Source organism: Pseudactinotalea sp. Z1732, assembly GCF_049724975.1.
GTDB lineage: Bacteria > Actinomycetota > Actinomycetes > Actinomycetales > Beutenbergiaceae > CALKWS01.
On the sequence record NZ_JBMPQC010000005.1, the window covers coordinates 1 to 114,169 of the forward strand.

Genomic DNA, 114,169 nt, shown 5'->3' on the forward strand with positions numbered 1-114,169 from the left:
CGACCGAGATCGGCCGCGCACAGGTCACCGCCGGGGCTTCTGACACCAACGCGTCCGGTGTCAGCATCAGCACCGCGCAGCGGCCGGTGGCGAGGCTGGCGGGCACCCCGGAGACCACCACGAGGGAAGTGTTCACCGGCCCGGCAGCGTTGGCGCCGGCGGGCGGGTCCACCATTGTCTCGGCCGAGTTGGTCCGCGACACCGGCCCTGACGGCACCGCCACGTTCACCTTCCGCGCCACCATCCGAGGAGTGTCTTTCGCCGAGGGTCCGCTTAACCAGACGATCGCCACCATCCCTACCGCGCACCGCCCCACCACCCAAGGCGCCGCCATCGGCTCCAACGGCGGCACCACGCAGACCTACCAGGTCCTCGCCGGTGGCGGCCTGCGTCTGGCGCACTCCTCCCACTCCCGCACCACCACCGATGACCTGCTGGTTTCCGGGTCGTGGATCCGGATGCCCGAATGACCGGCTGCCCCCTCGAGAAGCGCGGCCAGGTGCTCGTCGTTTTCGCGTGGATCGCGCTCACGCTGGGCGCCCTTACGTGGCTGCGGCTCCCGACCGTGCCGGTGGAGGGTGTCGTCCACACGCACCTGCCGCCGGTGGTCGAGGTCGGCAAATGGGTGGTCGCCGCTGCCATCGCCGCCACCGCCGCGTTCACCCGCCGCTACCGGCTGGGTTTCGCCGCCCTGGTCGGGGTGGTCGCTTTCCGGGGCGCGTCCCTCGCGGCCGGGTGGGTGGTGTGGGTGATGTCCGAAGGCGCGGCCGGGACCCCCACCGGGTGGGCGCAGGCGCTGCAGTACGCGGGGTTCGCGGTCTTGTTGATCATCCTGGCTGGCCCGGACGACGGGACGGTGAGAGCGGTCGAGCACCCAACGCCCGGAGGTGTCGCCGATGCTGCGTGATATCCCCGGCCCCGTGTGGGGTGCGCTGGCGACGATCCTCGCCGGGACCCTGACTTTCCTTGGTGTGTGGCTGTCCACCAAACAAACCGACCGCGCCACCCGCGTGGAGCGGCGCGCCAAGGCCGCCGAGAACGAGGTGGACCGTGACCGCCTCCGCCTGCACCAGTACGAGGGCCTGGTGGACCGCATGGAGAAGCGCTTGGAGGCCGTTGAGAGCCGCGTGACCCACCTGGAGGCCGAACTCGCAAAGGAGCGGCGGGAGCGCCGGCAAGAGCGCGAAGCCTTCGAGGTCCGCCACCGGTCCACGGTCCGCTACCTGCGGGACGTCCTGGCATGGGCAGGCAGGCATCTGCCGGGGGTCCCACCGCCCACGCCACCGACCGACGTGGCAGCCGACCTCACCTGACCACAAGGAGCCCACCATGACCGAACCCATCGACCTGCCCGAACTGGACGAACCGCCGAAGGTGTGGCGCGACGGTGAGGAACTGCTAGCCGAAGAGGCAGCGAACCCCGACCCCGCAACCATCGCCGCCAGCGAGACCGCCGGTGCCGACCTGACCGACTGGGTGGAGAAGTGAGCAACCCCTGGGACCCCGCACTACGCGAGGCCCGCAAGATCCAGACCGCCATGGCCGACTACGGCGTCAACTGCGTCATCCAACTACGCCAGGGCGCCTCGTCCTCGGGCTGGCTCACCCCCATGTCCACCCGCGCCGGGGTGATGTCCCACCACATCGTGTCCGCCCGCACCCACGGCACCACCCCGTTCTACAACCTCGTGCGCAACGGTCGCCCCGGCATCCCCGGCCCGCTCGCCAACGGCTACGGCGGCTGGGACAAGGTCTACCGGGTCATCACCATGGGCTGGGCCAACCACCCCGGCGCTGGCGGGCCCATCACCCTGGCCGGTCGCCGCATCCCCCGCGACAACGGCCGCCCGTACTTCTGGGGCACTGAGTACGAGGGTGGGCTGCGGGCATCGGACTGGGCTCAAGACGACTACCACGATTGGATGGCCCGGTGCAACGCCGCGCTCCTGGACGTGTTCAACCTGCCCACCAGCGCGCACCTGGAGCACTCCACCTGGACCACCCGCAAAGTAGACCGCCTCGGCTACACCACCGCCACCGGGCGCACCCGCATCGCAGCCGTTCTCGGCCGCACCAAGAACACCACCACCTCACAGAAAGATTGGTTCACCATGGCCACCGAAGCAGACCTACGCCGCGTCGTCGGTGAAGCACTCGACGCCCGCGCCGGTGCCGCCGTGCACCGATTCGACCTGGCACCCACCACCGGCGGCGGTGTCACCCTGCCCGCCGAGAATCACGCCGCCCGGCAGAACCGCATGGCGCGGAGCGTGCACGCCATGTCCAGCGAACTCACCGCGCTGCACGGTGAACTCGCCTCCCTGCGCGCCGCCGTGGCATCCCTGGCAGCCAACCAAGGCGCCGACCCCGAACAGATCATCGGCGCCGTGCGTGAGGCCGCGGACAAGGGCGTGGCCGAAGCGCTCGCCGACCTGCGTATCACCCTGACAGCCGCACCCGAGGAGGACTGAACCATGCAAGAGATCGTCCAAGGCAACCCCAAACTGCGCCGCGTCCTGTACGCCGCCTACGCCATCGTGGGCCTGGGACTGGGCTCCACCCAGGTCGGGTTCAGTGCCGCCGAGACCGGGCAGCCCATGTGGCTTACCGTGGCCCTGGCGGTGTTCGCCTATGTCGGTGTCGCGTTCGGGTTCGCCGCACAGTCAAAGGTGGACGCCACCCCCGCCCCGCACGTCACCGTCGTGAACCCGCCACCGGGCGCACCGGATGAGATGGGCGGGTAGTGTGCCATGCGCCGCCCGCTGGACCCCCGCATCCAGGTAGACGACCGGGAGGTGGTGGCCGTGTGCCCCGAGTGTGGGTATGAGTACACCGGCCAGGGTGCACGCCTGGCGGCGTCGGAGTGCTGCTGGTGGGAATGATGCACCCCCTGGCGGACTGTGACCGGGACCGGGATGACCTCTTGGCCCTGATGTGGGGCCTGGTTCTTGACCTGGCCCGTCACACCGGCCAAGACCCCGTGGTGGTGGCATTGAGTCGCGGGCTCATCCCCACCGCAAGGAAGCCGTGATGTACCCCTGCCCGCAGTGTGACCGTGAGCAGCCCACGCGGGCAGGCGCGCTGACCTGCTGCACGGGGGACGACCTGGACTGACCCGGCCTCCGAGACGAACGCCCCCACCTAGCCCACCACGGGCCGGGTGGGGGCGGTTTAGTGCGTTCAGGGGCTAGTCGTCCAAGTCGTCGAAGTCCAGAGGCAACTGCCTGCCACCGTCGATGTGCCTAACCACGCGCTCGATCGCATGCTCAGCCTTCAGCCGTCCGGCCCGGTCCCGGAACTGCCGCGTCCGCAGCATCACTTGCAGCAAGTCATTCTACCGGGGGCGCGATCAAGGCCGGCATCTTTACCCACCAGAATCAAGGGTGAACACTGGCACCATTCATCAACGTGATGAGCACCCACCCGGGCACGTCGCCCCGCTCGGGGTCATCCTGGCGGCTGCGCCACCACCTTTGCCATGACGTCATCGTCACACTCCTTTCCTCGTTGACCTCTCAGAGTCCGACCCGAAGCACGGAGAGCCCCGGGAAGATCGCGAACAGCACCGTCACCGGAAGCATCAGGAACACCACCGGGATCATCATGTAGACCTCTTTGCGCCCGCCGGCCTCCATCAATGCCCGGTGGCCTACCTCGCGGGCGTCCTCGGCTTGGGCCCGCAGCACTTCCGAGAGCGGGGTGCCGCGCTCGATGGCCACCGCCACGCCTTCGGTGAAACGGGCGATGCTGGACAGTTCGGTACGTCCGGCCATCCGCTCCAAGGCTTGGGTCAAGGGGACTCCAGAGCGGATGTCACCCAGGGTCGTGCGGATCTCAGCGGCCAGTTCTCCGTGCATGCTGGAGGCCACCCGGTCCAGTGCCGCCAGTGGCGTCTCGCCCGCGCCGACCGCGAGCGCCAGCAACTCGGCCACCGTCGGGAACTCGGCGATCATCGTCTCCTCGCGCCGCTTGATCTGACGGCTCAGCCACTGATCCCGCGCTAGCGCGGCTCCGATGGTCGAGAGCAGCACGAGCGCGGCCAGGACCAGGATGGAACTGCCGCGGGTGGCCGCCAACAGCAACGCCAGCAGCAGTCCCCCGACCAACCCCAACGTGGCCCAGATCAGTTGTTCGATGTGGAACTGCTCCACGCTGAGTCGCGAACCGGCCCGCGCGAGGCGGCGACGGGTACCCGCAGCGGGGGAGCCGATCCGTTCGAACAGGCCCGCGGCGTCGGCCACCAACGGCCGCAGCATCCGCTCCAGCGTCGGAAACGGCGTCAGTGTGGTGTCCTGGGCGAGTAGCCGGGAGGTGACGGGCCGCTCCCGCAGATACGGAGCCACCCGGTCCACCAACCGCACCCGCCTGGCCGCCAACCGCCACAGCACCAAGCACATACCCAGGCCCGCGAGCAGGCCCAGGGCCCCGCCGACCAGCCCCGGCTGGTTCATGGCTGTCATCGCAGCACCCGCACTTCCTCCGGAAGGCGAGCGATGCGCACCATGACGAGGTAGGCGCCCGCCGAAGCGCCGGCTCCGAGCAGCAGCACCACCGCACCGAGCACGGTGTTGAAGGCGGCTGCTGTTTCGGGCCGGCTGCTCAGCATGGCCAGCACCACCCACGGCGCGGCCGCGGCGAGACGCGCACCGTTGACCGTCCAGGACTGGCGCGCTTCGAGTTCACCCCGGGTGCGCAAGTCCTGGCGCAGGAACTGGGAGAGAGTGCGCAGCAGACGGACCAGGTCGGTGCCGCCCACCTGGCGCGTCAGGCGCAGCGCCTCGATCAAACGGTCCGCCACCGGGTCGGCCAGCCGGGCCTTGAGGTGATCCAGAGCCTCGGTGAACCTCCCGGTGGCACGGTAGTCCTCGGCGAACACGCCGAACGCCGGCCGCATCGGCTCGGGTCCGCGCTCAGCGAGAGCGGTCAACGACTCGGGTAAGGCGAGTCCGGCCCGGACCCCCGAGATGAGGTCGTCGATGACTTCTGGCCACAACTCACGCAGTTCGGCGCGGCGCTTACGGGCTCGGGAGCGCACGTAGGCGCTCGGCACCAAGCCGGCAATCGTCCCGAATGCCGCCCCGATGGTGGGCGAGGCGCTCAGTGCGCCCACGATGAGGCCCACCCCGGCACCGGCTCCGACCGATGTGGTCCGGAACGCCCACGGTCTCACCCCTGCCATCCCGGCCTGGATGAGCCGATCCTGAGTTCTGGCCGTCCGCGGCCTGGCGGCGGGCCGGCCTGGCGTCCTGGGCCAGCAGGACCACCAGATGCACAGTAGTCCCGCTCCCAGGAGCAGCCCGGCCAGTGTTCCCATCGATCACCCATGCACCGATGCGGCCAGCAGTGCACGCAGGTCGAAGCCGGCGCGCGCGAAGCGCTCCTCATGCGGCGGGTACCCCGAGGCCCGGATCAGTCCGTTCGGACCGCGGGTGAAGATCGCGGCGGTCTCGATGACCTCCCCCTCCACGCGGCCGGTCAACGCCACGATCTCCTCGGTACGCCGGCGCCCGAGCCGGTCCAGGCTCAGATGCACCACGAGGTCCACGGCGGAGGCCACGGTGGGGATCACGAAGTTCGCCGAGACGTTCTCCCCGGCTAGCAGCGGCAGGGTACACAGTTTCATCACCGCCTCCCGGGCGGAGTTGGCGTGCACTGTGCACATGCCCGGGTTGCCTGCGTTGAGTGCGATCAGCATGTCCAGGGCCTCGGCCTCGCGAACCTCCCCGATGATCAGGCGGTCCGGACGCATCCGGAGGGCCTCCTTGACCAGGCGGCGTAGCAGGATCTCCCCGGTGCCCTCCAGGTTCGGTTGACGGCACTGCATCGCCACCACGTCCCTGGCGGCCAGCTGCAACTCGAAGACCTCCTCACACGTGATGATGTGCTCGTGCGATGGAATCGAGCCGGCCAACGCGTTGACCATGGTCGTCTTGCCCGATTGAGTGGCGCCTGAGACCACCACGTTGAGACCGCTGGCCACACCGGCGTCCAGGAACGCCGCGGCCCCCGCGGGTAGGGAACCCATCGCTACCAGGTCCGACAGCCGCCGGGCCCGCGCGATGTACTTGCGGATGTTGACCGCCCAGTGCTTGCGGGTGACATCGGGGATCACGGCGTGCACACGCTCCCCGGTGGGCAGGGCCGCGTCGACGAACGGGGTCGAGAGGTCGAGGCGCCGCCCGGAACTACGCAGCATCCGCTCCACCAGGTCCTGGACCTGGTCAGCCTCCAGAATCGTGGTGGTGAGTTCGGCTCGCCCACTACGGGCGATGAACACCTTGCCCGGTTCATTGATCCAGATCTCCTCGATCTCCGGATCGTCCAGGTAACTTTGCAGGGGTCCCAGGCCCACCACCGCGTCGTGGACCAGTTTGGCCGTGTGCGTCGGATCGCTCAGCCTGGGGACCAGGCCGACCAGCGCCCGGTCGTCGTAGTCGGCGACCACCTCGGCGATCAGGGCATGCACTCCTCCGGCATCTCGCACCGGATCCAGTCCGCGACGACGGATGAGTTCACGCACCTCATCCTCAACCAGCCCCACGCCGTCGGTCATGCTCGCCCACCTCATTCCGCAGTGACCGTGCGGCCAACCTAGCCCAGCGGCCGTGCGCCTGCCCAGCATTCGCAATCAAATTGGGGATAACTACGCCAGGCCGTGCTCGTGCACGCTGCCACTGCTACCCGCCGCCGGTAGGCATCCAAGAAGCCGCCGCTCACAGCATCAGTTCTGAGGCAAAGGCATGGAAGGTCACCGCCTCATCACGAACCACCAGTCCGGAGACAACCATCACGCCCCTGGCGATGGGTCGGCCCCGTTCACACTGCCCAGGCAACTGCCTGTGGACAACTTCCCACACTGTGCACAATGCCTGTGGATAACCTAGCACCCTCGCGACGCCGGTTCAGGCGTCGTCGGAACTCTCCGCCCGGAACAGGTAGGTGATCGTGCCGTCCTCCCCGGTGACGTTGACCAGCACGTGTCCATCGTGAATCTCGACCCCGGCCGGGTCCTGCCGGTGCCGTACCGGTTCGGTCAGCGGCTCCCCGGTAGCGGCGTCGAAGGCGTGCAGGACCATCGAGGGCTCGGTCTTCTCCGTGAGCGAGTCCTCCAGCAGCCATCCCGGCACCGGGACCTGCACGGTCACCACCCCGTCGGCAGCGATCACCACCGGGCGGCCCAGGTCCACCTCGTCGTCGGTCTCGTCCATGGCGTCGGCGCCGGCTTCCAGCGTCGCCCGCCACAGCGAGTTTCCAGTCAGCGGGTGCAGGGCCCGCACCCGGTCGCCCTCCACCACGGTGAGCACGCGCGCCCCGGCGGTCCAGTTGCCGTCGCTGCGCCCGGTGTGCACCCGGTGATCGACACTGTGCACCTGCGCACCGGTCAGGCCGATCACGTGCGAGCGCCCGGACCCGGGCAGCCAGAGCAGGTCACCGTCGAGGAAGGAGTTCTGGGTGGGAAAGTCCTCCAGCGCCCGCGCCACGTCGCAATCCACCGGGGTGAAGAGGTCCTCGGCGTCCTCCTCATCCTCGGCCGGGGCGTCGGTGCGCAGCACCTCGACGCTGCACTCCTCCTCGATGGTGGCCACCGCCGCGGCGGCGCCGGCTACGGCAACGGGCCGGTCGGCCGCCAGGGTGTGCGCTACGGACCCGGTCGCCGGGTCACGCAACTCGGTGGCGTCGTCATCGTTCGTCGTGGCCACCCAGAACCGGTGCACGCCGGTGATGTCACCGGCCGCGCTCATGCCCAGGTAACCCAAGCCCACATTCGGCACCGGCTCCGCGGACACGCTCCACTCCTCCTCGCCGGTCTCGGCGTCGCGGCCGGTCCAGGTGCAGTCCTCCGGGTCCTGGCACCACTGGTTCACCACGATGCCGGGGGCGGTGGCCACCACCCCGCCGTCCCACCAGGTGCCACTACGCTCCTCGGGCAGGTCATAGTGCCACCGGGCGACCTCGGCACCGGTGCGATCCAGGGTCCGCACGGTGGCCCGCTGGCCCGGGGCGTGGTGCAGCAGCACTCCCCCACCGGGCATCGCCACGATGCGGGTGTGCTCGGTCACGCTGCCGTCCCACCAGGGACGCATTTCGCCGTCGGGATCGACGATCATGAGGTGGTCGTTCCGGTGCAGCAGCAACCGCCGGTCCACATCGGCAGGCTCACCCCAGCTGACCTCATGCAGCAGTGCCCCGCCATGTCCGTAAGCCACAGCCACTTCCCGCCACGGCCCGCCGAGACCGAGCCCCAGCACCAGCACCGCCACCGCCACCACGGCGGCGGCCATCAGCGCGGGCCTGCGCCACAGCAGCACCCAGGCCACACCGGCCACACCGAGCGCGGTCAGTAGGATCCCGGCCAGGTACCAGCCGTCCCGGCCGGCGGACCAGCCCACCGCCAGGGCGATCAGCCCGGCCAGCGCCATCGCGGCGAAGACGTGGATCCGCCAGCGCAGCACCATCTCGGCAACGGGGGCCCGGGACGCCGGCGCGGGCTCGGATGACGCCGGGACCGCGGGGACCTCATCGGCCGCCGAGCCGGTAGTGCTCATCCATCCTCCGCCTGATCCCCTGGGCCTTCAACAGCCCCATGATCCTAGCCGAGGCCGGAGCCGGCAGCCCTCCGGATGCAACCCGAATCAACCAGCCCGGAAAAGGTTGCTGACAAGAACAAATCTCTGGGCTCGCCTCGGGCGGAAACGTTTCCAAACCTGCGATTCCCCCGCATGCGCGGGCGACCGAAACCGAGGATCGGACCGGTTCCCATCGCGGCGGCGAGCACTTCGCGCACCACGGGAACCGCCGCCGACTGTCGCGATTGAAAGGGTTCTGGGGATCGACAACTGGGAGGGTCTCAATGATCCCGATGCGGCCGAGATCATCAGGGACGACCGCGGGCTGCAGTTCACCCCGAGATGCTCGCAGTGGTCCAGCCGCAGCTGGACCCGGTCACGCCGAAGCGGCCACCTACATCCTGGACGTGCTGGAGCAGGGCGTGCTCGCACCGCCGCAGCCGGCCGGTGGTGCGGAGATGAACAACGTCTCCCAGCGGATGGAGACCGACATCCTGTTCGGCAACCGCACCGTGGAGGAAGCGGGGAGTATTGGATCGAGTATATGGAGGACCACCTCAGCTGATTCCGGCCCGGCGCGCCCCCTCGCTGCACCGCACGGCGCGCGCCGGGCACCACCACCGACCGGAAGAATCCCATCGTGACGATAGAGCAGTCGCTCATGCGGCTCCGCGCCGCCGATCCCGCGCCGCAACGTGCCGGCCTCCAGGGCCCCCTGGCCGAGCAGATCGAGGCCGCCGGCGTCAACTTCGCCGCCGTGGGCGGGCCGGTCCAGGACCGCTGGGTGCAGGCGCTGGGCGAACTCAACCAGTGCGTGCGCCCCCTGGCCGGCGGTCCGGCGGTGCTGCATGAAGGGGGCACGTACGACGGGTGCTGGCTCGAGTCCACCGGCACCATCAGTGCCGAGGTCCTGTCCCGGTTCGCCCCCGGCGTCGCCGAGGACACCTTCACCCTGTTCGCCCACCATCAACGCGACGACGGCCTGCTGCCCTACAAGGTCAGCCCGGAGGGGCCGGCATACCGTCAGATCCAGATCGTCACCCCGTTCGCCCGGTCCGTGTGGCGCCACTACCGCCTGCATCACGGTGCGGAGCCATCCGCTGCCCGGGGCTGGCTGGCCACCATGTACGCGGCGATGTCCCGCAACGACGCCTGGCTTGCCCGGCACCGCGACACCCGTGGCAGCGGTGCGGTGGAGGCCTTCTGCACCTACGACACCGGGCACGACCTGTCCCCCCGCCACTGGTTCACCCCCGAGCACTGCCACGAGGGCGAGGCGAGCCGATACGACCCGGAGTCGGCCACCATCCCGTATCTGGCCCCGGACCTGACCGCGAACGTGACGTGCCAACGCACCTACCTGGGCCGCATCGCCACCGAACTCGGCGCCGAGGACGCCCCGTGGCTCCGCGCCGCGCAGGCCTCGACGGCGGCGCTGTTCGAGCACTGCTTCGACGCCGCCGAGGGCACCTTCTTCGACCGGGACGCCACCGGGGCGCTGGTACGGGTGAAGTCGGACGTGCTGATGCGGGTGCTGGCCTGCGAGATCGGCGACGGCGACTTCTTCACCGCCGCGCTGCGCCGATACCTGATGAACACCACCGCGTTCCTGTCCCATTACGGGTTCACCTCGGTGGCCATGGACGACCCCCGCTTCAACGGCGACCACACCCGCAACACCTGGGCCGGGCCGGTGAACTTCCTCACCCAGATCCGCGCCCCGCACGCCTTCGACCACCACGGCCATGGCGCCGAACTGGCACTGGCCACCAGGCCCGTGCTCGCCGCGCTCCTGCGCGCTGACCGGTTCCCCCAGTGCCTCGACCCCTGGAGCGGGGAGGCCGGCTACACCAGTTCCTACTCCCCCGCGCTGCTGTGGCTGCTGGACGCCGTGGAGCGCAACTTCGGGATCCTGCCCACCCCGGCCGGCCGGATCTGGTTCACCTCGATGGCCCCCACCCGTCTCGGTGGTGGCAGCGCCGCCACGGCCACCGCCTACGCGCGCACCGTCGCCGGCGTCCACTACGAACTGGGTAGCGACGACGCCGCCTCGAGATCCTTCCGCGCGGGCAGCCCGCACCTGTCCTTCCCCCGGGGATGGCGGGTGGAGACCGACCTACGCGGCGTGCCCCTCGCCGTCGTCGGCCTGTCCCCGCGCCCGGTGACCGGGGTGCTGACCCACGGGGACCAGCGGTGGGAACTCACCCTGGCCGCGAACCGGCGCGCTGAACTGGACGGCGGCGAGTTCACCGTCGCCTCCGGGCCCGGTTTCGTGGCGCCACGCTCGGGAAGGGCGGCCTGATACGTCGCGGCACGCAGGTGCTCATCGCCCGGGACCCGGCCGAGCCGTTCCTGCCGCAGCGCCGGCGCCGTGGCCCCGAGCGACTCGGAGTGTCCGGACGGCACCCTGCATGTGGCCGACGACGGCGAACCGTGGCTGGTTTTGTGCCACGAGTGGGTGCAGGTCGGCGATAGCAGGATCTGTGCCGCTCTCGGCGGCTGATCCCGCTGTGCCGGCCCGCCCGGCCGGAGGGTGAGACCGATTCGGCCCTTCGCGCCCCGATGCGGCAGGCTCGGTGTCCGGTAGTACGGCGTGCGGAGTATGGATCGGAGGAGCGCGATGACCGGCCTGGAGTTCAGTGTGCTCGGCTGGATCGTGCTGGGCGTCGCGGCTCTGGCGGTCGGGATCGCCAAGACCTCCATCGGTGGTCTGGGGGCGCTGGCGGTGGCCGGGTTCGCGGTGTTCATCCCGGCCCGGGAGTCCACCGCGGCGGTGCTGCTGGTGCTGATCATCGGGGACCTGGTGGCCGTGGCCCTGTACCGGCGCAGTGCGGACTGGGCGATGCTTCGGCGGTTGCTCCCGGCGGTCCTGCCCGGCATCGGGGCCGGCGCGCTGATCATGGCTTTCATCGACGACCGCACCATGACGCTGCTGATCGCCGCCTGCATCCTGGTCGCGCTGGCCATCCAGATCGTGATGCGCAGACGGCAGGCTCATGTCCCGGCGCAGGCACCACATCCCGAGGCCGCACCGCTCCTGGGGACCACACCGAACCTGGGGGCCACCCTCGGTACCGGGTTCGCGGCCGGCTTCACCACGATGGTGGCCAACGCCGCCGGCCCGGTGATGGCGCTGTACCTACTGGCGGTCCGGGCGGACAAGATGCGTTTCGTGGGCACCATGGCCTGGTACTTCCTGATCGTGAACGTGGCCAAGGTGCCGTTCTCGATCGGGCTCGGGCTGATGACCACCACCACGTTGTGGCTCACCCTCGCGCTGGCGCCGGCAGTGCTGGTCGGCACCTGGATGGGCCGCACGTTCCTGCGCCGCCTGCCCCAGCACCGGTTCGAGACCCTGACCCTGGGCGCCTCCCTGCTGGCCGGAGTAGTGCTCATGGTGCGCGGGCTGATCTGACCCCGGCAGTGGCACAGTAGGAACATGTGCGGACGCTACGCCTCCTTCCGGAGCGCCCAGGACCTCGCCGATACCTTCGACGTGGAGCAGATCAGCGACGCCGCGGCCCGGGTCGCCGCCGGGTACAACATCGCCCCCACCGATCCGGTGCGGGTAGTGCTGGAGCGCCGCGACGGCGGCGAGTCCTCCTCCCGGGACGGTGCCGGGCAGGCGACCCGGGCGATGCACGTGGCCCGCTGGGGCCTGATCCCGCACTGGGCCAAGGACCCCACCATGGGCGCACGGATGATCAACGCCCGCAGTGAGTCGGTCGCCGAGAAGCCGGCCTTCTCCAAGTCCCTGGCCCAGCGCCGCTGTCTGGTGGTGGCCGACGGGTACTACGAGTGGCACACCGCCCCGGATCCGGCCGGGGGGAAGAAGCCGGTCAAGACCCCGTACTACATCCATCCCACCGACGGCGCCCCGATCGCGTTCGCCGGGCTGTACTCCTGGTGGCCGGACCCGACCAAGGCCCCCGACGACCCCAGCCGGTGGGTGCTGTCCGCCACGATCATCACCCAGGCAGCCCGGGACGGCCTGGAGCAGATCCACGACCGGGAGCCGGCCGTGCTGGACCACGATCTGGTCGGTGCCTGGATCGACCGGGACGCCGGCACCGAGACGGCCCTGGACATCCTCTCCCGCCCCTGCCCGCCGCTGACCTGGCACGAGGTGGACCGTGCCGTGGGTTCGGTGCGCAACCAGGCCGCCCACCTGATCGAACCGGTCTGAGCCTGCACCCACGTGTTGACCCCGGGTCCGACCGCGGGTGGACGCTGCGCCGGGGTGGTCGGGCCTATCGTGGCGCCATGACGCATGCGGACCACCAGCGCCGGGGCCTGCCGCACCCCGGCGCCGTGGCGTTGATCCGCCCCACCAGGCCGCGGTCGAGCGACGTCATCCTGGCCATCGGCGCGTTCCTTCTGCTCGGCCCGCTGACGTACGGCCTGGCCGGGGGCGTGGGCCCCACCACCGTCGCAGCGGGCCTCGGGGCGGTCGTCGCCTCGGTGGCGATGCCGGGCGCGCTGGCCTGGCGCCGCTCCCACCCGGCGATATCGGCCATCGTGGTTTACAGCGGCGCGCTGCTGCACTTCGCCACCGGGACCCCGCTGCTCCCGGCCGATGTGCTCATCTTCGCCGCGCTGTACTCCGTCACCGTCTACGGGCCGCGGTGGGCGCGCCTTGCCGGGCTCGGCGGCGCGCTGCTGGGTTGCCTGCTTCTGGCAGTGGCGAGCATGACCTTCTACGGATCAATGAGCCTGGCCGAACTGGACACGGAGAGCATCCTCACCGGCGGCATATCCTTCGCGCTGCCCGCCGCACTCGTGCTGGCCGTCTGGGCCCTGGCCCTGGTGCGCAAGGCCCGGGTGCAACAGCTGGAGTCCTTCGCCGAACGTGCCCTGCGGCTGGAGATCGAACGCGACCAGCAGGCCCAGATCGCCACCGCAGCCGAGCGGGCCCGGATCGCCCGGGAGATGCACGACGTGGTCGCCCACTCCTTGGCCGTGGTGATCTCGCAGGCCGACGGCGGCCGGTACGCCGCGGCCGGCGACCCCAGGGCCGCCGAGGCCGCCCTGAGCACCATCGCCGAGTCCGGCCGCACCGCGCTGGCCGACCTGCGCCGCATCCTGGGCGTCCTGCGCGAGGGCGGCGCCGGACCCGAGTTCGTGCCCCAACCGGGCACCGATGACCTGGACACGCTGCTCACCCCGGTGCGCCAGGCCGGCTTACAGGTGTCACTGGGACGCTCCGGCACCCCGCGCCCCGTTCCGGCCAGCACCGGGCTGAGCGTGTACCGGATCGTGCAGGAGTCCCTGACCAACGTGCTCAAGCACGCCGGGCCCGGCGCCCAGGTCCGGGTGCACCTGGGCTGGCACCCCACCCACCTGGAGGTGTGGGTCATCGACGACGGCTACGGCGCGGCGGCTCCGCCCGGCGCAGGCCACGGCCTGTCCGGGATGCGCGAACGTGCCACGATGGCGGGTGGCGACCTCACCGCCGGCCCCGGACCCACCGGCGGCTGGCAGGTGCATGCCCGCCTCCCGGCACCCGCCTCCGGGCAACCACCCGGCGCCGGGCCCGCAGCACAGAAAGAACAGGAGCGCAGATGAGCGAGAGCGCGCAGACCATCCGGGTCGGGCTGGTCGACGATCAGCATCTGGTCCGCGCGGGCCTGGCGATGGTGATCAACTCCCAGCCGGACATGGAGGTGTCGGTCGAGGCCGGCGACGGCGCGCAGGCCCTACGACTGCTGGGGTCCCACCCCGTGGATGTAGTGATGATGGACGTCCGGATGCCGGCGATGGACGGCATCGCCGCCACCGCCGAACTCACCGGCGGGGGCACCGCCGGCGACGACAGCGGTCCCAAGGTCATCATCCTGACCACCTTCGACCTCGATGAGTACGTGCTGCGAGCGATCAAGGCCGGTGCCAGTGGGTTCCTGCTCAAGGACACCCCGCCGGAGCAGATGCTCGCGGCCGTCCGCACGGTGCACTCCGGTGACGCGGTGATCGCTCCCTCGGCCACCCGCCGGCTACTCGGACAGTTGGCCACCATGGCCCCGGCGCAGGAGCGGGCGCCGGCGCAGGTGCTCGAGGTGCTGACCAGCCGGGAGCGGGAGGTGCTGGAACTAATCGCACGCGGTCACACCAACACCGAGATCGCCGCCCGGCTCTATGTCGCCGAGGCAACCGTGAAGACCCACGTGGGCCGGGTGCTGGCCAAACTCGGCGCGCGCGACCGGGTCCAGGCCGTGGTGATCGCCTACGAGACCGGGTTGGTCCACGCCGGCAATTGAGCCGGCAAGCGCACGGCCACATCGCGCAGTACGGTCGCAGCATGGCCACCTTCAGCGAGCGCCCGCACCGCCCCACCGACCCGGTGGTGGCCGCGATGAGGGCGATCGAGCGCGCCGACTTCCTGCCGGAGGCACTGCGCGATCAGGCCCACCAGGACCACCCGTTACCGCTGGCCGACGGTTCCACCAATTCCCAACCCAGCACCGTACGACGGATGCTGCAGGCCCTGGACGTCCGCCCCGGTCACCGGGTGCTGGACATCGGTTCCGGGTCGGGCTGGACCAGCGCCCTGCTGGGCCAGTTGACCGGGCCCGGGGGCGAGGTCCTGGGCCTGGACCTCACCGATTTCCTGGTCGGTTTCGCCCGCACGGCACTGAGTGGGTACGACCTTCCCTGGGTGCGCGTCGACTTGGCCACACCCGACGTGCTGGGCACGCCCGGACGTACCTGGGACCGGATCCTGGTCTCGGCCGACGGCGGCCAGATCCCGACCGAACTGGTCAGCCAGCTCGACGACGGCGGTCGCATGGTCATTCCCGCGGCCGGACGGATGGCTGTGGTCACCCGGGCCGGTCAGGAGGTCCGCACCGAGCATCTGCCCGGGCAGTGGGCCTTCGTCAGGCTGCGTTGACCTCCCCCGTGGGTCGGTGACCCGCCCCGGCGTCATCCCGGGGGATGAGAGACGAACCCGTCCACGGCCCGATGTGACCGAGGCGGCGCAGATCTAACGTCTCCAACATGAGAACCGATGAGACCACCGCGGTACGCGCGGCCGACCTGACCAAGATCTATGGTCGCGGGGAGGTGTCCGTGCGCGCCCTGGACGCCGTGAACATCTCCTTCGCCGCCGGCAGATTCTCCGCCATCATGGGCCCCTCCGGATCCGGTAAGTCCACCTTGATGCACTTGCTGGCCGGGTTGGACTCGGCCACCTCCGGTCAGGCTTTCCTCGGCGACACCGACCTGACGGCCCTGTCCGATGCGGCACTGACCAAGGTACGCAGGGACCGGATCGGGTTCGTCTTCCAGAGCTTCAACCTGCTTCCGATGTTCACCGCAGCACAGAACATCGCCCTGCCGAGCCAACTCGCCGGGCGCACGGTGGACCCGGACTGGCTGGACCTGCTGACCGCATCCTTCGGCCTGGACGAGCGGCTGCATCACAAGCCCCACGAACTCTCCGGCGGACAGCAGCAACGGGTCGCGATCGCCCGGGCCCTGTCCACCCGGCCCGAGGTGATCTTCGCCGACGAACCCACCGGCAACCTGGACTCCCGCTCCGGCACCGAGGTGCTGGCGTTCCTGCGCCGCAGTGTGCGCGAACTCACCCAGACGGTGGTGATGGTCACCCACGACCCCACCGCCGCCGCCTACGCCGACGAGGTGGTGCTGCTGGCCGATGGGCGCATCGCGGGCGCCATCACCGACCCCACCGCGGATTCGGTGATCGCCGGGCTGGAGTCGCTGCGTCCCACCGTGGGGGCCCGCTGATGTGGCGCGTCGCGCTGCACCAGATGCGCTCCTCCGCCGGGCGGCTGGGCGCAGCCGCGCTGGCGATCGTGCTCGGTTCGGCATTCGTGGCGACCACCCTGCTGGCCGGGGCCACGGTCGAGGCCACCACGCACAACACCATGGCAGCCGGCTACGCCGAGGCGGACCTGGTGATCGGCTCGGGCGGGATGAGCCTGGACCAGGTGCACGAACTGGGTCAGGTGGACGGGGTCACCGCGGTGAACCCGGTCTCCCGAGCCTTCATCGACCTGCACGCCGGTGAGCGTAGCGAGTGGGCGATGATGGGTCCGGTCCCCTCCGATGCCCGGCTGTCCGTGCCCACCCTGACCGACGGTGCGCTCCCCGAGGCTGAGGGCCAGGTGGCCGTGGTGGCCGACCTCGCCCAACGGCTGGGTGCCGGGCTCGGCGACGAGATCACCCTGACCTGGGAGGATCCGGCAGGTCTCGACGACGGCGCGGAGCCCACCGAACACGAACGCACGGTGCAGGTCGTGGGACTCCTCGAGGCACCGTCGTCCTTCTTCGCGATGGCCCAGCAGGTCCTGACCGATGCGGTCACATTCGAGGCGTGGGACCGCACGGGTGGCGCAGCGGACCGGCTGCACTTCACCGAGGCGGTCGTGCTGATGTCAGGCGACGCCGACCTGGCCCAGGTGCGCACCGGTCTCGAGGAGAGCCTCCCGGGCGTCACGGTGCAGACCGTCACCGAGCGGGCTGAGGACATGGCCGCGGATTTCACCGGGGATGGCATGCTGACCGCTCTGGGCCTCGCATTCGCCGCGGTGGCTCTCGCCGTGGCTGCGCTGGTGATCGCCAACACCTTCACCGTGCTGATCGCCCAGCGCACCCGCACCCTGGCCCTGCTGCGTTGTGTCGGTGCCTCCAGAGCGCAGATCCGCCGCTCCGTGCTCCTCGAGGCCGCGGTGCTGGGCCTGCTCGCCGCCGCGGTGGCACTGGGGTTGGCCGTGGCCGTGGTCGCCGGCGGGCTCAACCTGCTCGCGGGGGCGAACGACGAGGTGCCCCTGGACACCACGGTGCACCTGAGCCCGGGCATCGTGGCGGCCACCTTGCTCACCGGCCTGATCGTCACCGTGGGAGCCTGCGCGATCCCGGCTCGGCTGGCCACCCGGGTGGCACCACTGGCGGCCCTGCAGCCGGTGGAGGGAAAGCCCGAGCGCCGCGCCGGACGAGCACGCATCGCACTGGCGATCGGTTCCCTGGTGACCGGCGCGGCGCTGCTCGCCGGCGCCCTCGTCCTGTCGGTCGGGGCTGGTGAGGGTTCCGACGCGGTGTTCCTGGCCCTGGGGATCGGCGTGCTCGGGGGGCTGTTGTCGCTGCTGGGGCTACTGATCGGGGCGATGTTCATCGTGCCCGCGCTGATCCGTCTCAACGGCCGCCTCCTGGGCCGATCGGTGCCGGCACGGCTCGCTACCGCCAACGCTGTGCGCAACCCGCGGCGCACCGGCGCCACCGCATCGGCCCTGATGATCAGCGTGGCGCTGGTGGCCATGATGTCCACTGGTGCGCTGACCGCACAGGAGTCCCTGTCGCGGAACCTGGACGAGCGCTTCGGCGTCGACCTGACCATGTCGGTTGGTCACAACGGCGCGGAACCTTCTCGCGGGCAGGTGCAGGTCCTCGCCGACCATCCCGACATCAGCGAGACAGTCCTGATCGAGCAGGCCGTCGTCGAACTCCGCTCGGCGCGCACCGGCACCGAGACCACCCAGTTCGTCGGCGCTGTGGCCGAGGGCAGCCTCGAGCAGGTGGTGCGCGATCCCGACCTCGCCGGGGGCATCCCCGAGGGGACCGTCGTGCTGCCGCACAGTCACCACGACTGGTACGACCTGGAGGACGAGGACGAGGTCACCATCACCGCCCAGGACGGCACCGAGGTGTCCTTGCGTGTCCACCTGTCCGGCATCCCGGGCACCGCCCTGGTCTCACCCGAGGTGCTGGCCGAACTCGACGAGTCGGCACAGATCACCACGGCCTGGGCACGCTTTGCCGACGGCGCCGACGAAATGGATGTGGTCCGTGAGGTGCAGACGGCCCTGACCGATCTGCAGGCCGCCTCACCCGGGAACCCCACCGCGTGGCTGGGCGGCAGCGGTGTGGAGCGGGCCGGGTACCAAGAGGTGATCAGCACGTTGCTGGCCATCGTCGTCGCCCTGCTCGGGGTGTCGGTGGTGATCGCCCTGGTCGGGGTGGCCAACACACTGTCGTTGTCCGTGCTGGAACGACGGCGGGAGTCAGCCACGCTGCGGGCCATGGGACTGTCCCGGGGTCGGCTGCGCGGCATGCTCGCGGCCGAGGCGGTGCTGATCTCCTTCGCCGGCGCCGTGATCGGGATCGTCGCCGGTGTGGCGTACGGCTGGGCCGGTTCCACGGTGATGCTCTCCGGACTCGGGGACGTCACGCTGATGGTGCCCTGGCGCGACCTGGGCCTGGTCCTGGCCGGTGCCCTGGCCGCTGGTCTGGCGGCCTCGGTGCTGCCGGCCCGGTCAGCGGTGCGTGATGCCCCCGTGGTGGCTCTGGCCGGCCCCTAGCACCGGGACGCGGTTGTGGATCACCGATCCCGGTGTCCACAACGCCCCGGCCGGTCCCGTGTACCGGCCGGGGCACCCGCGCAGGCTGAGGGATATGGCCGACGACGACGCAGCCCGGGTCCGTGGGGCGATGCGCACCCACGTGCACATCGCCGTGATCGCCGGGCCCGATGCCGGCTGGGTCGCCGGTCTGGACAGTCGGGGAATCATCGTGGGCCGCGGTGCGGATGCGGGTCTGCGACTGTGTGATGCGCACCTGTCCCGGAACCACCTGCACCTGCGGCACCGAAGCGGGCGGATACAGGTCCGGGACCTGGATAGCGCCAACGGCTCACGGTGGCGCCCGGCCCGTGGGCGTTCGCGGGCACAGTCGGCCCCGGGTGCTGGGGGCTCGGGCCTGCGATGGCGGCGGCGCAGCCGGCGCGTCACCGGCCGCTGGCGGCGGATACGGGCCGGGGACCTGCTGCACGTGGGCACCAGCACCCTGCAGGTCCGTCCGCACCCGTCGTTACGCGCAGCCGAACCCGCACGTGCGCGGGCCGGCAGCGTGGATCCGGCCATGCCGGGAATGGTGCTGCCTTTACTGATGAGCGTAGGGATGGTGCCGGCGCTGTTGGCCGGTGGTGCCGGCCTCTGGCGGCTGCTGCCGTTGTTGCTGATCCCGATGGGGCTCGCCCTTGCCTGGCCGGCCCTGAACCGGCGACGACGGCGCCATCGGCCGCAGGGACCGGAGGCGCCCACCGGTTCCGGCCCGACCGGCCCGCTTGGCCCGAGCAGCCCGGACGCCCCGACCGGGTGTCCGCGCGTTGATGACCCGGCCGCGCTGATCGTGGCCGCCCAGCGCGGGAGCCTCGTCCCCGCACCGGGGCAGTGCCCGGCCGAGGAGGCGGGATGGGACGTCGGCACCGCGGACGCGGGTCTGCCGGCGGTGCCCGCCCACGGGGGCCGGTCGGGAACCCGCCGGGCTGGTTGCCTGCCGGTCCCGGCCGATGGTGCCGGCGTGGCCCTGGTGGGCGGCCGAGCGGAGAGTGAGTCCCTAGCGCGCTACCTGCTCTGCCAACTCGTGGTGCGCTCCCCACCCGGGCACTGGCGGACCGAGGTGCCCGACGGGTGGGCCTGGGCGACGGCGCTGCCGGACAGCGGTGATGGACCTGCCCGCGTGCTCCGGGTGCTGGAGGCCGAGGACGCCGCAGACGGAGCCGACGTCGCGGCGGCGCACCTGGTGCTGGCCCGCCACCTGGGGCAGGTGCCGCCGTGGTGCGCCCGGATCATCCAGGTGCGGCCCGGTCACGACCGCCGGGTCTCCTCCCGGTGGGCGGGTGCCGTGTGCTCGGTGCTGGCCACCGGCGCACACGCGGTGGTGGCCATCCCCCGGGTGGCACCGCTTGCCGAACTGATCGGCCCGCATACCGCCACCGACATCGGGCAGCGGTGGCGCAGCGCCGACACCGGTCTGGCCGCCCACATCGGCCACGACGGCAGCGGCCCGGTGTGCCTCGACCTGGTCCGCGAGGGTCCGCATGCCGTGGTGGCCGGCACCACCGGGTCGGGCAAGTCCGAACTGCTGCTCTCCTGGGTGCTGGCACTGGCCGCGCGGTACCCACCGGGGAACCTGGCGTTCCTGCTGGTGGACTACAAGGGCGGTGCCACGTTCGCCCCGATCAGCCCGTTGCCACAGGTGCTGGGGGTCCTCACCGACCTGGACGGGTCGGCCACCTCACGAGCGCTGGCCAGTCTGCGCGCCGAACTGCTCCGGCGCGAGCAGATCCTGGCCCGGGCGGGCGCGACGAACCTGGCCGAGTACCAGCGCGGCCGTCCCGACGGCGAGGGCGGCGGCGGGCGGCTGCCACGGCTGATGGTGATCGTCGATGAGTTCCGCGCGATGTCCGATGACCACCCCGAGCATCTGGACGACCTGGTCCGCCTGGCTGCTCAGGGGCGGTCCCTGGGGATCCACCTGGTGCTGGCCACCCAGCGCCCAGCCGGAGCGATCAGCGCCGACATGCGCGCGAACCTGACCACCCGGCTTTGCCTGCGCGTCCTGGAGGAGGCCGACTCCACCGACACGATCGGCATGACGGCCGCGGCCCGGCTGCCGGCGGTACCGGGTCGGGCGATCCTGCGCACCGAGACCACCACCACCTTCCAGTCGGCCTGGGGCGGGGATACCGCTGCGGTAGGGGAACTGGTGGACGCCATCCGATCCGCCGCCGAGGACCTGATCAGGACCGAGCCGTGGCGAGCGGATCTTCCCCCGCCCTGGGCGCCGCCGTTGCCGGAGTCCCTCACGGTTACCGAGTTGCCGGCTGGCCCGGCGCAGGGCTGGCTGCGCACCGACCTGCCCGAGGAGCAACGTCTGGGCGTGGGCACCCTGGACCTGCCGGCCAGCATCGTGATCAGCGGGCCACCCGGTTCGGGCCGGTCCACGGCCGCGGCGACGTTGGCCGGCCTCGCGCTGCGCCGGGGCGTGGCAGTCCATGTGCTCGCCGAGGACCCCCTCATCCCCGAGACCGCGCCCGCAGCAGGAACCTGGTGCGCCAGTGCCGATGTGCGCCGGGCCGGGCGGCTGCTGCACCTGCTGGCCGGCCGCCGCGGCGCTGAGATGCTGGTGATCGACGACGTCGACGCCTGGGCCGGCGCACTCGATGAGGTCGCCGGTGCCGGCGCGGGCACCGACCTGATCGCCACGCTGCTGCGCCGGGCGCGCCGCAGGGGTCTGTCGGCGGTGCTCACCGCCCCGGTACCGGCGCACCGCTGGGCCGCCCAGGTGGACCAGCACCTGGTGCTGGCTCCCCGCGATCCCGCCGACGCCGCGCTGGCCGGGGTGCCCAAGGAACTCACCGGCAGCGGCTGGCCACCGGGGCGTGGGGTACTGCTGACCCCCCGCACCTCGGTGGTGTGCCAGGTGGCACTACCGGAGGATGCCGGCGCCGAGACGTGGCCCCCACCGGACGGGCCGGTCCTGCGCCTGCGCCCGCTGCCGCAGGAGGTGGCGCTGACCGATCGTCCTGCCACCCCGGAACAGCCACAACGCATCTGGCTGGGCATCGGCGATGACGACGCCACCTGGGTGGGTGCTCACCTGCCGCCCGGCGCCACCTGGCTGATCGCCGGTATGCCCGGAAGGGGCCGCAGCACCACGCTGGCCACGATCGGTGCCCAAGTACGTCAGCGCACTGACGTGCTGATGATCGACGACGTCGACCGGCTCACGCCCGCCCAGGTCACCCGGACCCTCACTCTCCTGGCCGACCGGACCCGCGTCGTCGTAGGGGCAGCACACCCGGACCGGTTGCTGAACACCTACCACGACCTGGCGGCTCGCCTGCGTGAAGCCGACGTCGTGGTGGCGCTCGGTGCGGTCAGCCCGCACCTGACCGGCGTGGACATCCGGAGCCGGCTGGACCCCGACCCGGAACCGGGGCGCGGCGTGTTGGTGGAAGGCCCACGGGTGGTTCCGGTGCAGGTGGCCCGCCCCGATGGGGTCGAGGCGACCTAGAGCACCGCGTCGGGACGGCCACCGCGATCGGTCGCCGCACGGGAGGACGGCGCGAGCACCCCGGCAATGATCACCAGCGACATCACGATCGGTACCACGGTGGCCCACCACTCCTGGCCGCCCAGACCGCTGACGCCCACCGCCAGCAGCAGCAACTGCCAGGTGACCACGGGCCCGCGGCCCCACCGCTTGCCCTGCCACAACCCCCAGCCGGCGGCACCGACCAACAGGGCCAGCCCCAACAGCACCACCGCGAGTGTGACGATCGTGACCTGCTCAAGGCTGGCGGCACGGAGCAGTCCGCCCAGACCGCCGATCGCCAGGACGATCAGACCGAGCACCTGCAGCCCGACCAGGACCAGGGCCACCGTCAGCAGGATCGGGCGCGGAGACGGTGACTTCTCGGGCATGGCCCTACCCTAATGGGGGTATTCCGGGGCAGGGCCTGCGCTCGGATTCGGCACCTTCTCATTCCATGGAATGTGAGGGATGTCTCACGACGGTGCAGTGGAAAGCTACCGGCTACCCCTTGTGAAACAGCACGTGTCGTGTGAACCTAAAGAAGGACTTTTTACCGAGCCGATCAACGCGTCCCGCACACCCGCTCAGCGGTCGTCGAGCACAGCCTCAGGCTGTCACCGCGTTGATCGTCATGCCTACCAAGGAGTGCACCACAGATGGATTGGCGTAATCAGGCTGCCTGTCTGAACGAGGACCCCGAACTCTTCTTCCCGATCGGGAACACCGGGCCCGCCCTCGTTCAGATCGAGGAAGCCAAAGGCGTCTGCCGGCGCTGCGACGTTATCGACACCTGCTTGAAGTGGGCGATGGAATCCGGCCAGGACGCTGGTGTCTGGGGCGGGATGTCCGAGGACGAGCGCCGGGCGCTGAAGCGTCGCACCGCTCGTGCACGGCGCGCGGGTTGAGCCGACTCCACACCTGACAGAACGAGCCGGCCGGATCTCGACAGGGATCCGGCCGGCTTTTTCTTACGTCTCTGCCAACCGGCTTTTCCAACCATGGTTGTTTTTCTTCACCGGCACGTCTGCTTCTTGATCAGCCGGCATCGCGGACGTCGGCCAAGGTGGCCCTCAACGTCACCGAGGTGCCCCCGCCCTCGAGGGGTTCCCACTCGATCGAGCCGTCGAGTTCGGTGGCCACCAGGGTCCGCACGATCTGCGTTCCCAGCCCGTCGGCTGCCTGCTCCGCGTCCATGCCCACGCCGTCGTCGCTGACCCGCACCCGCAACTGGTTGCCCGCACGCCTGGCGTCGATCCGAACCGTCCCGTTCTGGCCCGCCAGCCCGTGCTCGACGGCGTTGGTGACCAGTTCGGTCAGCACCACCGCCAGCGCGCTGGCGTCGGTGGCCGGCACCCGGCCGAACTCCCCGGTGCGTTCGGTGACCACCCGGGCCTCACCGGAGGCCACATCGGCGGCCATCCGCAACGTGCGTCCGAACACCGCGTCGAAGTCGACCGCCTCATCGATGGTCTGTGACAGCGCCTCATGCACCGTCGCGATCGTCGCGACGCGGCGCATGGCCTCCTCCAGCGCGGTGCGCGCCTCGCTCGAACCGGTGCGGCGTGCCTGGAGTCGCAGCAGAGCCGCCACTGTCTGGAGATTGTTCTTCACCCGGTGGTGAATCTCGCGGATGGTGGCGTCCTTGGTCAGCAGTTCGCGTTCCTGGCGCCGCAATTCCGAGACGTCCCGGATCAGCAGCACCGCCCCGGTCCGTTCCCCGTGTTCGGTGATCGGCAACGCGCGAAGGGACAGCGACACCCCGCGCGCCTCGACCTCGGTGCGCCAGGCGGCCCGGCCCATCACTACCAGCGGCAGCGACTCATCCACCGGGGAGGAGTCCTCGATCAGCGGGGTGATGACCTCCGCCATCGACACGCCCACGATCTCATCGGTCACGCCGAGCCGGTGCAGCGCGCTGACCGCGTTCGGGCTCGCGTACAGCGTCTCGCCCTCGGCGTTCAGGCGGACCAGGCCATCGCCAACCCGTGGCGCGCCCCGGCGCGGACCGGTAGCGGCATGGGCGAGCGGGAACTCGCCACGGGCGATCATGGCGCACAACTCATCGGCGGACTCGACGTAGTTCAACTCCAGCCGCGACGGGGTGCGGTTGCCACCCAGGTAGGTCTGCCGGGCGACGACGGCCAGAGTGCGCCCACCGCGCACCACCGGGATCGCCTCCTCCCGGATCGCGAAGGAACCCTCCCAGCGTGCCTCCCGCAACCGGGACTGCGTCTTGGACTGTGCGGCGGCCAGGAGCATCGTGCGCAGGCCGGGCGGGGCCGACTGGCCGACCACGTCGTCGTGATGGACCGTAGCCCCGGTGGACGGGCGGGCGTGGGCGATCGCGACCACGTCGTCGTCCTTGGTGGGAAGCCAGAGCACCAGATCGGCAAAGCCCAGATCGGAGATCACCTGCCAGTCGGCGACCAACAGGTGCAGCCACTCGACGTCCTGCGCTCCGAGGTCACTCATGCGGGCGATCAATGCACTCATCGTGGACACCGGACCACCCTACTTCCAGCACGGGCTCCGGCCGTGCGCACCTGGTGACCGGACGGGCGGGGGTATCGTGGCCCTATGCGCTTCGAGGTCACGCACGACTACCCCGCCGATCCGGCCCGTGTGGCCCGGATGCTCGGTGACGAGGACTACCTGCGTGACAGCGCCCGCGCCTCCGGTTCGGTGTCCGCGCGGCATGAGGTGGCCCACGGTGAGGACGGCGCCTTCATCGTCTCGGCTACGCGACGGATGCCCACCGACACCATCCCGCACTCCATGCGCTCACTGGTCGGCTCAACGATCGAACTGAAGATGGTGCAGGCCTGGGGCCCGGCAGATGCCGAGGCCGGGCGCACCGCCACCGTGAGCATGGACATCACCGGGGCGCCGGCGCGGTGCACGGCCCGCACGAGGCTGTCCGGCGACGCCGAGACGACCCGGGTCCGGTACGAGGGTGAGGTCAGCGCGCCGATCCCCCTGGTGGGTCCGGCGGTGGAGAAGGCGGTGGTGCAGGCCGTCCAGCGCGTGCTGGAGGCCGAGTACAAGGTGGGACTGGAGCGCCTTGGCGGGTCGTGACCTGTGAGCCCACATCCGGCTCGGGACGGTCTGGCGCACCTGAACCGCCAGAACCTGGCACGCCGGTTTCCGCCCTGGCCGGGACCGCACCGGTTCGATCCCGAGAGTGCCCGCGGGTTCCGACGGGCCGCGGTGCTGGTCCTGCTGGCACCGGCGCAGGAGTCCGACGAGGCACCGGGGGCTGAGGAGTCGGTGCCCGCGGCCGATCTGTTCCTGGTCCAGCGCTCCACCGTACTGCGTGACCACCCCGGGCAGATCTCCCTGCCGGGTGGGCGGATCGAGCCCGGGGAGGACGTCGTCACCGCCGCCCTGCGGGAGACCCACGAGGAGATCGGTCTGCATCCGGACCGGGCAGAGGTGATCGGTGAGTTGCCGCCGGCGCTGGTACCGGTCAGTTCGTTCGTGGTGCATCCGGTGCTGGCCTGGACCGAGGCGTCCGGGTTCGAGCGGGCCCAACCCGGTGAGGTCCTGCATGCGCTGCGCGTCCCGGTAGCCGGTCTGCTGGACCCGCAGCTGCGCCGTTCGGTCCAGGTAGCCGGGTTGACCAGATTCACCTCGGTGGGGTTCCGGCTCCCGGTGGGATGGGTGTGGGGGTTCACCGGGAATCTGCTCGACCACCTCTTCACCCAGTTGGGCTGGACCCGGCCGTGGGATCCGGGCAACCGGTACCTGATGCCGGTAGCGGAGGCGCGTGGACGCGGCGCCGAGCCCATCCCGCGGGACGGCAGCGACGACCTCTCCGGCGCTCGGGAACCGGCCTGAACATCGGGGACGGGCAGGGCCGGCGTCCGGGACGCGAACCCGCGGCCCCGGCCACCGGACTCTCCCGGCCTCAGAGCCGGGTCACCAGGTGCGCGGCGATCAATCCCGCCGCGCCGGGGATCTTCGTGGCCGAGGGGAAGGCGTTCACGTCGATCACCACGGGTCCGTCTGCGGTGATCATCAGGTCCACCCCGCACAGTTCCACACCGACCGCCCCGGCTGCGGCACGGGCAAGGTCGGCGTGGTCGGCCGCAGGGGTGTAGACCTCACCGCCGGACTGCCGGCCGCCGGGCCGGCGGGCGGACCGTACCTGTGCGCCGAAGACGTACATCTTGGCCTCCCAGCCCTCCAGGTGCTCCTGCAGGAGGTAGGGGCCCGGAAACGGGGGCTCGGCCGGAGCGGTGCCGGGCAGGAGCACCCCCGCCCCACGGCCGGCTCGGGCATCGGCGGCTTTGATCACGGCGCCGGCGGCGCGCGCGTCTTGGTAATCAGGCTCCAGGCTCGTGCGGGGCACGGCCAGCCCGGCCCGGGCCAGCACGTCGAGGAGCACGGCGCGACGATGGGTCAGCGCCGTGGCTACGGGATCGTTACAGCACCGCCGGGCCCAGGGCGTCAACAGGTCCAGCACCTCGGGGGCCAGGCCACGCTGGGCGATCAACCGCGCCCCCGTCAGGTCCTGCCGCACCAGCCGCATCTTGCCGTCCACCCGCCACGCACCGTCGTCGGGCCCTGCTTCCCCGCCAGAGCCCGTCGCACCGGAGCTCCCCGCACCGGCGCTCGCCGCCTCGGGCACGAGCGTGCGCACGTCGATCCCGCGCCCGCGAAGGTCCTGGATCGCAGCGGCGATCGTCGGGGACCGCTCGGCCGGCTTGCCGAGAACGAAAACACATGTCACGACCCCAGTCTGGCGTAACGACCCGGTGAGTACGCTTGCCGCCATGACGCTGAAGGAGGAGCGTGCCGCGTGTGAGCGCACGTTCCGTCGCTACGGGCTGCCGTTGCTGGTGCACGATCACTCGGCTCGCCGTGACGTGTTCGGCCGCGCCGCCCCGGTGCTGGTCGCGGTGCTGCTGTTCGAGATATCGGTCGCAGCACGGTTCGATTGGCCGTGGTGGCTCAACACCACTGCGATCCTGCTGGTGCTGCTCGGCCTCTTCCTGGGCTATGCCGGGCTGAACGTGGCCCGGGGGCGCCACTGGTCGACACTGCCGCAGAGCGTGGGTAAGTCCGAGTTGGCGTTCTTCGTGCTGGCGCCGGCGCTGCTGGTGTTCCTCTCCGGTGGGCAATGGCGGGCGGGATTGATGATCGCCGGGTCCAATCTGCTCCTGCTCGGCCTGATCAGACTGGTGGTGCGGTACGGGCTGGCCGCAACCCTGTGGTGGGGCGCCAGCCGGGTGGGCAACGAACTCGGATCCTCGCTGCTGCGCCTGGTGCGCTTCCTGCCGTTGCTGCTGATCTTCTCGATGGCCCTGTTCTACTCAGCGGAGGTCTGGCAGCTCTTCCACCACACCCCCGGTGCCTCGGATGTGGCGCTCGTGGTCTTCTTCGCCGTGCTGATCCTGCTCATCCTTCGGATCCGGCTGCGCACCGAGACCGCACAGATCCTGCGCCAGGCGAAGCGGAACACCCCGCAGGCCGATCGGTTGCCCAGACTGTCCCGGGCCCAGTTGGTGAACGTGGCGGTGATGGTCGCCTCGAACCAGTTGCTCCAGGTGGTGGTGATCAGCCTGGGAGTCGGGCTGTTCTTCTTCGCCCTCGGCGTACTGACCATCACCCCGACGCTGCAGGAGTTGTGGCGGATCGAGGACGGCGGCTGGCAATACCAGATCGTCTTCGGCGACGAGCGGCTCGTGATCACCCAGACGCACCTGCGGGTCTCGGTGGCGATGGCGATGTTCACCGGCCTGTACTACGCGGTCTCGGTACTGACCGATTCGATCTACCGGGAGGACTTCATCTCCGACATCGCCACCAAGATGACGGATGTGAACGCCCACCGGGTGCGATACCTGCAGATCCTGGCCGAGTTGGGCGAGCCGGTTCCGGGTGGGCCAAGTCCCACGGATCGTGTCACCATCGGCACATGAACACTTCGCAGAGCGCGCTATGGGCTGAGCGCACCGGCACCAACACCTACACCGGGCGCAGTTCCACCGGAGCCGAGGTGAAGATCGGTCCGCGGGGAGCCGACGGCACCTTCACCCCCTCGGACCTGTTCGCGATGGGGTTGGCCGCGTGCAACCTGATGAGCGCCGACCGGGCCCTGGCCCGCGCCCTCGGTGACGATTTCGACGCCTACGTCGGCGTGCAGACCACGGCCGTGGCGGGCCAGAACCGGTACAGCCGCGGTGAGGTGGAGATCGTGGTGAACATGGAGGCTCTGGATGAGGACGAGCGCGCCACATTGATCGACCTGGTGCACAAGGCCGTCGACCGCGGTTGCACGGTGGGGCGCACCCTGGACAAGGGCATGCCCCAGACCCTGCGGGTCACCTCCGAGGGGTGAGATCGATGCCGAGCCGGCTGGATGATCTCCTGAACACCGCGGTCACGATCCCCTCGGCGCGGGTGCACTCCTACGTCGATGACATCCGCACGAAACACCCCCAGGCGTCTCCGGAGCAGATCCTGGCCATCCTGCACAGGCGATACCTGCTGGCGGTCGGCGGGTCCGGCGGCGCGGTCGGTGCGGTGGCTGCGGTGCCCGCGCTGGGTACCGGCGCGGCCCTATTGATCACCTCCGGGCAGGTGGCGGCGTTCCTGGGCGCCTCGGGCGTGCTCGCGCTGGGGGTGGCGGATGTGCACGGGATCGACGTCGAGGACGTCCCGCGCCGCAAAGCCGTGCTGCTGACCGCCCTGCTCGGCCCGAAGGGTCCCGAACTGCTCCAGGAGCAGATCGGAGTCACCAGTGTGACCTGGGGCAGGGCACTGATGACGCGGGTTCCGCTGGGCACCGTCAAGGCCGTGAACCGCACGCTCCGCAAACGGGTGATCGCCACCAGCACGGCCAAGGCCGGTTCGATCATGCTCGGCCGGTTGCTGCCCTTCGGTGTCGGCGCGGTGGTGGGGTACACCGGCGGTCGGGTGATGGGCAGGTCGATGATCCGGGGGATCGACTCCGCGTTCGGACCGCCACCCATGGAGTTCACCCGCGAGATCGGCGCCACCCCCAAGTTGATCACCCAACCAGCGCCGCGCGCGCTCGGCACCGCCGGGGCGCCTGGGCCGGGAGCGGACGAGCCCGGCCTACGATGAGTCCCATGGCGGACAGACAGTACGAGGACCTGCTCGACCTGGTGTTGCGAGAGGGTACGGTCAAGTCCGACCGCACCGGCACCGGGACGTTGTCCCGGTTCGGGCACCAGTTGCGCTACGACCTCGCGCAGGCGTTCCCGCTGATCACCACCAAGCGAGTGCACCTGAAGTCGATCGTGCACGAGTTGCTGTGGTTCCTGCGGGGGGACTCCAACATCGCCTACCTGCGCGAGAACGGGGTGCGGATCTGGGACGAGTGGGCCGACGACGACGGCGAACTCGGCCCCGTCTACGGTGTCCAGTGGCGTTCGTGGCCCACGCCCGACGGCGGTCATATCGATCAGATCACCGGTGTCCTGGAACAACTCCGCTCCGACCCGGACTCGCGCCGGATCATCGTCTCGGCCTGGAACGTGGCCGACTTGGATGCCATGGCGCTGGCGCCGTGCCACGCGTTCTTCCAGTTCTATGTGGCCGACGGGAAGTTGTCGTGCCAGTTGTACCAGCGCAGCGCCGACCTGTTCCTGGGCGTGCCGTTCAACATCGCCTCCTACGCCCTGCTCACCCAGATGGTGGCCCAACAGGTGGATCTGGAGTTGGGCGAGTTCATCTGGACCGGTGGCGACTGCCACATCTATGCCAACCACACCGAGCAGGTACGCGAACAGTTGACGCGCGAGCCGTTCGAGTTCCCGCAGTTGGAGCTGCGCAAGGCCGACGACCTCTTCTCCTACCGCTTCGAGGACGTCGAGGTGACCGGCTACCAGCATCACCCCGGCATCAAGGCGCCGATCGCGGTCTGAGTCGACCCGCAGGGACGATGCGCTGGGAGGGGACGTTGCCATGCTGGGAATGATCTGGGCGCAGGCCCATGACCGGGTGATCGGGCGCGCCAACGATCTGCCGTGGCACCTGCCGGAGGACATGGCGCACTTCAAGGCAACCACGCACGGACACCCGGTGATCATGGGTCGGCGGCAGTGGGAATCGCTCCCCCTGCGGTTCCGGCCGCTGCCGGGCCGGCGCAATATCGTGCTGACCCGCCAGGAGGACTACCGCGCACCGGGCGCCGAGGTGGTCCGGGACCTTCCCACAGCGGCGGCGCTGGTGCACGAGAGCGAGGCATGGATCTGTGGAGGCGGCCAGGTCTACGCCCAGGGGATGGACCTGGCTGATGTGCTGGTCGTCACCGAGATCGACCTGGAGGTCGACGGCGACGTCTTCGCCCCACCGATCACTCCGCCCTGGCAGGTGGTCGAGACCGGCGCGTGGCGAGAGAGCGAGTCCGGAATCCGGTTCCGGATCCTGCGGTTCGAGCGGGCTGTACCCGGGGAGTAGGGCGGGGCGCACCGGGGGTGCGGCCGAGCCGCACCGCTCGAGATCCTGGCCGAGTGAGGTGGCCCCGGCAAACGGTTAGAGTGCTCCGGGGAGGAATCCTCCGGGGAGGAAGTCAATGGTGAACGAGCGCGAACGGCAACACCGTGTACCGCCGCTGGTGCCCACTGCCCTGGTGGCCCTGCTCCTGGGTCTGGCGATCCTGGTCGCTCCTTCCATCGGAACCTGGGAGATGGATGCGCGCGAGTTCGAGGTCTCCGCACCGGAGCCGGACCAGGAAGGCCCCCCACCCGAGGAGCAGTCCTACGAGGAGTCCGGGGACGAGACGTTCGAGCCCCCCACAGACGCCGAGCCCATCGAGATCAGCCCGATCTGGGGCCAGCTGCTCCTGGGGCTGGTGATCCTCATGGCGGTGGCCGCTGCCGCGATCGCCATCTGGTTGTTCGTGCGCTATCGCAGGTCGCTCACGCCCGACGTGGGGCGCAGCGACCTGCAGGTGGACGCCGAGGTCGCGCCCGAGGACCAGATCCCCATCCTGACCGAGGCGGCCACCAGTGCGCGGGAGGAGGTGCGCCGGGCAACCGACCCCACCGATGCGATCATCCGTGCCTGGTTGGCCCTGGAGGACGCTGCGGCCCAGTCCGGGATGAGCCGCCGGCCCGCGGACACCCCGACCGACCTGACCGTGGCGGTTCTGACCCGCACCGAGGCCGACCCGGAGGCCACTACCGGCCTGCTCAGCCTGTACCACCGAGCCCGGTTCGGCACCGAGCCGATGAGTCCGGCCGAGCAGAACGAGGCAGTCACCCACCTCGAGGCGCTGGCCCGCAGTTGGGACCGGGTACGGCTATGAGCATCGCGACGTCCGAACCGGTCCGGACCCCGACCCAGCAGTCCCGGCGGTGGATGATCATCACCGCATCGATCGCGGTGGCACTGTCCGGCCTGCTGTACTGGATCGGCCTCAGCGGGCGGCACTCCGTCCTGCTCGGCGTGAGCCTGCTCCTGATCTCCGCCGCCATCCCGATCAGCGGGGTCCCCGCCGTCGTGCGCTTCCGTCGGTTGCCCTACCAGAGCCGCGACGGCGCCCGGCGGGAGGTCTCCACCCTGAGTTGGGCGATCTACGGCAACCGCACCACGCTGCGCGAACCCGCCGTGCGTCGCCTGCACTCAGCGGGAGTGCGAGCCTGCCGCCACGCCGGTGTGGATCTCGAGTCCGGACCGGGGCGCGAGCGGGCCCGCCAGGTGCTGGGTGAGGAGGTCGTGGCATTCCTGGACGACCCGCGCGCCACCCCCGTGGACGCCGGCCGGATGCGCCACTACCTGACCGCTTTCGAACGACTCGACCTCAGAAAGGGCCTGGCATGACCACACCCGTTCCCACCCCGCTCCCCGTGCCGGAGGTATCCCGGCTGGGCAATGACGTCCTGGATCAGGTGGCCGGCGTCGTCGTCGGTATGACCCAGCCGCTGCGCACCGCACTGGCGGCGATCCTGGCCGGTGGGCACGTGTTGTTCGAGGACGTACCCGGGCTGGGCAAGACGCTCGCGGCCCGTGCCCTGGCCGGAGCGCTCGGTCTGGACTTCCGGCGGCTGCAGTGCACCCCGGACCTGCTCCCGGCCGATATCACCGGCTCCTACGTGTTCGATCCGGCGGCCACCGAGTTCACCTTCCGTCCCGGGCCGGTGTTCACCGGGCTGTTCCTGGCCGATGAGATCAACCGCACCGCGCCCAAGACCCAGTCGGCACTGCTGGAGGCGATGGCCGAGCGCCAGGTCAGTGTGGAGGGCACCTCGCACAAGCTCCCCGCGCCCTTCCACGTGCTGGCCACGGCCAACCCGGTGGAGTACGAGGGGACCTATCCCCTGCCCGAGGCCCAGTTGGACCGGTTCATGGTCCGACTGTCCGTCGGCTACCCCGATGCGACCCAGGAGGCCGATGTGCTGGCCCGCCGGATCGCCCGGCGCACCGAGTGGGCCGAGGTGGACCAGGTCGTCGACGACACGACGCTGCTGGCCATGCAGGCCGGGGTGGAGGCGGTGGACGTGGACGCCGACATCCTGGACTACTGCGTGCGGCTGGCCGGGGCGACCCGGGAGCTGAGCACTGTGGAGGTCGGGGCCTCCCCGCGCGGCTCCCAGGCGCTGGTGCTGCTGGCCCGGGCCCGGGCGGTCCTGGACGGACGCGAGTTCGTCACCCCGGAGGACGTCAAGGACGTGGCCGTACCGGCGCTGGCGCACCGGTTGGTGCTCACCCCCGCGGCGTGGGCTGCGGGGGCCTCGGCCGACCAGATCGTGGCGCGTCTGCTCGAGGAGGTCCCCACCCCGGCCACAGCGCGCGCCGAGGCCCCGGTCGGCGCTTCGTCGTGAGTTCCGCGCACTCACCGGGTGCGGGGCCGACGACTGCGCAACCCACCTCTGCCGAGCCGGCCCGGTCCCGCTCTGATGGGCCGGGCACCCCGGGCGGCTCGAGCGGGGCGGCCCGCTCGGGTGAGGCAGGCACCCCGGGCGGCTCGAGCGGGGCGGCTGGCTCAGCCGGGCCGGGCGGTGCGGCGACCGTCTGGGTGCCGGGCACCTCGGCGGTGCTGACCGGGGGTCTGGGGATGGTGCTACTCGTGCTGGGCGTCACGACGTCCCGGCCCGACCTCGCCGCGCTCGCCCTGCCGATGGTGCTCGGGACGGCGTGGGCGTGGTTCTCCCAACCCCGCCAGGACGTGCAGGCGCAGTTGCGGCCGGGCCTGTCCCCGGGCGCCGGCACGGCTCCCGGCGCGCCCGGCACCGCCGAACCGGGCACGGTCGGCGCCACCCTGACCCTGCGCACCCCGCCGGGCACCTCGGTGGTCCGGATGCGGGTGGCCACCAATGGCTATCGCACCACCGAGGCGGTGGTCGTGGCCGAGCCGGACCGCTCCATCGGCATGTCCCTGGAGACCGCTCGCACCGGGGTCCTGGAGTGCTTCCGGGTGGACTACATCGCCACCAGCCACGACGAACTGCTCGCCTCGCACTGCCCCCCTGCCGGCCCGGTGCCGATGATGGTGCGCCCGCCGGCGCGTCCGCTGCGGCGCATGCCGCTGCCGTTCCGGCTGCAAGGGCTGGTGGGACCGCACACCTCACGCCGCGTGGGCGAGGGCATGGAACTGCACGACATCCACGAGTTCACCCCCGGGGACCGGCTGCGCCGGATCGACTGGCGCACCACCGTGCGTCGCTCGTTGGACCCGCGCACCCAGAAGCTGGGCGCGCTGTACGTGCGGCGCACGCTGGCCAGCGCCGACGCCACGGTGATGCTGGTGGTGGACTCCCGCGACGACGTCGGCCCGGACGTGGACACGTGGTCCGGCGGCACCCCGGCCAGGATGACGCACGCGACCTCGGTGGACCTGGCGCGGGAGGCCGCGACGTCGGTGGCCCAGTTCTACCTGAAGGGCGGGGACCGGGTGGGGCTGGACGACCTGGGCAGGCGACGACGCCCGGTGGCCCCGGCCGCGGGCGGCAAGCACCTCGAACGGATCACCCAGCGCCTGGCCCGGATCGCACCGGAGGGCAGCCCGCAGCCACGCCAGCGCTCCCCGAGACTGCCCTCCGGTGCGCTGGCGGTGATCTTCTCCACCTTCCTGGACGACGAGGCCAGTGCCGTGGCCACTCTGTGGCGCTCCCAGGGGCACCGGGTGATCGCCGTGGACGTGCTCCCCGCGCTCAACACCGCACGGTTGGATCCCTACGCTGCCACATCGTTCCAACTGATCCGGCTGGAGCGCGGGTTGCGGCTGGCCGAGCTGCGCCGGCAGGGCATCGACGTGGTCCACTGGGTCGGCGACCCGGACGGGCACGGCACCGCCATGAACCCCGAGGAGGCCCTCATGGTCGCCTCGACGGTGCAGCGGGGTGGTCGCTGATGGGGCGGGTGTCGAACTGGGCGCGCCGGGCCGAGGCGAGCCTGCCCGAGCAGCGGCCGCCGGCGATGCGGCTGCACCTGGGGCCGGTCGTGGCGGCCTGGGTGCTGCGCCTCGCCGCCCTGCTGCTGGCGGTGAGCGCGAGCGTGCTGGTCGCGAGCTCGGTCGTGACGATGGTGCTGATGATCCTGTTCTCGCTGACCGTGGCGTTCTGGCCGGGCTACGGGTTGCCGGTGGGGGTGGCCGCGTTCCTCGGCTGGGGGCTGATGGTCGGGGAGCCCACGGTGGCCGAATCGACCGTCGTGGTGTTCTGCGTGCACGGGTTCCTGGTGCTCTCGCGTGTGGTCGGCGGGGTGAGCTGGGACGCGGTGGTGGAGCTGCGGGTGTTGGCGCGGGTGGGATGGCCGTTCCTGGTACTACAGGTCATCGCGCAGACGTTCATGCACCTGGCCCTGGCGCTGCCGCGGGTCGGGGACTCGGTGGTCTGGATCGCCGTCGTGGTCCTGGCGGTGCTGGTAGGTCTCACTGCGGTGATGGTGCGCGCACTGCGCAGCCTGACATGAGCGCGCACACCGGCCCGGGGATCAACTGGGCGGGCAGCCACGTGTTCGGCGCCCGCACCCTGCACCGCCCGACCAGCCTCGACCAGGCCCGGCGGATCATCGCCGCAGCGCCGAGGATCCGCGCCCTGGGCACGCGGCACTCCTTCAACGCCCTGCCCGACTCCCCCGGTGACCTGATCAGCCTGGCCGGGCTGGAGCCGCAGATCGAGATCGACGAGCGAGCAGGGACTGTCACGGTGAGCGCAGCGGTCACCTACGGCGATCTCGCCGAGGCGCTGGACCGGGCCGGTTTCGCGCTGCACGCGATGGCCTCACTGCCACACATCTCGGTAGCCGGGGCGATCGCCACCGGCACCCATGGCTCCGGCGACGGGGTCAGGAGCCTGGCAGCCGCCGTCGTCGGGCTGGAATTCATCGACGCCCAGGGGCAGGTGCACCGGATCGCCCGGGGCGAGCCGGACTTCGAGGGCGCGGTGGTGAGCCTGGGCGCATTGGGGGTGACCACGCGCGTGACGATGCGGATCGAGCCGGCGTACCGGGTGCGCCAGTGGGTCTTCAACGACGTGCCCTGGGACCTGGTGCTGGAGGACTTCGACGCCCTCACCGCGCTGGGCACCTCGGTCAGCCTGTTCCCCTCCTGGCGGGCCGACTCGGTCGATTCGGTCTGGGTGAAGCGCCGTACCGATGGGCCCGACGGCGGCGCCTCCCCCGGCGTGCTGGGCGCCTATGCGGCGCCGGCCGACCAGCACCCGGTTCGCTCGGCCGACGCGCGCGTGTGCACCCCGCAGCAGGGGGTGGCCGGGCCGTGGCACGAGCGGCTGCCGCACTTCCGGATGGGGTTCACCCCCTCCTCCGGCGCGGAGATCCAGGTCGAGTACGCGCTCCCGCGCGACCTGGCGATCCCGGCGCTGGATGCCTTACGTGGGTCGAGCACCCTGCGCGAGCGGGTCGGTCCGCTGCTGCACATCAGTGAGGTGCGCACGATCGCCGCCGATGACTTGTGGCTCTCCCCCGCCTACCGGCGCCGGAGCATCAGTGTGCACTTCACGATGGGCATGGACCCGGAGCCGGTGGCGGCGGTACTGCCGGTGATCGACGAGGTGCTGGCCCCCTTCGAGGCCCGTCCGCACTGGGCCAAGTGGTTCCGCACCGATCCGCTGCGCCTGGCCCGCCGCTACCCGATGCTGGGGCGTTTTCGCGACCTGGCGGCCCGGTGCGATCCCCACGGGTGCTTCCGCAACGAGTTCCTGGACACCTGGGTCTTCGGGGGCACCGGCGCCGGGCGCTAGTCTCGACGGGGTCCCGTACCGGGGCCGCCCGCACGTGTCCGCAGGAGGGTTCCGATGACCGATCAGAACACCAGTCCCAACCCGGCCGTCCCTGGCGACGGTCCTGGCGCGCCCGCCGACGCCGGCTCCGCGGGGACGATGACCCGCGCCCAGCGCTTGGATCGTCTCCCGTTCGGACGGGCCCACGGGCGCCTCCTGGTCGGTTCGGGGATCGGCTGGGCGCTGGATGCGATGGACGTGGCGCTGATCTCGTTCATCATGGCCGCCCTGGGCATCGCCTGGAACCTGACCAGCACCGAACTCTCGGTGGTGGCCTCGATCGGGTTCGTCGGGATGGCGGTGGGCGCCAGCCTGGGCGGGTTGCTCGCGGACCGGATCGGGCGCCGGCAGGTGTTCGCCCTGACGCTGTTGATCTACGGGCTGGCCACCGGGGCGGCGGCGCTGTCCACCGGCCTGGTGATGCTCATCGTGCTGCGCTTCATCATCGGTCTGGGCCTGGGGGCCGAACTTCCGGTGGCCTCCACCTTGGTGAGTGAGTACGCACCCAAGCGGATCCGGGGCCGGATGATCGTGATCCTGGAGGCGTTCTGGGCGGTGGGATGGCTGGCCGCCGCGGTGATCGGCTACTTCGTGGTCAACCCCGGCACCGGGTGGCGTTGGGCGTTCGTGATCGGGATGGTCCCGGCGGCCTACGCCCTGGTGGTGCGCTACGCGCTGCCGGAGTCGGTGCGCTTCCTGGAACAACGTGGCCGGGAGGAGGAGGCGGAGAGGTCGGTGCGCTACTTCGAGGCCTCCACTGCTACCCCGGCGGCCCCCTCCCCACCGGTGGGAGATCCCGCGCCGCCGCCGAACTGGCGGGAGTTGTGGTCCCCGCGCCTGCGCCGGCGCACCATCGCGATCTGGCTGGCCTGGTTCGGGGTGAACTTCTCCTACTACGGGGCGTTCATCTGGCTGCCCACGCTGCTGCTACAGCAGGGGTATGACCTGGTCCAGTCCTTCGAGTACACCCTGATCATCACCCTGGCCCAGCTGCCCGGGTACGCGGTGGCGGCGATCCTGATCGAGAAGTGGGGACGGCGAGCCACGCTGGCCTCGTTCCTGGGTCTGTCGGCGGTCGCCGCGGTGCTCTTCGGCCAAGCGGATACGGTGGCGACCATCATCGCCGCCGGGATGGCGATGTCGGCGTTCAACCTGGGTGCCTGGGGTGCGCTGTATGCGGTGACGCCGGAGATCTACCCGACCCGGTTGCGGGGCACCGGGTCCGGGAGCGCCGCGGCGTTCGGGCGGGTCGCAGCGATCCTTGCGCCGCTGTCCACCCCCGTGTTCATCTCGATCGGTGGTGCCCCGCTGGCGTTCGGGGTGTTCGCCTTCTTCTTCGTGCTGGCCGGGGTAGCGGCCCTGTTCCTGCCGGAGTGGACGGGCAAGGAGCTGCAGGAGCGCTAAGGCGCCGGACCGTCCCGGACCTCTCCTGCGGCGCGGGTCATAGGCTTTCCTCATGGCAGCAGCGCAGACGGGGTCCGTACCGGAAGGCGACACCTACGGCCGTCAGGGTTTCGGCTCGATGAGGTTGAGCGAGGACGACGCCGGCACTGCTGACCGGGATCCGGTGGCTGTTCTCAACGCCGCCCTCGATCTCGGTGTCACGATGATCGACACCGCGGACGCCTACCAGAACGAGGAGTTGGTCGGCCGCGCGATCAGGACGCGACGCGATGACGTGGTGCTGGCGAGCAAGTTCGGCCTGGTGCGGCGCGATGATCTGGCAGCAGGCTTCGAGGCCCGGGCCGACCCTGCCTACGTGCGGTCGGCGAGCGAGGCGAGTCTTCAGCGGCTGGGAGTCGAGGCGATCGATCTGTACTACCTGCACCTGCGCAGTGAGACGGTACCGATCGAGGACACCGTCGGAGCGATGGCGGAACTGGTCGATCAGGGCAAGATCCGCGCCATCGGGCTGTCCAACGTCACCGCTGAGGATCTGCGGCGTGCCCACGCGGTACACCCTGTTGCGGCCCTGCAGGAGCAATGGTCGTTGGTCCAGCGCGGTATCGAGGATGAATTGCTGCCCACCGCGGCGGAGTTGGGCGTGGTGGTGGTGGCGCACTCCCCGACCGGCCAGGGCCTCCTGCACGCACAGCCGCAGCGCCGCACCGACGGTCCCGTAACCGCCGGGCTCCGGGCAGCGCTGGGTGAGATCGCCACCGGCCACGACGCCACAATCGGTCAGGTCGCGCTGGCCTGGGTGCACCACCGACAGCAGGAACACGGCGTCCGAGTCGTTCCCTTGCCCGGGACCGCGAGCATGCGCCACCTGCACGCGAACGTCGCCGCAGCCGACCTCCGGCTCTCCGCCACCGACCTGCGCCGGCTCGAGACCGTCACCACGGCCGCGAAGGCATGACCGGCCCCGACGGCGGCCCGGACCGGGACACGGCATTGCCTGGGCTGAGGCCGGACCAGCGGCTCCTGGTGCAGCGGTGGCTGCCCGGCGCGCATGTCGTGGCGGACCTGAGTTGGGGGTTGATCGATTCCACGGTGCTGCGGGTCCGCACCCCGGGCATCGCCGAGGACGTCATCGTCAAGGCATGCGGTCCGGGCAACCACCATTTCTCCCGGGAGTTGGACGCCTACCGGCACTGGGTGGGGCCACTGCGCCACCTGGGTGCGGCGCCGGTGCTGCATCACGTGGACGACGACGCACGCGTCCTCGTGGCCGAGTTCCTGCCCGGGGAACTCGTGCAAGGCAACGACTCCGAGCAGCAACCGCAGACCTACCGGCAGGCCGGCGCACTCCTGGCGGCGTTCCATGGTCAGGATCGGCGCATGGACTCCGACCTGGGGATCGAATTCAACACTGCCCGCAAGCAGCGGGCGCTGCGGTGGCTGGCCGGGGAGCATCGCATCCCGTCGGCCACGGTGAGGCGATTGCGTGCCCTGCTCGCCGACCACCCCACCAAAGCGGTGCGGCTCGTGCCCACCCACGGCGACTACCAACCCCGCAATTGGATGGTGCACGCCGGGAAACTCGCCGTCATCGACTTCGGTCGCGCCGGGTGGCGGCCGGCGCAGACCGACCTGGCCCGGCTCGCCGTGCAGCAGTTCCGTACCCGTGGGGACCTGGAACGCGCTTTCATCGAGGGGTACGGGTCCGACCCACGTGGACCGGACTGGCGCTTCATCCTGCTCACCGAGGCGATCGCAACGGCAGCGTGGGCCTATTCGGTGGGCGACGAGGCGTTTGAGGCGCAGGGGCACCGGATGATCGACGACGCGCTGGCACTGTTTCCAAGGCGCTGATCCTGCGCCCGTGCGGGTGCCCTCCGGGGCAGGAGGGCACCAGCGGGCCAACGATCCCGCGCCAGCAGGGCGTCGGCGAACTGGTCTCGGGTGTACCAGCGGTCCCAGGATCCACGTCCCGCTCGGGGCGTCGTGGACAACCGACCGCATCACCTGCTCGTGCGGGCTGGCGCTCGTCACGGCCGGCGGGGATGCTAGATCAATGACTGAGCACGCGAGAGCAATGCTGACCGACCACTTCGGCAGGATCGACGAACTGGTCGAGGACCTCACCGATGGGCTGAGCCCGGAGACTTCCCGGTGGCGTCCTGCCGCGGACGCCAACACGATCGCCTGGCTGCTCTGGCACCAGAGCCGGGTCCAGGACGATCACGTCAGCGACCTCGCCGGCACCGAGCAGGTGTGGCCGCAGTGGCATGAGCGCCTGGACCTGCCCTTGGACGTCAGCGACACCGGGTTCGGCCACTCTCCGGACGACGTGGCAGCCGTCCGCATCTCCGCTGCGGATCTGCGTGACTACCACGCTCAGGTGCACGCCCGTACGTTGGAGTACGTCGGGAGGCTGGACGGCGACGAACTGGAGCGCGTGGTCAACTCCGACTGGGACCCACCGGTGACCGTCGCGATCCGCCTGGTCAGTGTGATCGGGGACTGCCTGCAGCACCTTGGCCAGGCGGCCTATATCCGCGGGATCGCCCCCGCGGGGTAACACCAGTCTCCAGCCTCCGGGCTAGGGCGAAGGCCTGCTTCCGTCGTGCTCGGGCGGTCTCCTCACCAGCCCGGGTAGCGGTCGGTCCACCTCGTGAGTGGCCCGACGTCACCATGGAGGGTGTTGCCGGCGGTGAACTCGTAGATGAAGTCGTCAGCCAGCGTGAGGATCGTGCTTCGTCCCTCGACCTCGAACGTGAGTTCGGGGGGCAGTGCTGCTTCACCGTGGAACGCACCGAGGATGTTGCCGCACATCGCACCGGTCGAGTCGCTGTCACCGGAGTGGGTTGCCGCGAGTGACAGCGCGTCGAGCACCTCATCGGGACCGGAGTGGGCGAGAGCGGCGTAGAGGTCCATCGCGAGCGCCTTTTCTGCGACCCACTCTCCGCCCAGTGATTCGATGACGTCGGCACTGGCACTCCCCCGGGCGGCCTGGATGGCTTGCTCCAAGGCGTGAACAGTCTCCTCGTGATCATCTTGCCGGCGTAGCAACCGCAACGTGGTGTCGACGGCCTCAGTCAGACTCTGGCCACGAACAATCGCCCCGATCAGGACGGCGAACGCACCTGATGCCACCTTCCCTGTGGGATGGCCGTGGGTGTAACCGGCGGCCTCAGCGGCAGCGGCGAATTCAGTCCCAGCCGGATTCCTCCGGGATGCCGAACGGCGCGACCCCAACTTGGACAGCCATGCGGTCGGATGTCAGTCGCAGGTGGCCTCAGGCGACGCAGTCGAGGGCGTTGGGTAGTTGGCCAGGAGTACGCCTGGTGCTTCGCTGGTGGCCCTGCGGCTCGCCATTGCGGTCGGGGGTGGCTGCGACCATGCTGGGCGAACCATGGATGGGAGCAGTCGGTATGAATCTCAGCAAGCCGATCGGCCCGGAGTTCCGGGCATTCGACTTCACGCACGACCGGCGCACGTATGAGGTCTTTCGAGGTGGTTCGGGGTCAGCGGTTCTCGTGCTCCATGAGATCCCCGGCCTGCATCCAGGCGTCATCGATTTCGCCCGTCGGCTGATCGCCGTTGGGTACACCGTGTACCTCCCGTCCCTGTACGGGCGCCCCGCAGCCCCGGCGAATGGCCGCGAGATCCTGCGATCGATCGTGCAGGTCTGCGTGACGCGGGAGTTCACCAAACTCGCCGACCGTACGAGCCCCGTCGTCGGGTGGCTGCGAGCACTCGCCGCGTCGGCCCACCGTGAGTGTGGCGGTCCCGGGGTCGGCGTGGTCGGGATGTGCTTCACCGGAGGTTTCGCGCTGGCAACAGCTCTCGAACCCTCAGTCGTCGCGTCCGTCATGAGCCAGCCGGTCATGCCTGCGCCAATCGGGAAGCGTGGCCGTGCCGCCCTCGGCATGGATGCTCAGGATCTCTCGACCATCACGGAACGAGCCGGCGACGGCCTGCGCGTGCTCGGGCTCCGCTTCACCAACGACCGGGGTTGCCCTGCGGAGCGGTTCGAGACCCTCCGGGCGAGGCTCGGGACATCCTTTGAGGGGATCGAGATCGACTCTTCGCCGGGCAACGCGGCTGGTATCGCGCCGTCGGCGCACGCGGTGCTCACGGTCTCCCTCGTCGACGAGCCGGGGCATCCGACCCGGGTTGCCCTCGACCGGGTAGTGGCGTTTCTGGCCGAGCAACTGCGCCATTGACCGCCGTCGCGGCGTGAGAGCGAATCCCGGCCGGGGCGGGATCCAGCGACCGATCGACGTCGGGTGTCTGCCTGCCGGGACCTCACGTTGCATAGGCCGGGCCTCAGCGCCCGCCACCAGAGGGTTCCTGGACCGGGTTGCTGGACACCAAGTGGACACTCGATCAAGTCTCTAAATGCTTTCAGGCTCGGAATCCGCAGATTCCGAGCCTGAAATTAGTGGCGGGGGGAGGATTTGAACCTCCGACCTCCGGGTTATGAGCCCGGCGAGCTACCGAACTGCTCCACCCCGCGTCGGTAACCCCAGACTACGGCGGCACCGGCCCGGGAAGCAAATCGTGGCCGTGCCTATCAGCGTGACGTCAGCCACGTCGGCGATCGCCTCCCGGGCCAGGGTTCAGCCTGGATCCGCCGGTCGGGGCGGTGTGGGCGGCGGGTCGTGACAGCCGAATGCTCCTGTGACCAGCGAAAATGGACTTGTTGAGAGTTCCAAACCGCTGAGCAACAGGAGCACCGGTAGTGCGAGTTTCCCATAACTTCTCCGCTGAGTTCGACGATGACAACTTGATCGCCACCGCGGGTCTGGTCCCGGTGATGCTGCTGGCGGAGTCCGCCGGGCTTTCGGGGCTGGTCGATGAGTACGTCACCGTGGCCGGCAGTGCCGGGGCCAACGCCGATGTGAAGGTGGGCGCGCTGGTGGCTGGGATGGTGGCTGGGGCGGACAGCATCAGCGACATGGATCTGCTGCGCCACGGCGGCATGGACCGGGCGTTCACTGAGCACCGGGCGCCCACGACTCTGGGCACCCATCTGCGCGGCTACAAGTTTGGCCATGTGCGCCAGTTGGACGCGATCGCCTCGCGGTTGCTGGTCGCCCTGGCCGCCCGGGTGCCGGGCCTGCTGCGCGGCGGTGATGAGGTGACCTACCTGGACATCGACGACACCATCCGCCAGACCCACGGGTATGCCAAGCAGGGCACCGGGTACGGCTACAGCGGCATCAAGGGCCTCAACGCGCTGGTCGCAACCCTGTCCACGCCGGCGGCGCCGCCGGTGATCGCCGGGATGCGACTGCGTAAGGGCTCGGTGAAGTCCGACCGGGGCGCGGGGCAGATGATCGCTGAGGCTTTGGCCACCGCACGCCGGGCCGGGACAGGCGGGCTGGTCACCGGGCGGGCTGACAGCGCGTTCTACCTGCACCACGTGGTGGCCGCCATCCGCCGTGGTGGGGCGCGCTTTTCGATCACCGCCCGGATGGACAAGGCCGTGGTCGCCGCCATCTCCCGCATCGGCGAGGAGGACTGGGTGGGCATCAAGTACCCCGAGGCGATCTGGGACCAGGACGAACAGCGGTGGATCTCCGATGCTGAAGTTGCCGAGATCCCCTACACCGCCTTCACCTCCCGCAAGAAGGCCGACCACGTGGCTGCACGGCTGATCGTGCGCCGGGTCAAGCGCCTGAATCCGGCCTCGGCCACCGCCGAGCAGGGCGACCTACTCACCGCCTACCGGCACCATGCGGTGTTCACCGACTCCCCACTGTCGATGCTGGCCGCCGAGGCCGCCCACCGCGACCATGCGATCATCGAACAGGTCATCGCCGACCTGAAGACCGGGCCGTTGGCCCACTGCCCCTCGGGCGCCTTCAGCGCCAACAGTGCCTGGGCCGTGCTTGCGGCGATCTCGTTCAACCTCACCCGCGCCGCCGGAGTACTGGCCTCCAAGTTCCACGCTCGGGCACGCACCGCCACGATCCGCGCCCAACTCATCAACACCCCAGCCCGGATCGCCAACCGCGCCCGCTCCTGGCTGCTGCACCTACCCAGGAACTGGCCCTGGCAGCACGCCTGGGACGCGCTATTCGACGCCGCAGGCAGCCCGCTACCAGCGCCGGCTTGACCTTCAGCCCCTGCACCGACGAGAAGGAACCGAAAGTGGAAAGGCCGGGCAGACCGGCAACTCACTCACGCCCTTCGGCAGGACCGACCGAAAACCCCTCCTCACTTCACCGCTCAAGACGCTCCAAAAGCAGCTCAGCGGATCCAGGTTCAGCCGTTGAGTTCCTCGTCCGCCTCCAGGGCCCGCTCCAGCGCATCGGCCAACCGCTCCTGGGCCTCGCCGTAGGCGGTCCAGTCACTGTCGACGAGTGCCTCGTTGGAGTCTTCCATCGCCTCCCGGGCATCAGCCAGGGCGCGGTTCAGCCGCGTCTGGGCATCGCCGTCACCGGGGTCGGCCGCCGGCGGGTCGGCGGTCTCGGTCTCGGTGGGCTCATCGTCCGGGTCCGTTGCGTCCGGGTCGACCGGCTCACCGTCGGGATCGATGTCCTCGGCGTCCAGGTCGACCTCGTCATCGGGCACCGGCACCACGTCGGCGTCACCCGCTGCCGCACCGGCGTCGCCCTCGAAGACCTGGTCCAGCGCCTCATCGAGCGTGTGCGCGAACCCGACCGAGTCCCCGAAGGCCACCAGCACCCGCCGCAGCAACGGGAACTGGGTGCCGCTCTCGGACTGCACGTAGACCGGCTGCACATACAGCAGCCCGCCGCCGACCGGCAGCGTGAGCAGGTTGCCGGACAGCACCTGGGAGCCACCGGAACTGAGGATGTTCAGTTCCGTGGCCGCGGTGGTGTCGGTGTTGAAGTCGTTCTGCACCTGCCCGGGTCCGGGGACGGTCAGGTCACGAGGCAACTCCAGCAGACGGATCGTGCCGTAGTCCTCATGGACCTCACCGTCCTGGTCCCCCGTCTCGGAGTTCACCGCCATGAAACCGGTCAGCACGTTGCGCTGATCATCGTTCAGGATGAACGAGGTGGTCAGGGAGAAGGTCGCCTCCTCCTGCTCGGGCATCCGCAGGCTCAGGTAGAACGGTGGCTGGTTGAACTGCGGCTCAGCCGGGTCCGGTGGGGTGCGCCAGAAGTCACCACCGGAGAAGAAGTTCCGGGCATCGGTCACGTGATACCGGTTCAGCAGTTCACGCTGCACCTTGAACAGGTCCTCGGGGTAGCGCAGGTGACTCATCAGGTCCCCACTGATGTCCGACATGGGTTGGATCATGTCCGGGAAGATCTCCATCCAGGTCTGCAGGATGGGATCCTCCATGTCCCACGCGTACAACGTGACCGACCCGTCGTAGGCGCTGACCACCGCTTTGACGGAGTTGCGGATGTAGTTGACCAACTCGGGCAACTGGGCCTGGATCGCCTGGCCGTCCGGACCGGTCAACGCGTCGATGGTGGCGTCCTCGAGTTGCTGTCGTTCGGAGTAGGGGTAGTCGTCCGAGGTGGTGTAGGCGTCGACGACCCAGACCACCTCCTTCATGCCGTCCCCGTCGGTGTCAGCCACAGCCGGGTAGGTCCGACCGTCCAGGGTGAGGAACGGTGCCACCCGGGCCACCCGTTCGCGGGGGTCGCGGTGGTAGAGGATCTGGGACTCGGAGTTCACCCGGTCGGAGAAGATGATCTGTTCGCTGCCGAACCGGGCGGCGTAGAGCAACTGGCGCCACACGTTCCCGATACCCGGGCCACCGTCACCTTCGTAGGTGTTGTTGACCTGACCGCCCTCGGCGTCGTCGTCGGGGTAGTCCAACTCCCACGGGTCTGCGCCCTCGGGCGCCCCGACGATGGAGTAGTCCGGGGAGTTCTCCGAGAAGTAGATCCGCGGTTCGTAGTCGCCCAACGCCCCAATGCTGGGGATACCGCCCTCGAAGAACTGCGGCCGCCCGTCGTTGGTGGTGGTGTTGCCGTAGGCGGCCACCACGCCGAACCCGTGGGTGAAGACGGTGTGGTCGTTGGTCCAGTTCCGCTGCGCCACGGCATCCAGGTTGATGTCGCGGACGGCGATCACGGTGTCGTTGAGTTCACCGTCGATCTGGTACCGGTCCACATTCAGGGTCTCCGGGAAGGTGTAGTAGTGCCGGTTCTGCTGGTCCTGCCGGAATGTGGGCGAGACGATATTGGGGTCCAGCAACCGGATCTGGGCGGTCGACTCCTCATCGTCGGCCAGAGCACCGGCCACCCCCTCCAGTTCGGCCTCGTACACCTCGGTCTCAACGTCCTCCAGGCCGTACGCGGCCAGGGTGGCGTCGATATTGCGCTGGATGAACTCGGCCTCGTTGTCCTGCTCGTTCGGGCTCACCACCACGGCCTGGGTGATCGCCGGGATCGCCATCCCGGCCACCAGTCCGGTCACCACGGCCAGACCGAGCCCGACCACCGGCAGCCGCCACCGGCCCCGGGCGCCGAAGGCGAAGATGAGCACCGCCACGAAGACGCAGGCGAAGGCCAGGATCCACCGGGCCGGAAGCACAGCGTTGACCTCGGTGTAGGTGGCGCCGTCGAACCGTTCCCCGGGTGAGTTCAGCAGTGTGTACCGGTCCAGCCAGTAGTTCACGCCGACCAGCAGCACCACCAGACCACCCAGGATGCTCAACTGGATCCGTGCGGGCTTCTCCGCCCGCCGCTGCCCGGTCACCTGGATGCCGCCGTAGAGGTAGTGCACGAAGGCGGCCGCGGCCAGCCCGAAGATCGTGGTCCACAGCAGGAAGGAGATCACGAACCGCAGGAACGGCAAGATGAAGACGTAGAAGCCGACGTCCAGCCCGAACTGCGGGTCCACCTGCCCGAACGGCTGGCCGTTGAAAGCCTCCAGCATGGGTTGCCACTGCGTGGCCGCCGCCGAACCTGCGAAGAAGCCCACCACGATCGGGGCCGCGATGAAGGCCAGTCTGCGCAGCGGCTCGAACGCCTCCCGGTACCGGTCCAGGTCGCGCTGCTGGGGAGTGGTCGGGACATACATGGGCCGGTTCTTGTACGCCAGGCGCAGGTTGAACCAGACGACGCCGCCCATCAACAGCAGACCGACGACGAACAGCCCACCCCGGGTGGACCACTGGGTGAGCAACACGTTGGAGTAGCCCACCTGGTCGAACCAGAGCCACTCGGTCCAGAACCGGGACATCACCAGGAAAGCGATGACCACCCCGGCCAGCACACCGATCGTGGGTAGCAGCGGACCGCGGCGCCCGCGCGCCGGTCGCGGAGAGGAGGCAGCGGGACGGGAGGAAGCAAAGGACACTAGAGCTCAACCTCGAGAACGATCAGAGCGGGCAGATGGATCCAGAGGCACGGCACCCCTGGGCCCTCCCAGTTTCCCATACATTCGGTGTGCTGGAACGATGTCTATGTGAACGACGAATCCCGCTCCCACGCACTGGCCGCCGCCGTCATTGAACTGGAACGCCATGCCGCTGCCGGCGGCTGGGACGCACCGGTGGGCATCTACGCCCTGGTCCGCACCGCTGACGCCCTCGCGGAGAATCCCGCCGTTGCCACCCAACTCGGCGCCGAGGTGGTCGCAGCCGCCGAAGCGGACCCCGAGCACCTGACCTCGATCGAGCAGGACGGGCTCCCGGAGTCTGCGAACCTGGAGGAGCTGCTGGCCCAGTTGGCGTGGCCGGAGACGGTGCATGGGGCCGCGATCGTGGTGGAGCGGATCGTGGTACCGCCCGAGGCGGAGCAGGGCATGCCCAGCGACCCCGAGGAAGCGGTCGCCTACCTGATGGGCCACCCGGACCGTCAGGACGTGCGGGTGGCGGCCGGGGTGCTGCGCTCGGGCGAGTCCTGGTGCGTCCTGCGCTCACGCGCCAACGACTCCGACGACGCCGTCGCGGGTGCCCCCGACGCGGTGCCGGGGTTGGTGCACGCCCTGGCCGCCACGTTCAGCTGAGCCGACCCGAGCGCGGCCCTGCCCTGGCGCCGGCTCAGGTCGGCTCGAGGTGCTCCCAGTCGGCGCAGCCGGGCAGATCGTCGGTGTCGCCCGCGGCGATCGACTCCACGGCGCTGCGAGCCTGCTCCAGCGTGTCCACCGCGATCACCTGCAGGCCGGTGGGGATGTGACCCACCACCTCGGAGCAGTTGAGCGCGGGGGTCAGGAAGTAGTCGGCGCCGTCGTCCACGGCCCCGATCATCTTCAGACCCACGCCGCCGATCGGGCCGACCCGCCCGTCCAGGCTGATCGTGCCGGTGCCGGCGATGGAGTGCCCGCCGGTCAGGTCCTCTGGGGTGAGCACGTCGATGATGCCCAGGGCGAACATCAGGCCGGCGCTGGGTCCGCCGACGTTGTCGATCGCGATGCTCACCTCGACTGGCATGTCGAAATCGGCATTCAGGAAGATGCCCAGCTGGCTGCGGCCCCGACCGTCGTCGGTGGTGATGATCGGTAGCGTGACCTCCTGCCCATCGCGTTCCACCAGCAGTCGCATCTCCTCCCCCGGCGGGGTGGCCAGCAACGGCACGGACAGATCGGCGTAGGTCTCCACCTGCGCCACCTGCTCCCCGGGGGCCTGGATGCCCAGGATCAGGTCGCCCTCGGCCACCACACCCTCGGCGCCGGTCCCCGGGGCAGCATCGACGACCTCCAGGACCGCGGGCACCTCGAAGCCCACATCCGTCAGTGCCGCTACGGTGGCATGCTCCTGGGAGGTGATCATCTGCTGGGCCGCCAGTTGGTCCCGTTGCTCCTGCGTCAGGTCGGGATCGATCGCGGCCTCCAACGGCTGCACCATCTGGTTCGAACTCCAGTACCCCACGATCACGTTCGCTGCCCGCACCGGGTAGCCCGGCCCCCCGGAGGTGACCACCGTGGTGAGGCGCAACTCCCCCGCGGCCGGGTGCGCCCGGCCGCCCTCGATACTGATCAGGGTCGGCTCGCCGTCGCCCACCTCATCGGAGTCACCCTGGTCCGCCGGCCGATGCCCGGCCAGGGTGTTGAACGTGGGACCTGCCCCCTGCACCGCGTAGGGCAGCGGCAGCACCAGCATCGTCCCGAGCAGCCCGAAGGTGGCCACGCCGGAGATCAGCATGGTGACGAACCGCGGGGTGAAACTGACCCATCTCAGGCGTCGGCGGCGCCGGCGGGGCTCGTGCTCGGCGCGGAAACTCAGGTCCGTCATGCCCACTATCTTCCCTCGAGTCTGGATCGCACCGCGCCACCGACTGCGCCCAGAGCGAAAGGGTGGCCCGGTGATTCGGTGATCGGGCGTACCTGTGATTACCGTTGACCATGAGCGAACAGCCCTCAGGCGCAGAGCAGTGGCGACGCATGCTGGAGTCCATGCTCGGACCGGACGCCGCCGCGGAGGCGATGCGCGCCCTGGAGTCCAGCGGGATGGACCTGTCCCGGCTGGAGTCGATGCCGGGCATGCCCTCGGACCCGAGCCAGTTCGCCGCCGCCATGGCGCAGATGCGCCAGGTCCTGTCCGCCGACGACGACGGCGGTAGTTCGGACTGGAAGGTCGCCCACGACGTGGCCCGCCAGGTCGCCCACCTGGGCGGGGATCCGGCGGTCTCGGCGGCGCAGGCCGTAAGTGCCCGCCGGGCGCTGCAGGCGGCGGACCTGTGGCTGGACGTGGCCACCGACCTACCGCCCTCCGGTGGGCCGCAACAGGCGGTCTCCAGGGCCGAGTGGGTCGAGCGCACCCTGCCGGTGTGGCGTCAGGTGGCAGACCCCGTGGGTGTCTCGGTGGCTCAGGCGCTGGCCACCACCATGGGCACCGATGGCCCCGGTCTGCCCGAGGGTCTGGATCCGGCGGCCGCCGGACTGCTCGGTGGTGTGGACATGGGCGCGATGGTCCGCAAACTCGGCCGGCTCTCCTTCGCGATGCAGGTGGGCCAGGGGGCGGGCACCCTGGCGCGCGAGGTCTTCGGTGCCACGGACACCGGGTTGCCGCTGTTGACCGACCCGGCGGTGCTGCTGGTGCCGGCGAACCTGGACGCCTTCGCCGAGGACCTGGACGTGCCCACCGATGAGGTGTGGCACTTCCTGGCTGTGCGCGAGGCCGCACATGCCCGTCTGTTCACCCACGTGCCGTGGTTGCGCTCGCAACTGCTCAACGCGGTGGAGCAGTACGCGCGCGGGATCGAGATCGACCTGCGCCAACTCGAGGACGCCGTGCGCGACATCGACCCCACCGACATGGAGCAGTTACGCTCGGCCCTGGCCGGCGGGATCTTCTCCCCCGAGCGCACCGAGAGTCAGGAGCGGGCGCTGAGCCGGCTGGAGACCATCCTGGCCCTGATCGAGGGCTGGGTGGAGGAGGTCACGGCCGCCGCGGTGGCCCCGCACCTGCCGCACGCGGTCCCGCTGCGGGAGATGCTGCGTCGTCGGCGGGCGGCCGGTGGACCGGCCGAGGACACCTTCCGCACCCTGGTGGGGTTGGAGTTGCGGCCGCGCCGCGCTCGGGACGCGGCGCTGCTGTGGGCGGCGGTGACACGGGAACTGGGCGCCGCCGAGCGCGATGAGTTGTGGTCCCATCCCGACGTGTTCCCCACTGCCGAGGACCTGGACGATCCGGGTACCTACCTGAGCCGGCGCGAGAGTTCCCGGGCTGAGGGAGCCGACGTCGACGAGGCCCTGGCCATGATGCTGGAAGGCAACCTGGGCTACTCCGAGGGTGCGCGTGAGCACGATGCCGCCCGCGCTGCCGGCTCTGCCGCTGCCGAGAGCGCCGGGAGCCCGGAGCAGGCCGAACCGGAGGACGATGAGAACCCCGAGCGCGGCTGAACAGCCCCGACCCTGAGGGTTCCATCCACAGGGTTCATCCACAGATCGACCGGTGGCCCGGCAATAGATGGGTGGGTGTGCGAACCTCGGCGAACGAGTCGTTCGAGAGGTGGCCATGATGTGGATCAGACCGGGTTTCGAGGTGTATTGGCGCGCTCCCGGCTCCAGCCAGATCGGGTTGGATCCGCGCTGCGCGCTCTTGCTGGACGGGCTGTCCGGCGGTGAGCAGCGTCTCCTGGAGCGCCTCCCCGAGTGCGCCGGCCCCGAGGAGCTGCGGGCTCATGCTCGGGACCTGGGCGTGCCCGCACGACAGGTGAAGTCCCTGCTCGATCGGTTGCGGACGGCCGGGTACGTGCTCGAGGGCCCGGCCCCGGATCTCCACCCGAGCCTGGTCACCGGTCCGGACCAGGGCTACTGGCACCGGGCGGCGATGGCTGGTCACACCCGGCCGTCCGACCGCTCCGATGCGGTGGTGGCCGTGCACGGGCTGGACCCGCTCGGGCTGCGGCTGGCCTGCGTGCTCACGCACGCCGGTGTGGGCGCGGTCCTCCTGCATGACGAACGACGGGTGCGTCACAACGACGTCGGCGGCGGGCTCTACCGGGCCGGCGACGTCGGCCGGATGCGCCAGGACAGCGCCACCGCCGTGCTGCGCGGCATCGACCCGAAGGTCCGGACCCGCCGCGGGCCGGGCACCGACGCCGATGTGGTGGTGCTGGTCCGCGCCGGAGTGGCCGATCCGGTCGACTATCGCGACCTGATGCGTCAGGATGTCTGCCACCTGCCGGTCCTGGCGCGGGAACTGGATGTGGTGATCGGCCCGCTGGTGCGCCCCGGCGAGGGCGTCTGCCTGCGGTGCCTGGATCTGCACCGTTGCGATCGGGATCCGCGCTGGCCGGCGGTGGCCACCCAAGCCACCACCCGTGCCGCACCGGCCGCGGAGACGTCGTTGGCCTGGCTGGGTGCCGCACTGGCCGCCCATCAACTGCTGGCGCTGGTGGACGGCCGCGACACCCTGACCGACACCTCCCTGGAGGTGTCGGCCTGGGACCCGGTACCGGTGCAGCGCCGGTGGCGAGTGCACCCGCAGTGCGGGTGTTCGGCAAGCGCGCTGCTCCCAGCCGTTGCCGGCTGAGGGTCCCGGCTACCTCACGCCGCGGGCGTGGACCGGTGCCGGGCGGCGGCGGGCCGGTCGGTCTTGCGAGGACGGCCACGGCCGCGCTTGCGGGCCACGATGACGCCGTCGACGAAGACCTCTCCGCCCCAGACGCCCCACGGCTCCCGGCGGGACACCGCCCCCGCCAGGCACTCGGCCTTGATCGGGCAGGTCTGGCACATGGCCTTGGCCTTCTCGACCTGCGCCGTGCCCTCGGCGAACCACAGGTCCGCGGTCTCCAGGTCCTGGCAGGGCAGGGTCAGGTCAGCCTCGGTGGGCAACGGCAGGCTGTCGAGGGGCCAGGTGGTGGACGATCCCGACCGGTGGTCGAGAATCGATGTGTACTGCACGAGATGCTCCTGAGCGATTGTGATGGTCAGCCGGGTCGGCAACCGCACTTGTCACGACTGACAAAGGGCCGCGAACCCATCGGGGCTTCGCGGCGAGAGAGCGCTCTGCTCGGAGAGTTACCCGATGGCCGCGAGGCCGGTGAAGTTGGGGTCGGTATCCGTGGTGCCGGGAGTGGCGAGGCCGGAGCCGGCGTAGCCGGACGTGGCACCCGGGGCAAGATCGGCACGGAGACGCACGAACGCGCTTACCGGTGCAACGTGCACGGTCCGGGAGATGCCGGTCGCCGTAGTCATGGTCTTCATCTGGGTGCTCACCTCCTCGGTGCTCAGGAACCGGGTGTGCTGGCTAGGCGCGGTTCGGCGAATCAGGAACGTGTTACAGAGTAGAGGTGCCCGGGATGCCTGCCCAGTCTTTTTCCGAACTTCCTGACAGTTGTCATCTCCGCCTACTGCCGGCTGTCAGGACCGGGCAGGTCGATCACCACGGACCAGGGCCAGGATGGTGGCCCCGTAGGCCTCGATCTTGGTGGGGCCGATCCCGCGCAGAATGGCCAGTTGCCGCAGATCCTTGGGGCATGCGGCGGCGATCGCCACCAGGGCCGCGTCGTGCAGGATGGTGAAGGCGGGTTTGTCGGTCTCGGTGGCGACCTCGGCCCGCCACGTGCGCAGGCGTTCGAAGACCTCCGGATCCGCCTCGGCCGCCGAAACCTGCTCGGCGACCTGACGCCGTCGTCCCGCCCTGGATAGGGTGTGCTTGCCGCGGGCGCGCTGCGCCGGTTCGGCCGCCGGCCAGATGCCGTCCAGGAACCGGGAGGCCTTGCGGCTCGACCCACCCCCGGCGTTGCGGGCCAGGGCATAGGACAACTGCAGGTGCTCCCGGGCACGGGTGATGCCCACGTAGAGCAGACGGCGTTCCTCGTTGATCGCCTCGATGCCCTCGGCCAGTGAGATCGGCATCAGCCCCTCGCACATGCCGACCAGGAACACCGCGTCCCACTCCAGGCCCTTCGCGGCGTGCAGGGAGGCCAGGGTGACCCCCTCCACGGTGGGGGCGTGTTGCGCGCTGGCACGCTCTGCCAGTTCGGCCACATATTCGACCATGTCCGCCTGCCGGGTGCGAGCCAGTTCGTCGGCGAGTGCGACCAGGGAGTTGAGCGACTCCCACTTCTCCCGTACCGCGCCCCGGGCGGCCGGCGGCTCCGGGGTCCAGCCGGCACTGGCCAGCACATCACGCACGGTCTCGGGCATCGTGGCTTCCCCGGGTGCCCGGGCCGCCCCGCGCAGCAGCACGATCGCCTCGCGGACCTCGGTGCGGGAGAAGAACCGTTCCCCGCCCTGGACCAGATACCCGATCCCGGCCTGGCTCAGCGCCTGCTCGTAGGCCGGTGCCTGGGCGTTGGTGCGGTACAGCACCGCGATCTGACTCGCCTTGACGCCGGTGCGGATGAGTTCGGCGGTGCGGGCTGCCACCCCAGCGGCCTCGGCGTCGTCGTCGAGATAGGTCTCGAACCGCACGGCCGGCCCGCTGGGCCGTTGTGCGATGAGTTCCACCGCCGCACTGGAGCGAGCCTTTCCGGCCCGGGCCAGCACGTTGTTGGCCAGGGACACCACCTGCGGGGTGGACCGGTAGTCGCGGGCCAGGGTGATCACCCTGGCCTCGGGGTAACGCCGGGAGAAGTCGGTCAGGTAGGCGGGGGTCGCGCCCGTGAAGGAGTAGATGGTCTGGGAGACATCACCCACCACACACAGTTCGGCGCGATCACCGAGCCAGAGTTCCAGCAGCCGCTGCTGCAGCGGGGAGACGTCCTGGTACTCATCGACCACGAAGTGCCGGTACTGCCGGCGCACGGTGGCGGCGATCTCGGGTTGCTCGGCCAGGATGCCCACGGTCAGCAGTAGCACGTCCTCGAAGTCGATCACCCCGCGTTCGGTCTTGACCTGCTCGTACACGCTGAGCAGCCGGGCGATCGTGGTGGGATCCTGACCGGCGATGTCCTGGCGGCCCTGGGCTGCGGCGACACGGGCGTAGTTCTCCGCCGTGATCATGGTGACCTTGGCCCACTCCACCTCCCCGGCCAGGTCCCGGATCATGAGCCGGTCCACCTCCAGGCCGAGCCGGCCGGCTGCCTCCCCGATCATGGAGGCCTTGTGCTCGGCGATCCTGGGCACCGACCCACCGATCGCCCGGGGCCAGAAGTAGGACAGTTGCCGCAGCGCCGCGGCGTGGAAGGTGCGGGCCTGCACGCCGCCCACGCCCAGGTCACGCAGCCGTGAGCGCATCTCACCCGCCGCCCGGGCGGTGAAGGTCACCGCCAGTACCGCGGTCGGGTTGTAGGTGCTGGTGAGCACGCCGTGTGCGATCCGGTAGGTCACCGCGCGGGTCTTGCCGGTGCCGGCGCCGGCGAGCACGCACACCGGGCCGGTCAGTTGCTCGGCAACGGCGCGCTGGTCGGGGTCGAGGGCGTCGAGCAAGGCCTCGACGTCGGTACGGGTGCTCATCGTCATCGATTGTCCCAGGCGCAACCGACACGGGGATCCGCATCCGCCGACGCAGGTCGGGGCCGGGCTCCGGCGGCGGCCCCTTGCCACACCCACGTGGGTCGGCGACTTCGACCCTCGCGCCGCGCCGACCACGTGCGGCAGACTGCCTCTCATGGCCGTGCCCCGGGCTCTGACCCCGCTGACCAGTGCCGCGACACTGCGCTGCGGGGTCTACCTCGTCATCGGGGGCCTGGTCGCGGCCGCGTACGGTCTCCTGGCTGCCGGGTTCGTGCAGATGTTCCGCGACCCAACGCTGGGACGTCCGGTCATCGTCACGCTCGCCGCGGTCACGGCGGTGATCGTGCTGGTCCCGCCGTTCCTCCATCCCGTACGCGTCCTCCAGGTGAACGCCGCGCGCACCCTGCTCGACACCGACATCGCCGACACCCCCGGCCGGGGGCGAGGCGCGGTGGCGCGCGGGTTCGTGTGGTTCCTGCTACACCTCGCCACCGGAGCCCTCGCAGCGCTGTCGCTGCTCACCGCGATCCCGTTCGCCGTGAGTCTGATCGCCTGGCACCTCGGCTCGAGCGCACTGCAGGGTGCGCTCGGGCCGCTCGCCGACCTCCCCGCGCTACTCGCCGTCGTCCTGGCGGTCGTGTTCCTCCTCGTGCCGCCCTACCTCATCTGGACCCTGCGGGCGCTGCTGCGCACGTCCGCGCCGGTGTTGCTCGGACCATCGGCGCAGGACCGGATTGCCCGCCTGGAGGCCGACAAGCGCGAACTCGCCGCCCGCAACGCCCTGGCCCGCGACCTGCACGACAGCGTCGGCCACGCGTTGACCGTGACGACGTTGCAGGCGGCCGCGGCCGAGCGTGCCCTCGGCCGCGACCCGGAGTTCGTCCGCTCGGCGCTCGGGGCAATCGGCGCGACGGGCCGCGAGGCCGTCGCCGAGCTCGACCGGGTCCTCGGCGTGCTGAGAACGGGTGCACCGCCGCCTGCCGATGAGGCCGCCGCTCACGACCGCGGGCTTTCCCAGGTCCCCGCTCTCGCCGAGGAGGCACGCGCGACCGGGGCGCGCGTCGCGCTCGTCCTTCCGCCGGATGCCGACGGTGCGGTCTCTCGCACCGTCTCGCGCGAGGCCTACGCGATCGTGCGCGAGGCGCTCACCAACGCGCTGCGCCACGGCGACGGAACCATCGAGGTGCACGTCGAACTCGCCGAGCGCCACCTCATCCTCACCATCCGCAACGGGCTGCGCGACCTCACCCGGGGATCGGGCCGGGGCCTGATGGGCATGCAGGAGCGCGCCGAAGCCCTGGGTGGCGTGCTGACTTCGGGCCGCCGGGACCGCGAGTGGCACGTCGACGCGGCGCTCCCCCGGGAGGTGCCATGACCGTGCGAGTGCTGCTCGTCGACGACGAGGCCCTCGTCCGCAGCGGACTGCGGGTGATCATCGACGGCGAACCGGACCTTGAGGTGGTCGGCGAGGTCGCCGACGGCGCCGACGTGCCTGCCGCCGTCGCCGGGTCGGGCCCCGATGTCGTCCTCATGGACGTGCGGATGCCTGGGCTCGACGGGATCTCGGCCACCCGTGCGCTGCGGGCGCACGGCGACCGGACGAGCGCCCGCCAGCCCCGTGTCCTGGTGGTCACCACCTTCGAGAACGACGACTACGTGCTTGAGGCCCTGCGAGCCGGCGCCGCAGGCTTCATCCTCAAACGGGCGCACCCCGACCAGGTCCTGGAGGCGATCCGGGTCGTCGCCCGAGGCGACGCACTGCTGTTCCCCGACGCCTTGCGCCGCCTCGTCGCCACCACGTCCCCGGCCACGGGTGGCGACCGGTTGGCGCGGGCCGGGCTCACCGCACGGGAGTCCGACGTGCTCCGGCTGATGGCGGCGGGCCGGTCCAACGCCGAGATCGGCGCCGAACTGTTCCTCGGGGTGGAGACGGTCAAAACGCACGTCGGCAACCTGCTCGCCAAGCTCGGGGTACGCGACCGCACCCAGGCGGTGGTCCTCGCCTACGAGTCCGGGTTCGTCCGACCGGGCGGCTGAACGATCCCTCCTGCGAGGGAAGCGGTCCGGCCACGTCCACTCCGACGGGGGATCCGTACGAGCAGTCGTCGCAGCGATCGTTGGCGCATGCGCACCATCACTGCCACCGCCCTGTACTGGCTTCTGCTCGCCCTCGGCGCCCTGGTCGCCGTCGTCACCGGCGCCGAACTCGCCATCGGAGACCACCACCCCGTACCCGAGTACGCCCTCGCCGGGCTGCTGCCCCGGTCGGTGCTGCTCGTCGTCGTCGCCGTCCTGGCCCTGGTGCTCGCCGCGACCACCGCGACGACGGCAGCCGCGGCGCGGTCCGCCGCGCCACGGGCCGCCGCCGTGCCGGCCGCGCTGATGGCAGGAGCCGTCTCGACGGCGCTCCTGGTCGTACTCACGATGAGCGCCGACCTCCTCGCCCTGGCCGGCTACCTCCCGTTCGCCCTGGTCATGGCCGTGTTCGACGAGGGCTGGCGGGTGGACCTGCTGAACGTGCTCAACCACAGCCTGTTACTCCAGTTGATGATCCTGGTCGGGGTGTTCCTGTGGGGCGCTGCCGCGAGGCAGTACCTGCGCAGCCGGCCCCGTGCCCTCCCGGGCTGGGCGCGTCCCGAAGTCGCTGCCAGGTGGGGGCGGGCGGCTACCGTCGTCGCGGTCATCCCGCCGCTCGTCTACGCGGCCACGCGCGTCGCCTGGATCGCCTACCCGCTCGGCTTCGACCGTGCGCAGTGGGAGGCGGCGCGGGCCACCGGCGACCTGTGGTCCGGTGTCTGGCTCGGCGTGTTCGCCGCGCTCGGTGCGGTGCTCACGCTGGGCCTGGTGCAGCGCTGGGGTGAGGTTGTCCCCCGTTGGGTGCCGGGTCTGGCCGGGCGGCCGGTTCCGGTGGCCCTGGCCGTCGTGCCCGCGAGCCTCGTCGCGCTGATCATCCTGCCGGCCGGCATCTCGATGATCCGCAGGTTCGGCGGCGGGGCCCCGATCGACTTCATCGCCGGCTGGGCGGCCTACGGCCCCATGGTCCTGTGGCCGTTGTGGGGGGTGGCGCTCGGGGTAGCCACCCTCGGCTATGCGCTGCGCCGCCGCGGCAAGGATACCGCTGAGGTGCCCGCCAGGGGCGGTGTCTGACTACGCCTGGGGCGGTGCCGGCAGGTCCATCGCTGCCAGGCGGACGGGATCGACCAGCGCCACGACGTCCACGATCCGCCCGTCGGCCACGGTGCAGGACATCACGCTGAGCGGCTTGCCGCTGCGTCCCCAGAAGAGGACGCCCGGCTCCCCGTTGACCAGGACCCGGCGCGGGACGACCGCTGCGCGCCGGCCACGCCCGGCCGCAGCCATGACCTCGGTGGCGCCGAGATGCACGATCGTGCCCCGCGGCGTGTACGAGCGCCAGGTCACGTCGGGGTCGAGCACCTTCAGAAGCCCCTCGAAGTCCCCCTCTCGCGCCGCGGCGACGAAGGCGTCGACCACCTCCCGCTGCTCCTGGCGCTTCGTTGTGGTCCGAGGTGCGCCCCGGACCTTCCGGCGCGCACGGCTGGCGAGCATCTTGGCCGCGTCGGTGGACTTGCCGAGGATCTCGCCGATCTCGGCGAACGAGACGTCGAAGACGTCGTGCAGCACGAAGGCCAGACGTTCCTCGGGCCGCAGAGTCTCCAGAACCACGAGCAGCGCCAAGCCGACCGAGTCCGCCAGGACCGCACTGTCCTCGGGTGTGTCGTCGTCATCCTCGGTGACGACGAAATCCGGGAGTCGGGCGTCGTAGGACGCCTCCGGCCTGGCCCGGCGCGAGCGCAACACGTCCAGACAGACCCGGCCCACCACCGTGGTCAACCACCCGGCGAGGTTCTCGATGGCGTCGGCCTCCTGGCGCGCCAGGCGCAGCCAGGCCTCCTGCACGGCGTCCTCGGCGTCTGCCCGGGAACCGAGCATCCGGTGGGCCATCGCGATGAGGCGCTCGCGCTCGCGCTCGAACGCCTCGGTCCAGGCAGCGTCTGGGCTCATCGGGGTTACCTTCCGTGGTCGAGATCCGTCATAGGTATGACGAGCCCGCAGGGGCTGAGGTAACACGAGGGAGGATATATGGACACCGCTCCATCCCGGTTGGAACCGGAAGCCGCGGCCGGCGCGCACCAGCGCCGCCTGATCCGGACGGCGCATCAGGGCCGCCAGGGTCTCGCCGCAGGCAGGCAGAGCACCGGGCCCGCCGGCCGGCTGAGCGTCCGTGAGCTCGAGGTCCTTCGCCTCGTGGCCGAGGGCCGTGCGAACCGGGAGATCGCCGGCGACCTCTTCCTCTCAACCCACACCATCAAGAGGCACGTCGCTCACATCCTCGACAAGCTTAACGCCGGCAACCGCACCGAAGCGGTCGCCCGCGGCCGTGACCTCGGACTACTCGACTGACCCGCACCCGGGACTGCCGGGATTCCGTCCTGACTGAACTGGTACCCCGATGGCTCTATCGGGCGATGCCGCACCCTACGCCGCCGCCGGAAGATCGGTTGCAGGTCGGACCCGGCGGGGGCTGGTAACACCAAGGAGAGAACATGCACATCACCCTGTGGATCATCGCCGGATTGCTGTCGGCCGCCTACCTGATCGGAGGTGCCAGCCAGTTGCTGATGTCGAAGGAGAAGTACCGCTCCTACGCGGAGAGCCAGCACTGGGTCGATGACTTCACCCCTGGACACATCAAGGCCATCGGCGTTATCAAGATCGTGGGCGCTGTGGGCCTGGTCCTGCCGGCCGCGGTGAACGTCGCACCGGTGCTGGTCCCGGTGGCCGCGTGCGGACTGATGCTGGTGATGGCCGGCGCCGCCACGACCCGGTTCCGCCGCAGCGAATGGAAGTTCCTGATCGGCGACCTCGTGTTCTTGTCCCTCTTCGCCCTCGTGGCGTGGGGGCGCTTCAGCCTCGAGCCCTTCGGCTCGTGAGCCGTGCGAGGCGATCGCTCCGATCCGACGCCATCACCCGACCGGCCCACGCCGGCATGAGGGTCGTCATCGGCTCCCGCGACCTCTCCCAGCCGGTTCGGCGCCTCCCGTCCTGGCAGAAGTGGTACCCGAATGGCTCTTTCGGGCGATGCCGCGCGGTCGACCGACACCGGAGGATTGCCATCACATCCAGCCCCCTGCGTCTTGTTGCAGACGTGCCGCCGTCCATCCGAACTCGAAAGAAGACCAATGTCTGGTGCCATTGCCACGTCCACGAAGTCCGACCGCCGCTCCAGGAGTCCCGCACTCGTGATTATCGCCTGCATCCTCATTGCCACCGCAGCGAACCTGGGCCTTTATGCCATCGGACGGGCCACCGACGCGGCGCTGCGAATCGATCCCGGTGCTGGTGAGGCCAACCACCTGATCATCCCCGGCGACGTGGCGTGGAAGACAGCCGTACCGCTCGCGCTCGGCGCGCTCGTGCTGGCCCTGCTCGCACGGCGCTCCCGTCGCTGGACGACCATCGCGATCATCGCCGGCGCCGTCGCCGTCCTGATCACCATCCCGTTCGTCCTCACCGGCGCACACGACCTCACCACCGGTCTCCTGCTCGCGGGCATGCACACGATCGGTGGACTCGCGTACATCCTGATCGGAACAACCGTCCGGCCGAACGCGGCGCCGTGAGCAGCACCGGGCCGGACGGGCATGGGCGAGTCGGCCGGCGGTCACGCTGATTCCTCGACCACTTCCGGCCCGCATTGCCCACGTCACCGAGGAGGAAACATGCGAGTGCTCATCGCCGGAGCCAGCGGCGTCATCGGAAGCCAACTCACTCCCATGCTCCAGGAGGAAGGACACGACGTCGTCGGGCTCGCCAGGGCCGCCTTCCCGTCATCGGCGCGCGTGGTCCAGGCGGACGCGCTGGACCTCGACGCCGTCGTCGGCATCGTCAGCGAGACCCGGCCCGACGTCATCGTCAACATGCTCACCGCAATCCCGGGACAGTTGGATCCGAAGCGGTTCGCCGAGCAGTTCGAATTGACCAACCGTCTGCGCATCCAGGGCACGAGCAACCTCATCACCGCCGCAGCGGAGGTCGGCGTCCGCCAGTTCCTGTCCCAGGGCCTGGCCTTCGCCTACGATCCGGGCGGCGAGGGGCCAGCGAGCGAGGACGCCCCGTTGTGGCAGAACCCGCCCACTCCCTTCGCGCCCGCACTGGAGGCGCTGAAACAACTGGAGGCGAACACGCTCGCGGTCGGGGGCACGGTGCTGCGCCTCGGCCACCTCTATGGTCCGGGTACCGGCTTCGCAATCGATGGCTCCGTCGTGCGACAGGTGCGGGACCGCCAGGTGCCTCTCGTCGGGGGTGGGGCCGCGACGTTCTCCTTCACCCACACGCGGGATGCCGCAGCCGCCGTCCTCTCGGTGATCGACACCGGACACCCGGGGGTGTTCAATGTGGTGGACGATGAGCCGGCGCAGATGCGGCACTGGCTCCCCTACCTCGCCCGCGAACTGGACGCGCCGCAGCCCCGGCGGGTACCGACGTTCCTCGCCCGGTGGGCCATCGGACCGTGGGGTGTGGCCTTCATGACCGCGCTCCGCGGAGCGGCCAACGACCGCGCCAGGCGCATCCTCGGGTGGCAGCCAGCGTTCGCCTCGTGGCGTACGGGCTTCACCGCCGAACTACGCAGCACAGCGAGATAGGAGACCCGCAGTTGAGTTTCGAGGCACGCACGATCCAGCAACTCAGCGTCCACGACGTGCCGGAGTGGCTACAGGTTGGCGGCCACCGGGCCTACGTCGGCTACATCGCGGACGAACCAGAGGGGTCAAACCTGGGGCTGGCCTACATCCGCTTCCGGCGAGGGGTGAGATTCGAGTTCCTCTGGGCCTACGACGAGGTTGCCGTGGTGACCATGGGCAGTCTGACCGTGCGAATCGGCGAGGAGGCCCTCACCGCCACCGTCGGGGAGTCGCTCTACATGCCCGCTGGCGTGCGTGGCACCTTCGACGTCGACGAGGACGTGGAGGCGTTCTGCGTCCACTACCCCACCGACGCCCAGGCCGGCCGTGAGTGGCAAGGCGATCAGCGACTCCCGGCCGAAGACGAGATCAGACTGGTGTCGATCGAGTAGGTGTGGGGGCGGTGACCTGCGGTTTCAGCGGTGCGTCGATGTGTCGATGAGACGCGCTGGTTCGGCTGTCACAACTTCCCATCGCGCGGCGTCTGGTGGTCAAAGCCAATGGAACGAAGGAGAGACCATGACGCACAGCATCCATGTCATCGTGGTCGGCGGTGGGTACGCCGGCGTGATGGCAGCCAACCGCCTCACCCAGCGCGACGACGTGGCGGTGACGCTGATCGCTCGCAGTCCGGCGTTCGTCGAACGCCTCCGACTGCATCAGTTCGGCGCTGGTTCCGACGAAACGGTCGTCGACTACCGGGTGGTGCTGGCTCCAAGCGTCCGACTGGTGGTCGACACCGTCACCCATATCGACGCCCCGGGACGCAGCCTCGCGGTGGGTAGCGGCGGGGCAGTCGACTACGACCACCTGGTGTACGCCGTGGGGAGCACCAGTGCTGCCTCGCCCGTACCCGGGGCGGCGGAGCACGCCCACCCGCTGGCGACCCTAGAGGAGGCGAGTCGGCTCCGGGCAGCACTCGACGCGAGGGCCACAACGGCTCCGGTCGTGGTCGTCGGCGGTGGATCGACTGGGATCGAGACCGCGGCAGAGTTGGGCGAAGCCGGTCGTCATGTGACGCTGGTCTGCGGAACAGAACTCGGTCCGTACCTGCATCCGCGGGCTCGCCGATCGGTCAAACACCGCTTGGCGAGACTAGGAGTCGCGGTGCGGGAGGGATCCAACGTGGCTGCCGTCAGCCCGGAGTCCTTAGGGCTCAGCAACGGCAGCCAGATCCCGAGCATGGTCACCGTCTGGACGGCAGGGTTCGGGGTCCCCGACCTCGCCACCGGCAGCGGTCTGAGCACAGACGGATCAGGCCGCCTGCTGACGGATGAGACGCTGACTAGCGTGGACGACGCGCGTATCGTCGCCGCCGGTGACGCGGCGGCACCGTCGGACCTACCGTTCAGGATGAGTGCCCAGACGGCCCTCCCACTCGGTGCACATGCCGCCGACACGGTGCTCAGCCGGATCGCCGGAGTGACGCCCGCTTGCATCGACGTCGGATTCTTCGGCCAGTGCATCAGTCTGGGTCGTCGCGACGCCGTCCTCCAGGTCGCCCACCGGGACGACACCGCCAGAGGCCTTTACCTCGCGGGACGCCTCACGGCGATGATCAAAGAGAAGGCGGTGCAGGGATCTATCAAGTTCCTCACGGAGGAGGCGCGCAGGCCCGGCTCGTTCACCTGGCGCTTCCGCGACCCCAAGCGCCAGGAGGTCCTCCAAACCGCGCGCGAGGCAGTGAGCGCCGGGGAACGTCGAATGAGAAGGGGTGGGCCGTGACCGACCACGCCACGGACGCGGCGACCGAGACATTCATCCGTCACCGGAACCTGCTCTTCACCGTCGCCTACGAGATGCTCGGGTCGGCCGCCGACGCGGAGGACGTCCTCCAGGAGACATGGTTACGGTGGGCTACGGTCGACCTGGGCCAGGTGCGCGACCAGCGCGCCTACCTGGTCCAGGTCGCGACCCGGCAGGCACTTGACCGGCTGCGGACAGTGAAGCGCCGTCGAGAGACCTACGTCGGCCCGTGGCTGCCTGAACCCTTGCTCACCACACCGGACGTGGCAGAGGACGTAGAACTCGCCGAAAGCGTCTCGATGGCGATGCTGCTGGTCCTCGAGGCACTGTCGCCGACGGAACGCGCCGTCTTCGTCCTGCGCGAGGTCTTCGACGTCGGCTATGACGAGATCGCGGTCGCCGTCGACAAGAGCGCGGCGGCCGTCCGGCAGATAGCCCACCGAGCGCGACGACGTGTCGAGGCAGGCCGCCCCCGCCAGGTGGTGTCCCAAAGAGACACCCGCGCGGCCCTGGAGTCCTTCCGACGTGCAGTCGAAACCGGTGACCTCCAGGGTCTGCTGGACTTGCTTGCCCCCGACGTCGTCCTCGTGGGCGATGGGGGTGGGGTGGAGAAGGCGCCGGTCCGCTCGATCCTCGGCGCTGACAACGTGGCACGCATCATCCTCGCCCTCTTCGGGAAGTTCGACGGTGAGTTCGCCGCGCAGGCCATCGTGACCAACGGTAGCCCTGCGCTCCTCGTGCGCCTCGACGGTGCCATCGACGGAGTCCTCACCGCTCGCGTCACCGACGGCCGATTCCATGGCCTGTACTACGTGCGCAACCCTCACAAACTGTCCCGCATCAGGTCCGAGACCCGCCTCACCCTAGGATGAGGCCGATGGCGTACCGGTCGGACCGCCTGTCACGGTCCTCGACGACGCAGCAACCGGAGGGAGGCGAAATGGTCGGCGTCGTGATCCGTGACGCTCGCCCTGAGGATGCCGATCCGTTGTCCCGGTTGCTCAACAGCATCGTCGACGAAGGAGACAAGACCGCTATCGAGCAGCACCTGAGTCCGGAGGCCTTCACCGAGTGGTTCATTGCCGGGGAGCACTGTCTCGGCTGCGTGGTTGCCACCGAGTCGGAGCAGTTCCTGGGATTCCAAGCCGTTGAGGGATACCACGACGACCTGCCTCCTGGGTGGGTCGACGTCGCGACCTTCGTCTCCGAGCCTGCGCGGGGCAAAGGCATCGGAATGCTGCTGATGGACACGACTTTGCGGAACTGCCTCGAACGGCACCTGCAGGTGCTGCGGGCCGTCGTTCGACGTAGCAACGAGGGGGCCGTGGACTACTACCGCCGGCTGGGCTTCAGCGAACTGCCTCCTGCGGACCACTCCCCGCCCTCGCCGAGCATCGTGATGGTTCGTCATACGACGCCGGCCCGAACGTCCGCCGCGCTGACGGATCGTTGAGTTCGTGCGACTGCGCCGGCGCCCGGTGGGGCGTGCCAGAAGGTGCGACCCATGGTGTGTGCTACCCCACCGGGGCACCGCGCGGGTGCGGGGTAGCATCGAATCCAGTTCAGTCACCGGTTTGTCGACGGGAGCACTTCGTGAGCAGCACCACCCCACCCCAAGCAGGCAGCACCACCATGTTCAGCACCACCTGGTGCGGCTACTGCAGGCGACTGAAGTCGCAGATGGACCGGGAGGGGATCCCCTACACCGAGGTCAACATCGAGAACGACGAGGACGCGGCCGCGTTCGTGATGACGGCCAACGAGGGCAACCAGACCGTACCCACGTTGCTGTTCCCGGACGGATCCACGGCCACCAACCCCTCCCTGGCCGAGGTCAAGGAACGGATCGCCTGAGCCCGGCACAACCGGCGCCGGCGCCGGGCGTTAGCGCCGTAGGTCCAATCGCATCAGCACGCGCGGGAAGCCACTCAGCACCGAATCGGTGCCGGCGGCTCTGGTGAACCCGGCGGCCTCGAACGCAGCCCGGGTGCCCGCGTAGGCCATGGACTGGTCGACTTTGGCGCCCTTGTTGTCCAGCGGGTAGGCCTCGATCACCGGGGCATCGTTCGCGCGGGCGAAGTCCACCGCGCCGGCGATCAGGTGGTGGACGATCCCCTGCTTACGGTGACCGGGACGCACCCGCAGGCACCACAGGGACCACACATCCACCGCATCGACCGCATCGAGGTGCGGGATCTTGCGGCTGCGGGCGAAACTCGTGTTCCGGCGCGGAGCCACTGCGGCCCAGCCCACCACGTCCGCGCCGTCGTAGGCGAGGACGCCGGGCGGCGGATCCTGGGCGACGAGGTCTCGGACCAGGTCGACGCGGTCCTGGCCCCGTAGCGCCCGCTCTGCGGCGGTGAGTCTGCGATGACTCAGGCACCAGCACACCTCGGCGCCGGGACGTCTGGGGCCCACCATCGTGGCCACGTCCTCGAAACGGGTGGCGGCTCGCACCTCGACAGCCATTGCCCGACTCTATCGCCCAGGGCCCAGCGACAGCCAGGCCGAACCCGAGCGCGCGAACCCGCTCGCACCGGCGCCGAGCGATGCGTGTATCGCCCGGCTCCGAATCCGCAAGGGACGCCCAGAGCCGCCTACGTCGGCAGTGGCCCGCCGTACCACTGGGCGATGAGGTGGTGGGCGATGGAGGTGGCCCGCGGCAGCACCACGTCGCCATCGGTCACGGCCCGGGCGAGTGCGGTTCGGCTTAGGAACATGGCCTCGGTGACCTCCACGCCGTCGGGCGTCACCTCGGTGGTCCGGGCCCGCCCGCTCATACCCACCATCAGCGAGGCCGGGAAGGGCCACGGTTGCGAAGCCTGATAGGTCACCTCACCGACGAGCACACCCGTCTCCTCAGCGACCTCGCGGCGCACGGCGGCTTCCAGGGACTCCCCCGGCTCGACGAACCCGGCCGGTACTGAGAACCGTGTGGGCGGCCACGCGGCACCGTGGGCCAGGAGCAACCGGTCGTCGTCATCGGTGATCGCCATGATCACCGCCGGGTCGGTGCGGGGGAAGTGCTGGGATCCGTCCACGCTGCACCGGCGCACCCACCCGGCCTCGCCCACCGCGGTGGGCCCGCCGCAACGAGGGCAGTACCGGTGGGTGCTGTGCCAGTTCGCCAGCGCCACCGCCTCGGTGGCGAGTCCGGCATCGCGGGCGGGGAGTCGCCAACCCACGTCCCGCAGGTGGGAGCGGCGGGCGCCCGGCGCGCCCTGCGGGTCATCGGTGCGGCGGGAGATCTCCTCGGCCCAGTCGCTCACGCCGGTGGCTTCGGGGTGGACCTGGGCCAGGTAGGCGTGCTCGGTGTCGCGCCCCAGGTAGAGGAGCACATCCTCGGTGCCGACGCCGGTGGTGGGCACCGGGGTTGCACCACCCGGGGCGGCCGGGCCCCCACCGGCCGCGCCGCCGGCACCATCGGGTGCCTCAGGTGCGTCAGCGCCACCGGTGCCGAGCGGGGCGGTGAACATCAGCGCGTCATCGGATCCGGTGAGCACATCACCACCGATGAGGTGCAGGACCCGGGTGGAGGGCAGGTCCAACAGGCGGGCGATCAACCCCTCCCGGACGCGGCCGAGGCCGTCGCGGTCCACTCCGGAGCGAGAGAGGGGCAGGTCGTCTGAGCGCACCCCTCCACGGTAGACGGCCCCGCCGGCTCGCGCCGCCATAGCGGGACACACCGGGCGCCTCACAGGGCCGGCGCCCGCCGGTGGGCATACCGTGGGGAGGGTGTCGACCAGTCCCCGTTCGCCGCTCGCGTTGGCGGCCCTGGCCACCGTAGCCATCCCCGGCCTGGACGTGGTGGCCACCCGGCCCCCGCACCACACCGGGGCCGGCTTCGACGTCGCCTCCCTGATGGACGCCCAGGGCCGGCGCTGGACGGTGCGCGCGCCCCGGAGCACGGTCGCCGGTGCCGCGCTGGAGGGCGAGGTCGACCTCCTGGCCGTGCTGGCCCAGGCAGTGGACAACGAGTTGCTGCCCTTCGAGGTGCCCCGCCCGGCAGGGTTCGCGGCCCTGCCGGAGGGGGGCCGTGCGATGGTCTACCGGGAACTGCGCGGCCGCCCGCTGCAGGTACAGGCGGTCTCGGCGGCCCTGGCCCGGCGGCTCGGGCAGACCCTCGCCCGGATCCACGACCTGGACACTGCTGTGGTGGCCGACGCCGGTCTGCCGGTCTACGACGCCGAGTCCTACCGCACCCGGAGGCTGGCCGAACTCGATGAGGCCGCGCGCACCGGGCACGTCCCGACCGATCTGCTGCGCCGGTGGGAGCGCGCGCTGGAGGATGTCCGGTTGTGGAAGTTCATCGCCACACCGGTGCACGGGGACCTCGCCGGGGAGCACATCCTGGTAGACGATGACGAGGTGACGGCGATCCTGGACTGGGCCGACGCCCGGGTAGCCGACCCGGCCGACGACCTGTCCTGGTTGATCGCGGCCGCGGCGCCGGAGACCGGCGATGCGATCCTGGCCGCCTACACCCAGGCACGCGGGGACCGGACCGATGAGTTCCTGGCGGCGCGGACGCTGCTGGCCAGCGAACTGGCACTGCCCCGTTGGCTGATGCACGGGGTGCGCACCCGGGACAACTCCGTCATCGACGACGCCATCGACATGCTCACCGATCTGGACCGTGCGGTCGCCGACGCCGACCCGATCGGTCAGGTGCCGGTGGTCAGCACCGACTGGGTGACCGGACCGGTGCCGCTGCGCACCGACGGCGCCGGTGCCGAGGATGACCTCGACGGCGGCACGGACGGTACGGGCGGCGACCTCGATGACACCCGCGACACCGCGGAGGCCGCGGAGGCCGCGGGTGCCGCGGGTGCCGCTGCAGAAGCCGGTGCCGACGATCCGCGGTTCGCCGCCTATGCGCACGCGGAGGACATGGACTACGGGACCGCCGGGATCGACGAGCCGACGGTTGAAGGTGGCATCCCGGTCAGGAACGACGACGGCGGTCACGACCGCAGCAGGCGCGACGACGGCACCGGGGTCCTCGCAGACGCGCCGGAGACCGCCGACGTCCCCGCGCCGGACCCGATCGAGCCGGACTATGATCGCACCGATCCCGGCCGCGGCGGCGACGACGCCCCCACGGGCCAGTTCCCCTCGCGCTGAGGACCCTGTGCTGCCCTCGGGCTGAGCACGGCCCGGCCGCGCCCATCAGGTGGGGGGCTGGAGCAGATCCTCCAGTTCGGCCTCGGTGAGTTCGGCGGCGTGGACGGTACGGTTCTGGGCGACGTAGTGCAGCGATGCCTGCACGGTCTCGATCGGAACCTGGTGCAGGCGCGCCCACGCGAGGCGGTACAGGCCCAACTGCACCTGGGTGGCGTGGCGCGCGGCGTCATCGTGCGGTGGGGTGCCTGTCTTCCAGTCCACCACGTGCACCCCGTCGGTGGTGGGGAAGACGGCGTCGATGCGGCAGCGCACCGCCACCTCCCGGATCAGGATCTCGATGTCGACCTCTACCGCCACCGGTGTCCGGGTGGACCAGTCGGAGTCCAGGAACGCCTGCCGCAGTGCTGCCAGTTCCTGATCGGGCCCTTCCTCCTCCGCCCCTGGCAGCAACTCCCAGTCCAGCAGTGTGCGCGCCCCGAAGTACTGCTCCACCCAGGCGTGGAACTGGGTGCCGCGCCGGGCGGACCCCCTGGGGCGGCGCGGCACCGGGCGGCGGCGGTGGCGCCAGAACTGCGGCGCGTCCCGGGCCAGTTCCACCATCGCCGAGGCCGACAGGTGCTCGGGCATCGTGACCTGGGCCGGGTCGACGGCGTCCCGCTCGGCGAGCAGCAGTTCGGCATCGGCCCACCATCGGCCGGCCTGGGAGGTGGTGGGCACGGACTGCTCCCGCTGATCGGCGCCGTCCCAGATCTGTTCCCACGCGGTGGCCACCGCGTGGGCGGGTCGGGGCCAGGTCGCGACCTGGTCGGCGTCGGTGCGCGGGTTCTCTGGGTGCGCGCTTGCCGTGGGCCAGTTCGGGCCGGGATCGGCGAGACCGTCCTGGACCAGTGGCTTCAGGAACGGCGAGGGGACCGAGACCCTCTTGCGGGTGCCCCAGAAGCAGGAGGTCAGGATCAGCACGTGTCTGGCCCTGGTCATCGCGACGTAGGCCAGCCGCCTTTCCTCGTCGAGCAGCCGCTCGCCCTCCTCGTGGCAGAACTGCGTGCGCGCCTGCCGTACCTCTTCGATGGTGCCGGCGCCCTGGATCGGTAGGTCCGGCAACCAGTCGTGGTCCCCGCGCAAGCCGTAGGGCAGGGCGCGCACGTTGGTCAGCCACCCGGGGTTCAGGTAGTGACCGTCCTTGTTCGGGGCCAGCGTGGGGAAGTCACCGGTGTTCAGGCCCGCCACCACCACGGTGTCCCACTCCAAGCCCTTGGAGGCGTGCACGGTCATGATCTGGATGGCCGTGGGGTCGGGTTCGGCGACCATGAGGTCCAGTCCCCGTTCCTCCTCCTCCACCGCATCCAGGTAGGACAGGAAGGCGCCCAGGCCGGGTTCCTCCGTGCCCCCGGTGAAGGAGGCCGCCGCGGTGGTGAAGGCGTCGAGGTTGCGCCGGGCGTGTGCGACGGAACCGGGTACGTGCGCGATCACCTCGATGTCCAGGCCCAGGATCTGCTCGGTGGTGGTGACCAGTTCGGCCATGTCCAGGTGGGTGAGCGCCCGGATCCGCCGGATCTGCCCGGACAACCGGCGCAGCCGCTCCCGAGCCTTCCCGCTCAGGGTACGGCCGTGGCGATCGGTCCAGGTGCCCCGGGGCAACCGGTCGACCGCCTCGACCAGACTCGAGCGCTCGTCGGCTTCCAGAACTTGATCGGCCTGCGGCTGCGCCGCCTGCCCGGACTCCTCGGGCCGGCCCCGGGTCTGGGCGGCGGCCCACTCCCACAGCACGGCCAGGTCCGCCGCACCCAACTGCACACTGGGGCCGGTGAGCAGGCGCATCATCGCATCGCCGCGGGAGGGGTCGTGCGCCACAGTGAGGGCCGCACGGATGTCGGCTACCTCCGCAGTGGCCAGCAGCCCACCCAGGCCCACCACCTGGCAGGGCAGCCCGGCGGCCAGCAGCGCCTCCTCGATCAGGGGGAACTGGGAGCGCTTCCGGCACAGCACGGCCGCCGTCGCCGGGGCCTCGGGGTCATCGGACCAGTGCCGGGTGAGGACCCGCGCGATCTGGGCGGCCTCCTCCTCCACCGTCTCGGCGCAGTGGGCCAGCACGGTGCCGCGACCCGCTGCCGGGGAGGGGCGCAACGGCGGCACCATGGTGGCCGCGACACCGCTGCGCAGTGGTTCGGCGATCCGGTTGGCCACCGACAGGATCGCGGTGTCGTTGCGCCATGCGGTGCTCAACGGGGTGACCGCGGCCGGTTGCCCGTCGGCGACCCGGAAGTGCTCGGGAAAGGACAGCAGGGTTCCGGCCGCTGCCCCGCGCCACCCGTAGATCGCCTGGTTCGGATCCCCCACCGCGGTGACCGGGTGGCCGCCACCGAACAGGGCGGTGAGCAACTGCACCTGTGCCACCGAGGTGTCCTGGTACTCATCCAGGAGCACCACGGGATACCGAGTGCGCTCCAGGGCCCCGACCTTGGGGACGGCCCGGGCGATCCGGGCCGCCATCCGCACCTGGTCGCCGAAGTCCACGACGCCCTCGCGCTCCTTGCGTGCGCCGAACTCGGCCACGAGTTCCATCAGTCGGGCGCGCAGATCCAACGATGCGGCGATGTCGCTGACCTCCTTGACCATCTTGCCCGAGACCGCGAGCAGGTCCTGGGCCTGGGCTCGCAGGTCCTTCGCCGTCTCCGCCGGCTCCAACCCGTGCTCGGCCAGCTCGGCAGCCAAGGAGGTGACGGCGTCCACCACCGTGCTTCCCGCGTAGCCGGTCTCCAGGTCCTGCGGCCAGGCGCGCACGATCTGTTCGGCCAGTTGGAACCGTCCGGCGTCGCTGATCAGCCGGGCGTCGGGGTCCAGTCCCATGCGCAGGGCGTGGTCGGTGAGCAGGCTGGCCGCGTAGGAGTTGTACGTGGCGATCCGTGGCTGATCCTCCAGGCTCACACCCGGGCCTACACCTGCCTCTGATAGTTCGTGCAGCCGGGTGCGGATCCGCTGCGATAGTTCCGCGGCGGCCTTGCGGGTGAACGTCAGCCCGAGCACCGAGCCCGGTGGCACCAGCCGGTTGGCGACCAGGTAGACCACCCGGGCAGCCATGGTCTCGGTCTTGCCGGAGCCGGCTCCGGCGACTACCAGCAGGGGTTTCAAGGGTGCCTCGATGATGCGGGCCTGCTCGGCGGTGGGCGGATGGTGGCCCAGCAGTCGGGCGACCCGGGCAGCACTGTGCGTCACCGGCACCGCACCGGCCGAGGCGACCTGCGCCGTCGTCATCGGACCGGCTCCACCCGGGCGCCGGAGGGGAAGGCGGGGCAGGAGGAGCGCACCGGGCAGCGCGGGCAGTGTTCGTTCGGCCGGGCCTCGAACGTGCCCGAACGCAAGATCCTGCCCGCATCGGCCAGCAGGTGATGCGCCCACCGGGGGTCCTCGGCCTCGGCCAGTGGGGGCTGGTAGCGGATGGTGGCGGCCGTGGCCTTGGTCCCGGGATAGACCAGCGCTGCACCCGCGCTGCCCACATCGCCGAACGCGCCCGCCTCGGTGGCGACCTGGTAGGCGCCCAGTTGGGGGTTCGTGCGGGCCTTCGCCACCGACTCCGCGGTGGCGCCGGTCTTCAGGTCCACGATTCTGACCTGGCCCTGGCCCACATGCTCCACCCGGTCCGCCCGGCCGCGGAGCCGTACCTGGTCGAGTTCTGCGGTGAAGGCCACTTCGACGTCCACCGGGCCGGGCCGGGTGGCCATGTACTCGGACAGCCGGGTGATCATCGACTCCGCACGGGCACGCTGCGCCGTGGCCATCCAACCCTCCGCCAGGCCGAGGTCGGGCCAGCGACGCTCCAGCATCTGCCGCATGCCGGCCTCATCGCCGTCGGGGTGGGCGGCCGCGATCTCGTGGATGAGGTTGCCGAGTTGCTGAGCGTCGGAGACTCCGGGTTCACCGCCGTTACGGGTCAGCACCCACCGCAGCGGGCAGGTGGTGATCTGCTCCACTGCCGAAGGTCCGATGGTGGGCACCTGGTCCTGCGCCAGCAGGGGGGCTTCGGTGGTGGGGGCGAACAGGGCTCCCCACCGGCTCGGGTCGGCTTCGGTGACACCGTGCTCGGCCAGATAGGACAGTACGGCGGCGGCCTCGGAGGCCTGCGCAACCTCGGCGGGTGTCGGGGCCGGATTCGCGGAGCCGACCCCTGAGGTGCCGGCGAGCACCGGGCGCAGCGCGGCCCGCAGTTGCCCCACCAATCCGCGCAGGTCCAGCGGGGGCGGCACCGCCGTCGTCTCGTGATCGGTGCCCGGTGTGAGCAGGTCCAGGAACATCGAGGGCCGCTCGTCCTCGTCCAGGATCGCCGTGACGTACAACAGCCGCCGGGCGCGCGAACAGGCCGAGATGAACGCACGCAACTCGCCATCGGCGACATCGCGGCGGGCCCGGCGCATCCGGGTGGCCTCATCCTCCCCGCGCACTTCACGTGCTGCGGCCAGGTCGGCCAAGTCCGCCGAGCCGAGCAGGGTGTCGCGGATCCGCAGATCCGGCCAGACGTCCTCCTGCACACCGACCACCGCCACCACCTCCCACTGCCCGCCGGCGGCCCCGGCGGCGGTGTGCACCGCCACCGCCTCGGCCTGGTGGCCGCGGGCGGCGAGGGTGTCCGCGGGGAAGTCCTGGGCCATCAGATGCTCCACGAACGAGCCCGGGGAGGAGTAGGCGGTGCGGTCCATGAACTGCTCAGCCGCTCGGAACAGTGCCAGCACCGCGTCCAGGTCCGCGTCGGCCCGGTCCGCGCCGACGCCACCGGACAGCGCCTGCTGCTGCCAGATGCCCGCCAGCCCGGTGGCCTCCCATGCCGCCCAGAGCACCGTCTCCGCGGTTGCCTCGGGATCGGTCACGGCATCCCGGGCAGCACTCAGCACCCGGGCCACCCCGGCGGGACCGCGACGGTACCGGGCGGGCAGTTCGCCCGCGGAGTCAGGATCGGACAGCACATCCAGAAGCGCCTCGGCGGAACTGCGGGTTCCCCCCTCCTGGCGTTCCCGGGCGCGCAGGTACCGCCGCAACCCCCGCAGCGTCACCGGGTCCAGGCCCCCGATCGGGCTGCTCAGCAAGTCGATGGCGGTAGGCAGGTCCAGTTCCCCGGCCAGGGCGGTGCGGAGGACCGCCAACAGCGGGCGGACCGCGGGTTCCTCACGCAGCGGCCGGTCCGCGGGCGCCGCCGCCAGCGGCACTCCTGCGGCACGCAAACCCCGCCGGACCGACCCCAGTTGGGCACTGGAGCGTGCCACCACCGCCATCTGTGACCACGGCACCTGGTGATGCAGCCGCGCGATCCGCAACTGGCGGGCCACGAATGCGACCTCCTGCGCCGGACTGCCCAACACGGCTGTGCGCAACCCGCGCGGTGGGTGGTCTGCGTGATCGTCCTGCCCCGGAGCCTCCCGGCGGGCGCCGGCCGCTAGTACCGGTAGCGCGCGGGTGAGTCGGCGCACGGGGTCCCGCACCGACTGACCGTGGCGCCACACCCGGTCGAGCACATGCTCGGTCGCACCCCAGGCCGCGTCCGCGGCGAATGCGGCCGAGTCCGCGCCGCCGGGTCGGGGCGGCGGTGCGGCCGCGGTGGACAGGAGCGCCGGCACGCCACCGCGGAAGGACTGCACCGCGGCATCGGCGTCACCGAGGACGACCAGGCCGGCGCCGTCGTCACCCAGCGCCCCCAGAAGTCGGGCCGTGGCCAGGGTCGCGTCCTGGTAGTCGTCGTGGACCACCAGGGACCACCTCGGCCGGTCCACCCCGGGCAGGTCCCGATCCCAGGTGAGCAGGGCACTGACGGCTTCGTCGACGATCCCGGCCGCGTCATACCGCGCGCCACGGTCCGGGGTGATCTGACCCAGGGCCATCACCTGGGTGTACTCGGTGAGGACCTGTCCGGCGCCCACCCATTCCAGCCGGTCGCGGGAGCGGCCCAGCTCACTCAGTTCGGCGCCACTGAGGCCCGCCTCGGCGGCGCGCATCAGCACGTCGCGCAGTTCGTTACGGAAGGCCTGCAGTCCCCAGGTCTGCGGGCCCACACCCTCGGGCCAGGTCGCCGGGCGGCCCTCCCCCTGGGCGTGCCCGGCGAGCAGTTCGGCGAGCACCTGGTCCTGTTCCGGTCCGGAGATCAGCGTGGGTGCCGGCTCGCCCAGGTGACTGGCGCGCAGCCGCAGGATCGCGAACGCCAGGGCCGCCGGAGTGCGTACCACCGCCTCATCGAGCGTGCGGCCGATCCGGCGGGTGACCTCGGTGCGAAGGTCCGCGGCGCCGGTGCGGGTGGGCACCAGCAGGATGGGTCGCTCCCCCGCCAACGCCGCGGTGACCGTCAGAGCCACCGCCAGGTGCGTCTTGCCCGAGCCCGGCGCACCGTGCACGACGTGCCGCCCGCCGTCGGCCACCGCCCGGGCGACACGGCGCTGGGAGACGTCCAGGCTCGGCACGCCGGAGCCGACGGCGGCACGAGTGAACACCGGGGAGGACATGGCCCCATCCCATCATCTCGATCCGACATCGCCGGACCGGCCGCGGGCAGATCAGTCCGGGACGATCCACCCGTTGGGTTCGCACCCGTCCAGGGTGATCGACTGCTGCACCATCACCGGCGCCGGCTCACCCGGCGCGGGGCACTGCGCGTGACCGTGACCGAGTAGGTGCCCCACCTCGTGGTTGACCAGGTAGTGCCGGTACTCGGTCCGGTTTCCCCCGGCTTCGCTGAAGGTCTCGGCACCCTCGGCCCAGCGCAACGCGTTCAGCACCGCCCCGTCCGGGGTTGCGCAGGAGTACTCGCCGCCGGTGGGCAACGGGTCGCACAGGTCATCGACCGTGTCCGGGGTGGCGAGCCGCACGAGTAGGTCCGCCTCGGTCCCGGCGCCGGCGTGGGCGAAGGCGACGTCCATCTGCGCCGACCAGCCGCGCTCGTCGTTCAGGGTGGTCACCACGAAGTCGGCGAACCGCTCGAGGTCGATGGCCAGGTCACGCTCCACCTCGATGTCGACCGTCAGCACATCGACGGACTCCTCGACGGCGTCCTCCGGAATCTCCTCGGCGATCCGGGCGGCATCGAACTCGCCGGATCCGGACTGGGGTACCACCCGGCTGAGCAGCCCGGCCGAGGCGTCGCCGGGACGCAGCCGATCCTCGAGGGCGGGCAACCTGGGCCCGTACACCCCATCGGGTCCCCCCGGATCGCCGCTCGGGGTCGGCCAGGGGTCGGGTTCGTCGACCAGTGCGGCCCCGATCGACTGCGACTGGGCACCGAGCAGCACTGCGCCCAGCAGGGCGCAGAGGACGATGATCGCTCGACGCATGACCTCCATACTGGCAAACCTTCGTCGAAGTCTCGACCCCGGGGTGTGCTCGGACACCTTCGGCGCACCCCCTCCCGTGGTCGCCACCGTCACCGTGCTGCGGTCACCGCCGGGCCCGGTGGCGCCTACGATGGGGGAAGTTCAGGCCGACCCGCACAGAAGGAGGACACGTGGAGATCACGATCGGAGTCAGGAACGTGGCACGAGAGTTGACCCTGGACGTGTCGGAGGATGCCGAGGAAGTGGCCGAATCCGTGCACAAGGCCCTCACAAAGGCCGAGAGCGACCCGGGCGCGGCCCTGGACCTGACCACCAGCAAGGGCCGCCGGGTGATCGTGCCGGTGGCCGCGCTCGGTTTCGTGGAGTTCGGCGGCGACGAGCAGCGCAAGGTGGGCTTCGGCACCCTCTGAGCCGGTCGACGACAGTGACCGCACGGTGCCGCTGACCGATCCCTGCGAGCGCGCCGCTGCTTGAGCAGTTAGGTTCAAGTCGTGACAGGCAAGAACGCGAACTTCCGATACCGCAACACCTCCGTGCTGTCGGTGACCCATATCGAAGCACCGGTGCGGATACCCTCCGCCCGCTTCGAGCAACACCTGGCTACCACCCGTAAGCGGTTGCGACTTCCGGACAACATGCTGGAGCGGATCTCCGGCGTGACCGAGCGGCGCTGGTGGGAGGAGGGAACCAGATTCGACGACCCGGCGATCGAAGCGGGCGCCAAGGCGATCGCTGAAGCCGGTGTCGACCCGGCCGGGGTGGGATTGCTCGTGAACACCTCGGTGACCCGCACGCAGTTGGAGCCCTCGGTCGCGGTACGGGTGCATCACGAGTTGTCGCTGCCGTCCTCGGCGATGAACTTCGACATCGCCAACGCCTGCCTCGGTTTCGTCAACGGCATGATGCTCGCGGCGACCATGATCGACGCCGGCCAGATCGACTACGCCGTCATCGTCAACAGCGAGGACACCCGCGCCACCCAGGAGCGAACCCTGGCCCGGCTCGGGCGGCCGGAGGCCACCCGGGAGGACTACCGCCGCGAGTTCGCCTCCCTCACCCTGGGCTCCGGAGCGGCGGCGGCGGTTCTTGGCCGTACCGACCTGCATCCGAACGGCCATCGCATCGTCGGTGGAGTCAGCCGCGCCGCCACCGAGCACCATGGCCTGTGCGTGGGCAACCTGGAGGGGATGTTCACCGACACCAAGGGCCTGCTCGAGGGTGGACTGCCGCTGGTGGTGGCCGCCTGGGAGGAGGCCAACAACGGGGCCGGTTTCCAGTGGGACGGGATGGACCGGTACATCACCCACCAGATCTCCACCCCGTACACGCAGGCGATCATCGACGCCATCGAGCTGCCGGCCGAGCGGGTGCCGATCACGTTCAACCACTGGGGGAACGTCGGACCGGCCTCGCTACCGATGACCCTGGCCGCGCAGGCCGCCGACCTCGCTCCCGGTGACCGGGTGCTGTGCATGGGTGTGGGATCCGGCCTGAACACCGCCATGCTCGAGTTGCGGTGGTGAGCATCTCGGACCTGCGCGGTATCGCCCCGGGGTGGAGCAGGCACATCACCGTGCCCGGCACCGCAGCGACCTCGCCGGTGACCTGGCACGTGCTGGACAACATCGCCGACCTGGGCGGACCCGCGCGCGGCACGCTGCTGGCCGTGCACGGGAACCCGACGTGGTCCTACCTGTGGCGAGAACTGCTCACCGCGGGAGCCGGCGCCGGGTGGCGCGTGGTGGCGGTGGACCAGCTGGGGATGGGTTGGTCCCAGCGCGATGGGCGCATGCGCCGACTGGCCGACCGGGTGAGTGAGCTCGGTGCCCTCACCGACCACCTGGGACTGGGCGGACCGGTGGTGACGGTCGGTCACGACTGGGGCGGGGTGGTCTCCCTCGGCTGGGCGACCCGGCACCCCGATCTGCTGGCCGGGGTCGTCCTGACGAACACCGCCATCCATCACGACCACGAGGCGAGCACGATCCCCGCCCTGCTGCGCCTGGCGGGCCACCCGGTCATTCATCGTTGGGCGACCCGAAGCACCCGCACCTTCCTGCGCGCCACCCTTGCCCTGGCCCAGCGCCCGCTCCCCGAGGAGGTCACCGGTGCCTACCTCGCGCCCTACGCCAAGGCCCGGGACCGGCACGCGATCGCCGACTTCGTCGCAGACATCCCGGCGGACCCCCGCCATCCCTCCCACGACGCGTTGACCACGATCGCCGCCGGAACCGCAGCGCTCACCGTCCCGGCGCTGCTGCTGTGGGGGCCGCGAGATCCGGTCTTCGCCGAGCGGTACCTGCGCGACCTGCGCGCCCGGCTGCCCCAGGCCGACGTGCACCGGTTCGAAGGGGCCGGGCATCTGCTGCCCGAGGACGCCGATGTGGCCGGCACCGTGGTTCGCTGGCTCGCCGAACGCCTACCCGCCACCAGCACCGGCCCCACCGAGACCGGTACCGGCGCCCCCACGCGCCACACGGCGGCCGGGAACAACGCCGCCGCGGACGGCAGCGCTGACGCCGCCCCGCCCCGGCTCCGCCGCCTCACCGCGGTCCTGGACGAACGGGGCCAGGACGCCGAGCCCGCGGTCCTGGCCCTGTCCCGGGCCGGTACCGAGACGGTGACCTGGCAGGAGTTGGCGACCAGGGTGCGCCACCTGGCGCTGGGACTGGCCGACCTCGGGGTGCGCCCCGGTCAGCGGGTGAGCCTGCTCATCACTCCGGGTGTGGACCTGACCACCGCACTGTTCGCATGCCTGCGTCTGGGAGCCGTCGCCGTGCTCGCCGACCAGGGCCTGGGCCTGCGCGGTATGAGCCGCGCCCTGCGCGGCGCCGGCCCGCAGTGGCTCATCGGAGTCGACCGCGCCCTGACCGGCGCACGGCTGCTGGGGTGGCCCGGCCGGCGGGTCGCCACCGGGCACACCACACCACGGCACCGAGCCCTCGGTGCCCGCACCGGCCTGGCCGACCTGATCGCCCGCGGGGCGGGCATCGAGCAGCACGGAGGCACGCTGCCCGCTGAGCCGGACCCGGAGGATGATGCGGCGATCCTGTTCACCTCCGGATCCACCGGACCGGCCAAGGGCGTGACCTACACCCACCGCCGGCTGGCGGCCATGCGCGATGCGCTCGCCACCACCTATGACCTGGGGCCGGGCTCGGCGTTCGTGGTCGGATTCGCCCCCTTCGCCCTGATCGGTACCGCGCTCGGTTCCGCGGCGATCACCCCGGACATGGACGTGGTCGCCCCGGCCACGCTCACCGCCGCCGCGCTGGCCGACGCCGTCGCCGCCAGCGACGCGACCGCGGTCTTCACCTCCCCGGCCGCCTTGACGAACGTGCTCCGCACCGCTGCCGACCTCACCGAAACGCACCGCAGTGCCCTGGCCGGGGTGGAACTGTTCCTGTCCGCCGGTGCGCCGATCGCCCCCGAGTTGCTCGCGCAGGTCGGTCGCATCATGCCCAATGCCTCGGCCCACACCCCCTACGGCATGACGGAGGTGCTCCCCCTCACCGACATCGACCTGACCGGTCTGCATGCCGCTGCCGAGGACGAGGCGGCCGGCGTCACCGGTGCCGGTGGCGGCAGCTGTGTGGGCCACCCCGTCCCGGGGGCGCTGGCCCGGATCATTCCCTTGGACGACGACGGCGCCGCCACCGGCGATGCCACCACCGCACCGGGCATCACCGGTGAGGTGCTGGTCACCGCAGCCCACCTGAAGCGCACCTACGACCAGCTGTGGGCCACCCAGGCCGCCGGCGCCGACCATGCCGGCTGGCACCGCACCGGGGATGTCGGGCACCTGGACGCACGCGGCCGGCTATGGATCGAGGGTCGCCTGGCCCACATCATTCGTACTGCCGGGGGCGTGGTGACCCCGGTGGCCATCGAGCACGCCGCGCAGCAGATCCGGGGGGTGCAACGGGCGGCCGCCGTCGGTGTCGGTCCCGCGGGCACCCAGCACGTCGTCGTCGTCCTGGAGACCGATCCGCAGATCGATCGGCACGCCGGCGCCGCCCCCGCCCTGGCCACCCCGGGCCTGACGCGGGTTGTGCGCCAGGCGGTGCGCGCCCGATGCGGCCTGACCGTGGCCGCTGTGCTGCGGGTACCGGAACTGCCCACCGACGTGCGGCACAACGCCAAGGTCGACCGCGCCCGGCTGGCTCAGTGGGCCGAGCGCGCGCTGGCCGGCGGAAGGATTCAGGCGCCGTGACCGCCCGTATGCGGGTGCTGGTCACCGGTGCCAGCGGCATGCTCGGTCGTCGCACCGCCGAGCACCTGGTGGCGGCCGGCCACCAGGTGCGCACCTTCCAGCGGCGACCGGCCGGGGTCGCCGGTGCCACGGACATCCGGGGTTCGCTCACCGGCTCCGGTGCGCATACCGCGCTCAACCGTGCCGTCCAGGGATGCGACGCCGTCGTGCACCTCGCCGCGAAGGTCTCGGTCAGCGGACCACGCGCCGAGTACGAACAGGTGAACATCGAGGGCACTCGCGCACTCCTGCATGCCGCCCGACAGGCCGGCGTGCACCGCTTCGTGCAGGTGTCCACGCCGTCCGTGGCCCACACCGGGGATCCGCTCATCGGGGTGGCAGCCGGAGCCGCCGAGCCGGAGCGCGCCCGGGGTCACTACGCGCGCACGAAGGCGGCCGCCGAACAGCTGGCGCTCGCGGCGGACCAGCCGGGCTTCGTCGTGGTGGCGCTGCGGCCGCATCTGGTGTGGGGGCCCGGTGACACCCAACTGGTCGCCCGGATCGTGGCGCGGGCCCGGGCCCGGCGGCTACCCCTGCTGGACCATGGTGCGGCGCTGATCGACTCCCTGTACGTCGACAACGCCGCAGACGCACTGGTGGCGGCGCTGGAGCGCGCCGAACACGCCCACGGGCAGGCGTTGGTGGTGACCAACGCCGAACCACGACCGGTGGGTGACCTGCTCGCCGGTATCTGCCGTGCGGCCGGGGCGCCGGTGCCGACGTGGCGGGTACCCGCCGCCCTGGCCCGGATGGCCGGGGGTGTGGTCGAGGCCCTCTGGGCGGTGCGTCCCGGACCCGATGAGCCGCCGATGACCCGTTTCCTGGCCGAACAACTCTCCACCGCGCACTGGTTCGACCAACGCCACACCCAGCAGGTGCTCAACTGGCGGCCCGGGGTCAGCATCGATGAGGGTCTGGACCGGCTGGCCGCGCACGAACTCCCGGGCTGACCGGGGACGAACTCCCGCGATGCCACCGGCCTGCCGGCGGTGGGATTGGTCACGTTGCAGACGGTGTACGCACCTTCGCGATACAGTGTGGATGTACCAGGTTGCCCGGTCGTAACGACAGTTCGGTACACGCACCTGCACGCCGGCCCCGTTGCCGGCACGTTCATTTCGCGATCGGCTGCCCCTTACGGTGACGACCGCCGCGCGCGTGAACGGCTCATGACGTCGCCATGACGCGAACAGGTGAACCCTGATGCAGAACGAAACCCTCACCGAGGCGGGCACTCAGAGCCCCGCTGTCGATGACGCCGCCCTGGCCGAGGTGGTCGATGAGACCATCGAGGCCCCCGCGGCACCCGAAACCCCCGCCGAGGCGGCCAAGACCTTCGCCGACTTCGGCGTCTCCGAATCGATCGTGGGCGCATTGGCCGACGTGGGCATCACCCACCCCTTCCCGATCCAGTCCCTCACCCTGCCGGTGGCCCTGGCCGGGCACGACATCATCGGCCAGGCCAAGACCGGTACCGGCAAGACCCTCGGTTTCGGTATCCCGCTGCTGGAGGCCGTGGTGGGCCCCGACGAGGAGGGTTGGGACGCGCTGGCGGACCCGGGCAAACCCCAGGCCGTGGTGATCGCCCCGACCCGTGAACTGGCTGTGCAAGTCGCCGGCGACCTGGTGACCGCCACCCGACGCCGCACCGTGCGCATCACCCAGGTCTACGGCGGCCGGGCGTACGAGCCCCAGATCGAGGCCCTGACCAAGGGCACCGAGGTGATCGTGGGCACCCCGGGCCGGATGATCGACCTGCTCAAGCAGGGTCACCTGGACCTGTCCCGGGTGCGCACGCTGGTGCTGGACGAGGCCGACGAGATGCTCGACCTGGGCTTCCTGCCCGATGTGGAGACACTGTTGTCGCGCACGGCGGCCAGCCGCCACACGATGCTGTTCTCGGCCACCATGCCCGGGCCCGTGGTCACCATGGCCCGCCGGTACATGAACCGGCCCACGCACATCCGCGCCCAGGACCCCGACGACGACGGCGTCACCCTGAAGGCGATCAGCCAGTTCATCTACCGCGCCCACGCGATGGACAAGGTGGAGGTCCTAGCCCGGATCCTGCAGGCCAGGGGCCGCGGGCTGACACTGGTCTTCGCCCGCACCAAACGCACCGCCGCCCGAGTGGCCGACGACCTGGCCGAGCGCGGGTTCGCCTCCGGTGCGATCCACGGCGACCTGGGCCAGGGAGCCCGGGAGCAGGCGCTCCGGGCCTTCCGGAACGGCAAGATCGACGTGCTGGTCGCCACCGACGTGGCCGCCCGCGGCATCGACGTGGACGACATCACGCACGTGGTCAACTACCAGTGCCCCGAGGACGAACGGATCTACCTGCACCGGATCGGCCGCACCGGGCGGGCCGGCAACACCGGCATCGCGGTGACCTTCGTCGACTGGGACGACCTGCCGCGCTGGTCCCTGATCGACAAGGGACTGGAACTGAACCGCGGCGAGCCCATCGAGACGTACTCCTCCTCCCCGCACCTGTACTCCGACCTGGACATCCCCGAAGGCACCCGGGGCCGACTCCCTCGAGGTGAGCGGACCCGCGCCGGACTGGACGCCGAGCAGCTCGAGGACATCGGCGAGACCGGCACCCGGACCACCTCCGGTGGCGGCGGTGGCGGACGACGGCGTGAGGGCGGTGGCCGCGACCGTCAGGGGGGCCGCCGCGGGGACGGCTCCCGTCAGGGCGGACGACGGCGTGAGGGCGGTGGCCGCAGCGGCTCATCCGGCCAAGGGTCCGGCGGGCGGAGCAACGGCGCGGGAACGCGCTCGGAGCAGCCCGGCACCGGCGAGGGACAGCGTCGCCGGCGGCGCCGTCGTCGTCGGAACAACTCCTCCGGCTCCGCCGGTTCGGGGTCGGCACAGTCCTGACGCGGCAGGCCTCGACGACCGCATCAGGACCCCCACGGGTCATCGGGGGTGACTCCGTCAGTCGACATGCCTGGACGTAGTCCGGCGAGCCCCTCATCCCATACGCGTTCCTGGATCGACCCGGGGCAGGCCAATCGCAGGTGGAGGAGATCTGTGGTCACGTCACCGCTGTAGTGGACCCGGGAACCGGCGCGCGAGGCAATCCTCACCTCGCCACCGTCATCGTTGTGCCCGTCGGCGACCATGAACGGCAGAAGGGTGTCGTACTCCTCGTTCACCCCACCGGAGATGATGAACTCCTCCTCACGGATTTCGCCGGCCTGGAGACCCTCGGATTCCATGACCTGGTCGAGTTCGTTCGCCGTGACCGCACGCGCGTCCTCCAGGGGTTCGGCGATCTGCGCGCCGTAGCCGGCGACACTGCACCCGTCGTCGTGGGTGAGGAGCGGAACCCACCCGTCCGGGACGTCGCCGGCCCCGCCTTCGCTGAAACCCTCACCTGTCGAGATCACCAGCCAGTGGGGTCCCTCTTTCGGGAACGTCGCGGGCTCCCGGCGTTCCTCGGTGCAGCCCAGGACGAGCATGACCCCGGTCAGGATCACCGCAGCCACCGGCAGACGTCGTCGTGACATCGGGAGTCACCGACTTGGGCCGGACGCATCATCTTCCAGACACACTCCGCTACACACCGCCCCCCATGAGGCTCCACCGCACCACATGGGCTCCGCTACCTGCACCCACCAATGCCACACTTCGTCCACGCATGAGCGTCTCCCCTCGACGTCCGCTATCTCCCCTTTACTCACCTTCAGAATAGGCGACTTCAGCACTGCCCGACTGGAGGACCAAGTAACAGATTGGGGGATCACGGCATCCCTGGGGGCGGACCTATGCTTTCGAGCGCTGGTCTGTGGGAACGTCCGCGGGCCCAAGCGTCCTGGATCAGGGTGGGCGTGAGTCAGGTGTCCGAGGGCCGGATGGTGCGGCCGCGCGCCTCGGCCTCGATCGCCTCCAGCACCTCCGGGCTCGTGGTGTGCTCCCCGAGCCGGTTGTGCTTGCCGGTGCCGTGGTAGTCGCTGGCGCCGGTGACCAGCAGGTCCAGTTCCCGGGCCAGGCCGCGCAGATGGGCCCGGTCGGCCTCGGTGTGGTCGCGGTGGTCCACCTCCAGGGCGGCCATTCCGGCATCGGCCAGGTCGGCGATCACGGCATCGCCGATCGTGCGGCCCCGGGCGGCGGCGCGGGGGTGGGCCAGGATCGGCACCCCGCCGGCGGCGCGGACCCGGCCGATGGCGGCACGTGCCTCTTGGGCGTAATGGCCCACGTAGTAGGGCCCGCCGGTGGCCACGATGTTCTCGAACGCGGCCGACCGGTCCGGCACGTGGCCGCGGGCGACCAGGGCATCAGCGATGTGCGGCCGACCGATGGTGGCGTCCGGACCGGCTTGGTCCTGCACATCGGCCCAGGTCAGCCGGTAATCCTCGGCGATGCGCCGCACCATCTCCCGAGCGCGGGCGTCCCGGGAGGTGCGGGCATGCTCCATCTCACCGGAGAGATCGGCGTCGTCGTCGGCGTGCAACAGGCTGAGCAGGTGCACGCTGACACCGGCGACCATGCACGACAGTTCCGCCCCCGGTACCAGCGCAACCCCGGTTCGAGCGACCTGGTCGGCCGCTTCATCCCATCCGGCGGTGGTGTCGTGATCGGTCAGGGCGACCACGTCCAGTCCGGCGGCTGCGGCCCTGACCATGAGCACGGCCGGGGAGTCGGTGCCATCGGAGTGATGGCTGTGGGTATGAAGGTCGATGCGCACCCGGCCAGGCTAGCCGCGCAGGCACCCTGAGCTCAGCCCATGGCGAGTGCACCCGGCCGGGTGGGGGCCGGGCGGGACCTGACCGTTCACCTGTTCTCGATGAGACGGGTGAGCGCGGCCGCCTGCTCCGGTCTGCCCATCAGCGCATAGGCCAGGGCCCAGTCGTGCGGCCGGGCCATCGTCAGGCCCCGCCAGGTGGCCCCGGGCGTGGCCGGGATCCGGACCGGGCCGGTGGCGGTGTTGATCGCGAACCGCACGATCAAGTCGATGCTCACACCGTTGACCTCGAAGCAGTAGGCGGCCGCGCTGCTGAAGACATCGCTCGGGCCGAGCCTGCGGTACCGGTGACCCAGGTCCGCCAGCGCCCGTTGCGCCGGCTCCGGCGCCATGTCGGTGATCAGGTCCCAGTCACGCACCCGATCGGTCAACCCGAGGGAGGCCAGCAGGGCCGAACCCCCGACGACGGTGCGAACCCCGGCAGCAGCGAGACTCCGTTGCAAGGCTGCCGCGGTGCGAACGGATGAGTGTGGGACCGCACCGGATCGGCCATCGGGTGTCACGGTGCCCATCGGCACCACCGCCTCACTCGGCTCATCCGGTTCGCGCCCCGGTTGCACCACCGGGGAAGGGGAAGGTTACCGGTGGTGCGGATGCTGCCGCCCACCCCCGCACCGTGCGTGAGACGATGGCAGGCATGACGAGCACCTCTTCCACCACCGATCAGAACGCCCCGGAAACCGAGCAGACCGGCAAGCAGGACGTGTCCAGCCGCGGCTCGAACCGTTCGCAGCGGCCCACCTCCGCCGCCTTCCGGGACTTCATCGCCTCCGGCTGGGCCCCGCGCGAGGAACAGCCCCCGGCCCGCGAGCAGGTGGCCGACTACACCCCGGCCCGTCGGGCCGCCCTGAGCGCGGCCTTCCCCGGCGAACGGCTGGTGATCCCGGCCGGGGACCTCAAGGTGCGCTCCAATGACACCGACTACCGGTTCCGCCCGCACAGCGCCTTCGCGCACCTGACCGGCCTGGGCACCGACGAGGAGCCGGGGGCGGTGCTGGTGCTCGAACCGCAGGACGAGGGCGCCCACGAGGCCACGCTGTACTTCCGCCCCCAGGGCGGGCGGGACTCGGAGGAGTTCTACGCCGACGCCCGCTACGGGGAGTTCTGGATCGGGCGCCGCCCCGGTCTGGCCGACATCGAGGCTCGCACCGGTCTGGCGTGTGCGCACGTGGACTCCCTGGACGATGCGATCGGTAAGGACGCCGGCCAGATCACCATCCGGGTGGTGCCCGGTGCGGACGCCGCGGTGCAAGCGCGGGTGCAGGAACTGCGCACCCAGATGAGCACCGAGGAGGCCCAGCAGGCCGATGAGGCCCTGGCCGAGGTGCTCAGCGAGTTGCGTCTGACCAAGGACGACTGGGAGATCGAGCAGATGCGCCAGGCCGTGGACGCCTCGATCGACGCCTTCGGCGAGGTGGCACGGTCCCTGCCCCGCGCCGTCGGGCATCCCCGCGGTGAGCGGGTGATCGAGGGCGCCTTCTTCGCCCGCGCCCGTGAGCACGGCAACGGGATCGGCTATGACACCATCTCCGCCGCCGGGAACCATGCCACCACCCTGCATTGGATCCGCAACGACGGACAGGTGCGCGCCGGGGAGCTGGTGCTGGTGGACGCCGGGGTCGAGGTCGACTCCCTGTACACCGCCGACATCACCCGCACCCTGCCGGTGGACGGGACCTTCACCGACATCCAGCGCAAGGTGTACACCGCGGTGCTGGATGCCGCCGACCACGCCTTCGCCAGCGCTCGCCCGGGGCTGAGGTTCCGCGATGTGCACGCCGCCGCCATGGAGGTGCTCGCCACCCGCCTGCAGGAGTGGGGCCTGCTGCCGGTGGACGCCGCCACCAGCCTGAGCCCCGAGGGCCAGCAGCACCGCCGGTGGATGCCGCATGGCACCTCCCACCACCTGGGCCTGGATGTGCACGACTGCGCCCAGGCCCGCCGGGAGATGTACCTGGACGCCGAACTCAGGCCCGGGATGATCTTCACCATCGAACCTGGCCTGTACTTCAAGTCCGACGACCTCACGGTCCCGGATGAGTACCGCGGGATCGGGGTGCGGATCGAGGATGACATCCTGGTCACCGCCGACGGCGTGGAGAACCTCTCCGCAGCACTACCGCGCAAGCCCGACGACGTCGAGGCCTGGATGGCCGCACTGCGCGGCTGAAGGCGCCTCGGCTGCGTGCGGCCCGGCCGCGTGCGGCGCGGCTGCGTGCGGCGCGGCCACTGCACCGGAACTGCCGCGGGCCTGCGTGTTCGGCACGGCCGGGAGAATCTTCTGGCCCGCACCAGGGCACAGGCGCGATAGTGGCCTCCCATGGGCTGGTTCTGGGTGGCGGCGGTGCTGGGCACCGTGCACGGCGGATGGAGTGTGTACTGGGCGCTCGGCGGTACGTGGATGCTGGCCAGCGTGGGCCAGTGGGCCGTGGACGCCGCCGCGGAGCCGTCGGTGCAGGTCACGCTGGGACTGTGGGCGGTGGCGGCGGTCAAACTGATCGCGGCCTGGGTACCGCTGCTGGCCCAGCGCGGCGTGCTGCCCGGGCTTGGTCTGTGGCGGTACCTGACCTGGGCCGGCGGTGCCGCCCTGGTGGTCTACGGCCTGCTGAACGTCATCGTCTCCGGCGCGGTCCTGGCCGGGTGGGTCGTCCCGCAGGGTGCGGTGAATATCGAGGCCCAGCAGGGCCACGCCTACCTGTGGGGTCCGCTGTTCGTGCTCTGGGGGCTCGCGTTGCTCATCGGGCTGTGGCACAGCCGGCGGGCGCGCCCCTGAGTCCCAACTGGACTCCGGCGCTGCTCATCCTCAGCGCTGGCCCGGGGGTTCCTCCCCCTGGCCCTCCCCCGCGGGCTGCGTCGGCTGCCCACCCGCGGCAGGCTGCTGAACCGTGGGCGCCTGTTCGGGGTTGGAGGGCTGCTGCGCACCAGTGGGCGGCGGCCCGGCAGGTGCACTGGGCCGGCGGAACGCGGCGGTGCGGTCCGCCTCGGGGGCGGTCGGGGTGGCATGCGGGGTGAGCCCCGGGCTCACGTTGCCGCCGTTGAGTTCGCTCAGCAGCCGACGGGCCTGACCGGCACTCTCGGGCAGGCACAGCAACGCGAACGAGGAGGCCACCACCTGGGAGGAGGAGGTGAAATCACGCTTACCGCCGGTCAGGGCGTAGGCGATCACACCGAACATCATCCCGAACCCGGCACCGATGAGCAGCGCGAACAACAGCGTGTTCAGCAGGTTCCCACCACCGATGAGCGCCAGCACCAACCCGACGAACAACCCGAACCAGGCACCCGAGGCCGCCCCGGACAGAGCCGCTCGGGGGTAGTTCAACCGTCCGGTGATGCGCTCGACCATCTTCAGGTCGGTACCCACGATGGTCACGGCCTTGACCGCGAACTCCTTGTCGGACAGGAAGTCCACCGCCCGCTGCGCCTCGGCGTAGGTGTCGTAACTGGCGATCTGCTCACCTCGCGGTTGCGCGTTGTGAGCGGTGCGGGCGTTCGAGAAGGCGGCCATCCCCCCATTGTTCCCCAGCCTCGTCGCCGTGACCAACTACTCTTGCGGCGTGAGCCGCGCCCCGAACCGCATCTTCGTCGCCCGCCTGGCCGGCACGTCCGTGTTCGACCCGATGGGTGACAAGGTCGGGCGGGTACACGACGTCGTCGTCCTGATCCGCCTGAAGGGACCACCACGGGCGGTGGGCATGGTGATCGAGGTGCGTGGTCGCCGTCGGGTGTTCCTGCCCTTCACGCGGGTGACCGCGATCGACGCCGGCGCGGTGATCACCACCGGGCTGGTTAACATGCGCCGGTTCGAACAACGCAGTGCCGAGACGCTGGTGATGGGTGAACTGCTGGACCGGCGGCTGCAGCTGCGGGACGACTCCGGCACCGTCACCGTGCAGGATGTGGCATTGGAACGGCGCAAGCGGGAATGGCTGGCCACCCAGTTGTTCGTGCGCCGTACCGCCACCGGGATGTTCAAGCGCGGGGAGACGTTGCTGGTGGACGTCGGCGACGTCACCGGTCTGGCCGGCACCGGCAACGCCCAGGGCGCGGCGGCGCTGCTGGCCACCATGGATGACCTGAAGGCCGCCGACCTGGCCGATGTGCTCTCGGGCCTCCCCGATACCCGACGCCTGCAGGTAGCCGCCGAGTTGCCCGATGAGCGGCTGGCCGACGTGTTGGCGGAACTGGGCACCGACGACCGGGTCTCGATCGTGACCGCCCTGCCCACCGACCGGGCCGCCCGGGTGCTGGAGTCCATGCAACCCGATGACGCCACCGACCTGTACAACGAGTTGCCCGGAGCGCTGGCCGGGTTGCTCCTGGGTCGGATGGACCCGGAGGAGGCCGCGGACATCCGCCGGCTGCTCGCCTACGACGAGCACACCGCCGGCGGCCTGATGACGACCGAACCGATCATCCTGCCGCCCGAGGCCAGTGCCGCCACCGCCCTGGCGCACGCCCGCAATCAGGACGTCACCCCGGCGCTGGCGGCGATGATCTTCGTGGTGCGCCCGCCGTTGGAGACCCCGACCGGCAAACTGCTGGGCGTGGTGCACCTGCAGCGGCTGCTGCGCGAACCGCCGCACCAGGCGATCGGCACCATTCTGGACACCGACATCGAGGCGCTGGGAGCCGATGACAAGCACGGCACCGTGATGCGCCTGATGGCCACCTACAACCTGACCGCGCTGCCGGTGACCGACGACGAAGGTCACCTGCTGGGCGCTGTCAGCGTCGACGACGTCCTCGACAAGACCCTCCCGGAGGATTGGCGCGACGTGGACGAAGCCGTGATCGATGCCGCCATGGAGGCGACCCGATATGACAGTTGACCGGTTGGACACCCCTCGTACCACCCGACGGCGACTGCTGCCGCGCCGGAGCGCCGACCGGGACGCCTTCGGGCGCATCGCCGAGGCGATCGCCAAGTTCATCGGCACCCCCCGGTTCCTGCTCTACCTGACGGTGTTCTGCGCGGCCTGGCTGTTGTGGAACACCCTGATGCCCGAGGCCGCACAGTTCGACCCACGGGCACTGAACTTCACCCTGCTGACGCTGATGCTGTCGATCCAGGCCTCCTACTCCGCGCCCTTGATCCTGCTCGCCCAGGATCGTCAGGCCGACCGCGACCGGGTCAGTTTCGAACACGACCGCCAGCGCGCCGAGCGCAACCTCGCCGACACCGAGTACCTCACCCGGGAGGTGGCCTCGCTCCGGATGGCGATGAGTGAGGTTGCCACGCGCGACTTCCTGCGCGGGGAACTGCGCACGCTGCTGGAGGAATTGCAGACCGAACGTGGCGCTAACGGTGCCGCGAACCCTGGTTGTGCTGCGTGCGGTCACGGGCAAGCCCTTGGGAGTGACTCATAATGATTGCAGCAGGCACCTAACCTGCATCTTGTGTCACACTGGTGCCGTCGAACATTCAGGAGGAGCACCGATGACCAGTCACGACCGCCCGGGGGCACTCGGCGCGCAGATGGAAGCCGAATTGCGCAGCCAGCCGCAGATGTGGCGTCGGGCCGGCGAACTCGCCGCAGCCGCGCCGCTGCCGGAGCACGGGCAGAAGGTCGCCATCATCGGGTGCGGTACCTCCTGGTTCATGGCCCAGTCCTACGCCGTCCTCCGGGAAGCCTCCGGCGCCGGGTTGACCGATGCCTGGCAGGCCACCGAGGCACCGTTGCACCGTGACTACGACGTGGTGATCGGGCTGTCCCGGTCCGGCACCACCACCGAGGTGATCGAGGCGCTGGAGCCGGTGCGCGGACGCGCCCGCACGCTGAGCATCGTGGCCGATTCGACCACCCCGCTGCCCTCGCTGACCGATGACGTCATCGACCTGGGCTTCGCCGACGAGAAGTCCGTGGTGCAGACCCGCTTCGCCACCACCGCGTTGAGCCTGCTGCGGGCGAGCCTGGGCGTCGACCTGTCATCCTCGATCACCGACTGCAGCAACGTCCTGGACGCACCGCTGCCGGAGGCCGGCCTCAGCGCTGAGCAGATCACCTTCCTGGGGTCGGGTTGGACGATCGGCCTGGCCCACGAGGCTGCGCTGAAGAACCGCGAGGCCTCCCAAGCCTGGACCGAGTCCTACCCGGCGATGGACTACCGGCACGGCCCGGTGGCGATCGCCGGGCCGAACCGTCTGGCCTGGATCTTCGGCGCAGCACCGCAGGGTCTGCGCGAGCAGGTTGAGGGAACCGGTGCCACGTTCCTGGCCGATGAGTCGCTCGACCCCCTCGCCTACCTGGTGTTGGCTCAACGGGTGGCCCTGGAGCGGGCCCGCCTGTTGAACCTGGACGCGGACCAGCCCCGGGGCCTGACCCGTTCGGTCATTCTCGACGACTGACCCAGCGCGCCATGACCACACCTGAGGCTCCCATCGGTCCGGTGGCGGTGATCGATGTGGGTGGGACCGACACCAAGACCGGCCTGGTGCGTCCGGACGGGTCCCTCACCGACACCGAGACCGTCCCTACCCCGCATCGTCCGGACATCGTCGAGGGCGTGTTGGATCTGGGCGCCCGGCACGTCCGCCGGATGCACACCCGCCATCCCGATCTGGTCGGGTCCGCCCTGGTGGTGCCCGGGATCGTCGACGACGAGGCCCAGGTGGCGGTGCTCGCTTCCAACATGGGTTGGGACCGGGTGCCGTTCGCGGCGATGCTGGCCGAGCGCACCGGTATGCCCGCCGCCCTGGGCCACGACGTGGCCACTGCGGGTCTTGCCGAGGTCACCTACGGAGCCGCGACCGGGGCGCGCGACGCCGCGGTGATCGTGGTGGGCACCGGGATCGCCGCAGCGCTGTTCTCCGGGGGGCACGCCATCCGTGGTGGCGGGTTCGCCGGCGAGATCGGTCACTCCCCGGTGGTGCCCGACGGCGAGCCGTGTGTCTGCGGGGGGCGGGGCTGCCTTGAGGCGATCGCCTCGGCCGGAGCGATCGCCCGCCGCTACACCGCTCGCTCGGGCACCGCGGTGCCCGGCGCCCGGGAGGTCCTTGCGGCGGCCCGCAGTGGCGATGCCACCGCCCGGGCGGTCTGGTCCGAGGCCACCGACGCCCTGGCCCTGGCGATCGCCCAGGTGGCGGCCATGCTGGCACCGCAGGTGGTGGTGATCGGTGGTGGGCTTTCCCGGGCCGGCGACGCGCTGCTGAGCCCGGTCCGCCGCCGCCTGGAGGCGATCCTGACCGTGCAACGCCGCCCCGACCTGCGCCTGAGTACCCTGGGCACCAGCGCGGGCCTGGTCGGCGCCGGGGTCCTGGCCCGCCGCGCCGCCGGGGCCGTACCCCGGCCCCAGGCCGTCGGTCCCTCGGCGCCCGAGGGGACGACCGAGGTGCGCCGATGATCCTCACCCTGACGCTGAACCCGGCGATCGACCTGACCTACACCCTGCCGACGCTGACCCTGGGAACCAGCCACCGAGTACCCCAAGGCCAGCAACGGGCCGGCGGTAAAGGGGTGAACGTGGCCCGGGTACTGACCGAGCAGGGCTACCGCACCCGGGCCATGGCCCCGGTCGGCGGGACCACCGGCGCAGAGTTCCGCGCCGACCTGGACCGGGCGGGAATCGACCACCAACTTCTCCCGGTGCAGGAACCAACCCGGCGCACCATCACCCTGGTCACTCCCGAACACACCACCCCCTTGAACGAGGCCGGGCACAGCCCCACGGCTGCGGAACTCGATGAACTCCTGCAGGCCACCGCCACGGCCCTGACGGGGGCGCGGGTGCTGGTGTGCTCCGGCTCGGTCCCCGCCGGGGCCCCGGCCGACCTCATCCCGCGCGTGATCGCCCTGGCCCGGGCTGCCGCAGTACCGGTGATCGTGGACACCTCCGGCCCGGCGCTGCTGGCTGCCGTCGAGGCCGGCGCCGACGTGCTCAAACCGAACCAGGACGAACTGCGCGAGATCGCCGGCCCGGCAGAGCCACCGGTCGCGGCCCGGTCGCTGGCCGAGCGCAGCGGTGCGGCTGTGTTCGCCTCCCTGGGCGCCGGGGGGATGCTCGCGGCCACCGCAGCGGGCCCGATCTGGCATGCCCGGTTGCCACAGCCCCTGTCGGGCAACCCCACCGGAGCCGGAGACGCCGCGGTCGCCGCCATTGCCGTCGGGCTGGCCCGGCACGGGCCGGCGCTGGAGGGGGCCTCCCTTCCACAGACCCTGCGCACCGCGACCGCTTGGTCCGCGGCCGCCGTGCTGACCCCTACCGCCGGCAGCATCGCCGACCCGGCGCCGCTGACCGAGCAGATCATCATCGACCGGGTCGCCGGGCCCGCGCATTCTGAGGAGAGCAGATGAGCCTGGTCTCGACCAGAGAACTACTCGATCACGCCGTCGCGCAGGGCACCGCCGTGCCCGCGCTGAACGTGATCCACCTGGAATCGGCCGAGGCGATCGCCGCTGCCGCCGAACGGGCCGGTCACGGTGCGGTGCTGCAGATCTCCCAGAACTGCGTGAAGTACCACGGTGCCTTGGCTCCCATCGCCGCGGCCGCCCGGGCGGTGGCCCGGACCTGCGATGCGCCGCTGTCGCTGCATCTGGACCATGCCGAGGACGTGGACCTGGTCCACCAGGCGCTGGACCTGGGCTTCTCCTCGGTGATGTATGACGGCGCGGCGCTGCCCTACGCCCAGAACGTGGCCACCACCGCACAGGTGGTCCGGGCCGCCGGAGCCGTCGGGGCGCTCGTGGAGGCCGAGCTCGGTGAGGTGGGAGGCAAGGACGGCGCGCACGCTCCCGGAGTGCGCACCGACCCGGACGAAGCAGGCCGGTTCGTGGCCGAGACCGGCGTGGACGCGCTGGCGGTGGCAGTGGGCAGTTCACACGCGATGACCAGCAAGACCGCCAGCATCGACACCGCCCTGGTGGCGGCGCTGGCCGAGGCGGTGCCGGTGCCCCTGGTGCTGCACGGATCCTCCGGAGTGCCCGACGCGGACATCACCGCCGCGATCGGAGCAGGAATGCGCAAGATCAACGTCTCCACCCAACTGGTGCGGGCCTTCACCGGTGCCGTCCGCGAGCGCCTGGATGCCGATCCGGCGCTGGTGGACTCCCGCGCCTACCTCGGTGCCGGCCGGGCGGCGATGACCACCGAGGCCGCCGCCGTCATCGCGCTCATCGCCGGCCGGGTATGAACCGCGACGAACGCCTCGGGGCGATCCTGGACCTGCTCGGCCAGGCCGAGCGGGTGCAGGTGGAGGAGATCGTGGAGGCCTTCGGGGTCTCCCCCGCCACCGCACGCCGGGACCTGGATGCCCTGGCCGAGCGCCAATTGGTCAACCGCACCCGAGGCGGGGCCACGGCGCACACCGTGGCCTACGACCTGCCGCTGCGGTACAAGCGCGAACAGCACGCCGGCGCGAAGGCGCAGATCGCCGCGGCGGTGATGGACCTGATACCGGTCGGGGCGCGGGTGGGCCTGACCGGTGGCTCCACCTGCACCGCGATCGCCTCGGAGTTGGGCCAGCGCGCCGATCTGAGCGCCACCGACACCGCACCGGCGTTGACGGTGGTCACCAACGCGGTGAACATCGCTGCCCAACTGCTGATCCGCCCCCACCTGCGGGTGGTCATCACCGGCGGGGTGGTGCAGCCGCGTTCCTACGAACTCATCGGCCCCTACACCGACCTGATGCTCAACCAGGTGAACCTGGACCTGGCGTTCGTGGGAATCAACGGCCTGCAGCCCGGCCTGGGCGCAATGGTCCATGACGACACCGAGGCCCAGGTGAACGGCCTGATGGCCCGGAGAGCCGATCAGGCCTGGTTGGTGGCCGACTCCTCCAAGGTGGGGGTGCGGGCGTTCGCCACCGTCGGCGCCCTGTCGGACTTCACCGGGCTGGTCACCGACCGCACCATCAGGGAGGATGACCGGCGGGCCCTGCTGGACGCCGGTTTGAAGGTGCTCGTGGCCGGATGAGGGCTCGGCCCGGGTGCCGCGGTGGTCTGGCTCACGGGATGTGATTCGCACCGATTCCGAACGTACACTCGGGGCATGGCCACTGAGCAGGAAGTCCGCACCGCACTGGGGTCCGTGCTGGACCCCGAGATCCGCCGTCCGATCACCGAGTTGGACATGGTCCGCTCGATCGAGGTGGACGCCGGGACCGGTGTGGTCACGGTGCTGGTGGCCCTGACCATCGCGGGCTGCCCGATGCGCGAGACGATCACCAAGGACGTGCGCGCGGCGGTGGAGAAACTGGACGGGGTGCCCAGTTGCACCGTGGAGATGACGGTCATGACCGACGAGGAGCGCACCGATCTGCGCACCAAGTTGCGTGGCGGCAAGGCCGAACCGGTGATCCCGTTCTCCCAACCGGACTCCCTGACCCGGGTCTACGCCGTGGCCTCCGGTAAGGGTGGGGTGGGCAAGTCCTCGGTGACGGCCAACCTCGCCGCGGCGATGTCCGCCCAGGGCCTGAAGGTCGGCGTGATCGACGCGGACGTGTACGGCTTCTCCATCCCCCGCATGCTCGGGGTGGAGACCGGTCCCACCAAGGTCGACGACATGATCCTTCCCCCCTTGTCCGGGGAGATCAAGGTGATCTCGATCGGGATGTTCACCCAGCCGGGCAAGGCGGTGGTCTGGCGCGGGCCGATGCTGCACCGGGCGCTGCAGCAGTTCCTCGCGGACGTGTTCTGGGGAGACCTGGACGTATTGCTGCTGGACCTGCCGCCGGGAACCGGTGACATCGCGATCTCCGTGGCCCAGTTGCTTCCCAGTGCCGAACTGCTCGTGGTCACCACCCCGCAGTTGGCTGCGGCCGAGGTGGCCGAGCGCGCCGGGTCGATGGCCCAGGCCACCAACCAGCGCATCGCCGGCGTGATCGAGAACATGTCCTGGCTGGATCAGCCCGACGGTACCCGCCTGGACCTGTTCGGCTCCGGCGGTGGGGCCAAGGTCGCGCAGCGGCTGACCGAGGTGCTGGGCACCGACGTGCCGCTGCTGGGGCAGGTGCCGATCGAGGTGGCCCTGCGCGAGGGCAGCGACAACGGTGCGCCGCTGGTGGGCACCGAGAGCCAGTCCCCGGCCGCGCAGGTACTGCGAGACGTGGCCTCCACCCTGGGCCAGCGCTCCCGTGGCCTGGCCGGCCGCAAGTTGGCGATCTCGCCGGTGGGCTGAGCGGCGTTCGCTCGTGCCTAGGTGGCCTCGTCGTCGAACGGGGCGCCGACGGCGACCAGTTCCTGCGCGCCGGCTTCGTTCGCCTCAGTCCGCGCGCCGGTTTCCTGCTCAGTCCGGGCGGCAGCAGATCCCGCCACGGCCGGCGTACCGGCACCCGGACCGGCCTTCCGCGCGCCCGCTGCGTCCGACTCGGCGGTAGCAACGGTCTCGGCGGCGGTGGTCGACGCCGTCGTCACCGGTGCCTGCGCGTCGTCACCAGCGGCCTGGTCCGGACCGACGGCGTCATCGGCGGTGGCCGAGTCGGCGCCGGCGGCCTGGGCCGCGGCCGCCTCGGCAGCGGCGGCTTCCTTCCTCGCCTGTACCTCGGCGCGGCGGCGGGCTGCGTTCTCGCGCGCGATCCGGCTGCTCTCACTCGGCTTACGCACGGTGGAGGCGGACCGGGTGGTGGACCTGGCGGCGCGGGCCGGGCGGGTGGTCGGCAGGATGTCATCGGACAACGCCTCCCGCACGATTCGGCGGGGATCATATTTGCGCGGATCCAACTGGGACAGGTCCAGGTCCGCGGCCTCCTCGCCGAGCTCCTCCTTGACCCGTTCGGTGGCGCCGGTGGCCATCTTCTTCAGGTTCCGTGCCAACTGGCCGAGTTGCTCGGCGTACATGGGCAGCCGTTCCGGGCCGATCACGATCACGGCGATGATGATGAGGAGGAGCAGTTCCTCACCATTGATGTTCATGCACCCAATCCTATCCCGGCGGGGAGCGGGCGTCAGTCGCTCGGCTGCTCGCCGAGGGTGACTTCGAGCTCGCGTTCGGCGCCGTCCTCGCGGATGGTCAACGTGATCACCTCGCCGGGGGCGTGGGCGCGGATGCGCACGATCAACTCCTCCGCGCTGGTGACCGGGTTCCCGTTCAGGGCCACGATCACATCCCCCGGTGCCAACCCGGCCGCTTCGGCCGGACCGCCGGGGGTGATCGGTTCCTGTCCCTCGGTGGTCTCGGTGTGCACCCGCACCCCCTCACCGGCATAGGTGGGATCCAGCGTGGCTCCGATGACCGGGTAACTTGCCTCCCCGGTCTCGATGATCTGCTGCGCGGTGCGCGCCACCTGCGAACTCGGGATCGCGAAACCGAGCCCGATGCTGCCGCCCTGGCCGGGCTGTGCGGCGATGGCGGTGTTCACCCCGATCACCGCCCCGCTGGCGTCCACCAGCGGCCCACCGGAGTTCCCCGGGTTGATCGCCGCGTCGGTCTGGATGGCATTGATGAAGGTACCGCCACCGGCACCCACCCGCACCGGGCGGTTCTGGGCGCTGACGATCCCGGTGGTCACGGTGCCCTCCAGGCCCAGCGGTGCGCCGATGGCCACCACCGGATCACCCACTCGCAGCGCGTCGGAGTCCCCGAGCGGGACCGGGGCCAGGTCGGTGCGCTCGACGGACAGGACCGCCAGGTCGTAGTCGGAGGTGGCCCCGACGATCTCCGCCGCTTCCTCGGCGCCGTCGGAGAAGATCACCGCGACCTGTGCCTCCGGATCCTCCTGGGCCGCGGCGATGACGTGCTCGTTCGTGACGATATGCCCCTGATCGTTGAAGACGAAGCCGCTGCCGGTGAAACCCTCACCATTAGCGCGAACCTGGATGAACACTGTGCTCGGTAGCACCGCGTCCGCGATGTCTGCCACGGAGGCGTCGGTGAGCGCCGGAGCCGAGGTACCCTGCCCGGTTGCGGGATCGGAGGGTGTGGAACCCGGTGCGGATGAGCCGGTGGGTACCGCCGGTAGGTACTGCGCTCCCAGCAGGCCCAGTAACAGGCCCACCAGCAGGGCCATGATCATCAGGACGGCGACGATCCCACCGGCCACGCCGCGCCGCCTGCGGCCAGGATCGGCGGCGTGGGTGGCCCGGGGGCCCGGGTAGGACGCCAGGGGGGCGCTCTGCTCGGCCGGGCCGCCTCCTGGCTGCGGTGGCCCACCCACCCGCTGCTCCGGGTTGGTTCCCGGCCGCGTGGCCTCAGGTGCCGGGCCGCGGGAGTCCGATAGCCGCTGCTGGGAGCCGGCTTCCGGTGCGTCGGCATCGGGCCGAGCGGTGCCGCTGCTGTCGGGCCGCCCGGACGGCGTGGCCCACCCGTGGCCGGGTGCGGCAGCCGTGTCCTCAGCCCTTGTGGCATCCGATCCCGGGTCGGCTGTGCCGTGCACGGCGTCGGAGGTTCGCCGGCCCGGTTCCGACCCGGGGTACGGCTCGCGGTCCTGTGGGGTCATGGGCCCATTCTCTACGATCTTGGCTACGAAGCACCTCTTCAGGTGAGATTCCCATCAGATCGGGTCGGGGCGCCGCGACCTTCCGGGCGGTGCAGCGATACCATCACGAGCACCGCTACACCGATCCGGGAGGCTCATCATCGCTGCCGACAAGGCCCAGAGTTGGGCCTACACCGAGGAGTTCATCACTGAATCCGAGCCGGTGCGCCAGGCCCGGGACCGCGCGGAGGAGTTCGGTATCCAGCCCGTCCCGCCCGGTGTGGGTGCGGCGCTGCGTCTGCTGGCTGCGGCCGCCGACGCCCACGCCGTGGCCGAGGTGGGCACCGGGACAGGTGTTTCCGGCCTGTGGTTGCTGGAGGGGATGCGGCCTGGTGGCGTGCTCACCACGATCGACGTGGAGATGGAGCATCAGCGCGCCGCGAAGGAGGCCTTCGCCGCGGCCGGGGTCGGCGCCACCCGCACCCGGGCGATCTCCGGGCGGGGCCTGGACGTGCTGCCCCGGTTGGCCGATGGCGCCTACGACCTGGTCTTCATCGACGGAGAACCCTCCGAGGCGTCCGACTACGCCGAGCAGGCCATCCGGATGCTGCGCTCCGGTGGGGTGCTGGCCATCACCGGGGCGCTCTGGTACGACCGGGTCGCCGACCCGGCACGCCGGGACGAGGCCACCGTGGCGATGCGGGAGCTGGGCAAGTCCGTCCGTGATGACGAACGGTTGCTCCCCGCTCTGTTACCCAGCGGGGAGGGCCTCCTGGCCGCCGTCAAGCGCTGACGTCTGCTCGACCGGCACCACCGATGTGTACGGTGGGGGTCAGGGGAGGGTGATCGATGTGACCGGGACCGACAGGGCTCGCACAGGCCACGCAGGCCGCCCCGACCGCACCGAGTTCATCACGGCCTTCCCATCGGGCCGGTCGCCGGTGAGCCGGCTGCCGCGCGCCGGCGCCACCGCCGGGATCGGCGGGGCCGTCGGCCTGGTCGCCGCGATCGTCCTGGCCCTGCTGGAGCAGCCGTGGGCTCTGGTGATCCCGGTGGCGATGGTGGGGGCGGCGATCTGCGGCCTGTTGTTGTGGGTGGTGGCCAAGGAACCGGTGCCGGCCGGCACCCGACCCGGCACCCAGTTCATCCTGGCCGCGGCCTACCTGGGCGGATCGCTGCTCGCCGGCTGGTTCACCGGCAACTGGACGTTCGCCCTGCTCCTGTGCACGGTGGCGGCCATCCCGCTGACCTTCGGGATCCGCGCGCGCACGTAGTGCACGCCCAGCCGTTCACAGATCGAAGGTTCGGCGTTACCGTAGGCGTGCACGGCGCGGGCACCCGATGGAGGGATCGGCATGAGCGAGTTGTTCGTCGACGCCGCGGGCAGCGGTGAGCACGTCATCTTCGTCCACGGGTCCCTGGCCACCGGTCGCGAGGAGTGGGAAGCCCAGCAGCCCCTCGCCGAGGAGGGCTTCCGGCTACTCGTGGTGGACCGGCGCGGATACGGGCGCAGTCCCGGCGCCGAAGGGGAGGACTTCCTGCGCGACGCGCAGGACATCGCCGCGTTGATGGACACCGGTGCCCACCTGGTGGGTCACTCCTACGGAGGTCTCGCAGCGATGTTCGCGGCCGCGCTGCGGCCCGGTCAGACCCGCTCCCTGGCGCTGCTGGAACCTCCGGCGTTCACCCTGGGCCAGGACCGGCCGGCGGCTCGGCACCTGGTGGCGAAGAGTGTGGAGATCCTCGACCTGGACCTCCCGGACCGTACCTGGCTGGTGCGGTTCCTGGAGTCCGTGGGGAGCCGGCCGGAGGAGTTGCCGCCCGGGCTCCTCGACGCCGCACTACCCCTGGTGCCCTTGCTGCGGAACGCCAGGCGACCGACCGATGCCGAATTGCCGATCGCGGAGTTGTCCTCCGCCCCGTACCCCAGCCTGGTGGTCTCGGGCGGTCATCACCCAGGCTTCGAAGAGATCTGCGACGACCTCGCCGAGAAGATCGGTGCCTCGCGTTCGGTCATCGAAGGAGCCGGCCACGAGGTCCAGTTCACCGGAGCCCCGATCAACGATGCGCTGCTGGCGTTGTGGCGCAGCGCATCAGCGCGGTAGCGACTCAGTCGCGTTCGATCAGCCAGTGCAGCAGTGCCCGGGCGCTGTAGCCGGTGGGCCCTTCGGCGATCTCGTGCTCGTTCTTCGGTGACCGGCCCGGGCCGGCGATGTCCAGGTGCGCCCACGGGGTGTCACCGGCGAAGTGCTGCAGGAACAGCGCCGCCGTGATCGCCCCTGCCGAGGTGTGCGGGTCGGTGTTGACGTGGCACAGGTCCGCCACCGGCGAGTCCAGCGCGGATCGGTACTCGGGTACCAGCGGCATCGCCCAGAGCGCCTCCCCGGTCACCTCACCGGCAGCGGTCAGTGCACGGGTCAGGTCCGCATCGGTGCTGAACAGCGCCGCGTGCTTCTTGCCCAGGCCCAGGGTGGCCGCCCCGGTCAGCGTGGCCACATCGACCAGCGCCCGCGGGTGGTACTCCGACCGCGCCCACGCCATCGCATCGGCCAACACCAGGCGGCCCTCCGCGTCGGTGTTGGCGATCTCCACCGTGGTGCCATCGACCATGGTGAGCACGTCACCGGGCCGGTAGGACCGCGCACCGACGGCGTTCTCCGCAAGTGGTAGCACCGCCACCACCGGCACCGGGACCTGCGCCCGGGCTGCGCCGAGCACGACGGCCAGGACCACCGCGGCGCCGGACATGTCCGTCTTCATCGGCACCATCGCCTCGCGCGGCTTGATCGAGAGCCCACCGGTGTCGTAGGTGATGCCCTTGCCGACCAGCACGATCGGGTCCTGGGCACCGCCCTCGGCCCGGGCTCGCCGGGGCGGGGTGTAGGTCACCGTCACCAGGCGCGGGGGGCCCGCCGCAGCCGCACCCACCGCGAGGATTCCCTCCAACCCCTGGGCGGCAAGCCACTTCTCGTCGTGTTCGGTCACCTTGACCCCGGCCACCCCCTCGGCTGCCTCCCGTGCCTGCTCGGCAACCCAAGCGGGTGTCTTGATGTTCGACGGCGTGGCAGCCAGGGTGCGCGCCAGTACGGTGGCCTCCGCGCTGGTACGGGCGCGGTCCAGATCGTCGGCGCTGACCGGGCCGGTCAGGGTGATCAGCGGGCACGGCGCCTCGGGGCCCGGCCCGGCACCGGTGAACGGGGCCCGGTAGGAGCCCAGCAGGAGCCCCTCGATGAGAGCGCGCAGCGCCGGCGCGGTGGACTCGTCCAGTCCGCTCAGGTCCACCAACAGGTGCTCGGCCTGCACCGCTGCCCGGGCCAGGGCCGCACCTGCCCGGCGCATCGCCGTCGTCCCCTCGTCACCGACGCCGGCCAGGACCAACCGGTCCGGCATTCCCGCCCAGGGAGCTGAACCCGAGACCAGGGCGGGCAGGGTCACGGTGGTCGCCGAACCGGCGCTCGCGCCGGCGCCCGCGCGCACCGCGAGGGCGCCCAGGTCGATGCCGTGGTCCCCGGTGGAGCCCACGGGGGCGACCGCGTCGCCGTCGGCGCGGATCAGCACCGCCAGCAGCGCCTCGGTTCCGAACTCGCGCAGCCGGGCGGCATCCAGCGGCCCGGTCTGCAGCGCGATGTGCGGGGCAGACGTCCTACGCACCGGTCAGTTCGTGACCGCGCTCAGTGCGTTCGACAGGTCCGAAGCCTCGTCCGGCTTGAGTTCCACGACCAACCGGCCGCCTCCTTCGAGCGGTACCCGCATGATGATCCCGCGACCCTCCTTGGTGACCTCGAGCGGTCCGTCACCGGTCCTGGGCTTCATGGCGGCCATGGGCGTGCTCCCTATGTGGGTTGAATGAAGTCGAACCGGAAGCGGTCTGCACCGGTCCGGTCCGGAATCGTGTGACCTCCATTCTATGCCACCGGAGGCTCTCGCGGGGTGCCCGGTGCGGATACGGATCCTGCCAGGCCACGGACACCCGCCCGCTCGAAACCGCCCAGGCCATCACCACGACTACCGCGATGACCAGCAGGAACAGTCCCGTCATGCCGGTGACCCAGCCCATCGCGCGCTCCGCTACTCCGGCCGGCCCGCGGCCTCGGAGCCGGCCTCCCGCTGCGCCTTGGCCTCGGCGCGACGACGGTGATGGTTTGCCTCGATCACCATGTGCACCGCCTCGGCCGGGTCGTCGGTGACCTGGACCAGATCCACGTCCGCAGCGGCGATAGTGCCCTCCTTCACCAGCACCTCCCGCAACCAGTCCAGCAGCCCGGACCAGAACTCCGTGCCGATCAGCACCAACGGGAAGCGCTTGACCTTGCCGGTCTGGACCAGGGTGAGTGCCTCGAACAGTTCATCCAGGGTGCCGTACCCACCGGGCAGCACGATGAAGCCCTGGGCGTACTTGACGAACATGGTCTTGCGGGCGAAGAAGTAGCGGAAGTTCACGCCCAGGTCCACGTACTCGTTCATGCCTTGTTCGAAGGGGAGTTCGATGCCCAGCCCGACCGAGGTGCCCTCGGCGTTCTGAGCGCCCATGTTCGCCGCCTCCATCACCCCCGGCCCGCCTCCGGTGATCACCCCGAATCCGGCCTTGACCAGTTCCTCGGCGACCTGCACCCCGAGCTCGTAATACGGATGGTCGGCGTCGAAACGGGCAGACCCGAACACGCTGATCGCCGGGCCGAGGTTGGCCAGTGCCCCGAACCCCTCGACGAACTCGGCCTGGATCCGCATCACCCGCCAGGGGTCGGTGTGCACCCATTCGGCGTCCCGGCCGCTCCATTCCAGGAGCCGCTCATCGGTGGTCTTCTCCGGAATGTGGCGACCCCGCAGCCGGATCGGGCCCTTGAGGTAATTCCGCCGCTTCTTCGATTCGGCTGTCATTGTTCCGGCCCTCCTCTCATGTCGTTCCGGTGTAACTCAACCACGACCGGAGCGCTCGCGTGCACACTCGGATCTGCTCGGTGGGCACCGCCTCGTCATCGGCATGGGCCAACAGCGGATCGCCGGGCCCGAAATTCACCGCCGGAACGCCCAGCGCGGTGAACCGCGCCACATCGGTCCAGCCTTGTTTGGCCCGCACGCTCCCCCCGGTCTGGGCGGTCACCGCCGCCACGAACTCCGCGGCGACCGGCTGGGACAGCCCGGGCCGGGCCCCCGGGGAGGAGTCGGTGGGGTCCACCTCCAACCCGTCGAAGACCTCCCGGACGTGGGCCAGCGCCTCCGCCTGGGTGCGGGCGGGGGCGAACCTGTAGTTCACCGCGACGGTGCACTCATCGGGGATCACGTTCCCGGCTATCCCCCCGGTGATGGCCACCGCGTTCAGGCCCTCGATGTAGGTGAGCCCATCGACCTCGACGTGCTCGGGTTCATAGGAGGCCAGGCGGGTCAGCACCTGCGCGGCCTCGTGGATCGCGTTGTGCCCCATCCACGCCCTCGCGGAGTGGGCCGCGCGCCCCCTGGTCCGTACCTGCACGTGCAGCGAACCGTTGCAGCCGGCCTCGATTCCGGCGGCGGTGGGTTCGCCCAGCACGGCGAAGTCGGCGGCCAACCAGTCCGGGTGCTCGGCCACCACCCTGTTCAACCCGTTGAGGTCCGCGGCCACCTCCTCGTTGTCGTAGAACACCCACGTCACATCGCGCACGGGCTCGGTCAGCGCGGCGGCCAGGTGCAGCGCCACCGCGACGCCCCCCTTCATATCCACCGTGCCCCGGCCCCGCAGCACCTCAGCGCCGCCGGACCCCCGCTCGCGCCGGGTGGGCAGGTTGGCCGCGATCGGCACGGTGTCCAGATGCCCGGCGACCACCACACGTTCGGCCCGGCCCAGCTCGGTGCGCGCCAACACGGTGTTCCCCGAGCGCAGCACGTGCAGGTGCGCGTACCGGCCCAGGGCCGCCTCGACGGCGTCGGCCAGCGGCGCCTCGGAACCGGAGACCGAGGGGATGTCGCAGAGCAACTGGGTCAGATCGACGACATCGGTGGTCACCAGGTCCGGGAGTTCCTGGGGCTGGTCCTGCCCCGCCGGTGCTGCCGGGTCGATGGGCGGGGTGGGCGACGGAGTCATTCCGCCGAGCATAATCGCCGTACCCGGAAAGGCGGCCGCACGACGTCGGGAGGCGGACCACCCGGTGTCGGGAGGGATCAGGTCTCGGTTGCGTGCAGCAACCGTGCGGCTTCGGCGATGGACCCGGACAGCGAGGGATAGACGGTGAACGCCGCCGACACCTCATCCACTGTGAGGCGGTTACTGATCGCCAGCGTGAGCGGGAAGATCAGTTCACTGGCCCGCGGAGCCACCACCACGCCGCCGAGCACCAGGCCCGAGGAACGGTGGGAGAAGACCTTGATGAAGCCCTCGGTGATGCCCAGCATCTTCGCGCGCGGGTTCCCGGCCAGGGGCAGCATGGTGATCTTGCCGTTGACCTCCCGCTCGGTGATCGCGCGCTCGGGGATCCCGACCGTAGCGATCTCCGGGGCGGTGAAGATGTTCGCCGAGACCATCTGCAGATCCAGCGGCGACACCGCATCGCCCAGGGAGTGCCACATCGCGATCCGGCCCTGCATCGCCGCCACCGAGGCCAGCGGCAGCACCCCGGTCACGTCACCGGCGGCGTAGACCCCGCGCACCGTGGTGCGGGAGACCCGGTCCACCTCGATGTGCCCGGACTCGGTGGTGGCCACCCCGGCCTGCGCCAGCCCCAGGTCCTCGCTGTTGGGCACCCCGCCCACCGCGAGCAGGCAGTGCGATCCGGTGACCACCTGGCCGTCGGTCAGTTCTACGTCCACCCCGTCGCCCGTCCGGTGCACCGCGGCGGCACGGGAGCGGGACATCACGTCCATACCACGGCGCCGGAACACCGTCTCGATCAGTTCGGCGGCATCGGCGTCCTCCCCCGGCAGCACCCGGTCGCGGCTGGAGACCAGCACCACCGGCACCCCGAGCGCGTTGTAGGCACCGGCGAACTCCGCCCCGGTGACCCCCGAGCCCACCACGATGAGCTTCTCCAGGTCGTCGGCGGCCTCGTACATCTGGGTCCAGGTCAGGATGCGCTCCCCGTCCGGCTCCGCGGTGGGAAGCACTCGCGGGCGGGCCCCGGTGGCCAGCAGGATCACATCGGCCGCGAAACGGCGTCGCCCCTGGTCGGTCTCGGCGATCACGGCCCCGGGCCCGTCCAGTCGTCCGGTGCCGTCGACCAGGGTGATCCCCTCCCGTTGCAGACGGGCCCGGATATCACGGCTCTGGGCGCCGGCCAGCCGCAGCACCCGCTGGTTCACCCGGTTCAGGTCCACCTCCAGGGACCCGTCGTGGCCCCCGGTGGGTTTGATGCCCAGTTCCCGCGAACTCTCGGTCAGCGTCATCCACTCGGCGGTGGCGATCAGCGTCTTCGACGGCACCACGTCGGTGAGCACGGCCGAGCCACCCAGGCCCTGGCGCTCGATGAGGGTCACCCCCGCCCCGAGCTGGGCGGCCACCAGCGCTGCCTCGTAGCCACCGGGCCCGCCCCCGATGATCACCACCCGGCTCCCCTCCCGGGTGGTGGAACGTCGGACGCCGCTGGGGGGTTCGGCCGGTGGCGGGATCTCGGAGGTCACGCGTGCCATTGTGCCTTGTCACCGGGCCCGGGCAAGTGGCGCCGGACCCCGTGCGGCCGGCACCGATCCAGTAGGTTCGTGCTGTGCACACACATGACGACGACGCCGACCCCGCCCGGACCGCGGCCGCGGCCGCCCGGGTGCTCACCGAGGCGGCGGGGGTGGACTCCTTCGACATCGCCCTGGTGCTCGGTTCGGGTTGGGGCGAGGCAGCCGACTTGATCGGACGCACCGTCGCCGCCGTCCCGGCAGCCGACGTGCCCGGATTCGCTCCCTCCGGCGTGCCGGGGCACCGCGGGACGCTGCAGGCGGTGGCCATGGATACCGGGACCGGCACCAGGCACGCACTGGTGCTGGGGGCCCGCACGCACTTCTACGAGGGCAGGGGGGTGCGGGCAGTGGCCCACCCGGTGCGCACCGCCGCCGCCGCCGGGGCGTCCACCGTGGTGCTGACCAACGGGTGTGGCGGGCTGCACCGGGAGTGGGCTCCCGGCACGGCGGTGCTGATCAGCGACCACCTGAACTTGACCGCTGCCTCTCCCCTGGAGGGCGCCACGTTCGTGGACCTGACCGATCTGTACTCACCAAGGTTGCGTGCGATCGCCCATTCGGTGGACCCGGAGCTGCCCGAGGGGGTCTACGCCCAGTTCCGCGGCCCGCACTACGAGACGCCCGCCGAGGTGCAGATGGCCAAACGGATGGGCGCTGATCTGGTGGGCATGTCCACCGCCTTGGAGGCGATCGCGGCCCGGGAGGCCGGTATGGACGTGCTCGGCCTGTCCCTGGTGACGAACCTGGCCGCCGGGATCTCACCCGAGCCGCTCTCGCACGCCGAGGTGATCGAGGCCGGCCGGGAGGCCGGCCCCCGGATCAGCGCACTGCTCAGTGCGATCGTGCGTACCATCCTGTCGTGACCGCCGACGACGCCGCCCACCCCGGACCCGCGGGCGCGCCTAGCACCGGGGTGCCCGCTGCGGCGACCGCCGGCGAGGAGGAGCAGGTCGGCGCAGTCGGCGGGGCCGAGCAGGTCAGCGAGGACCTGCTCGCGCGTGTCCGGGAATGGATCGCCGATGATCCCGACCCGGGCGACGCCAGGGAACTGCGCGAACTCCTGACCCAGGTGACCGGCGCCGACCGGTCCGGTGCGCTGCGGGCGCTGCAGACGTTGCGCGAAGCCTTCGCGGGCTCGCTGCAGTTCGGCACGGCCGGGTTGCGGGGGGAACTGGGCGCGGGCCCGAACCGGATGAACCGGGCGGTGGTGATCCGAGCCGCGGCCGGGGTGATGACGTATCTGAACGAGCGCGTGCCCCACCTGCCCAAGGTGGTGGTCGGTTACGACGCCAGGCACCGTTCCGAGATCTTCGCTTCCGAGACCGCCGCCGTCGTCGCCGGTGCGGGCGGGCACGCCCTGGTTCTACCCGGACCGGTGCCCACCCCGTTGCTGGCCTTCGCGGTCCGCCACCTGGGTGCCGACGCCGGCGTGATGGTGACCGCCTCGCACAACCCACCCCGGGACAACGGGTACAAGGTCTACCTGGGCGGACGGCTCACCGATGACTCCGGCACCGGGGTACAGATCGTTCCCCCCGCCGACGCCCGGATCGCAGCCCACATCGCTGCCGTGGAGTCGGTGGCGCAGGTGCCGCGGCACCGCGACCCGGCCGCGTCCGCCCGGGGGTCGATCGAACACCTGGGCCCGGAGGTGGCCCGGGCCTACGTCGAACGGGCGCTGACCACCGTGCCGCCGGGCCCGCGGGACCTCAGGATCGTGCTCACTCCCTTGCACGGCGTCGGGGTGCCCCTGGCACTGGAGGTACTCGAGCGGGCCGGTTTCACCGACGTCACGGTCGTCGCCCGGCAGGGCCAGCCGGACCCGGACTTCCCCACGGTGGACTTCCCCAACCCGGAGGAGCCCGGCGCACTGGACCTGGCGATCGAGACCGCCGAGGACGTGGGTGCCGACCTGATCATCGCCAACGACCCCGACGCCGACCGCTGCTCCGTCGCGGTGCCGGGCGTCGGCGCGGAGGGCGGCTGGCGCCAGTTGAGCGGCGACGAGGCCGGCGCCCTGCTCGGGGAGCAGGCCGCCGCCACCGCCACAGCCGGGCCGGGTGCGGACACCGCGGTGTTGGCCTCCTCGGTGGTCTCCTCCCGGTTGCTGGCCGCGATCGCCCACTCCCACGGCCTGCCGTACCGGGCCACCCTGACCGGGTTCAAGTGGATCTCCCGGGTGCCGGACCTGGTGTTCGGGTACGAGGAGGCGATCGGGTACTGCGTGGACCCCCAGGGGGTGCGGGACAAGGACGGCATCACCGCGGCGCTGCACCTGGCGGCCCTGGCCGCACGCGCCAAGGACGCCGGTGCCACGCTCATGGACTCACTCGATGAGCTGGCCCGGCGCCACGGTCTGCACGCCACCGCGCCGCTGTCGGTGCGGGTGGCGGACCTGGCCCTGATCAGCGCGATATTGGCGAGCCTGCGCGCCGACCCCCCGACCCATCTGGGTGGTTCCGCGGTGGTGCAGGTCCGTGATCTGAACGCCGGCGGGGACCTCCCGCCCACCGACGCGCTGATGTACCTCACTGAGGCCGGCGATCGCGTGATCGTGCGTCCCAGCGGAACCGAGCCGAAGCTCAAGTGCTACCTGGAGGTCGTCCTGCCGCTGGACGACCAGGACCTCACCCGGGTGCGACACCGGGCCGCCGATCGGCTCGCGGCACTGTCCGCCGACATCGGTTCCCGGCTCCGCGCCTGAACGGCCCGGTGACCGCAGCGGCGCGGCACCGGCGCAGCTCAGAACTGGCGTACACCGTGGCCGGATGTGTCCCGGTCCCGCTAGCGTTCCGGTGATGACCGATCACCCGGACGCAGGCGAGCACGAGACGCGGCGGGCCTGGGACCTGGCCTCGCGCAAGTACACCCGCGCCTACACCGAGTTCCTCGACCTGGCACGGACCACCGAGTTGGCCGCGGCCGAGGTCGAGATCCTGGCGCCGATCCTGGGCAGACCCGACCAGCTGGTGGTGCACCCACAGAGCGGGCACGGGGTGGACGACGCCGCCCTGGTGCGCCTGGGTGCGAGCAGGGTGATCGGAGTGGACTACACCCACCGGGTGGCGGTCTCGGCGCACCGGCGCGCCGCCGAGCTGGGCCTGCCGTGCCACTACGTCACCGGCAGCGTCCCGGATGTACCACTGCTGAGCGGGTGCGCGGACCTGGTCTACACCGGCAAGGGCGCACTGATCTGGTTGGCCGACATCCATGGCTGGGCCCGGGAGATGGCCCGGCTGCTGCGCCCCGGTGGGCACCTCTTCGTCTTCGAGGCCCACCCGTTGGTGCCGTTGTGGGCCTGGGACACCGACGAGGCCAGGGCCCGGCCGGATCGGTCCTACTTCGCCGGCAGTCACATCAACGACACCTTCCCCGCACGGGGTGCCGTGGAGCACCAGCACCGGCTCTCGGAGGTGGTGATGGCGGTGTTGGGCGCCGGTTTCACCCTCGCCCACCTGGCCGAGCACCCCGAACCGTTCTGGCAGCCGGAGGGGACCGAGGCCGCGGCGTGGGACGGCCGGCTACCGAACTCCTACAGCCTGCTGGCCCAGCGCCCGCCCGCAGAAGCGCCGGCGGGGACCTAGGATGGGCGCATGACCTCAACGGCGACGACGGCGACCTCCTCCTCGGCCCGCAGCGCCGGGGAGGTGGCCACCCAGGCGCGCGTGATCACCGGAGCGGAGTCGGTGACCAACACGGCGCTGCGCCGCTACCTGCACGGCCTGCCGGGTGTGGACCAGGTGGGGGCCGATTCCCGGGCGGCGATGCTGGGTACCCGCTCCATCAAGACCACCGCGAAGGCCTGGGCGATCGACACGGTCATCTCCATGATCGACCTGACCACCCTGGAAGGCGCCGACACCCCCGGCAAGATCCGCTCTCTGGTCGCCAAGGCCAAACTGCCCGACCCCGACGATCCCACCTGCCCCCGCCCGGCCGCGGTGTGCGTCTACTCCGACCTGGTGCCCCTGGCGTTGGAGGCGATCGGGGACGCCGGGATCAATGTGGCCTCGGTAGCCACCGCGTTCCCCGCCGGCCGGGCCAGTCGGGCGATCCGCCTGGCCGACACCCGCGAGGCGGTCGGCGCGGGTGCGCAGGAGGTGGACATGGTGATCGACCGCGGCGCCTTCCTGTCCGGGGACTACCTGAAGGTGTACCAGGACATCGTCGCGGTGCGCCAGGAATGCCAGAACACCGAGGTCCCGGCGCACCTGAAGGTCATCCTGGAGACCGGGGAACTGGCGACCTACGACAACGTCCGGCGTGCCTCCTGGCTGGCCATGCTCGCCGGCGCCGACTTCATCAAGACCTCCACCGGGAAGGTGTCCCCGGCCGCCACGCTGCCGGTCACCGTGGTGATGCTGGAGGCGGTCCGGGACTTCCACGCCGCCACCGGCACCCGCGTCGGCGTCAAACCCGCCGGCGGGATCCGTACCTCCAAGGATGCGATCAGGTACCTGGTGGCCGTGAACGAGGTGGCCGGGAACGACTGGCTCACCCCCGACCTGTTCCGCTTCGGCGCCTCCAGCCTCCTCAACGACATGTTGTTGCAGCGCAAGAAACTCGCCACCGGCGCCTACTCCGGCCCCGACTACGTGACGATCGACTGAAGGACCCCATGACTGCCTTCGACTACGCCCCCGCCCCCGAGTCAGCCTCGGTGGTGGACATCGCCTCCTCCTACGGGTTGTTCATCAACGGGGAGTTCACCGACGCCACGTCCGGGGAGTCCCTGAAGACCATCAACCCCGCCACCGAGGAGAATCTGGCCGAGGTGGCCGTGGCGGGTACCGAGGACGTCGAACGCGCCGTGCGGGCCGCCCGCACCGCCTACGAGCGCACCTGGGGTCCGATGCCGGGGCCGGAACGAGCCAAGTACCTGTTCCGGATCGCCCGGCTGCTGGCCGAGCGGTCCCGCGAGTTCGCGGTGCTGGAGGTCCTGGACAACGGCAAGCCGATCCGGGAGGCACGGGACATGGACATCCCGATGGCCTCGGCGTACTTCTTCTACTACGCCGGCTGGGCGGACAAGCTCGACTACGCCGGGCGCGGGGCGAACCCCCGCCCGCACGGGGTGGCCGGGCAGGTGATCCCCTGGAACTTCCCGCTGCTGATGCTGGCCTGGAAGATCGCTCCGGCCCTGGCCGCAGGCAATACGGTGGTGCTCAAACCGGCCGAGACCACCCCGTTGACGGCGCTGCTGTTCGCCGATCTGCTGCAACAGGCCGACCTGCCCCCCGGCGTCGTGAACATCATCACCGGCGCCGGTCGCACCGGGGCCGACCTGATCGCCCACCCGGACGTGGACAAGGTCGCCTTCACCGGGTCGACCAAGGTGGGCAAGCAGATCGCCCGGCAGGTGGCCGGCACCCATAAGCAAGCCACCCTGGAACTGGGCGGCAAGGCCGCGAACATCATCTTCGACGACGCCCCGGTGGACCAGGCGGTGGAGGGAATCGTCAACGGCATCTACTTCAACGCCGGGCAGGTGTGCTGCGCCGGATCGCGGCTGCTGGTCGCCGAGTCGGTGGCCGATGAGGTGATCGACCGGCTCAAGGCGCGACTGGGCACATTGCGGGTGGGCGACCCGATGGACAAGAACACCGACGTCGGCGCGGTCAATTCCGCCGCCCAGCTGAGCCGGATCACCGAACTGGCCAACGCCGGTGACGCCGAGGGGGCCGTGCGCTGGAGCGCGCCGGGCGACCTGCCCGAGAAGGGGTACTGGTTCCCGCCGACGGTGTTCACCGAGGTGTCCACCGCCCACCGGATCGCTCGCGAGGAGATCTTCGGGCCGGTGCTGTCGGTGCTGACCTTCCGCACCCCGGACGAGGCGATCGCCAAGGCCAATAACACCCCCTATGGCCTGTCCGCCGGGGTGTGGACGGAGAAGGGGTCGCGGATCCTGGCGATGGCCGACGCGATCCGCTCCGGGGTGGTCTGGGCCAACACGTTCAACAAGTTCGACCCCGCCAGTCCCTTCGGTGGGTACAAGGAGTCCGGGTACGGCCGTGAGGGCGGGCGTCACGGTCTGCTCCCCTACCTGATCGAGGGAGGCACCCAGTGAGCCGGGTGGATGTGCGCAAGACCTACAAACTGTTCATCGGCGGGAAGTTCCCGCGGTCGGAGTCCGGGCGCACCTACTCGGCCAGCAGCCGCCGCGGGAAGTTCAAGGCGAACGTGGCCCAGGCCTCCCGCAAGGATGCCCGCGATGCCGTCCGGGCCGCTCGGGCCGCGCAACCCGGTTGGGCCGCGGCGAGCGCGTACAACCGCGGGCAGGTGCTCTACCGGGTGGCCGAGCTGCTGGAGGAGCGCCGGGATCAGTTCGTCGCCCAGGTGCGCTCCGGTGAGGGCGTGGCGACCAAACGGGCCGAGGACCTGGTCTCCGCGGCGATCGACCGGTGGGTCTGGTACGCCGGCTGGTCGGACAAGATCGCCCAGGTGGGTGGCAACGCCAACCCGGTGGCCGGCCCCTTCTTCAACATCTCCACCCCGGAACCCACCGGGGTGGTGGCCGTGATCGCCCCGCAGCGCTCCTCGTTGCTCGGGCTGGTCTCGGTGCTGGCGCCGGTGATCGTCACCGGTAACACCGCCGTCGTGCTCTCCTCCGCCGAGCGGCCGCTGCCCGCGGTGACCCTGGCGGAGGTGCTGGCCACCTCCGACGTCCCCGGCGGGGTGGTCAACATCCTCACCGGCCACACCGCCGAGGTGGCCCCGCATCTGGCTACGCACGCCGACGTGAACGCCATCGACGTGGCCGGGGCGCTGGGTGCCGAGGGCATCACCTGGGGCGAGTTGGAGGCCGACGCCGCCGAGACCCTCAAGCGGGTGCGGCGCCCGATCACCGACGAGGAGCCGGACTTCGCCGTCGAGCAGTCCCTGTCCCAGATCATGGTCTTCACCGAGATCAAGACCGTCTGGCACCCCAAGGGTGCCTGAGCGACGCCGGCGACGGCGCCCGGCCCTCAGTGGCCGACGACGTCGCTGAAGGGCACTGCGGGCAGATCGAGTTCGCCCATCCGCCGGGCGTACAGGCGGTGCCTGCGCCGGGCCTCCCCGTGCTGACCGCTGTCCATCAGGACCGTGCACACCGCCAGGTGCGCGGTTTCGTCGTAGGGATCCCGGTCCAGCACTCGCAACAGCAGCCGCAGCGCCTGGTCCGGATCGGAACGCCTGCACAGATCCGCCAGGGTCCGGGCCACGGAGAGGTAGACCGCGCGCACCTCCTCGCGGCGATCGATCAGCCACGGGCTGTCCTGGTCGTGCTCGAGCAGGTCCCCGCCATAGTGCGCCTCGGCGGCGGTGAGCAGTTCCACCGCCCGCGTCCGGTCCCCGCTGCGGGCCGCCGCCAGGCCCTGCGTGGCCAGGAACTCGAACTGGGCCACGTCGATGTCGACCTGCTCGGGATCGATCCGCACCGTACCCGCATCGGCGATCAGGACCGGCGCGTCGTCGCGTCGCTGCTCTCCCGGGGCCAGCACGGTTCGCACCACGCTCAACGCCACCGAGAGCCGGTTCGCGACCGTCTCATAGGCCTGGTCGGGCCAGAGCGCATCGGCCAGTTCCTCCCGGGTGGCGCCCCGGTTGGCGCGCAGCGCCAACAGTTTCAGCAGGTCCCGGGCCTTGCGTGAACCCCATGCGGACATCGGCACCGGCTGCCCGGCTACCTCGATGGTGAACTGCCCGAGCAACCTGACCACGCAACCATCGGTGTCGGAGGCTCCCTGGACGGCCATCGCCGGGAATGGCCCGTGCCGCACGGCACACCCCCAGGCGGCGAGCTGGCGTTCCAGTTCCGCGGCGCGCGCACGCCAGCCGGGCACGGCTCGGCGGCGGGCAATGCCCAGTTCGATGCGGGTCGCCCAGGTGCGCGCATTCAGTTCGTTCCACAGCGCCAACGCGCCCTGCAGGCCCTCGGCGGGGTCCGGGTCGAGCAGGGCGGCCAGGGTCGCCGCCTCAGCCAGGACCGAGCGCTCATCGCGAGCGGTGGCGGTCGCCTCGGCCTCGGTGGCGCATTCACGTGCCACCTCCAGATCACCGGCAGCCAGGGCGACCCAGCCGCGAGCCAGCAGGACCGGCCCCAGGTACATCCCGTCATCGAGGTTCGCGGCCCGGCGGGCCGCCGCCGCGGCCGCCTCCGGGTCACTTCCGGCGATGCACTTGGCGAGCCCCACCAGGATCGCCACTTGGCCCTGCTGATCGTTGGAGGCCTGCGCCAGGCGCACTGCGCGCTCGTAGGAGCCGCGCGCCAGGGTCAACTCGCCCTGCTCGGCGCGGATCTGGGCGAGCAGTTGCAGGGCGTAGGACTCGTACGGGGAGCCGGCCGCGGCGAACCGGTCCCGGGCGATCTCGGCATCGACGATCGCCTCGTCCAACGTTCCCACGTGCAACTGGATCTCGGCGCGGTTGCACCGGGCGATTCCGGCGACGTACACCGAGGACTGCCCCTCGGCCAGGTCGATCGCCGCCTCGGTATCGGCCAGTGCCGCCGGGTACACGCCTCGTTC

At 70.8% G+C, this 114,169-nt stretch carries 107 protein-coding genes and 1 tRNA gene (1 of these 108 cut by a window edge); 75 read left to right on the forward strand and 33 right to left on the reverse strand.

From position 1 onward, the window contains the following. The 6 genes from ACPL7H_RS10730 to ACPL7H_RS10755 all read left to right on the forward strand — a co-directional run. The coding region (locus ACPL7H_RS10730; RefSeq protein WP_424796919.1) for a hypothetical protein at positions 1-470 on the forward strand (470 nt) is incomplete at its 5' end. Beyond that, positions 467-907, forward strand: a complete 441-nt coding sequence (locus ACPL7H_RS10735; protein ID WP_424796920.1) for a hypothetical protein — start codon at positions 467-469, stop codon at positions 905-907. The genes ACPL7H_RS10730 and ACPL7H_RS10735, both read left to right, overlap by 4 nt. Next, the gene (locus tag ACPL7H_RS10740) at positions 897-1,313 is read left to right on the forward strand and encodes a hypothetical protein (RefSeq protein WP_424796921.1); all 417 of its coding nucleotides are present in this window, start codon (positions 897-899) and stop codon (positions 1,311-1,313) included. The genes ACPL7H_RS10735 and ACPL7H_RS10740 overlap by 11 nt, the downstream gene beginning before the upstream one ends. Before the next feature lie 16 nt (positions 1,314-1,329). Then, complete coding sequence (locus ACPL7H_RS10745; protein WP_424796922.1) at positions 1,330-1,488, forward strand: hypothetical protein; 159 nt, start codon at positions 1,330-1,332, stop codon at positions 1,486-1,488. Then, a complete protein-coding gene (locus ACPL7H_RS10750) occupies positions 1,485-2,471 on the forward strand; it encodes a hypothetical protein (RefSeq protein WP_424796923.1) in 987 nt (328 codons plus the stop codon). The genes ACPL7H_RS10745 and ACPL7H_RS10750 overlap by 4 nt, the downstream gene beginning before the upstream one ends. A gap of 3 nt (positions 2,472-2,474) precedes the next feature. After that, the gene (locus tag ACPL7H_RS10755; protein WP_424796924.1) at positions 2,475-2,744 is read left to right on the forward strand and encodes a hypothetical protein; all 270 of its coding nucleotides are present in this window, start codon (positions 2,475-2,477) and stop codon (positions 2,742-2,744) included. A gap of 443 nt (positions 2,745-3,187) precedes the next feature. Here the strand turns inward: ACPL7H_RS10755 and ACPL7H_RS10760 are convergent, their stop codons facing one another. From ACPL7H_RS10760 to ACPL7H_RS10780, 5 genes are all read right to left on the reverse strand, one after another. After that, on the reverse strand, positions 3,188-3,328 hold the full coding sequence (locus ACPL7H_RS10760; RefSeq protein WP_424796925.1) for a hypothetical protein: 141 nt from the start codon (positions 3,326-3,328) through the stop codon (positions 3,188-3,190). 187 nt (positions 3,329-3,515) lie between these two features. Beyond that, positions 3,516-4,460, reverse strand: coding sequence for a type II secretion system F family protein (locus ACPL7H_RS10765; protein ID WP_424796926.1), 945 nt, complete (start codon positions 4,458-4,460; stop codon positions 3,516-3,518). Continuing rightward, the gene (locus tag ACPL7H_RS10770) at positions 4,457-5,179 is read right to left on the reverse strand and encodes a type II secretion system F family protein (protein WP_424796927.1); all 723 of its coding nucleotides are present in this window, start codon (positions 5,177-5,179) and stop codon (positions 4,457-4,459) included. Before ACPL7H_RS10770 ends, ACPL7H_RS10765 begins: the two co-directional genes overlap by 4 nt. Positions 5,180-5,317: 138 nt before the next feature. Then, positions 5,318-6,553, reverse strand: a complete 1,236-nt coding sequence (locus ACPL7H_RS10775) for a CpaF family protein (RefSeq protein WP_424796928.1) — start codon at positions 6,551-6,553, stop codon at positions 5,318-5,320. 349 nt (positions 6,554-6,902) lie between these two features. Then, the gene (locus tag ACPL7H_RS10780) at positions 6,903-8,546 is read right to left on the reverse strand and encodes a hypothetical protein (RefSeq protein WP_424796929.1); all 1,644 of its coding nucleotides are present in this window, start codon (positions 8,544-8,546) and stop codon (positions 6,903-6,905) included. A gap of 661 nt (positions 8,547-9,207) precedes the next feature. Here ACPL7H_RS10780 and ACPL7H_RS10785 point away from each other — a divergent pair. From ACPL7H_RS10785 to ACPL7H_RS10825, 9 genes are all read left to right on the forward strand, one after another. Next, the gene (locus ACPL7H_RS10785) at positions 9,208-10,869 is read left to right on the forward strand and encodes an MGH1-like glycoside hydrolase domain-containing protein (RefSeq protein ID WP_424796930.1); all 1,662 of its coding nucleotides are present in this window, start codon (positions 9,208-9,210) and stop codon (positions 10,867-10,869) included. Between the two features lie 318 nt (positions 10,870-11,187). After that, a complete protein-coding gene (locus ACPL7H_RS10790; protein ID WP_424796931.1) occupies positions 11,188-11,982 on the forward strand; it encodes a sulfite exporter TauE/SafE family protein in 795 nt (264 codons plus the stop codon). 24 nt (positions 11,983-12,006) lie between these two features. After that, on the forward strand, positions 12,007-12,753 hold the full coding sequence (locus ACPL7H_RS10795) for an SOS response-associated peptidase (protein ID WP_424796932.1): 747 nt from the start codon (positions 12,007-12,009) through the stop codon (positions 12,751-12,753). A gap of 77 nt (positions 12,754-12,830) precedes the next feature. After that, positions 12,831-14,132, forward strand: a complete 1,302-nt coding sequence (locus ACPL7H_RS10800) for a sensor histidine kinase (RefSeq protein ID WP_424796933.1) — start codon at positions 12,831-12,833, stop codon at positions 14,130-14,132. Further along, positions 14,129-14,821 carry a response regulator gene (locus ACPL7H_RS10805; RefSeq protein WP_424796934.1) on the forward strand — a complete coding sequence of 231 codons (693 nt, stop codon included), beginning with the start codon at positions 14,129-14,131 and terminating at the stop codon, positions 14,819-14,821. The genes ACPL7H_RS10800 and ACPL7H_RS10805 overlap by 4 nt, the downstream gene beginning before the upstream one ends. Before the next feature lie 41 nt (positions 14,822-14,862). Further along, positions 14,863-15,453 carry a protein-L-isoaspartate O-methyltransferase family protein gene (locus ACPL7H_RS10810; protein WP_424796935.1) on the forward strand — a complete coding sequence of 197 codons (591 nt, stop codon included), beginning with the start codon at positions 14,863-14,865 and terminating at the stop codon, positions 15,451-15,453. A gap of 107 nt (positions 15,454-15,560) precedes the next feature. Then, on the forward strand, positions 15,561-16,313 hold the full coding sequence (locus tag ACPL7H_RS10815; RefSeq protein WP_424796936.1) for an ABC transporter ATP-binding protein: 753 nt from the start codon (positions 15,561-15,563) through the stop codon (positions 16,311-16,313). Continuing rightward, the gene (locus ACPL7H_RS10820) at positions 16,313-18,883 is read left to right on the forward strand and encodes an FtsX-like permease family protein (protein ID WP_424796937.1); all 2,571 of its coding nucleotides are present in this window, start codon (positions 16,313-16,315) and stop codon (positions 18,881-18,883) included. Before ACPL7H_RS10815 ends, ACPL7H_RS10820 begins: the two co-directional genes overlap by 1 nt. Positions 18,884-18,977: 94 nt before the next feature. After that, entirely contained in the window at positions 18,978-22,382 is a 3,405-nt protein-coding gene (locus ACPL7H_RS10825) for an FtsK/SpoIIIE domain-containing protein (protein ID WP_424796938.1), read from the forward strand. Here the strand turns inward: ACPL7H_RS10825 and ACPL7H_RS10830 are convergent. Further along, positions 22,379-22,792, reverse strand: coding sequence for a hypothetical protein (locus ACPL7H_RS10830; protein ID WP_424796939.1), 414 nt, complete (start codon positions 22,790-22,792; stop codon positions 22,379-22,381). The two genes, ACPL7H_RS10825 and ACPL7H_RS10830, sit on opposite strands and share 4 nt — an antisense overlap. A gap of 267 nt (positions 22,793-23,059) precedes the next feature. Between ACPL7H_RS10830 and ACPL7H_RS10835 the strand changes: the two genes are divergently transcribed. Further along, entirely contained in the window at positions 23,060-23,308 is a 249-nt protein-coding gene (locus tag ACPL7H_RS10835; protein ID WP_424787560.1) for a WhiB family transcriptional regulator, read from the forward strand. A gap of 130 nt (positions 23,309-23,438) precedes the next feature. Here ACPL7H_RS10835 and ACPL7H_RS10840 read toward each other — a convergent pair whose 3' ends face one another. Beyond that, on the reverse strand, positions 23,439-24,896 hold the full coding sequence (locus ACPL7H_RS10840) for a sensor histidine kinase (protein ID WP_424797135.1): 1,458 nt from the start codon (positions 24,894-24,896) through the stop codon (positions 23,439-23,441). A gap of 84 nt (positions 24,897-24,980) precedes the next feature. Between ACPL7H_RS10840 and ACPL7H_RS10845 the strand changes: the two genes are divergently transcribed. Together ACPL7H_RS10845 and ACPL7H_RS10850 are read left to right on the forward strand one after the other, a co-directional pair. Further along, complete coding sequence (locus tag ACPL7H_RS10845; RefSeq protein ID WP_424796940.1) at positions 24,981-25,478, forward strand: DUF2505 domain-containing protein; 498 nt, start codon at positions 24,981-24,983, stop codon at positions 25,476-25,478. Between the two features lie 3 nt (positions 25,479-25,481). After that, positions 25,482-26,240 carry an NUDIX hydrolase gene (locus ACPL7H_RS10850; RefSeq protein WP_424796941.1) on the forward strand — a complete coding sequence of 253 codons (759 nt, stop codon included), beginning with the start codon at positions 25,482-25,484 and terminating at the stop codon, positions 26,238-26,240. A 70-nt stretch (positions 26,241-26,310) separates the two neighbouring features. Here ACPL7H_RS10850 and ACPL7H_RS10855 read toward each other — a convergent pair whose 3' ends face one another. Next, positions 26,311-27,135, reverse strand: a complete 825-nt coding sequence (locus ACPL7H_RS10855; RefSeq protein ID WP_424796942.1) for a hypothetical protein — start codon at positions 27,133-27,135, stop codon at positions 26,311-26,313. 43 nt (positions 27,136-27,178) lie between these two features. Between ACPL7H_RS10855 and ACPL7H_RS10860 the strand changes: the two genes are divergently transcribed. The 15 genes from ACPL7H_RS10860 (at position 27,179) to ACPL7H_RS10930 (ending at position 40,580) form a co-directional block, all read left to right on the forward strand. Beyond that, a complete protein-coding gene (locus ACPL7H_RS10860; RefSeq protein ID WP_424796943.1) occupies positions 27,179-28,327 on the forward strand; it encodes a hypothetical protein in 1,149 nt (382 codons plus the stop codon). Then, the gene (locus ACPL7H_RS10865; protein ID WP_424787555.1) at positions 28,324-28,746 is read left to right on the forward strand and encodes an OsmC family protein; all 423 of its coding nucleotides are present in this window, start codon (positions 28,324-28,326) and stop codon (positions 28,744-28,746) included. Before ACPL7H_RS10860 ends, ACPL7H_RS10865 begins: the two co-directional genes overlap by 4 nt. A gap of 5 nt (positions 28,747-28,751) precedes the next feature. Beyond that, complete coding sequence (locus ACPL7H_RS10870) at positions 28,752-29,495, forward strand: hypothetical protein (protein ID WP_424796944.1); 744 nt, start codon at positions 28,752-28,754, stop codon at positions 29,493-29,495. A 5-nt stretch (positions 29,496-29,500) separates the two neighbouring features. Continuing rightward, positions 29,501-30,298, forward strand: coding sequence for a thymidylate synthase (locus ACPL7H_RS10875; RefSeq protein ID WP_424796945.1), 798 nt, complete (start codon positions 29,501-29,503; stop codon positions 30,296-30,298). A 40-nt stretch (positions 30,299-30,338) separates the two neighbouring features. Beyond that, complete coding sequence (locus tag ACPL7H_RS10880) at positions 30,339-30,833, forward strand: dihydrofolate reductase (protein WP_424796946.1); 495 nt, start codon at positions 30,339-30,341, stop codon at positions 30,831-30,833. 118 nt (positions 30,834-30,951) lie between these two features. Beyond that, positions 30,952-31,683: a DUF4129 domain-containing protein gene (locus tag ACPL7H_RS10885; RefSeq protein ID WP_424796947.1), complete on the forward strand. Its 732-nt coding sequence runs from the start codon at positions 30,952-30,954 to the stop codon at positions 31,681-31,683. Next, positions 31,680-32,198, forward strand: a complete 519-nt coding sequence (locus ACPL7H_RS10890) for a hypothetical protein (protein ID WP_424796948.1) — start codon at positions 31,680-31,682, stop codon at positions 32,196-32,198. Before ACPL7H_RS10885 ends, ACPL7H_RS10890 begins: the two co-directional genes overlap by 4 nt. Then, positions 32,195-33,199: an AAA family ATPase gene (locus tag ACPL7H_RS10895; protein WP_424787549.1), complete on the forward strand. Its 1,005-nt coding sequence runs from the start codon at positions 32,195-32,197 to the stop codon at positions 33,197-33,199. The genes ACPL7H_RS10890 and ACPL7H_RS10895 overlap by 4 nt, the downstream gene beginning before the upstream one ends. After that, complete coding sequence (locus ACPL7H_RS10900; RefSeq protein ID WP_424796949.1) at positions 33,196-34,728, forward strand: DUF58 domain-containing protein; 1,533 nt, start codon at positions 33,196-33,198, stop codon at positions 34,726-34,728. The genes ACPL7H_RS10895 and ACPL7H_RS10900 overlap by 4 nt, the downstream gene beginning before the upstream one ends. Beyond that, positions 34,728-35,288, forward strand: a complete 561-nt coding sequence (locus tag ACPL7H_RS10905) for a hypothetical protein (protein WP_424796950.1) — start codon at positions 34,728-34,730, stop codon at positions 35,286-35,288. The genes ACPL7H_RS10900 and ACPL7H_RS10905 overlap by 1 nt, the downstream gene beginning before the upstream one ends. Further along, on the forward strand, positions 35,285-36,577 hold the full coding sequence (locus tag ACPL7H_RS10910; RefSeq protein ID WP_424796951.1) for an FAD-binding protein: 1,293 nt from the start codon (positions 35,285-35,287) through the stop codon (positions 36,575-36,577). The genes ACPL7H_RS10905 and ACPL7H_RS10910 overlap by 4 nt, the downstream gene beginning before the upstream one ends. Positions 36,578-36,631: 54 nt before the next feature. Next, positions 36,632-38,020, forward strand: a complete 1,389-nt coding sequence (locus tag ACPL7H_RS10915) for an MFS transporter (protein WP_424796952.1) — start codon at positions 36,632-36,634, stop codon at positions 38,018-38,020. 52 nt (positions 38,021-38,072) lie between these two features. After that, on the forward strand, positions 38,073-38,975 hold the full coding sequence (locus ACPL7H_RS10920; protein WP_424787545.1) for an aldo/keto reductase: 903 nt from the start codon (positions 38,073-38,075) through the stop codon (positions 38,973-38,975). After that, a complete protein-coding gene (locus tag ACPL7H_RS10925) occupies positions 38,972-39,871 on the forward strand; it encodes an aminoglycoside phosphotransferase family protein (RefSeq protein ID WP_424796953.1) in 900 nt (299 codons plus the stop codon). Before ACPL7H_RS10920 ends, ACPL7H_RS10925 begins: the two co-directional genes overlap by 4 nt. Before the next feature lie 202 nt (positions 39,872-40,073). Beyond that, the gene (locus tag ACPL7H_RS10930) at positions 40,074-40,580 is read left to right on the forward strand and encodes a mycothiol transferase (protein ID WP_424796954.1); all 507 of its coding nucleotides are present in this window, start codon (positions 40,074-40,076) and stop codon (positions 40,578-40,580) included. Between the two features lie 62 nt (positions 40,581-40,642). Here ACPL7H_RS10930 and ACPL7H_RS10935 read toward each other — a convergent pair whose 3' ends face one another. Then, on the reverse strand, positions 40,643-41,257 hold the full coding sequence (locus tag ACPL7H_RS10935; RefSeq protein ID WP_424796955.1) for an ADP-ribosylglycohydrolase family protein: 615 nt from the start codon (positions 41,255-41,257) through the stop codon (positions 40,643-40,645). A 143-nt stretch (positions 41,258-41,400) separates the two neighbouring features. On the opposite strand from ACPL7H_RS10935, the gene ACPL7H_RS10940 reads away from it, so the two are divergent. Further along, positions 41,401-42,228, forward strand: coding sequence for a dienelactone hydrolase family protein (locus ACPL7H_RS10940; protein ID WP_424796956.1), 828 nt, complete (start codon positions 41,401-41,403; stop codon positions 42,226-42,228). A gap of 219 nt (positions 42,229-42,447) precedes the next feature. Here ACPL7H_RS10940 and ACPL7H_RS10945 read toward each other — a convergent pair. Next, positions 42,448-42,521 (reverse strand) — tRNA-Met (locus ACPL7H_RS10945). Positions 42,522-42,746: 225 nt separating this feature from the next. On the opposite strand from ACPL7H_RS10945, the gene ACPL7H_RS10950 reads away from it, so the two are divergent. Further along, positions 42,747-44,126, forward strand: coding sequence for an IS1380 family transposase (locus ACPL7H_RS10950; protein ID WP_424796957.1), 1,380 nt, complete (start codon positions 42,747-42,749; stop codon positions 44,124-44,126). Positions 44,127-44,275: 149 nt separating this feature from the next. Here ACPL7H_RS10950 and ACPL7H_RS10955 read toward each other — a convergent pair whose 3' ends face one another. Beyond that, the gene (locus ACPL7H_RS10955) at positions 44,276-47,299 is read right to left on the reverse strand and encodes a UPF0182 family protein (protein WP_424796958.1); all 3,024 of its coding nucleotides are present in this window, start codon (positions 47,297-47,299) and stop codon (positions 44,276-44,278) included. 108 nt (positions 47,300-47,407) lie between these two features. On the opposite strand from ACPL7H_RS10955, the gene ACPL7H_RS10960 reads away from it, so the two are divergent. Then, positions 47,408-47,950: a PPA1309 family protein gene (locus ACPL7H_RS10960; protein WP_424787541.1), complete on the forward strand. Its 543-nt coding sequence runs from the start codon at positions 47,408-47,410 to the stop codon at positions 47,948-47,950. Positions 47,951-47,984: 34 nt separating this feature from the next. Here ACPL7H_RS10960 and ACPL7H_RS10965 read toward each other — a convergent pair whose 3' ends face one another. After that, positions 47,985-49,175 (reverse strand): YlbL family protein, encoded by a 1,191-nt coding sequence (locus tag ACPL7H_RS10965; RefSeq protein WP_424796959.1) that lies wholly within the window; start codon positions 49,173-49,175, stop codon positions 47,985-47,987. 110 nt (positions 49,176-49,285) lie between these two features. On the opposite strand from ACPL7H_RS10965, the gene ACPL7H_RS10970 reads away from it, so the two are divergent. Both ACPL7H_RS10970 and ACPL7H_RS10975 read left to right on the forward strand, forming a co-directional pair. Beyond that, positions 49,286-50,785 carry a zinc-dependent metalloprotease gene (locus ACPL7H_RS10970; RefSeq protein WP_424796960.1) on the forward strand — a complete coding sequence of 500 codons (1,500 nt, stop codon included), beginning with the start codon at positions 49,286-49,288 and terminating at the stop codon, positions 50,783-50,785. A gap of 118 nt (positions 50,786-50,903) precedes the next feature. Then, a complete protein-coding gene (locus ACPL7H_RS10975; RefSeq protein WP_424796961.1) occupies positions 50,904-51,920 on the forward strand; it encodes a hypothetical protein in 1,017 nt (338 codons plus the stop codon). A gap of 14 nt (positions 51,921-51,934) precedes the next feature. On the opposite strand, the gene ACPL7H_RS10980 is transcribed toward ACPL7H_RS10975, so the two are convergent. From ACPL7H_RS10980 to ACPL7H_RS10990, 3 genes are all read right to left on the reverse strand, one after another. Beyond that, a complete protein-coding gene (locus ACPL7H_RS10980) occupies positions 51,935-52,291 on the reverse strand; it encodes a WhiB family transcriptional regulator (RefSeq protein ID WP_424796962.1) in 357 nt (118 codons plus the stop codon). Positions 52,292-52,408: 117 nt separating this feature from the next. Beyond that, positions 52,409-52,606 (reverse strand): hypothetical protein, encoded by a 198-nt coding sequence (locus tag ACPL7H_RS10985; RefSeq protein WP_424796963.1) that lies wholly within the window; start codon positions 52,604-52,606, stop codon positions 52,409-52,411. Between the two features lie 144 nt (positions 52,607-52,750). Further along, positions 52,751-54,796: an ATP-dependent DNA helicase UvrD2 gene (locus ACPL7H_RS10990; RefSeq protein ID WP_424796964.1), complete on the reverse strand. Its 2,046-nt coding sequence runs from the start codon at positions 54,794-54,796 to the stop codon at positions 52,751-52,753. Between the two features lie 148 nt (positions 54,797-54,944). Here ACPL7H_RS10990 and ACPL7H_RS10995 point away from each other — a divergent pair, with 148 nt between their 5' ends. The 3 genes from ACPL7H_RS10995 (at position 54,945) to ACPL7H_RS11005 (ending at position 57,937) form a co-directional block, all read left to right on the forward strand. After that, entirely contained in the window at positions 54,945-56,165 is a 1,221-nt protein-coding gene (locus ACPL7H_RS10995; RefSeq protein WP_424796965.1) for a sensor histidine kinase, read from the forward strand. Further along, a complete protein-coding gene (locus ACPL7H_RS11000) occupies positions 56,162-56,827 on the forward strand; it encodes a response regulator (protein ID WP_424796966.1) in 666 nt (221 codons plus the stop codon). The genes ACPL7H_RS10995 and ACPL7H_RS11000 overlap by 4 nt, the downstream gene beginning before the upstream one ends. An 87-nt stretch (positions 56,828-56,914) precedes the next feature. Beyond that, positions 56,915-57,937 (forward strand): hypothetical protein, encoded by a 1,023-nt coding sequence (locus ACPL7H_RS11005; protein WP_424796967.1) that lies wholly within the window; start codon positions 56,915-56,917, stop codon positions 57,935-57,937. Here the strand turns inward: ACPL7H_RS11005 and ACPL7H_RS11010 are convergent, their stop codons facing one another. Then, entirely contained in the window at positions 57,938-58,813 is an 876-nt protein-coding gene (locus tag ACPL7H_RS11010; RefSeq protein WP_424796968.1) for a sigma-70 family RNA polymerase sigma factor, read from the reverse strand. Positions 58,814-58,891: 78 nt separating this feature from the next. Here ACPL7H_RS11010 and ACPL7H_RS11015 point away from each other — a divergent pair, with 78 nt between their 5' ends. From ACPL7H_RS11015 to ACPL7H_RS11055, 9 genes are all read left to right on the forward strand, one after another. Further along, the gene (locus ACPL7H_RS11015) at positions 58,892-59,212 is read left to right on the forward strand and encodes a response regulator transcription factor (protein ID WP_424796969.1); all 321 of its coding nucleotides are present in this window, start codon (positions 58,892-58,894) and stop codon (positions 59,210-59,212) included. A 143-nt stretch (positions 59,213-59,355) separates the two neighbouring features. Next, a complete protein-coding gene (locus ACPL7H_RS11020) occupies positions 59,356-59,742 on the forward strand; it encodes a DoxX family protein (RefSeq protein ID WP_424796970.1) in 387 nt (128 codons plus the stop codon). A gap of 249 nt (positions 59,743-59,991) precedes the next feature. Further along, positions 59,992-60,432, forward strand: a complete 441-nt coding sequence (locus ACPL7H_RS11025; protein WP_424796971.1) for a DUF6069 family protein — start codon at positions 59,992-59,994, stop codon at positions 60,430-60,432. 99 nt (positions 60,433-60,531) lie between these two features. Continuing rightward, positions 60,532-61,455, forward strand: a complete 924-nt coding sequence (locus ACPL7H_RS11030; RefSeq protein ID WP_424796972.1) for an NAD-dependent epimerase/dehydratase family protein — start codon at positions 60,532-60,534, stop codon at positions 61,453-61,455. An 11-nt stretch (positions 61,456-61,466) separates the two neighbouring features. Next, positions 61,467-61,886: a hypothetical protein gene (locus tag ACPL7H_RS11035; protein ID WP_424796973.1), complete on the forward strand. Its 420-nt coding sequence runs from the start codon at positions 61,467-61,469 to the stop codon at positions 61,884-61,886. 127 nt (positions 61,887-62,013) lie between these two features. Then, entirely contained in the window at positions 62,014-63,219 is a 1,206-nt protein-coding gene (locus ACPL7H_RS11040) for an NAD(P)/FAD-dependent oxidoreductase (RefSeq protein ID WP_424796974.1), read from the forward strand. Then, positions 63,216-64,112: an RNA polymerase sigma-70 factor gene (locus ACPL7H_RS11045; protein ID WP_424796975.1), complete on the forward strand. Its 897-nt coding sequence runs from the start codon at positions 63,216-63,218 to the stop codon at positions 64,110-64,112. The genes ACPL7H_RS11040 and ACPL7H_RS11045 overlap by 4 nt, the downstream gene beginning before the upstream one ends. Before the next feature lie 68 nt (positions 64,113-64,180). Next, entirely contained in the window at positions 64,181-64,693 is a 513-nt protein-coding gene (locus ACPL7H_RS11050) for an N-acetyltransferase family protein (protein WP_424796976.1), read from the forward strand. 179 nt (positions 64,694-64,872) lie between these two features. Continuing rightward, complete coding sequence (locus ACPL7H_RS11055; protein ID WP_424787598.1) at positions 64,873-65,094, forward strand: mycoredoxin; 222 nt, start codon at positions 64,873-64,875, stop codon at positions 65,092-65,094. Between the two features lie 30 nt (positions 65,095-65,124). Here ACPL7H_RS11055 and ACPL7H_RS11060 read toward each other — a convergent pair whose 3' ends face one another. Continuing rightward, positions 65,125-65,709, reverse strand: coding sequence for a GNAT family N-acetyltransferase (locus ACPL7H_RS11060; RefSeq protein ID WP_424796977.1), 585 nt, complete (start codon positions 65,707-65,709; stop codon positions 65,125-65,127). Between the two features lie 128 nt (positions 65,710-65,837). Then, the gene (nudC, locus tag ACPL7H_RS11065) at positions 65,838-66,875 is read right to left on the reverse strand and encodes an NAD(+) diphosphatase (RefSeq protein WP_424796978.1); all 1,038 of its coding nucleotides are present in this window, start codon (positions 66,873-66,875) and stop codon (positions 65,838-65,840) included. A 100-nt stretch (positions 66,876-66,975) separates the two neighbouring features. Between nudC and ACPL7H_RS11070 the strand changes: the two genes are divergently transcribed. Then, complete coding sequence (locus tag ACPL7H_RS11070) at positions 66,976-68,364, forward strand: phosphotransferase (protein WP_424796979.1); 1,389 nt, start codon at positions 66,976-66,978, stop codon at positions 68,362-68,364. Positions 68,365-68,409: 45 nt separating this feature from the next. Here ACPL7H_RS11070 and ACPL7H_RS11075 read toward each other — a convergent pair whose 3' ends face one another. From ACPL7H_RS11075 to ACPL7H_RS11085, 3 genes are read right to left on the reverse strand one after another with little or no spacing between them, the layout of a single operon-like run. Then, positions 68,410-71,616: a UvrD-helicase domain-containing protein gene (locus tag ACPL7H_RS11075; RefSeq protein ID WP_424796980.1), complete on the reverse strand. Its 3,207-nt coding sequence runs from the start codon at positions 71,614-71,616 to the stop codon at positions 68,410-68,412. Beyond that, positions 71,613-74,843 carry a PD-(D/E)XK nuclease family protein gene (locus tag ACPL7H_RS11080; RefSeq protein ID WP_424796981.1) on the reverse strand — a complete coding sequence of 1,077 codons (3,231 nt, stop codon included), beginning with the start codon at positions 74,841-74,843 and terminating at the stop codon, positions 71,613-71,615. The genes ACPL7H_RS11075 and ACPL7H_RS11080 overlap by 4 nt, the downstream gene beginning before the upstream one ends. 51 nt (positions 74,844-74,894) lie before the next feature. Beyond that, positions 74,895-75,668: a DUF3152 domain-containing protein gene (locus tag ACPL7H_RS11085; RefSeq protein WP_424796982.1), complete on the reverse strand. Its 774-nt coding sequence runs from the start codon at positions 75,666-75,668 to the stop codon at positions 74,895-74,897. 170 nt (positions 75,669-75,838) lie between these two features. Between ACPL7H_RS11085 and ACPL7H_RS11090 the strand changes: the two genes are divergently transcribed. The 5 genes from ACPL7H_RS11090 to ACPL7H_RS11110 all read left to right on the forward strand — a co-directional run bounded on the left by ACPL7H_RS11090 (position 75,839) and on the right by ACPL7H_RS11110 (position 82,803). Continuing rightward, a complete protein-coding gene (locus ACPL7H_RS11090) occupies positions 75,839-76,078 on the forward strand; it encodes a DUF3107 domain-containing protein (RefSeq protein ID WP_424787519.1) in 240 nt (79 codons plus the stop codon). Positions 76,079-76,159: 81 nt separating this feature from the next. Next, on the forward strand, positions 76,160-77,191 hold the full coding sequence (locus ACPL7H_RS11095; protein WP_424787518.1) for a 3-oxoacyl-ACP synthase III: 1,032 nt from the start codon (positions 76,160-76,162) through the stop codon (positions 77,189-77,191). Beyond that, on the forward strand, positions 77,188-79,881 hold the full coding sequence (locus ACPL7H_RS11100; RefSeq protein ID WP_424796983.1) for an alpha/beta fold hydrolase: 2,694 nt from the start codon (positions 77,188-77,190) through the stop codon (positions 79,879-79,881). Before ACPL7H_RS11095 ends, ACPL7H_RS11100 begins: the two co-directional genes overlap by 4 nt. A gap of 8 nt (positions 79,882-79,889) precedes the next feature. Next, on the forward strand, positions 79,890-80,870 hold the full coding sequence (locus tag ACPL7H_RS11105; protein WP_424797136.1) for an NAD-dependent epimerase/dehydratase family protein: 981 nt from the start codon (positions 79,890-79,892) through the stop codon (positions 80,868-80,870). 253 nt (positions 80,871-81,123) lie between these two features. Further along, on the forward strand, positions 81,124-82,803 hold the full coding sequence (locus ACPL7H_RS11110; RefSeq protein ID WP_424796984.1) for a DEAD/DEAH box helicase: 1,680 nt from the start codon (positions 81,124-81,126) through the stop codon (positions 82,801-82,803). A 23-nt stretch (positions 82,804-82,826) separates the two neighbouring features. On the opposite strand, the gene ACPL7H_RS11115 is transcribed toward ACPL7H_RS11110, so the two are convergent. The 3 genes from ACPL7H_RS11115 to ACPL7H_RS11125 form a co-directional block, all read right to left on the reverse strand. After that, complete coding sequence (locus ACPL7H_RS11115) at positions 82,827-83,435, reverse strand: hypothetical protein (RefSeq protein ID WP_424796985.1); 609 nt, start codon at positions 83,433-83,435, stop codon at positions 82,827-82,829. Between the two features lie 326 nt (positions 83,436-83,761). After that, entirely contained in the window at positions 83,762-84,613 is an 852-nt protein-coding gene (locus ACPL7H_RS11120) for a PHP domain-containing protein (RefSeq protein ID WP_424796986.1), read from the reverse strand. An 86-nt stretch (positions 84,614-84,699) separates the two neighbouring features. Continuing rightward, positions 84,700-85,233: a hypothetical protein gene (locus tag ACPL7H_RS11125; protein WP_424796987.1), complete on the reverse strand. Its 534-nt coding sequence runs from the start codon at positions 85,231-85,233 to the stop codon at positions 84,700-84,702. A gap of 74 nt (positions 85,234-85,307) precedes the next feature. Here ACPL7H_RS11125 and ACPL7H_RS11130 point away from each other — a divergent pair, with 74 nt between their 5' ends. Both ACPL7H_RS11130 and ACPL7H_RS11135 read left to right on the forward strand, forming a co-directional pair. Continuing rightward, complete coding sequence (locus ACPL7H_RS11130; RefSeq protein WP_424796988.1) at positions 85,308-86,840, forward strand: aminopeptidase P family protein; 1,533 nt, start codon at positions 85,308-85,310, stop codon at positions 86,838-86,840. 150 nt (positions 86,841-86,990) lie between these two features. After that, the gene (locus ACPL7H_RS11135; RefSeq protein WP_424796989.1) at positions 86,991-87,443 is read left to right on the forward strand and encodes a DUF3995 domain-containing protein; all 453 of its coding nucleotides are present in this window, start codon (positions 86,991-86,993) and stop codon (positions 87,441-87,443) included. A 30-nt stretch (positions 87,444-87,473) separates the two neighbouring features. On the opposite strand, the gene ACPL7H_RS11140 is transcribed toward ACPL7H_RS11135, so the two are convergent. Further along, positions 87,474-88,178, reverse strand: a complete 705-nt coding sequence (locus ACPL7H_RS11140; protein ID WP_424796990.1) for a general stress protein — start codon at positions 88,176-88,178, stop codon at positions 87,474-87,476. A gap of 49 nt (positions 88,179-88,227) precedes the next feature. Between ACPL7H_RS11140 and ACPL7H_RS11145 the strand changes: the two genes are divergently transcribed. The 8 genes from ACPL7H_RS11145 (at position 88,228) to ACPL7H_RS11180 (ending at position 95,788) form a co-directional block, all read left to right on the forward strand. Further along, the gene (locus ACPL7H_RS11145) at positions 88,228-89,502 is read left to right on the forward strand and encodes a magnesium transporter MgtE N-terminal domain-containing protein (protein ID WP_424796991.1); all 1,275 of its coding nucleotides are present in this window, start codon (positions 88,228-88,230) and stop codon (positions 89,500-89,502) included. Beyond that, on the forward strand, positions 89,492-90,040 hold the full coding sequence (locus ACPL7H_RS11150; protein ID WP_424796992.1) for a DUF1003 domain-containing protein: 549 nt from the start codon (positions 89,492-89,494) through the stop codon (positions 90,038-90,040). The genes ACPL7H_RS11145 and ACPL7H_RS11150 overlap by 11 nt, the downstream gene beginning before the upstream one ends. A gap of 70 nt (positions 90,041-90,110) precedes the next feature. Continuing rightward, a complete protein-coding gene (locus tag ACPL7H_RS11155; RefSeq protein WP_424796993.1) occupies positions 90,111-91,019 on the forward strand; it encodes an SIS domain-containing protein in 909 nt (302 codons plus the stop codon). 11 nt (positions 91,020-91,030) lie between these two features. Beyond that, positions 91,031-92,014 (forward strand): ROK family protein, encoded by a 984-nt coding sequence (locus ACPL7H_RS11160; RefSeq protein ID WP_424796994.1) that lies wholly within the window; start codon positions 91,031-91,033, stop codon positions 92,012-92,014. Next, positions 92,011-92,964 (forward strand): 1-phosphofructokinase family hexose kinase, encoded by a 954-nt coding sequence (locus ACPL7H_RS11165; RefSeq protein WP_424796995.1) that lies wholly within the window; start codon positions 92,011-92,013, stop codon positions 92,962-92,964. Before ACPL7H_RS11160 ends, ACPL7H_RS11165 begins: the two co-directional genes overlap by 4 nt. Next, a complete protein-coding gene (locus tag ACPL7H_RS11170; protein ID WP_424796996.1) occupies positions 92,961-93,800 on the forward strand; it encodes a class II fructose-bisphosphate aldolase in 840 nt (279 codons plus the stop codon). The genes ACPL7H_RS11165 and ACPL7H_RS11170 overlap by 4 nt, the downstream gene beginning before the upstream one ends. Next, positions 93,797-94,585 carry a DeoR/GlpR family DNA-binding transcription regulator gene (locus ACPL7H_RS11175; RefSeq protein ID WP_424796997.1) on the forward strand — a complete coding sequence of 263 codons (789 nt, stop codon included), beginning with the start codon at positions 93,797-93,799 and terminating at the stop codon, positions 94,583-94,585. The genes ACPL7H_RS11170 and ACPL7H_RS11175 overlap by 4 nt, the downstream gene beginning before the upstream one ends. Positions 94,586-94,660: 75 nt before the next feature. Continuing rightward, complete coding sequence (locus ACPL7H_RS11180) at positions 94,661-95,788, forward strand: Mrp/NBP35 family ATP-binding protein (RefSeq protein WP_424796998.1); 1,128 nt, start codon at positions 94,661-94,663, stop codon at positions 95,786-95,788. A 17-nt stretch (positions 95,789-95,805) separates the two neighbouring features. Here the strand turns inward: ACPL7H_RS11180 and ACPL7H_RS11185 are convergent, their stop codons facing one another. Both ACPL7H_RS11185 and ACPL7H_RS11190 read right to left on the reverse strand, forming a co-directional pair. Beyond that, positions 95,806-96,522: a twin-arginine translocase TatA/TatE family subunit gene (locus ACPL7H_RS11185; protein WP_424796999.1), complete on the reverse strand. Its 717-nt coding sequence runs from the start codon at positions 96,520-96,522 to the stop codon at positions 95,806-95,808. A gap of 32 nt (positions 96,523-96,554) precedes the next feature. Beyond that, positions 96,555-98,045, reverse strand: coding sequence for a trypsin-like peptidase domain-containing protein (locus tag ACPL7H_RS11190; RefSeq protein WP_424797000.1), 1,491 nt, complete (start codon positions 98,043-98,045; stop codon positions 96,555-96,557). Between the two features lie 139 nt (positions 98,046-98,184). On the opposite strand from ACPL7H_RS11190, the gene ACPL7H_RS11195 reads away from it, so the two are divergent. The 3 genes from ACPL7H_RS11195 (at position 98,185) to ACPL7H_RS11205 (ending at position 100,129) form a co-directional block, all read left to right on the forward strand. Further along, on the forward strand, positions 98,185-98,817 hold the full coding sequence (locus tag ACPL7H_RS11195; RefSeq protein ID WP_424787596.1) for an O-methyltransferase: 633 nt from the start codon (positions 98,185-98,187) through the stop codon (positions 98,815-98,817). Positions 98,818-98,965: 148 nt separating this feature from the next. Beyond that, entirely contained in the window at positions 98,966-99,298 is a 333-nt protein-coding gene (locus ACPL7H_RS11200; protein WP_424797001.1) for a hypothetical protein, read from the forward strand. Between the two features lie 81 nt (positions 99,299-99,379). Beyond that, positions 99,380-100,129, forward strand: coding sequence for an alpha/beta fold hydrolase (locus ACPL7H_RS11205; protein ID WP_424797002.1), 750 nt, complete (start codon positions 99,380-99,382; stop codon positions 100,127-100,129). Between the two features lie 4 nt (positions 100,130-100,133). Here ACPL7H_RS11205 and ACPL7H_RS11210 read toward each other — a convergent pair whose 3' ends face one another. From ACPL7H_RS11210 to ACPL7H_RS11230, 5 genes are all read right to left on the reverse strand, one after another. Further along, entirely contained in the window at positions 100,134-101,675 is a 1,542-nt protein-coding gene (locus ACPL7H_RS11210) for a leucyl aminopeptidase family protein (RefSeq protein ID WP_424797003.1), read from the reverse strand. Between the two features lie 3 nt (positions 101,676-101,678). Continuing rightward, on the reverse strand, positions 101,679-101,846 hold the full coding sequence (locus ACPL7H_RS11215; protein WP_424787496.1) for a DUF3117 domain-containing protein: 168 nt from the start codon (positions 101,844-101,846) through the stop codon (positions 101,679-101,681). A gap of 246 nt (positions 101,847-102,092) precedes the next feature. After that, on the reverse strand, positions 102,093-102,902 hold the full coding sequence (locus tag ACPL7H_RS11220) for a TIGR00730 family Rossman fold protein (protein ID WP_424787495.1): 810 nt from the start codon (positions 102,900-102,902) through the stop codon (positions 102,093-102,095). A 16-nt stretch (positions 102,903-102,918) separates the two neighbouring features. After that, positions 102,919-104,082 carry a succinyl-diaminopimelate desuccinylase gene (gene dapE / locus ACPL7H_RS11225; RefSeq protein ID WP_424797004.1) on the reverse strand — a complete coding sequence of 388 codons (1,164 nt, stop codon included), beginning with the start codon at positions 104,080-104,082 and terminating at the stop codon, positions 102,919-102,921. Positions 104,083-104,159: 77 nt separating this feature from the next. After that, positions 104,160-105,620, reverse strand: a complete 1,461-nt coding sequence (locus ACPL7H_RS11230) for an NAD(P)H-quinone dehydrogenase (RefSeq protein WP_424787493.1) — start codon at positions 105,618-105,620, stop codon at positions 104,160-104,162. Positions 105,621-105,694: 74 nt separating this feature from the next. On the opposite strand from ACPL7H_RS11230, the gene ACPL7H_RS11235 reads away from it, so the two are divergent. The 6 genes from ACPL7H_RS11235 (at position 105,695) to ACPL7H_RS11260 (ending at position 112,601) form a co-directional block, all read left to right on the forward strand. Continuing rightward, complete coding sequence (locus ACPL7H_RS11235) at positions 105,695-106,525, forward strand: purine-nucleoside phosphorylase (protein WP_424797005.1); 831 nt, start codon at positions 105,695-105,697, stop codon at positions 106,523-106,525. A 125-nt stretch (positions 106,526-106,650) separates the two neighbouring features. Next, a complete protein-coding gene (locus ACPL7H_RS11240) occupies positions 106,651-108,366 on the forward strand; it encodes a phospho-sugar mutase (RefSeq protein WP_424797137.1) in 1,716 nt (571 codons plus the stop codon). A 94-nt stretch (positions 108,367-108,460) separates the two neighbouring features. Further along, positions 108,461-109,246 (forward strand): class I SAM-dependent methyltransferase, encoded by a 786-nt coding sequence (locus ACPL7H_RS11245; protein ID WP_424797006.1) that lies wholly within the window; start codon positions 108,461-108,463, stop codon positions 109,244-109,246. 9 nt (positions 109,247-109,255) lie between these two features. Then, positions 109,256-110,272: a deoxyribose-phosphate aldolase gene (gene deoC, locus ACPL7H_RS11250; protein ID WP_424787490.1), complete on the forward strand. Its 1,017-nt coding sequence runs from the start codon at positions 109,256-109,258 to the stop codon at positions 110,270-110,272. An 8-nt stretch (positions 110,273-110,280) separates the two neighbouring features. Beyond that, positions 110,281-111,729: an aldehyde dehydrogenase family protein gene (locus ACPL7H_RS11255; RefSeq protein ID WP_424797007.1), complete on the forward strand. Its 1,449-nt coding sequence runs from the start codon at positions 110,281-110,283 to the stop codon at positions 111,727-111,729. Further along, positions 111,726-112,601 (forward strand): aldehyde dehydrogenase family protein, encoded by an 876-nt coding sequence (locus ACPL7H_RS11260; protein WP_424787488.1) that lies wholly within the window; start codon positions 111,726-111,728, stop codon positions 112,599-112,601. Before ACPL7H_RS11255 ends, ACPL7H_RS11260 begins: the two co-directional genes overlap by 4 nt. Before the next feature lie 26 nt (positions 112,602-112,627). Here ACPL7H_RS11260 and ACPL7H_RS11265 read toward each other — a convergent pair whose 3' ends face one another. Next, positions 112,628-114,169 carry the 3' end of a BTAD domain-containing putative transcriptional regulator gene (locus tag ACPL7H_RS11265; protein WP_424797008.1) on the reverse strand. 1,701 nt of this gene lie beyond the right edge of the window, so 1,542 of the gene's 3,243 nt are visible here — the last part of the coding sequence; the start codon falls outside the window, past its right edge — the gene reads right to left on this strand; its stop codon occupies positions 112,628-112,630.

Bases quoted from the DNA above. Each gene is read 5' to 3' on its own strand.
- ACPL7H_RS11165 (WP_424796995.1), top strand. From the start codon at position 92,011: ATGATCCTCACCCTGACGCTGAACCCGGCGATCGACCTGACCTACACC.
- ACPL7H_RS10755 (WP_424796924.1), top strand. From the start codon at position 2,475: ATGCAAGAGATCGTCCAAGGCAACCCCAAACTGCGCCGCGTCCTGTAC.
- ACPL7H_RS10790 (WP_424796931.1), top strand. From the start codon at position 11,188: ATGACCGGCCTGGAGTTCAGTGTGCTCGGCTGGATCGTGCTGGGCGTC.
- ACPL7H_RS11150 (WP_424796992.1), top strand. From the start codon at position 89,492: ATGACAGTTGACCGGTTGGACACCCCTCGTACCACCCGACGGCGACTG.
- ACPL7H_RS10990 (WP_424796964.1), bottom strand. From the start codon at position 54,796: ATGACGATGAGCACCCGTACCGACGTCGAGGCCTTGCTCGACGCCCTC.
- ACPL7H_RS11230 (WP_424787493.1), bottom strand. From the start codon at position 105,620: ATGGCACGCGTGACCTCCGAGATCCCGCCACCGGCCGAACCCCCCAGC.
- ACPL7H_RS11085 (WP_424796982.1), bottom strand. From the start codon at position 75,668: ATGCGTCGAGCGATCATCGTCCTCTGCGCCCTGCTGGGCGCAGTGCTG.
- ACPL7H_RS10870 (WP_424796944.1), top strand. From the start codon at position 28,752: ATGCCGAGCCGGCTGGATGATCTCCTGAACACCGCGGTCACGATCCCC.
- ACPL7H_RS10775 (WP_424796928.1), bottom strand. From the start codon at position 6,553: ATGACCGACGGCGTGGGGCTGGTTGAGGATGAGGTGCGTGAACTCATC.
- ACPL7H_RS11140 (WP_424796990.1), bottom strand. From the start codon at position 88,178: ATGGCCGCCTTCTCGAACGCCCGCACCGCTCACAACGCGCAACCGCGA.
- ACPL7H_RS10745 (WP_424796922.1), top strand. From the start codon at position 1,330: ATGACCGAACCCATCGACCTGCCCGAACTGGACGAACCGCCGAAGGTG.
- dapE (WP_424797004.1), bottom strand. From the start codon at position 104,082: ATGACTCCGTCGCCCACCCCGCCCATCGACCCGGCAGCACCGGCGGGG.
- ACPL7H_RS10815 (WP_424796936.1), top strand. From the start codon at position 15,561: ATGAGAACCGATGAGACCACCGCGGTACGCGCGGCCGACCTGACCAAG.
- ACPL7H_RS10795 (WP_424796932.1), top strand. From the start codon at position 12,007: ATGTGCGGACGCTACGCCTCCTTCCGGAGCGCCCAGGACCTCGCCGAT.
- ACPL7H_RS10800 (WP_424796933.1), top strand. From the start codon at position 12,831: ATGACGCATGCGGACCACCAGCGCCGGGGCCTGCCGCACCCCGGCGCC.
- ACPL7H_RS10910 (WP_424796951.1), top strand. From the start codon at position 35,285: ATGAGCGCGCACACCGGCCCGGGGATCAACTGGGCGGGCAGCCACGTG.
- ACPL7H_RS10810 (WP_424796935.1), top strand. From the start codon at position 14,863: ATGGCCACCTTCAGCGAGCGCCCGCACCGCCCCACCGACCCGGTGGTG.
- ACPL7H_RS11110 (WP_424796984.1), top strand. From the start codon at position 81,124: ATGCAGAACGAAACCCTCACCGAGGCGGGCACTCAGAGCCCCGCTGTC.
- ACPL7H_RS11005 (WP_424796967.1), top strand. From the start codon at position 56,915: ATGCGCACCATCACTGCCACCGCCCTGTACTGGCTTCTGCTCGCCCTC.
- ACPL7H_RS10860 (WP_424796943.1), top strand. From the start codon at position 27,179: ATGACGCTGAAGGAGGAGCGTGCCGCGTGTGAGCGCACGTTCCGTCGC.
- ACPL7H_RS11025 (WP_424796971.1), top strand. From the start codon at position 59,992: ATGTCTGGTGCCATTGCCACGTCCACGAAGTCCGACCGCCGCTCCAGG.
- ACPL7H_RS10740 (WP_424796921.1), top strand. From the start codon at position 897: ATGCTGCGTGATATCCCCGGCCCCGTGTGGGGTGCGCTGGCGACGATC.
- ACPL7H_RS10995 (WP_424796965.1), top strand. From the start codon at position 54,945: ATGGCCGTGCCCCGGGCTCTGACCCCGCTGACCAGTGCCGCGACACTG.
- ACPL7H_RS11020 (WP_424796970.1), top strand. From the start codon at position 59,356: ATGCACATCACCCTGTGGATCATCGCCGGATTGCTGTCGGCCGCCTAC.
- ACPL7H_RS10805 (WP_424796934.1), top strand. From the start codon at position 14,129: ATGAGCGAGAGCGCGCAGACCATCCGGGTCGGGCTGGTCGACGATCAG.
- ACPL7H_RS11050 (WP_424796976.1), top strand. From the start codon at position 64,181: ATGGTCGGCGTCGTGATCCGTGACGCTCGCCCTGAGGATGCCGATCCG.
- ACPL7H_RS11105 (WP_424797136.1), top strand. From the start codon at position 79,890: ATGCGGGTGCTGGTCACCGGTGCCAGCGGCATGCTCGGTCGTCGCACC.
- ACPL7H_RS11135 (WP_424796989.1), top strand. From the start codon at position 86,991: ATGGGCTGGTTCTGGGTGGCGGCGGTGCTGGGCACCGTGCACGGCGGA.
- ACPL7H_RS10890 (WP_424796948.1), top strand. From the start codon at position 31,680: ATGAGCATCGCGACGTCCGAACCGGTCCGGACCCCGACCCAGCAGTCC.
- ACPL7H_RS10770 (WP_424796927.1), bottom strand. From the start codon at position 5,179: ATGGCAGGGGTGAGACCGTGGGCGTTCCGGACCACATCGGTCGGAGCC.
- ACPL7H_RS11000 (WP_424796966.1), top strand. From the start codon at position 56,162: ATGACCGTGCGAGTGCTGCTCGTCGACGACGAGGCCCTCGTCCGCAGC.
- ACPL7H_RS10975 (WP_424796961.1), top strand. From the start codon at position 50,904: ATGTGGATCAGACCGGGTTTCGAGGTGTATTGGCGCGCTCCCGGCTCC.
- ACPL7H_RS11180 (WP_424796998.1), top strand. From the start codon at position 94,661: ATGGCCACTGAGCAGGAAGTCCGCACCGCACTGGGGTCCGTGCTGGAC.
- ACPL7H_RS10905 (WP_424796950.1), top strand. From the start codon at position 34,728: ATGGGGCGGGTGTCGAACTGGGCGCGCCGGGCCGAGGCGAGCCTGCCC.
- ACPL7H_RS10835 (WP_424787560.1), top strand. From the start codon at position 23,060: ATGGATTGGCGTAATCAGGCTGCCTGTCTGAACGAGGACCCCGAACTC.
- ACPL7H_RS11155 (WP_424796993.1), top strand. From the start codon at position 90,111: ATGACCAGTCACGACCGCCCGGGGGCACTCGGCGCGCAGATGGAAGCC.
- ACPL7H_RS10895 (WP_424787549.1), top strand. From the start codon at position 32,195: ATGACCACACCCGTTCCCACCCCGCTCCCCGTGCCGGAGGTATCCCGG.
- deoC (WP_424787490.1), top strand. From the start codon at position 109,256: ATGACCTCAACGGCGACGACGGCGACCTCCTCCTCGGCCCGCAGCGCC.
- ACPL7H_RS11175 (WP_424796997.1), top strand. From the start codon at position 93,797: ATGAACCGCGACGAACGCCTCGGGGCGATCCTGGACCTGCTCGGCCAG.
- ACPL7H_RS10875 (WP_424796945.1), top strand. From the start codon at position 29,501: ATGGCGGACAGACAGTACGAGGACCTGCTCGACCTGGTGTTGCGAGAG.
- ACPL7H_RS11010 (WP_424796968.1), bottom strand. From the start codon at position 58,813: ATGAGCCCAGACGCTGCCTGGACCGAGGCGTTCGAGCGCGAGCGCGAG.
- ACPL7H_RS10940 (WP_424796956.1), top strand. From the start codon at position 41,401: ATGCTGGGCGAACCATGGATGGGAGCAGTCGGTATGAATCTCAGCAAG.
- ACPL7H_RS10735 (WP_424796920.1), top strand. From the start codon at position 467: ATGACCGGCTGCCCCCTCGAGAAGCGCGGCCAGGTGCTCGTCGTTTTC.
- ACPL7H_RS11205 (WP_424797002.1), top strand. From the start codon at position 99,380: ATGAGCGAGTTGTTCGTCGACGCCGCGGGCAGCGGTGAGCACGTCATC.
- ACPL7H_RS11060 (WP_424796977.1), bottom strand. From the start codon at position 65,709: ATGGCTGTCGAGGTGCGAGCCGCCACCCGTTTCGAGGACGTGGCCACG.
- ACPL7H_RS11245 (WP_424797006.1), top strand. From the start codon at position 108,461: ATGACCGATCACCCGGACGCAGGCGAGCACGAGACGCGGCGGGCCTGG.
- ACPL7H_RS10845 (WP_424796940.1), top strand. From the start codon at position 24,981: ATGCGCTTCGAGGTCACGCACGACTACCCCGCCGATCCGGCCCGTGTG.
- ACPL7H_RS11040 (WP_424796974.1), top strand. From the start codon at position 62,014: ATGACGCACAGCATCCATGTCATCGTGGTCGGCGGTGGGTACGCCGGC.
- ACPL7H_RS11255 (WP_424797007.1), top strand. From the start codon at position 110,281: ATGACTGCCTTCGACTACGCCCCCGCCCCCGAGTCAGCCTCGGTGGTG.
- ACPL7H_RS11030 (WP_424796972.1), top strand. From the start codon at position 60,532: ATGCGAGTGCTCATCGCCGGAGCCAGCGGCGTCATCGGAAGCCAACTC.
- ACPL7H_RS11170 (WP_424796996.1), top strand. From the start codon at position 92,961: ATGAGCCTGGTCTCGACCAGAGAACTACTCGATCACGCCGTCGCGCAG.
- ACPL7H_RS11130 (WP_424796988.1), top strand. From the start codon at position 85,308: ATGACGAGCACCTCTTCCACCACCGATCAGAACGCCCCGGAAACCGAG.
- ACPL7H_RS10920 (WP_424787545.1), top strand. From the start codon at position 38,073: ATGGCAGCAGCGCAGACGGGGTCCGTACCGGAAGGCGACACCTACGGC.
- ACPL7H_RS10825 (WP_424796938.1), top strand. From the start codon at position 18,978: ATGGCCGACGACGACGCAGCCCGGGTCCGTGGGGCGATGCGCACCCAC.
- ACPL7H_RS11015 (WP_424796969.1), top strand. From the start codon at position 58,892: ATGGACACCGCTCCATCCCGGTTGGAACCGGAAGCCGCGGCCGGCGCG.
- ACPL7H_RS10830 (WP_424796939.1), bottom strand. From the start codon at position 22,792: ATGCCCGAGAAGTCACCGTCTCCGCGCCCGATCCTGCTGACGGTGGCC.
- ACPL7H_RS11160 (WP_424796994.1), top strand. From the start codon at position 91,031: ATGACCACACCTGAGGCTCCCATCGGTCCGGTGGCGGTGATCGATGTG.
- ACPL7H_RS11185 (WP_424796999.1), bottom strand. From the start codon at position 96,522: ATGAACATCAATGGTGAGGAACTGCTCCTCCTCATCATCATCGCCGTG.
- ACPL7H_RS10840 (WP_424797135.1), bottom strand. From the start codon at position 24,896: ATGAGTGCATTGATCGCCCGCATGAGTGACCTCGGAGCGCAGGACGTC.
- ACPL7H_RS11075 (WP_424796980.1), bottom strand. From the start codon at position 71,616: ATGACGACGGCGCAGGTCGCCTCGGCCGGTGCGGTGCCGGTGACGCAC.
- ACPL7H_RS10880 (WP_424796946.1), top strand. From the start codon at position 30,339: ATGCTGGGAATGATCTGGGCGCAGGCCCATGACCGGGTGATCGGGCGC.
- ACPL7H_RS11190 (WP_424797000.1), bottom strand. From the start codon at position 98,045: ATGACCCCACAGGACCGCGAGCCGTACCCCGGGTCGGAACCGGGCCGG.
- ACPL7H_RS10970 (WP_424796960.1), top strand. From the start codon at position 49,286: ATGAGCGAACAGCCCTCAGGCGCAGAGCAGTGGCGACGCATGCTGGAG.
- ACPL7H_RS11215 (WP_424787496.1), bottom strand. From the start codon at position 101,846: ATGGCCGCCATGAAGCCCAGGACCGGTGACGGACCGCTCGAGGTCACC.
- ACPL7H_RS10965 (WP_424796959.1), bottom strand. From the start codon at position 49,175: ATGACGGACCTGAGTTTCCGCGCCGAGCACGAGCCCCGCCGGCGCCGC.
- ACPL7H_RS10765 (WP_424796926.1), bottom strand. From the start codon at position 4,460: ATGACAGCCATGAACCAGCCGGGGCTGGTCGGCGGGGCCCTGGGCCTG.
- ACPL7H_RS11115 (WP_424796985.1), bottom strand. From the start codon at position 83,435: ATGTCACGACGACGTCTGCCGGTGGCTGCGGTGATCCTGACCGGGGTC.
- ACPL7H_RS10915 (WP_424796952.1), top strand. From the start codon at position 36,632: ATGACCGATCAGAACACCAGTCCCAACCCGGCCGTCCCTGGCGACGGT.
- ACPL7H_RS10780 (WP_424796929.1), bottom strand. From the start codon at position 8,546: ATGAGCACTACCGGCTCGGCGGCCGATGAGGTCCCCGCGGTCCCGGCG.
- ACPL7H_RS11080 (WP_424796981.1), bottom strand. From the start codon at position 74,843: ATGTCCTCCCCGGTGTTCACTCGTGCCGCCGTCGGCTCCGGCGTGCCG.
- ACPL7H_RS10925 (WP_424796953.1), top strand. From the start codon at position 38,972: ATGACCGGCCCCGACGGCGGCCCGGACCGGGACACGGCATTGCCTGGG.
- ACPL7H_RS10930 (WP_424796954.1), top strand. From the start codon at position 40,074: ATGACTGAGCACGCGAGAGCAATGCTGACCGACCACTTCGGCAGGATC.
- ACPL7H_RS11220 (WP_424787495.1), bottom strand. From the start codon at position 102,902: ATGACAGCCGAATCGAAGAAGCGGCGGAATTACCTCAAGGGCCCGATC.
- ACPL7H_RS10820 (WP_424796937.1), top strand. From the start codon at position 16,313: ATGTGGCGCGTCGCGCTGCACCAGATGCGCTCCTCCGCCGGGCGGCTG.
- ACPL7H_RS10865 (WP_424787555.1), top strand. From the start codon at position 28,324: ATGAACACTTCGCAGAGCGCGCTATGGGCTGAGCGCACCGGCACCAAC.
- ACPL7H_RS11055 (WP_424787598.1), top strand. From the start codon at position 64,873: ATGTTCAGCACCACCTGGTGCGGCTACTGCAGGCGACTGAAGTCGCAG.